Source organism: Frateuria sp. GZRe14 (genome assembly GCF_051900395.1).
In the GTDB taxonomy this organism is placed as follows: Bacteria; Pseudomonadota; Gammaproteobacteria; order Xanthomonadales; family Rhodanobacteraceae; genus Frateuria_A; species Frateuria_A edaphi.
In genome coordinates this window covers 1,518,341-1,628,044 of the sequence record NZ_JBHZGJ010000001.1, presented here as the reverse complement: position 1 = coordinate 1,628,044, position 109,704 = coordinate 1,518,341, and the positions used below count along the sequence as shown (strand labels likewise).

The 109,704-nt window shown below is 67.4% G+C and carries 109 protein-coding genes, 1 tRNA gene and 1 pseudogene (2 of these 111 only partly in view); 54 read left to right on the top strand and 57 right to left on the bottom strand.

Translation table 11 applies throughout. From position 1 onward, the window contains the following. The 3 genes from ACFWZ1_RS07465 to ACFWZ1_RS07455 form a co-directional block, all read left to right on the top strand. Positions 1-723 carry the 3' portion of a phospholipase D-like domain-containing protein gene (locus ACFWZ1_RS07465; RefSeq protein ID WP_439665954.1) on the top strand. 699 nt of this gene lie to the left of the window's left edge, so 723 of the gene's 1,422 nt are visible here — the last part of the coding sequence; its start codon lies off the left edge, out of view; its stop codon occupies positions 721-723. A gap of 107 nt (positions 724-830) precedes the next feature. After that, complete coding sequence (gene xseA, locus ACFWZ1_RS07460) at positions 831-2,198, top strand: exodeoxyribonuclease VII large subunit (RefSeq protein ID WP_439665953.1); 1,368 nt, start codon at positions 831-833, stop codon at positions 2,196-2,198. Between the two features lie 70 nt (positions 2,199-2,268). After that, positions 2,269-3,702: an aldehyde dehydrogenase family protein gene (locus ACFWZ1_RS07455; protein WP_439665952.1), complete on the top strand. Its 1,434-nt coding sequence runs from the start codon at positions 2,269-2,271 to the stop codon at positions 3,700-3,702. Between the two features lies 1 nt (position 3,703). On the opposite strand, the gene ACFWZ1_RS07450 is transcribed toward ACFWZ1_RS07455, so the two are convergent. Further along, positions 3,704-4,471 (bottom strand): YdcF family protein, encoded by a 768-nt coding sequence (locus tag ACFWZ1_RS07450; protein ID WP_231325087.1) that lies wholly within the window; start codon positions 4,469-4,471, stop codon positions 3,704-3,706. Positions 4,472-4,641: 170 nt separating this feature from the next. Here ACFWZ1_RS07450 and ACFWZ1_RS07445 point away from each other — a divergent pair, with 170 nt between their 5' ends. The 6 genes from ACFWZ1_RS07445 (at position 4,642) to ACFWZ1_RS07420 (ending at position 13,552) form a co-directional block, all read left to right on the top strand. Beyond that, positions 4,642-6,087 (top strand): phospholipase, encoded by a 1,446-nt coding sequence (locus ACFWZ1_RS07445; protein ID WP_231325085.1) that lies wholly within the window; start codon positions 4,642-4,644, stop codon positions 6,085-6,087. A 58-nt stretch (positions 6,088-6,145) separates the two neighbouring features. Then, entirely contained in the window at positions 6,146-6,748 is a 603-nt protein-coding gene (locus ACFWZ1_RS07440; protein WP_439665951.1) for an IMPACT family protein, read from the top strand. A 213-nt stretch (positions 6,749-6,961) separates the two neighbouring features. Beyond that, positions 6,962-8,971, top strand: a complete 2,010-nt coding sequence (locus ACFWZ1_RS07435; RefSeq protein ID WP_439665950.1) for an OPT family oligopeptide transporter — start codon at positions 6,962-6,964, stop codon at positions 8,969-8,971. Between the two features lie 106 nt (positions 8,972-9,077). Then, positions 9,078-10,847 carry an ABC transporter transmembrane domain-containing protein gene (locus tag ACFWZ1_RS07430; RefSeq protein ID WP_231325080.1) on the top strand — a complete coding sequence of 590 codons (1,770 nt, stop codon included), beginning with the start codon at positions 9,078-9,080 and terminating at the stop codon, positions 10,845-10,847. Positions 10,848-10,969: 122 nt separating this feature from the next. Then, a complete protein-coding gene (locus ACFWZ1_RS07425) occupies positions 10,970-11,956 on the top strand; it encodes a ligase-associated DNA damage response exonuclease (protein WP_231325078.1) in 987 nt (328 codons plus the stop codon). Positions 11,957-11,959: 3 nt separating this feature from the next. Next, positions 11,960-13,552, top strand: a complete 1,593-nt coding sequence (locus tag ACFWZ1_RS07420) for an ATP-dependent DNA ligase (protein ID WP_439665949.1) — start codon at positions 11,960-11,962, stop codon at positions 13,550-13,552. 36 nt (positions 13,553-13,588) lie between these two features. Here the strand turns inward: ACFWZ1_RS07420 and ACFWZ1_RS07415 are convergent, their stop codons facing one another. Next, the gene (locus ACFWZ1_RS07415) at positions 13,589-14,356 is read right to left on the bottom strand and encodes an FHA domain-containing protein (RefSeq protein ID WP_231325075.1); all 768 of its coding nucleotides are present in this window, start codon (positions 14,354-14,356) and stop codon (positions 13,589-13,591) included. 98 nt (positions 14,357-14,454) lie between these two features. Between ACFWZ1_RS07415 and ACFWZ1_RS07410 the strand changes: the two genes are divergently transcribed. Together ACFWZ1_RS07410 and infA are read left to right on the top strand one after the other, a co-directional pair. Then, entirely contained in the window at positions 14,455-14,739 is a 285-nt protein-coding gene (locus ACFWZ1_RS07410) for a polyhydroxyalkanoic acid system family protein (RefSeq protein ID WP_439665948.1), read from the top strand. Positions 14,740-14,823: 84 nt separating this feature from the next. Beyond that, positions 14,824-15,042, top strand: a complete 219-nt coding sequence (gene infA, locus ACFWZ1_RS07405) for a translation initiation factor IF-1 (RefSeq protein WP_019466733.1) — start codon at positions 14,824-14,826, stop codon at positions 15,040-15,042. A gap of 155 nt (positions 15,043-15,197) precedes the next feature. Here infA and clpA read toward each other — a convergent pair whose 3' ends face one another. Both clpA and clpS read right to left on the bottom strand, forming a co-directional pair. Further along, a complete protein-coding gene (gene clpA, locus ACFWZ1_RS07400; protein WP_231325072.1) occupies positions 15,198-17,468 on the bottom strand; it encodes an ATP-dependent Clp protease ATP-binding subunit ClpA in 2,271 nt (756 codons plus the stop codon). 65 nt (positions 17,469-17,533) lie between these two features. After that, positions 17,534-17,860 carry an ATP-dependent Clp protease adapter ClpS gene (clpS, locus tag ACFWZ1_RS07395; RefSeq protein ID WP_091332759.1) on the bottom strand — a complete coding sequence of 109 codons (327 nt, stop codon included), beginning with the start codon at positions 17,858-17,860 and terminating at the stop codon, positions 17,534-17,536. 129 nt (positions 17,861-17,989) lie between these two features. On the opposite strand from clpS, the gene ACFWZ1_RS07390 reads away from it, so the two are divergent. From ACFWZ1_RS07390 to hflD, 3 genes are read left to right on the top strand one after another with little or no spacing between them, the layout of a single operon-like run. Further along, complete coding sequence (locus tag ACFWZ1_RS07390; protein ID WP_439665947.1) at positions 17,990-18,478, top strand: NUDIX hydrolase; 489 nt, start codon at positions 17,990-17,992, stop codon at positions 18,476-18,478. Then, positions 18,475-19,587 (top strand): tRNA 2-thiouridine(34) synthase MnmA, encoded by a 1,113-nt coding sequence (gene mnmA, locus ACFWZ1_RS07385; protein ID WP_439665946.1) that lies wholly within the window; start codon positions 18,475-18,477, stop codon positions 19,585-19,587. Before ACFWZ1_RS07390 ends, mnmA begins: the two co-directional genes overlap by 4 nt. 19 nt (positions 19,588-19,606) lie before the next feature. After that, complete coding sequence (hflD, locus tag ACFWZ1_RS07380) at positions 19,607-20,230, top strand: high frequency lysogenization protein HflD (protein ID WP_231325942.1); 624 nt, start codon at positions 19,607-19,609, stop codon at positions 20,228-20,230. A 17-nt stretch (positions 20,231-20,247) separates the two neighbouring features. On the opposite strand, the gene ACFWZ1_RS07375 is transcribed toward hflD, so the two are convergent. Beyond that, positions 20,248-21,180: a LysR family transcriptional regulator gene (locus ACFWZ1_RS07375; protein ID WP_231325067.1), complete on the bottom strand. Its 933-nt coding sequence runs from the start codon at positions 21,178-21,180 to the stop codon at positions 20,248-20,250. A gap of 261 nt (positions 21,181-21,441) precedes the next feature. Here ACFWZ1_RS07375 and acnA point away from each other — a divergent pair, with 261 nt between their 5' ends. Then, positions 21,442-24,120 carry an aconitate hydratase AcnA gene (gene acnA, locus ACFWZ1_RS07370; RefSeq protein ID WP_439665945.1) on the top strand — a complete coding sequence of 893 codons (2,679 nt, stop codon included), beginning with the start codon at positions 21,442-21,444 and terminating at the stop codon, positions 24,118-24,120. Positions 24,121-24,229: 109 nt separating this feature from the next. Here the strand turns inward: acnA and ACFWZ1_RS07365 are convergent, their stop codons facing one another. Beyond that, complete coding sequence (locus tag ACFWZ1_RS07365) at positions 24,230-24,670, bottom strand: hypothetical protein (protein ID WP_439665944.1); 441 nt, start codon at positions 24,668-24,670, stop codon at positions 24,230-24,232. 98 nt (positions 24,671-24,768) lie between these two features. On the opposite strand from ACFWZ1_RS07365, the gene ACFWZ1_RS07360 reads away from it, so the two are divergent. Beyond that, positions 24,769-26,454: an AMP-binding protein gene (locus ACFWZ1_RS07360; RefSeq protein ID WP_439665943.1), complete on the top strand. Its 1,686-nt coding sequence runs from the start codon at positions 24,769-24,771 to the stop codon at positions 26,452-26,454. Positions 26,455-26,513: 59 nt separating this feature from the next. Here ACFWZ1_RS07360 and ACFWZ1_RS07355 read toward each other — a convergent pair whose 3' ends face one another. After that, positions 26,514-26,882 carry a PilZ domain-containing protein gene (locus ACFWZ1_RS07355; protein WP_439665942.1) on the bottom strand — a complete coding sequence of 123 codons (369 nt, stop codon included), beginning with the start codon at positions 26,880-26,882 and terminating at the stop codon, positions 26,514-26,516. A gap of 692 nt (positions 26,883-27,574) precedes the next feature. Between ACFWZ1_RS07355 and ACFWZ1_RS07350 the strand changes: the two genes are divergently transcribed. The 4 genes from ACFWZ1_RS07350 to arsC are packed head-to-tail and all read left to right on the top strand — an operon-like array spanning position 27,575 to position 31,170. Next, a complete protein-coding gene (locus ACFWZ1_RS07350) occupies positions 27,575-28,477 on the top strand; it encodes a segregation and condensation protein A (protein WP_231325057.1) in 903 nt (300 codons plus the stop codon). 36 nt (positions 28,478-28,513) lie between these two features. Further along, positions 28,514-29,377, top strand: coding sequence for an SMC-Scp complex subunit ScpB (gene scpB / locus ACFWZ1_RS07345; protein WP_231325055.1), 864 nt, complete (start codon positions 28,514-28,516; stop codon positions 29,375-29,377). Beyond that, positions 29,374-30,807 carry a pseudouridine synthase gene (locus ACFWZ1_RS07340; protein WP_439665941.1) on the top strand — a complete coding sequence of 478 codons (1,434 nt, stop codon included), beginning with the start codon at positions 29,374-29,376 and terminating at the stop codon, positions 30,805-30,807. The genes scpB and ACFWZ1_RS07340 overlap by 4 nt, the downstream gene beginning before the upstream one ends. A gap of 12 nt (positions 30,808-30,819) precedes the next feature. Continuing rightward, complete coding sequence (gene arsC, locus ACFWZ1_RS07335; RefSeq protein ID WP_439665940.1) at positions 30,820-31,170, top strand: arsenate reductase (glutaredoxin); 351 nt, start codon at positions 30,820-30,822, stop codon at positions 31,168-31,170. Positions 31,171-31,333: 163 nt separating this feature from the next. On the opposite strand, the gene ACFWZ1_RS07330 is transcribed toward arsC, so the two are convergent. The 3 genes from ACFWZ1_RS07330 to ACFWZ1_RS07320 are packed head-to-tail and all read right to left on the bottom strand — an operon-like array spanning position 31,334 to position 34,303. Beyond that, positions 31,334-32,149, bottom strand: coding sequence for an amidohydrolase (locus ACFWZ1_RS07330; RefSeq protein ID WP_439665939.1), 816 nt, complete (start codon positions 32,147-32,149; stop codon positions 31,334-31,336). Continuing rightward, on the bottom strand, positions 32,137-33,282 hold the full coding sequence (locus ACFWZ1_RS07325) for a pyridoxal phosphate-dependent aminotransferase (RefSeq protein ID WP_439665938.1): 1,146 nt from the start codon (positions 33,280-33,282) through the stop codon (positions 32,137-32,139). Before ACFWZ1_RS07325 ends, ACFWZ1_RS07330 begins: the two co-directional genes overlap by 13 nt. 43 nt (positions 33,283-33,325) lie before the next feature. After that, positions 33,326-34,303: a LysR substrate-binding domain-containing protein gene (locus tag ACFWZ1_RS07320; RefSeq protein WP_231325047.1), complete on the bottom strand. Its 978-nt coding sequence runs from the start codon at positions 34,301-34,303 to the stop codon at positions 33,326-33,328. A gap of 117 nt (positions 34,304-34,420) precedes the next feature. On the opposite strand from ACFWZ1_RS07320, the gene ACFWZ1_RS07315 reads away from it, so the two are divergent. From ACFWZ1_RS07315 to ACFWZ1_RS07255, 13 genes are all read left to right on the top strand, one after another. Further along, positions 34,421-35,005, top strand: coding sequence for an FMN-dependent NADH-azoreductase (locus tag ACFWZ1_RS07315; protein ID WP_231325045.1), 585 nt, complete (start codon positions 34,421-34,423; stop codon positions 35,003-35,005). Between the two features lie 200 nt (positions 35,006-35,205). Further along, positions 35,206-36,873: an amidohydrolase gene (locus ACFWZ1_RS07310; protein ID WP_439665937.1), complete on the top strand. Its 1,668-nt coding sequence runs from the start codon at positions 35,206-35,208 to the stop codon at positions 36,871-36,873. A 217-nt stretch (positions 36,874-37,090) separates the two neighbouring features. Beyond that, positions 37,091-37,414, top strand: a complete 324-nt coding sequence (locus ACFWZ1_RS07305; protein WP_231325042.1) for a hypothetical protein — start codon at positions 37,091-37,093, stop codon at positions 37,412-37,414. 3 nt (positions 37,415-37,417) lie between these two features. Continuing rightward, positions 37,418-37,792 (top strand): GntR family transcriptional regulator, encoded by a 375-nt coding sequence (locus ACFWZ1_RS07300; protein ID WP_231325040.1) that lies wholly within the window; start codon positions 37,418-37,420, stop codon positions 37,790-37,792. Beyond that, positions 37,789-38,646 (top strand): ABC transporter ATP-binding protein, encoded by an 858-nt coding sequence (locus ACFWZ1_RS07295; RefSeq protein WP_439665936.1) that lies wholly within the window; start codon positions 37,789-37,791, stop codon positions 38,644-38,646. The genes ACFWZ1_RS07300 and ACFWZ1_RS07295 overlap by 4 nt, the downstream gene beginning before the upstream one ends. Then, positions 38,643-39,638: an ABC-2 transporter permease gene (locus ACFWZ1_RS07290; RefSeq protein ID WP_231325037.1), complete on the top strand. Its 996-nt coding sequence runs from the start codon at positions 38,643-38,645 to the stop codon at positions 39,636-39,638. Before ACFWZ1_RS07295 ends, ACFWZ1_RS07290 begins: the two co-directional genes overlap by 4 nt. Positions 39,639-39,702: 64 nt before the next feature. Then, positions 39,703-40,347 carry a hypothetical protein gene (locus ACFWZ1_RS07285; protein ID WP_439665935.1) on the top strand — a complete coding sequence of 215 codons (645 nt, stop codon included), beginning with the start codon at positions 39,703-39,705 and terminating at the stop codon, positions 40,345-40,347. A 23-nt stretch (positions 40,348-40,370) separates the two neighbouring features. After that, positions 40,371-40,907 (top strand): DUF2884 family protein, encoded by a 537-nt coding sequence (locus ACFWZ1_RS07280; RefSeq protein WP_439665934.1) that lies wholly within the window; start codon positions 40,371-40,373, stop codon positions 40,905-40,907. 43 nt (positions 40,908-40,950) lie between these two features. Next, positions 40,951-41,652 (top strand): DUF4386 domain-containing protein, encoded by a 702-nt coding sequence (locus ACFWZ1_RS07275; RefSeq protein ID WP_439665933.1) that lies wholly within the window; start codon positions 40,951-40,953, stop codon positions 41,650-41,652. Positions 41,653-41,703: 51 nt separating this feature from the next. Then, complete coding sequence (locus ACFWZ1_RS07270; RefSeq protein WP_439665932.1) at positions 41,704-42,117, top strand: DUF6326 family protein; 414 nt, start codon at positions 41,704-41,706, stop codon at positions 42,115-42,117. Between the two features lie 308 nt (positions 42,118-42,425). Then, the gene (locus ACFWZ1_RS07265; protein WP_439665931.1) at positions 42,426-43,265 is read left to right on the top strand and encodes a class I SAM-dependent methyltransferase; all 840 of its coding nucleotides are present in this window, start codon (positions 42,426-42,428) and stop codon (positions 43,263-43,265) included. 71 nt (positions 43,266-43,336) lie between these two features. Beyond that, complete coding sequence (locus tag ACFWZ1_RS07260; RefSeq protein WP_439665930.1) at positions 43,337-44,830, top strand: AlkA N-terminal domain-containing protein; 1,494 nt, start codon at positions 43,337-43,339, stop codon at positions 44,828-44,830. Positions 44,831-44,975: 145 nt separating this feature from the next. Then, positions 44,976-45,485: a methylated-DNA--[protein]-cysteine S-methyltransferase gene (locus tag ACFWZ1_RS07255; RefSeq protein WP_231325025.1), complete on the top strand. Its 510-nt coding sequence runs from the start codon at positions 44,976-44,978 to the stop codon at positions 45,483-45,485. Between the two features lie 60 nt (positions 45,486-45,545). Here the strand turns inward: ACFWZ1_RS07255 and ACFWZ1_RS07250 are convergent, their stop codons facing one another. After that, positions 45,546-45,851 carry a hypothetical protein gene (locus tag ACFWZ1_RS07250; RefSeq protein ID WP_231325024.1) on the bottom strand — a complete coding sequence of 102 codons (306 nt, stop codon included), beginning with the start codon at positions 45,849-45,851 and terminating at the stop codon, positions 45,546-45,548. 155 nt (positions 45,852-46,006) lie between these two features. On the opposite strand from ACFWZ1_RS07250, the gene ACFWZ1_RS07245 reads away from it, so the two are divergent. After that, on the top strand, positions 46,007-47,251 hold the full coding sequence (locus tag ACFWZ1_RS07245; RefSeq protein ID WP_439665929.1) for an ectonucleotide pyrophosphatase/phosphodiesterase: 1,245 nt from the start codon (positions 46,007-46,009) through the stop codon (positions 47,249-47,251). A gap of 124 nt (positions 47,252-47,375) precedes the next feature. Here the strand turns inward: ACFWZ1_RS07245 and ACFWZ1_RS07240 are convergent, their stop codons facing one another. The 3 genes from ACFWZ1_RS07240 to ACFWZ1_RS07230 form a co-directional block, all read right to left on the bottom strand. Continuing rightward, entirely contained in the window at positions 47,376-48,638 is a 1,263-nt protein-coding gene (locus ACFWZ1_RS07240; protein ID WP_439665928.1) for an MFS transporter, read from the bottom strand. 104 nt (positions 48,639-48,742) lie between these two features. Continuing rightward, entirely contained in the window at positions 48,743-48,901 is a 159-nt protein-coding gene (locus ACFWZ1_RS07235) for a hypothetical protein (protein WP_231325018.1), read from the bottom strand. Between the two features lie 88 nt (positions 48,902-48,989). Beyond that, positions 48,990-50,369 carry a formimidoylglutamate deiminase gene (locus tag ACFWZ1_RS07230; RefSeq protein WP_439665927.1) on the bottom strand — a complete coding sequence of 460 codons (1,380 nt, stop codon included), beginning with the start codon at positions 50,367-50,369 and terminating at the stop codon, positions 48,990-48,992. A 92-nt stretch (positions 50,370-50,461) separates the two neighbouring features. On the opposite strand from ACFWZ1_RS07230, the gene ACFWZ1_RS07225 reads away from it, so the two are divergent. The 3 genes from ACFWZ1_RS07225 to hutI all read left to right on the top strand — a co-directional run bounded on the left by ACFWZ1_RS07225 (position 50,462) and on the right by hutI (position 54,746). Next, a complete protein-coding gene (locus tag ACFWZ1_RS07225; protein WP_439665926.1) occupies positions 50,462-52,027 on the top strand; it encodes a GNAT family N-acetyltransferase in 1,566 nt (521 codons plus the stop codon). A 71-nt stretch (positions 52,028-52,098) separates the two neighbouring features. After that, a complete protein-coding gene (locus tag ACFWZ1_RS07220; RefSeq protein ID WP_231325012.1) occupies positions 52,099-53,520 on the top strand; it encodes a chloride channel protein in 1,422 nt (473 codons plus the stop codon). After that, a complete protein-coding gene (hutI, locus tag ACFWZ1_RS07215) occupies positions 53,517-54,746 on the top strand; it encodes an imidazolonepropionase (RefSeq protein WP_439665925.1) in 1,230 nt (409 codons plus the stop codon). The genes ACFWZ1_RS07220 and hutI overlap by 4 nt, the downstream gene beginning before the upstream one ends. A 51-nt stretch (positions 54,747-54,797) precedes the next feature. Here hutI and ACFWZ1_RS07210 read toward each other — a convergent pair whose 3' ends face one another. From ACFWZ1_RS07210 to trpB, 13 genes are all read right to left on the bottom strand, one after another. Further along, positions 54,798-55,598, bottom strand: a complete 801-nt coding sequence (locus ACFWZ1_RS07210) for a cysteine hydrolase family protein (protein ID WP_439665924.1) — start codon at positions 55,596-55,598, stop codon at positions 54,798-54,800. A gap of 13 nt (positions 55,599-55,611) precedes the next feature. After that, complete coding sequence (locus tag ACFWZ1_RS07205; protein WP_439665923.1) at positions 55,612-56,079, bottom strand: hemerythrin domain-containing protein; 468 nt, start codon at positions 56,077-56,079, stop codon at positions 55,612-55,614. Between the two features lie 138 nt (positions 56,080-56,217). Further along, positions 56,218-56,379, bottom strand: a complete 162-nt coding sequence (locus tag ACFWZ1_RS07200) for a 30S ribosomal protein THX (RefSeq protein WP_439665922.1) — start codon at positions 56,377-56,379, stop codon at positions 56,218-56,220. A 102-nt stretch (positions 56,380-56,481) separates the two neighbouring features. Beyond that, positions 56,482-57,426, bottom strand: coding sequence for a cation diffusion facilitator family transporter (locus ACFWZ1_RS07195; RefSeq protein WP_439665921.1), 945 nt, complete (start codon positions 57,424-57,426; stop codon positions 56,482-56,484). A gap of 46 nt (positions 57,427-57,472) precedes the next feature. After that, a complete protein-coding gene (locus ACFWZ1_RS07190) occupies positions 57,473-57,895 on the bottom strand; it encodes a MerC domain-containing protein (RefSeq protein ID WP_231325003.1) in 423 nt (140 codons plus the stop codon). A gap of 340 nt (positions 57,896-58,235) precedes the next feature. Further along, positions 58,236-58,703 (bottom strand): transcriptional repressor, encoded by a 468-nt coding sequence (locus tag ACFWZ1_RS07185; protein WP_439665920.1) that lies wholly within the window; start codon positions 58,701-58,703, stop codon positions 58,236-58,238. A 191-nt stretch (positions 58,704-58,894) separates the two neighbouring features. Next, positions 58,895-59,164: a hypothetical protein gene (locus tag ACFWZ1_RS07180; RefSeq protein ID WP_439665919.1), complete on the bottom strand. Its 270-nt coding sequence runs from the start codon at positions 59,162-59,164 to the stop codon at positions 58,895-58,897. 17 nt (positions 59,165-59,181) lie between these two features. Beyond that, positions 59,182-60,582: a glutamate--tRNA ligase gene (gltX, locus tag ACFWZ1_RS07175; protein WP_439665918.1), complete on the bottom strand. Its 1,401-nt coding sequence runs from the start codon at positions 60,580-60,582 to the stop codon at positions 59,182-59,184. Between the two features lie 82 nt (positions 60,583-60,664). Continuing rightward, entirely contained in the window at positions 60,665-60,991 is a 327-nt protein-coding gene (locus ACFWZ1_RS07170) for a hypothetical protein (RefSeq protein ID WP_231324997.1), read from the bottom strand. A gap of 21 nt (positions 60,992-61,012) precedes the next feature. Next, positions 61,013-61,444: a DUF4399 domain-containing protein gene (locus ACFWZ1_RS07165; protein WP_439665917.1), complete on the bottom strand. Its 432-nt coding sequence runs from the start codon at positions 61,442-61,444 to the stop codon at positions 61,013-61,015. 381 nt (positions 61,445-61,825) lie between these two features. Continuing rightward, positions 61,826-62,695 (bottom strand): acetyl-CoA carboxylase, carboxyltransferase subunit beta, encoded by an 870-nt coding sequence (gene accD / locus ACFWZ1_RS07160; RefSeq protein ID WP_231324995.1) that lies wholly within the window; start codon positions 62,693-62,695, stop codon positions 61,826-61,828. A gap of 80 nt (positions 62,696-62,775) precedes the next feature. Further along, the gene (gene trpA / locus ACFWZ1_RS07155; RefSeq protein ID WP_439665916.1) at positions 62,776-63,576 is read right to left on the bottom strand and encodes a tryptophan synthase subunit alpha; all 801 of its coding nucleotides are present in this window, start codon (positions 63,574-63,576) and stop codon (positions 62,776-62,778) included. Further along, complete coding sequence (gene trpB / locus ACFWZ1_RS07150) at positions 63,573-64,784, bottom strand: tryptophan synthase subunit beta (RefSeq protein WP_439665915.1); 1,212 nt, start codon at positions 64,782-64,784, stop codon at positions 63,573-63,575. Before trpB ends, trpA begins: the two co-directional genes overlap by 4 nt. Before the next feature lie 112 nt (positions 64,785-64,896). On the opposite strand from trpB, the gene ACFWZ1_RS07145 reads away from it, so the two are divergent. Beyond that, complete coding sequence (locus ACFWZ1_RS07145; protein ID WP_231324988.1) at positions 64,897-65,784, top strand: LysR family transcriptional regulator; 888 nt, start codon at positions 64,897-64,899, stop codon at positions 65,782-65,784. A 65-nt stretch (positions 65,785-65,849) separates the two neighbouring features. Here ACFWZ1_RS07145 and ACFWZ1_RS07140 read toward each other — a convergent pair whose 3' ends face one another. From ACFWZ1_RS07140 to prmB, 10 genes are all read right to left on the bottom strand, one after another. Further along, complete coding sequence (locus tag ACFWZ1_RS07140) at positions 65,850-66,857, bottom strand: cupin-like domain-containing protein (protein WP_439665914.1); 1,008 nt, start codon at positions 66,855-66,857, stop codon at positions 65,850-65,852. Between the two features lie 2 nt (positions 66,858-66,859). Next, the gene (locus ACFWZ1_RS07135) at positions 66,860-67,489 is read right to left on the bottom strand and encodes a phosphoribosylanthranilate isomerase (RefSeq protein ID WP_439665913.1); all 630 of its coding nucleotides are present in this window, start codon (positions 67,487-67,489) and stop codon (positions 66,860-66,862) included. Continuing rightward, positions 67,486-68,253 (bottom strand): tRNA pseudouridine(38-40) synthase TruA, encoded by a 768-nt coding sequence (gene truA, locus ACFWZ1_RS07130; protein ID WP_439665912.1) that lies wholly within the window; start codon positions 68,251-68,253, stop codon positions 67,486-67,488. The genes ACFWZ1_RS07135 and truA overlap by 4 nt, the downstream gene beginning before the upstream one ends. 158 nt (positions 68,254-68,411) lie before the next feature. Further along, positions 68,412-70,703 (bottom strand): FimV/HubP family polar landmark protein, encoded by a 2,292-nt coding sequence (locus ACFWZ1_RS07125; RefSeq protein ID WP_439665911.1) that lies wholly within the window; start codon positions 70,701-70,703, stop codon positions 68,412-68,414. A gap of 161 nt (positions 70,704-70,864) precedes the next feature. Further along, positions 70,865-71,167 carry a hypothetical protein gene (locus tag ACFWZ1_RS07120; RefSeq protein WP_231324978.1) on the bottom strand — a complete coding sequence of 101 codons (303 nt, stop codon included), beginning with the start codon at positions 71,165-71,167 and terminating at the stop codon, positions 70,865-70,867. Beyond that, positions 71,167-72,198 (bottom strand): aspartate-semialdehyde dehydrogenase, encoded by a 1,032-nt coding sequence (locus ACFWZ1_RS07115; RefSeq protein ID WP_439665910.1) that lies wholly within the window; start codon positions 72,196-72,198, stop codon positions 71,167-71,169. The genes ACFWZ1_RS07120 and ACFWZ1_RS07115 overlap by 1 nt, the downstream gene beginning before the upstream one ends. 31 nt (positions 72,199-72,229) lie before the next feature. Further along, entirely contained in the window at positions 72,230-73,237 is a 1,008-nt protein-coding gene (locus ACFWZ1_RS07110) for a 2-hydroxyacid dehydrogenase (RefSeq protein WP_439665909.1), read from the bottom strand. Between the two features lie 20 nt (positions 73,238-73,257). Then, positions 73,258-74,346 (bottom strand): chorismate synthase, encoded by a 1,089-nt coding sequence (gene aroC / locus ACFWZ1_RS07105; RefSeq protein ID WP_439665908.1) that lies wholly within the window; start codon positions 74,344-74,346, stop codon positions 73,258-73,260. A gap of 143 nt (positions 74,347-74,489) precedes the next feature. Beyond that, positions 74,490-75,020, bottom strand: coding sequence for a GNAT family N-acetyltransferase (locus ACFWZ1_RS07100; protein ID WP_231324970.1), 531 nt, complete (start codon positions 75,018-75,020; stop codon positions 74,490-74,492). A 19-nt stretch (positions 75,021-75,039) separates the two neighbouring features. Further along, positions 75,040-75,960 carry a 50S ribosomal protein L3 N(5)-glutamine methyltransferase gene (gene prmB / locus ACFWZ1_RS07095; protein WP_439665907.1) on the bottom strand — a complete coding sequence of 307 codons (921 nt, stop codon included), beginning with the start codon at positions 75,958-75,960 and terminating at the stop codon, positions 75,040-75,042. A gap of 91 nt (positions 75,961-76,051) precedes the next feature. On the opposite strand from prmB, the gene asd reads away from it, so the two are divergent. Continuing rightward, on the top strand, positions 76,052-76,903 hold the full coding sequence (gene asd, locus ACFWZ1_RS07090) for an archaetidylserine decarboxylase (RefSeq protein WP_439665906.1): 852 nt from the start codon (positions 76,052-76,054) through the stop codon (positions 76,901-76,903). 89 nt (positions 76,904-76,992) lie between these two features. Continuing rightward, positions 76,993-77,445, top strand: coding sequence for a hypothetical protein (locus ACFWZ1_RS07085; protein WP_231324964.1), 453 nt, complete (start codon positions 76,993-76,995; stop codon positions 77,443-77,445). Between the two features lie 72 nt (positions 77,446-77,517). Here ACFWZ1_RS07085 and ACFWZ1_RS07080 read toward each other — a convergent pair whose 3' ends face one another. After that, the gene (locus ACFWZ1_RS07080; RefSeq protein ID WP_439665905.1) at positions 77,518-79,008 is read right to left on the bottom strand and encodes a transglycosylase SLT domain-containing protein; all 1,491 of its coding nucleotides are present in this window, start codon (positions 79,006-79,008) and stop codon (positions 77,518-77,520) included. Between the two features lie 140 nt (positions 79,009-79,148). Here ACFWZ1_RS07080 and ACFWZ1_RS07075 point away from each other — a divergent pair, with 140 nt between their 5' ends. Further along, complete coding sequence (locus tag ACFWZ1_RS07075; protein WP_439665904.1) at positions 79,149-80,645, top strand: helicase HerA-like domain-containing protein; 1,497 nt, start codon at positions 79,149-79,151, stop codon at positions 80,643-80,645. Next, complete coding sequence (greB, locus tag ACFWZ1_RS07070) at positions 80,642-81,148, top strand: transcription elongation factor GreB (protein WP_231324957.1); 507 nt, start codon at positions 80,642-80,644, stop codon at positions 81,146-81,148. Before ACFWZ1_RS07075 ends, greB begins: the two co-directional genes overlap by 4 nt. Here greB and ACFWZ1_RS07065 read toward each other — a convergent pair. The 3 genes from ACFWZ1_RS07065 to rimO form a co-directional block, all read right to left on the bottom strand. Next, the gene (locus tag ACFWZ1_RS07065) at positions 81,133-81,537 is read right to left on the bottom strand and encodes a YidH family protein (protein WP_231324955.1); all 405 of its coding nucleotides are present in this window, start codon (positions 81,535-81,537) and stop codon (positions 81,133-81,135) included. The two genes, greB and ACFWZ1_RS07065, sit on opposite strands and share 16 nt — an antisense overlap. 79 nt (positions 81,538-81,616) lie before the next feature. Then, the gene (locus ACFWZ1_RS07060) at positions 81,617-82,411 is read right to left on the bottom strand and encodes a DUF3025 domain-containing protein (RefSeq protein WP_439665903.1); all 795 of its coding nucleotides are present in this window, start codon (positions 82,409-82,411) and stop codon (positions 81,617-81,619) included. Between the two features lie 6 nt (positions 82,412-82,417). Further along, positions 82,418-83,755 carry a 30S ribosomal protein S12 methylthiotransferase RimO gene (rimO, locus tag ACFWZ1_RS07055; RefSeq protein ID WP_439665902.1) on the bottom strand — a complete coding sequence of 446 codons (1,338 nt, stop codon included), beginning with the start codon at positions 83,753-83,755 and terminating at the stop codon, positions 82,418-82,420. A 107-nt stretch (positions 83,756-83,862) separates the two neighbouring features. Here rimO and ACFWZ1_RS07050 point away from each other — a divergent pair, with 107 nt between their 5' ends. Together ACFWZ1_RS07050 and ACFWZ1_RS07045 are read left to right on the top strand one after the other, a co-directional pair. Next, positions 83,863-84,531: a dienelactone hydrolase family protein gene (locus tag ACFWZ1_RS07050; RefSeq protein WP_231324949.1), complete on the top strand. Its 669-nt coding sequence runs from the start codon at positions 83,863-83,865 to the stop codon at positions 84,529-84,531. Continuing rightward, a complete protein-coding gene (locus ACFWZ1_RS07045; RefSeq protein WP_439665901.1) occupies positions 84,528-84,944 on the top strand; it encodes an HIT domain-containing protein in 417 nt (138 codons plus the stop codon). Before ACFWZ1_RS07050 ends, ACFWZ1_RS07045 begins: the two co-directional genes overlap by 4 nt. A 72-nt stretch (positions 84,945-85,016) precedes the next feature. Here the strand turns inward: ACFWZ1_RS07045 and ACFWZ1_RS07040 are convergent, their stop codons facing one another. The 4 genes from ACFWZ1_RS07040 to apbC all read right to left on the bottom strand — a co-directional run bounded on the left by ACFWZ1_RS07040 (position 85,017) and on the right by apbC (position 87,959). Further along, a complete protein-coding gene (locus ACFWZ1_RS07040) occupies positions 85,017-85,499 on the bottom strand; it encodes a hypothetical protein (RefSeq protein ID WP_231324945.1) in 483 nt (160 codons plus the stop codon). A 94-nt stretch (positions 85,500-85,593) separates the two neighbouring features. Beyond that, the gene (dcd, locus tag ACFWZ1_RS07035) at positions 85,594-86,160 is read right to left on the bottom strand and encodes a dCTP deaminase (RefSeq protein WP_231324943.1); all 567 of its coding nucleotides are present in this window, start codon (positions 86,158-86,160) and stop codon (positions 85,594-85,596) included. A gap of 153 nt (positions 86,161-86,313) precedes the next feature. After that, the gene (locus ACFWZ1_RS07030; protein WP_439665900.1) at positions 86,314-86,868 is read right to left on the bottom strand and encodes an NADPH-dependent FMN reductase; all 555 of its coding nucleotides are present in this window, start codon (positions 86,866-86,868) and stop codon (positions 86,314-86,316) included. After that, positions 86,865-87,959, bottom strand: coding sequence for an iron-sulfur cluster carrier protein ApbC (apbC, locus tag ACFWZ1_RS07025; protein WP_231324939.1), 1,095 nt, complete (start codon positions 87,957-87,959; stop codon positions 86,865-86,867). The genes ACFWZ1_RS07030 and apbC overlap by 4 nt, the downstream gene beginning before the upstream one ends. Before the next feature lie 157 nt (positions 87,960-88,116). On the opposite strand from apbC, the gene ACFWZ1_RS07020 reads away from it, so the two are divergent. Further along, entirely contained in the window at positions 88,117-88,563 is a 447-nt protein-coding gene (locus ACFWZ1_RS07020; RefSeq protein ID WP_231324937.1) for a DUF2147 domain-containing protein, read from the top strand. 70 nt (positions 88,564-88,633) lie between these two features. On the opposite strand, the gene panC is transcribed toward ACFWZ1_RS07020, so the two are convergent. From panC to pcnB, 4 genes are all read right to left on the bottom strand, one after another. Then, complete coding sequence (panC, locus tag ACFWZ1_RS07015) at positions 88,634-89,479, bottom strand: pantoate--beta-alanine ligase (protein ID WP_439665899.1); 846 nt, start codon at positions 89,477-89,479, stop codon at positions 88,634-88,636. A gap of 20 nt (positions 89,480-89,499) precedes the next feature. Continuing rightward, a complete protein-coding gene (gene panB / locus ACFWZ1_RS07010; RefSeq protein ID WP_439665898.1) occupies positions 89,500-90,330 on the bottom strand; it encodes a 3-methyl-2-oxobutanoate hydroxymethyltransferase in 831 nt (276 codons plus the stop codon). Positions 90,331-90,484: 154 nt separating this feature from the next. Beyond that, entirely contained in the window at positions 90,485-90,970 is a 486-nt protein-coding gene (gene folK, locus ACFWZ1_RS07005) for a 2-amino-4-hydroxy-6-hydroxymethyldihydropteridine diphosphokinase (protein ID WP_439665897.1), read from the bottom strand. Positions 90,971-90,980: 10 nt separating this feature from the next. Next, entirely contained in the window at positions 90,981-92,324 is a 1,344-nt protein-coding gene (pcnB, locus tag ACFWZ1_RS07000) for a polynucleotide adenylyltransferase PcnB (protein WP_439665896.1), read from the bottom strand. Positions 92,325-92,503: 179 nt separating this feature from the next. Here pcnB and ACFWZ1_RS06995 point away from each other — a divergent pair. Continuing rightward, positions 92,504-92,579 (top strand) — tRNA-Glu (locus ACFWZ1_RS06995). Between the two features lie 185 nt (positions 92,580-92,764). Further along, positions 92,765-93,088 carry a ferredoxin FdxA gene (gene fdxA, locus ACFWZ1_RS06990; protein ID WP_439665895.1) on the top strand — a complete coding sequence of 108 codons (324 nt, stop codon included), beginning with the start codon at positions 92,765-92,767 and terminating at the stop codon, positions 93,086-93,088. Between the two features lie 234 nt (positions 93,089-93,322). Here the strand turns inward: fdxA and ACFWZ1_RS06985 are convergent, their stop codons facing one another. Together ACFWZ1_RS06985 and dapA are read right to left on the bottom strand one after the other, a co-directional pair. After that, complete coding sequence (locus ACFWZ1_RS06985; RefSeq protein ID WP_439665894.1) at positions 93,323-93,901, bottom strand: hypothetical protein; 579 nt, start codon at positions 93,899-93,901, stop codon at positions 93,323-93,325. A 42-nt stretch (positions 93,902-93,943) separates the two neighbouring features. Next, positions 93,944-94,888: a 4-hydroxy-tetrahydrodipicolinate synthase gene (gene dapA, locus ACFWZ1_RS06980; RefSeq protein WP_439665893.1), complete on the bottom strand. Its 945-nt coding sequence runs from the start codon at positions 94,886-94,888 to the stop codon at positions 93,944-93,946. 175 nt (positions 94,889-95,063) lie between these two features. On the opposite strand from dapA, the gene ACFWZ1_RS06975 reads away from it, so the two are divergent. The 6 genes from ACFWZ1_RS06975 to ACFWZ1_RS06950 all read left to right on the top strand — a co-directional run bounded on the left by ACFWZ1_RS06975 (position 95,064) and on the right by ACFWZ1_RS06950 (position 104,670). Next, the gene (locus ACFWZ1_RS06975; protein WP_231324921.1) at positions 95,064-95,621 is read left to right on the top strand and encodes a glycine cleavage system protein R; all 558 of its coding nucleotides are present in this window, start codon (positions 95,064-95,066) and stop codon (positions 95,619-95,621) included. 263 nt (positions 95,622-95,884) lie between these two features. After that, complete coding sequence (locus ACFWZ1_RS06970; protein WP_231324919.1) at positions 95,885-96,346, top strand: peroxiredoxin; 462 nt, start codon at positions 95,885-95,887, stop codon at positions 96,344-96,346. Positions 96,347-96,467: 121 nt separating this feature from the next. After that, complete coding sequence (locus ACFWZ1_RS06965) at positions 96,468-97,847, top strand: PhoH family protein (RefSeq protein WP_231324917.1); 1,380 nt, start codon at positions 96,468-96,470, stop codon at positions 97,845-97,847. Positions 97,848-98,098: 251 nt separating this feature from the next. Beyond that, entirely contained in the window at positions 98,099-98,701 is a 603-nt protein-coding gene (locus ACFWZ1_RS06960; protein WP_439666883.1) for a GNAT family N-acetyltransferase, read from the top strand. Positions 98,702-98,878: 177 nt separating this feature from the next. Then, complete coding sequence (gene mfd, locus ACFWZ1_RS06955; protein ID WP_439665892.1) at positions 98,879-102,334, top strand: transcription-repair coupling factor; 3,456 nt, start codon at positions 98,879-98,881, stop codon at positions 102,332-102,334. A 554-nt stretch (positions 102,335-102,888) separates the two neighbouring features. Continuing rightward, positions 102,889-104,670, top strand: coding sequence for an SIR2 family protein (locus ACFWZ1_RS06950; protein ID WP_439665891.1), 1,782 nt, complete (start codon positions 102,889-102,891; stop codon positions 104,668-104,670). 46 nt (positions 104,671-104,716) lie between these two features. Here the strand turns inward: ACFWZ1_RS06950 and ACFWZ1_RS06945 are convergent. The 4 genes and pseudogenes from ACFWZ1_RS06945 to ACFWZ1_RS06930 form a co-directional block, all read right to left on the bottom strand. Then, a pseudogene (locus ACFWZ1_RS06945) lies at positions 104,717-104,949 on the bottom strand (DUF736 domain-containing protein). Between the two features lie 134 nt (positions 104,950-105,083). After that, the gene (locus tag ACFWZ1_RS06940) at positions 105,084-105,362 is read right to left on the bottom strand and encodes a BPSL0761 family protein (protein WP_439666882.1); all 279 of its coding nucleotides are present in this window, start codon (positions 105,360-105,362) and stop codon (positions 105,084-105,086) included. 64 nt (positions 105,363-105,426) lie between these two features. Continuing rightward, positions 105,427-106,170 carry an enhanced serine sensitivity protein SseB C-terminal domain-containing protein gene (locus tag ACFWZ1_RS06935; protein ID WP_439665890.1) on the bottom strand — a complete coding sequence of 248 codons (744 nt, stop codon included), beginning with the start codon at positions 106,168-106,170 and terminating at the stop codon, positions 105,427-105,429. 169 nt (positions 106,171-106,339) lie between these two features. Continuing rightward, positions 106,340-106,657, bottom strand: coding sequence for a helix-turn-helix domain-containing protein (locus ACFWZ1_RS06930; protein ID WP_439665889.1), 318 nt, complete (start codon positions 106,655-106,657; stop codon positions 106,340-106,342). Between the two features lie 117 nt (positions 106,658-106,774). On the opposite strand from ACFWZ1_RS06930, the gene ACFWZ1_RS06925 reads away from it, so the two are divergent. Next, entirely contained in the window at positions 106,775-107,125 is a 351-nt protein-coding gene (locus tag ACFWZ1_RS06925) for a hypothetical protein (protein WP_439665888.1), read from the top strand. Positions 107,126-107,245: 120 nt separating this feature from the next. Here the strand turns inward: ACFWZ1_RS06925 and ACFWZ1_RS06920 are convergent, their stop codons facing one another. Further along, entirely contained in the window at positions 107,246-108,424 is a 1,179-nt protein-coding gene (locus ACFWZ1_RS06920; RefSeq protein WP_439665887.1) for a restriction endonuclease, read from the bottom strand. Between the two features lie 86 nt (positions 108,425-108,510). Then, positions 108,511-109,704 carry the 3' portion of an AIPR family protein gene (locus ACFWZ1_RS06915; protein ID WP_439665886.1) on the bottom strand. 915 nt of this gene lie beyond the right edge of the window, so 1,194 of the gene's 2,109 nt are visible here — the last part of the coding sequence; its start codon lies off the right edge, out of view; the stop codon is at positions 108,511-108,513.

Genomic DNA, 109,704 nt, shown 5'->3' with positions numbered 1-109,704 from the left:
GCGATGGCGCGGCGCACGCTGTGGATCACCGACGCCTACTTCGTCGGCATGGCGCCTTATGTGCAGGCGCTCGCCTCGGCTGCGCGCGACGGCGTGGACGTGCGGCTGCTGGTGCCGGGCACCAGCGACATCCCGCTGGTCGCCGGCATGTCCCGGTCTGGCTACCGGCCCTTGCTCAAGGCCGGCATCCGCGTGTTCGAGTGGAACGGCTCGATGCTGCACGCCAAGACCGCGGTGGCCGACGACCAGTGGGCGCGCGTGGGTTCGTCCAACCTCAACATCGCCAGCTGGCTGGGCAACCGCGAGATCGATGTGGCGGTGGAGGACACCGGCTTCGCCCGACAACTGGCCGAGCAGTACGAGCGGGACCTGACCAACGCCACCGAGATCGTGCTGGCGCCGCGCCGGCGCCGTCCGCACATCGCAAGGGTGGAGAGCACCACCCAGCGCCCGCCGCGCCCCAAGCGTCCGGGCGGCAGCACCAGCCGCGCCGCGGCCGGCGCGCTGCGTATCGCCAATACCGTCGGCGCGGTGCTGACCGACCGCCGGGTGCTCGGCGATACCGAGCGCGGCCCGCTGCTGGTCGGCATCATCGTGCTGACCGTGCTGGCGGTGGTGGCCATCGCCTGGCCCAAGGCGCTGAGCTGGCCGATCGCCACCTTTTCCGTCTGGTTCGCGTTCAACCTGGCGATCCGCCTGTGGCGGCTGCGCCGCCGGAAGTAGCCCCGCTTCTCCTGCGCCTGGGAACCGCGCAGGAACCTGATAGAACGCCTTCAAACCATCGCCCAAGCGCATGTTCGGCAAGCGCTTCGTGCTAGGCTCGACGGTCCATGCGCACTCCCGACCACGCCGCGGCTCCGCCACGCAACATCCTCACCCCGAGCACGCTCAACCGGCTCGTGCGCGGGCTGCTGGAGGACGCGCTGCCGCTGGTGTGGATCGAGGGCGAGCTGTGCAACGTGTCGCGTCCGGCCTCGGGGCACCTGTACTTCACCCTGAAGGACGCCGGCGCCCAGGTACGCGCGGCGATGTTCAAGCCCAAGAGCAGCTGGCTGCGCTTCAAGCCGGCCGACGGCATGCACGTGCTGGTGCGGGCGCGGGTCGGCCTGTACGAACCGCGCGGCGAGTTCCAGCTGGTGGCCGAACACATGGAGCTGGCCGGCGAAGGCGCGCTCCGGCGCGAGTTCGATCTGCTCAAGGCGCGGCTCGATGCCGAAGGGCTGTTCGAGCCGTCCCGCAAGCGTCCCCTACCCCGGTTCGCCCGGCGCATCGGCGTGATCACCTCGGCCACCGGTGCGGCGATCCGCGACGTGCTGAGCGTGCTGCGCCGGCGCTGGCCGCTGGTCGAGGTCGAGGTGTTGCCGGTGCCGGTGCAGGGCCGCGAAGCGCCACCGACGATCGTGGCGATGCTGCGCAAGGCCTCGGCTTCCGGTCGCCACGACGTGCTGCTGCTGACCCGCGGCGGCGGTTCGCTGGAAGACCTGATGGCCTTCAGCGACGAGGCGGTCGCCCGCGCCGTGCATGCCAGCGCAGTCCCGGTGGTGAGCGCGGTCGGACACGAGATCGACTTTTCCATCGCCGACTTCGTCGCGGACCTTCGCGCGGCCACGCCCTCGGCGGCCGCCGAACTGCTGGTGCCCGACGCGCTGGCCTTGCGCCGGCATCTGGGCCAGCTCGGCCAGCGCCTCCGGTTGCTGCAGAACCGCCGTCTGCAGGCGCAGACCCAGCGCCTCGACCACTTGTATGCCCGCCTTCAGGCCCAACGTCCGCAGGCGCGATTGGCGCGCGACCGCGAGCGGCTCGTGCAATTGCACCGTCGACTGAACGCGGCGCTGCGCGAGCAGGTTCGCACCCGTGGCATGCGGCTCGAGCGCCTGCACGCGCGGCTGCTGGCGCAGCATCCGCGCCAGCGGCTGCAGTTGCTGCAGCGACGCCTGGCCGAGCGCGAGCGCTCGTTGCAGCAATGCATGGGCCATCGCCTGGAGCGCGCCCGCCTGACCCTGCGCCAGTCCGCGCGCGCACTGCAGGCGGTCAGTCCGCTGGCGACGCTCGAACGTGGCTACGCCATCGTGTTCGACGCCGAAGGCCACGTGTTGCGGGCGGCAAAGGATGCGCCGGCGGGTACGGTCGTTCGTGCGCGGCTCGCCGAGGGTGAACTGACGGCCCGCGTCCTGGCCCCGGATACACCCAAACTCTAGGTGCGATGCCGGCTCACGCATCGGCAACGCCTGCGGCGGCAACCTGTTCTTCTCCATCCGGGAGACGTCCATGCTCGAGAAGACCTACCCCTACTACCTCGCGAACCGCCCGCAACACCCCAACGCCGACCTCGAGGTGCGCGACAAGTACAGCGGCAAGGTCGCCACGCGCGTGGCCGTGCCCGACGCCCGTGCGATCGAAAAAGCCATCGCCGCGGCGGCGAAGGCGACGGCGCCCATGCGCGCTTTCAAGCCCTGGGCGCGTCAGGCCGTGCTCGAACATTGCGTCGCACGCTTCGAGCAGCGCCGCGACGAACTGGCGCTGGCGCTGTGCGTGGAGGCGGGCAAGCCGATCAAGGACGCCGCCGGAGAAGTCACTCGTCTGATCGAGACCTTCCGCATCGCCGCCGCCGAAGCCGTACGCCTCGACGGACAGACGCTCAACCTGGAACTCGCGCCGCGGCTGGACGGCTATCACGGGTACACGAAACGCGTCCCGATCGGTCCGGTGTCTTTCATCACGCCGTTCAACTTTCCGCTCAACCTGGTCGCGCACAAGGTCGCGCCGGCGATCGCCACCGGCTGCCCGTTCGTGCTGAAGCCGTCCGAAAAGACACCGATCGGCGCGCTGATCATCGGCCAGGTGCTGGCCGAGACCGACCTGCCCAAGGGCGCCTTCTCGATCCTGCCCATCGGCGGCCATGAGGCCTCGCCGCTGGTCGAGGACGAGCGCTTCAAGCTGCTTTCCTTCACCGGCGGGCAGATCGGCTGGGACTTGAAAGCCCGTGCCGGGCGCAAGAAGGTGGTGCTGGAACTGGGCGGCAATGCCGCCTGCATCGTCGACGCCGACCAGGGCGACAAGCTCGACGCCATCGTGCAGCGGCTCGTGTTCGGCGCGTTCTACCAGTCCGGCCAGAGCTGCATCGGCGTGCAGCGGATCTACGCGCACGCTTCGCTCTACGACGCGCTGAAAAGGAAACTCGTCGCCGCTACGAAGAAGCTCAAGGCGGGCGATCCGAAGAAGAAGGACGTCTTCATCGGTCCGATGATCGACGAGGCCGCCGCCGAACGCCTGCACGACTGGATCGAGGAGGCCCGCCGCGCCGGCGCGAAGCTCCTCTGCGGTGGGAAGCGCCAGGGCAACATGCTCGAGGCGACCCTGATGGAAGGCGTGCCGCGCGACGCCAGGGCCAATCGGCAGGAAGCCTTCGGGCCGTTCGCCCTGCTCGCCCCGTTCGACACGCTGGACGAGGCCATCGGGCTGGTCAACGACTCGGACTACGGCCTGCAGGCGGGCATCTTCACCGATCGGCTGGAACACGCGCTGCGGGCGTGGGACGAGCTGGAACAGGGCGGCGTGATCGTCAACGACATCCCGAGCTTCCGCGTGGACAACATGCCTTACGGCGGCATCAAGCTCTCGGGCTTCGGCCGCGAGGGCGTGCGCTATGCCATCGAGGACATGAGCGAAGTGCGGTTGCTGGTGATGCGTCGACCAGCGTAGGTCAGTCCTCCGCCGGCCCCTCGTTTTCCGGCGGCACGTCGGTCCGCCCGCGCCACGCGTACCAGTGATAGACCGCCATGCCCACGTACTCGTGCAGGGCCGCGTTGGTGACGTAAAGGTTGTACGCGCTGGGCATCAGCGACCACACCCCACGCAGGTAGTCCGCCCGCACCGGCGTCACCTTGATGCCGAAGTGCTCGAACGCGAACACCGCCCGCCGCAGGTGATGCGCCGAGGTCACCAACCAGACCCGGTCGGCGCCGATCTGCCGCAGCATGCCCCGGGCGTACAACGCGTTGCCCCAAGTGGTGAGGCTGCGTTTTTCCAGCACCATGTCCTCGCGCGGCACGCCCAGTTGCATCAGCGTTCTCTTGTAGGTGCGCGCAAGCGGCTCGCCGGTGTTCTCCGCGTCGCCGCCGCTGACCAGCAGGGTGCAGCGCGCGCCGGACGCGCGGCAATCGCGATAGAGCACGACTGCCTCCGCGATGCGCGAATAGGCGGTGTGCCCCGGCTCCAGCGGGCCGCCCGGCGGGTAGGTCGCCCCGGCGGTGAGCAGCACGATCGCATTGGATGGCGCCCAGTCCAGCGCCGGCCGCTGCGCGTACGGCGATTGCCATACCCGCAGCAGCACCTTGGGCAGCGCGCCGCAGCCGGCCGCGACCAGGAAGGCCAGCGCCAATACGATGCCGGTGAGCCGCAGCCGCCGCCAACCCCGCCGGCCGGCCAGCCAGGCGAAGGCGAACAAAGCGATCAGCAGGTGCACGGTCATCGGCGGCCTCTCCACGGTCGAGTCCGGCATTATGCGGACGCAAAGATGAGCGGGAGGTGGTGCAGGTGCGCACCCCGTGCGCGACCTCGCGGGCTGTCGCGCACAATGCCGTGCTGCAGGGACGGCGACCTCGCCCTGCTACGCTCCCGCTACCCACGAAGGACCATCGCATGACGACGCTCGTCTTCGTCCATGGCTGGAGCGTGACCAGCACCGCCATCTACGGCGCGATGCCCCGGCGCGTGCAGGACGCCGCCCGCGCCGCCGGACTGGCGCTGACGATCCACGACATCCGGCTGTCCGAATACGTGAGCTTCGACGACGCGGTGACCATGGGCGACCTGGTCCGTGCGTTCGACCACGCGCTGCGCGACCTGCACCTGTCGACCGGAAGCTTTGCCTGCATCACCCATTCCACCGGCGGCCCGGTGGTGCGCGAGTGGTTGCGTGCGCAGCGCGACAGGCCGGGAAGCTACAGCACCATCCGGCTCAGCCATCTGGTGATGCTCGCGCCGGCCAACTTCGGCTCGGCACTGGCCAGGCTCGGCAAAAGCACCCTGGGCCGGCTCAAGGCCTGGTTCAATGGCGTGGAACCGGGCCAACGGATCCTCGATTGGCTGGAGCTGGGCAGTGCCGCCTCGCTGGCGCTCAACCTGGACCATATCCATGGCGCCGATCCTTCCGCGAAGGGCCAGTTCCTGTTCGTGCTGACCGGCGACCGCCCCGACCGCTCGCTGTACGACCACTTGAACAGCTACACCGGCGAGAACGGGTCCGACGGCGTAGTACGCATCGCCTCGGCCAATCTCAATGCCCGCCACGCGGTGCTTGCGGTAGCCGACGGACGGCGCGGCGCGGCGGCCGACGCGCTCTCGCTCAGCCTGCTGCGCGGCCCGCGCTGCGCGTTCAAGCTGGTCGCCGGCGCCGCGCACTCGGGCGACGAACAGGGCATCCTCACCGCCGGGGCGCCGACGACGGTCGAGGCCATCGTGCGCTGCCTGGCGGTCAACGACGCGAGGGCCTACGCCGACCTGTGCGACGCCTTCGACGCCGAGAACGCCGCCCGCGACGCGAACAAGGTGGAGCTGGAGCCCGCCGGCCCGTTCGCGCCGCGCGTGCACATCCACGACCCGCGCAGCATGCTGATCCTGCGCCTGGCCGACGACACCGGCGAGCCGCTGACCGGCGCCGGGTTCCTGCTCACCGCGGGCCCCGAGGCGAGTCTGGACCAGCTGCCAGTCGGATTCCTGAGCGACCGCCAGGCCAACTCGGCCGATCCGTGCACCGTCACGCTGTTCCTCAACCACGCGCTGCTCGCCGGCGACGCGCGCGTGCCCGACCCGCGCCAGCCCCGCCGCACGCTGCGACCGGCCGTGGCTAGCCACCGTCCGTATGGCGCGCGCGTCCAGCCCCTGGATCTGGCGGGGCTGGTGCACCACGCCCTGGCCGCCAGCGCGCCGGGCGAGGATCTGTTCGCCATGCTGGGGCCGCACCAGAGCACCGTGCTGGACGTGGTGCTGCCGCGGCGCATCCACGAAGGCGTGTTCCGGCTGACGCGGGATCTGTCGCCACACGACTTCCACCATCCCGATCCGGGCCCGGCGATCGGCGACTGAAGCGGGTGCCCGGACAGGGCGTGCTACCGTGCCGGCGTTTCGTTATCCCCCGCCCCGCATGTCCGAGACCCTGCACGTCCTCGTCGCGCCCTGCCGGCATGTGCAGGACATCCGCAAGAGCCGCTTCCTCGCACAGGCCGCGCCGGTGCCGTCGGTCGAGCAGGCGATGGCGTTCCTGCATGAGGTCGCCGACCCTGCCGCCACGCACAACTGCTGGGCCTACCGCATCGGCCAGGACTACCGCTTCAACGACGACGGCGAACCCGGCGGCACCGCCGGCCGGCCGATCCTGCAGGCGATCGAAGGCGCCGGCGTGGACCGCGTGATGGTGGTGGTCACCCGCTGGTACGGCGGCATCAAGCTCGGCGCCGGCGGCCTGGTGCGTGCGTACGGCGGCACCGCCGCCGAATGCCTGCGTCTGGCCGAACGCATGCCGCTGGTGGCGATGGCGCGGCTGGCCGTGCACTGTCCGTTCGCCGAGCTGGCGCTGCTCAAGGCGCGCTGTCCCGGTTGGCAGGCGCGGATCGAACACGAGAGCTTCGACGCCGAAGGCGCCACGCTGGAACTGGCGTTGCCGGCGGACTGCCTCGACGAGGCATCCGCGCGCATCATCGACCTCACCCGCGGCCAGGCCCGCGTACGGCCGGTGCCGCCGTCGTAGGAGCCCGGGCTTGGACCGGTGCGCCCACTCAACCCATGCCAGCTCCCCGCAGGAGCGCATCCACCCGGATGCGCTGCGGCAGACATGCGGAGGGGCCGGAACGGGCTGGATCGCGTCCATCCACGCTATGCTCCCCGCAGCGACTGCCGGGGAGCGGTCGCTAGGGGCGCGCCGCCGGCGCGCAGGGGAACCAAACCAGAACGGAACCGCCACGTGACTGCCCAAGCCCAAGGCGCCAAGCGCACCGAATTCACCCTACGCGGCCTGATCATCGGCATCGTGATCACCGTGGTGTTCACCGCGGCCAACGTGTTCTTCGGCCTGAAGGCCGGCCTCACCTTCGCCACCTCGATCCCCGCGGCGGTGATCTCGATGGCGATCCTGAGGGCGATGAAGAACTCCACGATGCAGGAGAACAACATCGTGCAGACGGTGGCCTCGGCCGCCGGCACGCTCTCCTCGATCATCTTCGTGCTGCCGGGCCTGATCATCATCGGCTGGTGGAATGGTTTCCCGTTCTGGATGTCCTTCGGCATCTGCGCCACCGGCGGCATCCTGGGCGTGATGTACACGATCCCGCTACGCCGCGCGCTGGTCACCGATTCGGACCTGCCCTACCCCGAGGGCGTCGCCTGCGCCGAGGTGCTCAAGGTCGGCTCGAGCAATTCGCAGGAGGCGGCCGAGTCGGTCGAATCCGGTGGCGCCGGCCTCAAGGCGGTGATCGTCGGTTCCATCGTCTCGGCGGTGTTCTACGTGATCGTGCAGACGAAGGTGTTCGCCGCCGCCGTCTCCGACTACTTCCGCGTCGGCGACCGCGGCGCGGCCACCGGTTTCGACTTCAGCCTGTCGTTCGCGCTGTTCGCCGTCGGCCACCTGGTCGGGCTCTGGGTCGGACTCGCGATGCTGGTCGGCGCGCTGATCGGCTGGGGCTGGGCGGTACCGCACTTCCTGTTGATCCATCCGGAAACCGGTTCGGTCGCGGATGCCGCGCAGGCGACCTGGAGCCACTACGTGCGCTTCGTCGGCGCCGGCACCATCGGCGTGGCGGCGATCTGGACGCTGGCCAAGCTGGTCAAGCCGGTGATCAGCGGCCTGGCCGGCGCCATGGCGGCCTCGCGCGTGCGCAAGGCGGGCAACCTGGCCACCCTGCCGCGCACCGAGCACGACATCCCGATCGGCGTGGTGGGCCTGGTCACGCTGGTCTGCATGGTGCCGGTGGCCTGGCTGCTGGGGCATTTCGCGAACGTCAGCGGCCTGGGCTCGCACACGGCATTGCTGGTGATCGGCGGCGTGCTGTTCGTGCTGATCCTGAGCTTCCTGGTCTCGGCCGTATGCGGCTATATGGCCGGCCTGATCGGTTCGTCCAACAGCCCGCTGTCGGGCATCGGCATCCTGGTGGTGATCATCGCCGCGCTGCTGCTGGTGCTGGGCGTCAAGGCAATGATGCCGGCCGAGGCCGGCAAGGCGCTGGTCGCCTTCGCGCTGTTCATCACCGCGATCGTGTTCGCGGTGGCCTCGATCGCCAACAACAACCTGCAGGACCTGAAGACCGGCCAGCTGGTCGATGCCACGCCGTCGCTGCAGCAGTGGGCGCTGGTCATCGGCGTGATCGCCGGCGCGGTAGTGATTCCGCCGGTGCTGGACCTGCTCAACCAGGCGTACGGTTTCCTCGGCGCGCCGGGCGTCGATCCGGCGCGCGCGCTGCCGGCGCCGCAGGCCGGTTTGATTTCGGCGCTCGCCCAGGGCGTGATCACCGGCAACATCGACTGGAGCCTGATCATTATCGGCGCGATGATCGGCGTCGCGCTCATCGTCGTCGACGAGGTGCTGGTGCGCACCACGAAGTCCGCGCGCCTGCCGCCCCTGGCCGTGGGCCTGGGCATCTACCTGCCGACCTCGACCACGTTGATGGTCGTGGTCGGCTCGCTCGTCGGCGCCTGGTTCGACAAGCGCGCGGATCGGGGTCCCAACGCGGACGCGACCAAGCAGCTCGGCGTGCTGCTGGCGTCAGGGCTGATCGTCGGCGAAAGCCTGCTCGGTGTGATCGTGGCCGCGCTCGTGGCGTTCTCCGACGAGCTTGGCTTCGCCAACCACGACGCGCCGCTGGCGCTGGTCGGCGACGGCTTCGCGACTCCGGCGATCTGGATCGGCGGCATTGCGTTCGTGGCCTGCGTCGTGGTCCTGTACCGCTGGATCGCACGCATGGGCCGCAATGCCGCGTGACCGCTGACCCTCCCCGGCAACGCCGGGGAGGGTCCATCCGCCGGCAGGCTTGGGGTAGGTCCCACCCGCCCCCACCTCACCAGGCTCCACTCCTGCAGGCGCCTCGATGAGCGACACCACGCCCCCCGGCAAGCCCACCGCCCGCGTCGGCGCCCTGCGCCAGCTGTGGCCGTTCCTCAAGCCGCACAAGGCGCTGGCGATCGGCTGGCTGGTGTTCCTGGGGCTGTCTTCCGGCTCCACGCTGGTGTTGCCGATGGCGGTGCGGCACATGATCGACGCCGGTTTCGGCCATGCCAGCAGCGACACGATCAATCGCACCTTCCTCGGCCTGTTCGGCGTGGCGCTGGTGCTCGCGTTCGCCACCGCCGCGCGCTATTTCTGCATCACGCTGCTTGGCGAGCGCTCGCTGGCCGCGCTGCGGGCCAAGCTGTACGCGCATGTGATCCGGCTGGACGTCGGCTTCTTCGAGCGCTCGCGCGTGGGCGAGCTGATCTCGCGGCTGGGTACCGACACAGAGGTGGTGCAGGCGTTGATCGGCTCGGGCATCTCCGTGGCGCTTCGCAGCGCGGTGATGCTGCTGGGCGCCAGCGCCATGATGGTCTGGACCAGTCCGCGACTGGCCGGCCTCACCGCGCTGGTGATCCCGGCGGTGATGTTGCCGATCCTGATCTTCGGCCGCCGCGTGCAGAAACTTTCGCGCGCCAGCCAGGACCGCCTGGCGGACGCCGCGGCGATCGCCAACGAAACACTCAACGCCGCACCGGCGGTCAAGGCCTACGCCCGCGAGGGGATCGAGAGCCGCCGCTACGGCGACGCCATCGACCGCGCACTGGAAAGTGCGCGCCGGCGCATCGGCATGCGCGCGCTGCTCACCGCCGCGGTGATCGTGCTGTTCTTCGGCGCGATCACGCTGGTGCTCTGGGTCGGCGCGCGCGACGTGCTGGGCGGCAGGCTCAATGCCGGCATCCTCGGCCAGTTCGTGCTGTACGCGGTGTTCGCCGCCGGCTCGGTGGCCGGGCTGTCCGAGGTATGGGGCGACGTGCTGCGTGCCGCCGGCGCGATGGAGCGCATCGGCGAACTGTTCGGCGAACAGGCGCACATCGCCGACCCGCCGCAGCCGCTCGCGCTGCCCCGCCCGGTCAGCGGCGCGCTGCGCTTCGAGCACGTCGGATTCCACTATCCCACGCGACCGGATGCGCCGGCGCTGCATGACTTCACCCTGGACATCCGCCCCGGCGAGACCGTGGCACTGGTCGGCCCCTCCGGCGCCGGCAAGAGCACCGTGTTCGCCCTGCTGCTGCGCTTCTACGACCCGCAGACCGGCGCGATCCGGCTGGATGGCATGGACCTGCGCGCGGTCGCGCTGTCCGAACTGCGCGGCACCATCGCGCTGGTGCCGCAGGAAACGGTGATCTTCGCCGGCAGCGCCGCCGACAACATCCGTTTCGGCCGTCAGGCGGCGAGCGACGACGAGGTACGGGAGGCGGCCCACGCCGCCGAGGCCCACGAATTCGTCAGCGCACTCGGCGAGGGTTACGACGCCGAACTGGGGGAACGCGGCGTGCGCCTGTCCGGTGGCCAACGCCAGCGCATCGCCATCGCCCGCGCCATCCTGCGCGACGCCCCGCTGCTGCTTCTCGACGAGGCCACTTCGGCGCTAGACGCGCAATCGGAAGCCGCCATCCAGCAGGCCCTCGAACGCCTGGAAAAAGGCCGCACCACGCTGGTCATCGCCCACCGCCTGGCGACCGTGCAGCGCGCCGACCGCATCGTGGTGATGGACGGCGGACGCATCGTCGCCCAGGGCACGCACGAAAGCCTGCTGGCCGAAGGTGGGCTCTACGCCGAGCTGGCAAGGCTGCAGTTCGTCGCCTGATCCGCGGAATTGCGCCTCTCCCGCGACGAGGGCTGGCTGAAAACCGGGGACGCGTCATGGCGTCCCATTGGTGCGACGAGCTGTTGCCGCCAACTTGACGCCCCGGCCACGAGCATCGCCACATGCCCGATCCGTTGCTCCAGCCCCGTCCCGAAGGCCTCTACTGCCCCGCCGGCGGTTTCCATATCGACCCGGCCGAACCGGTCGCGCAGGCCGTGGTGACGCACGCGCATGGCGACCATGCGCGCCAGGGCAACGCGCGCTACCACGTCGCGCGCGCCGGCCTCGGGCTGATGCGCGAGCGGCTGGGCGAGCCGGCGGTGATCGACGCCTACGATTACGGCGAGCCGTTCACGCTCGGCGAGGTGAAGGTGTCGTTGCATCCCTCTGGCCACATGCTGGGCGCGGCGCAGGTGCGGATGGAGCATGCCGGCCGCGTCGTGGTGGTCTCGGGCGACTACAAGCGCGAGCCTGACCCCACCTGTGCACCGTTCGAGCCCGTTCCCTGCGACACCTTCGTCACCGAATCGACCTTCGCCCTGCCCGTCTACCGTTGGCCGCCGATGGCACAGGTAATCGACGAACTGCTCGCGTGGTGGGACGACTGTGCCCGCCGCAAGGTGTCGGCCGTGCTGTTCTGCTATGCGCTGGGCAAGGCGCAACGGCTGCTGGCCGAACTCGCGCCGCGGGTCGATCGCGTGATCCACCTGCATGGCGCCCTGTTGCGGCTGACGCAGCTCTATCGCGAGGCGGGCGTGGCGATGCCGCCCACGCAGCCGCTGGAGGAGAACGCACGTGGCGCGGCGCTGGCGGGGGAGCTGATCCTGGCGCCTCCGTCGGCCGCCGGTTCGCCGTGGATGCGGCGCTTCCCCAACGCCTCGACCGCCTTCGCCTCCGGCTGGATGCAGGTGCGCGGCAACCGGCGCCGGCGCGGCTACGAGCGCGGCTTCGTGGTCTCCGATCACGCCGACTGGAACGGCCTGGTGCGCAGCGTGCGTGACAGTGGCGCCGCGCGCATCTATGTGACCCATGGCGATGGCGATGCGCTGGTGCGTTACCTGCGCGAGCAGGGCCACGATGCGCTCCCGCTGGCGGCGCTGGGAGCCTGAGCGATGCGCCGCTTCGTCCAGCTCTATGCCGCGCTCGACCGCACCGGCTCGACCACCGCCAAGCGCGACGCCATCGCTGACTACCTGCACGACGCGCCCCCCGCCGACGCGGCTTGGGCGGTGTACGTGCTCGGCGGCGGCAAGCTGCGCCGGCTGGCCAGCGTCACCGAATTGCGCCTGGCTACCGGCGAGGCCACGGGCTACCCCGACTGGCTCATCGACGAGAGTTACGCGCACGTGGGCGACCTGGCCGAAGCCATCGCCCTGCTGCTGCCGTCCGGCCGGCCATCCGACGATGCCCGGCTGCACACGTGGATGGAGCAGCGCCTGCCGGCCTTGAGCCGGCTCGATCCGCCCGGTCGCGTGGCGCAACTGCAGGCGTGGTGGAAAACCCTGCCGCCGGACGAAGTCTTCCTGCTCAACAAGCTGATCACCGGCGCGCTGCGGGTGGGCGTGTCGCAGCGCCTGGTGGTGCAGGCGCTGGCGTTGTGGTCGCAACTTCCCACCGACCTGATCGCCCATCGCCTGAGCGGCGACTGGAGGCCGAGCACCAGCTCGCTGGCGGCCCTGGCGCAACCCGCGGAGGACGACGCCCATCGCGAGCATCGACCTTATCCCTTCTTCCTCGCCTCGCCGCTGGAATCGCCGGCGGAGAGCCTGGGCGAACGCGGCGACTGGCTGGCCGAATGGAAATGGGACGGCATCCGCGCCCAGCTCATGCGCCGCGCCGACGAGGCGAGGCTGTGGTCGCGCGGCGAGGAGCGGCTGGACGGACGCTTCCCTGAAATCGAACAGGCCGCCTGCGCCCTGCCCTCCGGCTGCGTGCTCGACGGGGAGATCCTCGCCTGGGATGGCGAGGCGGCGGCGCCGCGACCGTTCACCGCCCTGCAGAAGCGCATCGGCAAGCTCAAGCCCGGCGCGAAGCTGCTGGCCGAGACGCCGGTGCGCTTCATGGCCTACGACCTGCTGGAACTGGATGGCGCCGACCTGCGCGAGACGCCGCTGCACCTGCGGCGCGAGCGTCTCGCCGCGCTGCTGGACGGCATGCCGCCGACGCTGCTGCTCTCGCCCGCCGCCCACACCGACGACTGGGCCACCTTGGCTCAACTGCGCGAGCAATCGCGCGAGCGGCGCACAGAGGGCTTGATGCTCAAACGCCTGGACTCGCCCTATCGCGTCGGCCGCAAGCGGGGCGACTGGTGGAAGTGGAAGGTCGATCCCTACACGCTGGACGCGGTGCTGATCTACGCCCAATCCGGCCACGGGCGACGGGCGGGCCTGTTCACCGACTACACCTTCGGCGTGTGGGACCGGGGCCATCTGGTGCCGGTGGCCAAGGCCTACTCCGGGCTGGACGATGCCGAAATCGCACGGCTGGATGCGTGGATCCGGGCGCATACCCTCGAACGCTTCGGTCCGGTGCGTTCGGTCGAACCGGAGCATGTGTTCGAACTGGCGTACGAGGCGATCCAGCGGTCCACGCGGCACAAGTCAGGCGTGGCGGTGCGCTTCCCGCGGATCCTGCGCTGGCGGACGGACCTTTCGGTGCGCGACGCCGATCGGCTGGAAGAACTGAAGCGGATGGCCGAAGGCTGAGTCCAGGCGCAAGGCTTCCTGTAGGAGATTTCGCCGCTAGAACCGCACCAGCAGGATCAGCGCGATCAGGAGCGCCAGCACCGCGGCCGTGGCGATCAGCCACCACACCTCGCCCCGCGGGCCGGCCTGGTCCTCGGGGAGGTGCGCGGCCGGCGGCTCCGGCGGCGTCCCCACCGGCGATGGCAGCAACCCGGGCGCGTCCACCAGGAAGCGGTGCATGGCGATGCCCAACTGGTCGCCCGGATGCAGCGCGGCCTGTTCCACCGCGGCCCCGTTGAGCCGCAGCGGATAGCGTGACGGCGTCGCGCTGGCGGCCACGCGCAGTTCGCCCTCTTTCCAGAACAGCGCGAGCGTCGCGGTGGTCGCCTGCGGCAGCTCCAGCGGCTGGTCGCCCTGGGGCCCGAGTTCCAGCCGCTCGTGCAGCGGGAACACGCGCCCGGACAACGGCCCGGCCACCGCACGCAGCGCCGCGGTACAACGGCCCTGCTCGGAAAGCGCCACCGGCGCGCGCCTGGCGGGTGTCTCGTCGGCGCACAGCAACATGCGGCAGTCGCCCAGGCTCAGGATGTCGCCTGCGCGCAACAGCGCGCGCTCGCGCACGGGGCGCGCGTTGACGTAGACCCGGCCGGCGCCCGACAGGACTTCGAGCACCCAGCCGCGGCGATCCTGCAGGATACGCAGGTGGTGCGCCGCGCCTTGCTGCGCGGAGACCACCAGGTCGTTGTCCGGCGCGCTGCCGATGCGCAAAGCGACCTGCGCCCAGCGGAACTCCTCGCGAGCCGAATTGGGGAACTCGATGCGCATCTGAAGACCGATCCGGAGATGCCCGGGACTCTAGCAGATGCATGGCATGTGCTTCGCGTTCGCCGCGTAAGATGGACGCTTCAACACGGAGCCCAGCCATGCCCAAGATCGACATCCGCCGTCCGCACAACCTGCCCCTGGACCAGGCCCGCGCCGTGGTCGAAAAGGTCGCCACGCGGATGCGCGAAAAGTTCGACATGCAGAGCCAGTGGGAAGGCGACACGCTGAGGTTTTCCCGTTCGGGCGTGAGCGGCGCGATCGCGGTGGCGCCGCAGGCGGTCCACGTCACCGCCGAGCTCGGCCTGATGCTGTCGCCACTCAAGGGCATGGTGGAGCAGGAGATCCGGCGCAAGCTGGACGAGTACTTCGGGGATGCCGCCTGACTGCAACTTTGATCGGGCGGCCCGGAGGTGGCATACTTGCCCGCTTACGCGGCCGCCACGGCCGGGCCCCATACACCGGAACGCATGGCCAAAGACGACGTCATCGAAATGGAAGGCACGGTCCAGGAGACCCTGCCCAACACCATGTTCCGTGTGCAGCTGGAGAACGGGCACGTGATTACCGCCCACATTTCCGGCCGCATGCGCAAGCACTACATCCGCATCCTCACGGGCGACAAGGTCAAGGTCGAGATGACTCCCTATGACCTGACCAAGGGGCGGATCACTTACCGCATGAAATAAGCTTCCACGGACAAACGAAAAGGCCGCGCAATGCGCGGCCTTTTTTCGTGCCCGTAATTCCGAAGGAGGCCGCCTTCAGAGGTGCATCCGTGCGCGACCGCGATATACATGCGGTCGCGCACGAGAGCGCTCCTGCAAGGCCATTTGGCGCCCTGCTACTCCACCACCACCGGCATCTTCTCGGCCGCTTCGGTCTCCACGTGCAGCTCGCCCTCGCGCACGCTCAGCAGGACCTTGCCGCCATCGGACAGCTTGCCGAACAGCAGTTCGTCCGCCAGCGCCCGCTTGACCTTCTCCTGGATGACGCGGGCCATCGGACGCGCGCCCATCTGCGGGTCGAAGCCGTGCTCGGCCAGCCAGCGGCGTGCATCGGCGTCGACGTCCAGGACGACGTGCTTGTCCGCAAGCTGCGCTTCGAGCTCGATCAGGAACTTGTCGACCACGCGCAGGATGTGCTCGAAGTCCAGTGCATGGAACTGGATGACCGCATCCAGGCGATTGCGGAACTCCGGCGTGAACATCTTGCGGATCGTCTCCAGCGAGTCGGTCGCGTGGTCCTGCTTGACGAAGCCGATGCTCCGTCGCGATGCCTGCTGCGCGCCGGCATTCGTGGTCATCACGAGGATCACGTTCTTGAAGTTCGCCTCGCGCCCGTTGGTATCGGTCAGCACGCCGCGGTCCATCACCTGCAGCAGGATGTTGAACACGTCCGGGTGCGCCTTCTCGATCTCGTCGAGCAACAGCACGGCGTGCGGATGCTTGGTCACCGCCTCGGTAAGCAGGCCGCCCTGGTCGAAGCCGACATAGCCCGGAGGCGCGCCGACCAGGCGCGAGACCGAATGCGCCTCCATGTACTCGGACATGTCGAAACGGATCATCTCGATGCCCAGCTGCAGCGCCAGCTGCTTGGTCACCTCGGTCTTGCCGACACCGGTCGGACCGGCGAGCAGGAAGCTGCCGATCGGCTTGGTCGGATCGGCCAGGCCCGAGCGGGCCATCTTGATCGACGCGGCCAGCGCCTCGATCGCCTGGTCCTGCCCGAACACCACCATCTTGAGGTTGCGCTCGAGGTTCCGGAGCACGTCCCGGTCCGACGCCGAAACCTGCTTGGCCGGAATGCGCGCCATCTTGGCGACGATGTATTCCACCTCAGGCACGTCGATGGTGCCGGTGCGCTGGTCCTCGGGCAGCAGGCGCTGGCGTGCGCCGGCCTCGTCGATGACGTCGATGGCCTTGTCCGGCAGCAGCCGGTCGGGGATGTGCTTGACCGACAGATCCACCGCGGCTTTCAGCGCCTCATTGGTATAGGCGACGTTGTGATGTTCCTCGAAGCGGCTCTTCAGCCCCTTGAGGATCTCGATGCTGTCGGCCACGGTGGGTTCGACCACGTCGATCTTCTGGAAGCGACGGGCCAAAGCGCGGTCCTTCTCGAAGATCCCGCGGAATTCCTGAAACGTGGTCGAACCGATGCAGCGCAGCTCGCCCGAAGCCAGCATCGGCTTGATCAGGTTGGACGCATCCATGGTGCCGCCCGACGCCGAGCCGGCCCCGATGATGGTGTGGATCTCATCGATGAACAGGATCGCGCCGGGCTGCTTCTTGAGCTGGCCGATCACCGCCTTTAGGCGCTTCTCGAAGTCGCCGCGATACTTGGTGCCGGCGACCAGCGCACCGAGGTCCAACGACCAGATCACAGCGCTTTCCAGCACCTCGGGCACCTCGCCCTCGACGATGCGCTTGGCCAGGCCCTCGGCCAGCGCGGTCTTGCCCACGCCGGCCTCGCCAACGTAGAGCGGGTTGTTCTTGCGACGGCGGCAGAGCACCTGGATGGTGCGCTCGATCTCGTCCTGGCGGCCGATCAGCGGGTCGATCTTGCCTTCCATCGCCAGGTCGTTGAGGTTGGTCGCGTACTCGCTGAGCGGGTTGCCCTTGCTGTCCGCACCTTCCTCGCCCTCGCGCTCGCTACCGGGCATGCCGGTGCTCGGCTCGTCGCCGATCTTGGCGATGCCGTGCGAGATGTAGTTGACGACGTCCAGCCGCGTGATCTCCTGCTGGTGCAGGAAGTAGACGGCGTGGGAATCCTTTTCGCCGAAGATCGCCACCAGCACATTGGCGCCGGTGACCTCTTTGCGGCCGGAGGACTGCACGTGGTAGACCGCGCGTTGCAGTACGCGCTGGAAGCCGAGCGTCGGCTGGGTGTCGCGCTCGTCCCCGTGCGGCAGCACCGGCACGGTCTCGGCGATGATCCGCTCCAGTTCGGCCGACAGCCGCGGCAGGTCCACGCCGCAGGCACGCAAGGCCCCCAGCGCGGACTGGTTTTCAGTGAGGGCGAGCAACAGGTGCTCCACGGTCATGAACTCGTGGCGCTGCTCGCGGGCCTGCTTGTAGCAGTGGCCGATGGTGACTTCGAGATCCTTGCTGAACATCCGGACCTTCTCCGCTTGGGATTGGCTTGGGCGGCTATGCCGCGATGGCTACAAGATGGGGCTGCTCATAGCTTTTCCATAGTGCACAACAAGGGATGCTGATGAGTCCGTGAGTACTCGTTCACTTGTGTCACTTTCGTCTCCGCCACCTCGCGGGTAAAGACCCCGCACACACCCTTGCCACGGGTATGCACGTGCAGCATCACCTGCACCGCGCGTTCCTGGTCCATGGCAAAGAAGCCACGCAGCACTTCGACCACGAAGTCCATGGGAGTGAAATCGTCATTCAGCAGCACAACTTGAAAAAGTGGCGGCCGTGCCAGTTCCGGGCGGCTGGTCTCGACGGCCAGGCCGTGTCCGCTGCCGGGGTCGTGTTCGGGTTCGTGGGCCATTGCTCGTGGGGACTTTGTTGCTGGTACGGAGTATACGCCGCGACGGATGCAGCCCCGTCGCGCCGCCGTGCAGGACGCGCCTCGTTTAGGTGATGGCACAATGGCGCATTTCCACCCCTCCCGTCCCCGATGTCCGTCACTTCCACCGATCCTTCCGTCTGGCGCCCCCGCGTCACCGTCGCCTGCGTGGTCGCGCGTGGCGAGCGTTACCTGATGGTCGAGGAGGAGGTCGACGGCCGCCTCGTCTACAACCAGCCGGCTGGCCACCTGGACGACCGGGAAAGCCTCCTGCAGGCTGCGGTGCGCGAAACGCTGGAGGAAACCGGCTGGACGATCGAGGTCGAGCATTTCCTGGGCGTGCACCAGTGGCGCAGTACCGAGCATGGCGAGGGCGTGGTCCGCTTCAGCTTCGCGGCGCGCGCGCTGGCGCACGACCCGCATCGCGCACTCGACGAGGGTATCCGCCGCGCAGTGTGGCTGACCCGCGCCGAGATCGCCGCGCTGGGCGGGCGCCTGCGCAGTCCCATGGTGCTGCTCAGCATCGATGCCTGGCTGGCGGGCCGGCGCCTGCCGCTGGACGTACTGTCCAGTCTGCTTGCGGAGCCTGCCCTGCCATGAAGGTGATGCTGGGCGTGTCCGGCGGGGTCGACTCGTCGGTCGCCGCGCTGCTGCTCAAGCAGGCCGGCCACGAGGTCGAAGGCCTGTTCATGCAGAACTGGGAAGAGGACGACCGCGACGGCCCCTGCACCGCCGACGCCGACCGCAAGGACGCCCTGGCGGTATGCGGGCGCCTGGGAATCCCCTTCCACGCGCGCAACTTCGCGGCCGAATACTGGGACGGCGTCTTCGCCCACTTCCTCACCGAGTACCGCGCCGGGCGCACGCCCAACCCGGACGTGCTGTGCAACCGCGAGATCAAGTTCAAGACCTTCCTGGACGAGGCGCGGGCGCTGGGCGCTGAAAGGATCGCCACCGGCCATTACGCGCGCGTCGACGAGCGCGACGGACGCTACCGCCTGCTGCGTGCGGTGGACGCGGGCAAGGACCAGACCTACTTCCTGCACGCGCTGGGCCAGCGGCAGTTGTCCGCCACGCTGTTCCCGGTCGGCGAGATCGAGAAATCGCTGGTGCGCGAACTGGCCCGAGCCGCCGCCCTGCCGACGCATGCCAAGAAGGATTCGACCGGCATCTGCTTCATCGGCGAGCGCGACTTCCGCGGTTTCCTGGCGCAGTACATCCCGGCGCGGCCCGGCGAAATGCGCACCCCGGAAGGGGCCTTGGTCGGCGAGCACCAGGGCACCATGTATTACACGCTGGGCCAGCGCAACGGGCTGGGCATCGGCGGGCGCCAGGGCATGGGTGGCGAGCCGTGGTACGTGGTCGGCAAGGACGTGGGAGCGAACGTGCTCTACGTGGCGCAGGGCGGCGAAAACCACTGGCTGCAGTCGAAGCGCCTGCTTGCCGAAGCGCCGACCTGGGTAGCCGGCGCGGCTCCGGCAACCGCCTTCCGCTGCACCGCCAAGACCCGTTACCGGCAAGCGGACCAGGCATGCGAGGTCCAATGGTTGCCCGACGGGCTGGAGGTGCGCTTCGACGAACCCCAGCGGGCGGTCACCCCGGGCCAGTCGGTGGCGTTCTACGACGGCGAAGCCTGCCTGGGCGGCGCCGTGATCGCGGCCACCGATGCGCCGTTTGGCGGCCTTTCCCTTCTTCCCGCAGGACCCTGACGTGCTCGATATCCTCGCCATGAACGAACCGCGCGTGCTCGCGCTGGCCGGCCTGTTCCAGGCGGCGGGCCTGGCGCAGCAACTGGCCAACCAGGGGCGCTGCGACGAAGGGGCGATGGAGTCGAGCGTGGCCAGCGTGTTCCGCATCGACGCGCCGTCGGTGGCGGCCGTCTACGGTGGCGTGGGAGGCGTGCGGCTGGGCCTGCGCAACCTGATCGGCCAGCTCGACGACAGCAGCCGCGACATGGGACTGACCCGGATGGCGGTGACCGTCATGCGGCTGGAACGCAGCCTGGCCCGCCGGCCCGAGCTGACCGCGAAACTGCAGGAAGGCGTGGTCGCCGCCCAGCGCCAGGTGGCGCATTTCGGCCAGGACTCCCCGCAGGTCGTCCGGCGCCTGGCCGACCTCTACGCATCGACCCTGTCCACGCTGAGCCCGCGCGTGATGGTCAGCGGGAACCCGCAGTTCCTGCAGCAGCCGGCGGTCGTGGAAAAGGTGCGCGCCAACCTGCTGGCCGCCGTGCGTTCGGCCGTGCTGTGGCGCCAGGTCGGCGGGCGGCAGTGGCAGATCGTCCTCAACCGCCGCCAGTGCAGCATGCTGGCGCGCGGGTTGCTGACGGGCGTGACGCTGGACAACGGCTGAGCGCGGTGCGGTGGGCTTCAGCCCACCGGCCCCACCACCAATCCTGGCCGCCTGCTCGCCACCTCCTGCAGCAACTCGGCGAACGCCTGGATGTCCGCGTGCCAGGGCGACGCCTCCCGCCAGTACAACGCGATCTGTCGGCCCGGCACGGCGCCTTCCAATGGCACCACGGTCAGCTCGGGCTTCGAGGCCAGCCGCTCGCGCGCCAACGCCGGCACGAGCGCGTAGCCGCCACGCAGCCCGACCAGCGCCGCCAGGCTTTCCAGGCTGACGTCCTGCACGTGACCGCCATGGCCGCCCTGGCCGTCGATGCCGTCCGGATGGCTCTCGGCCATCAGCGTGGCCTCGGCCTCATCCAGCTCGTCCAGCGTCACGTTGGCGCGGCCGGCCAGCGGATGGTCCGCCCGGAACAGCACCTGCCACGGCTCGGCGAATAACGGCCGCGTGGCGATGCCACTCGCGGCGGTAGCCGGCGGTGCCAGCACCGCATCGAGTTCCCCCTCGTGCAGGCGCCGCAGCAGGCCACGCGGTTTGCCCTCGGACAAGCTCAACCTGGCGGCCGGAAAGTGCAACGGAAACGGCTCGACCAGGTGCGGCAGCAGATAGGGACCGAGCGAGGCCGGCACGCCCAGGCGCAGCTCGCCGCCGAAGGCAACCGTGCCGGCGCGGGCGGCCTGCTGCAGGAGCTCGGCCGCATCCAGCACCGCGCTGATCCGCTCCAGCAGCCGCTGCCCGCCGGCGGTCGGCACGATGCGCCGGCCGCCGCGCTCGAACAGCGGCGCACCCAGCGCCTGCTCGACCTTCTGCACCTGGTGCGAAAGCCCCGACGGGCTGATGTGCATTGCCCGCGCCGCGCTGTTGAAGCTGCCATGCCGATGCACCGCCTGCACCAGCGCCAGGTCGCGCAGCGATACCGCCGAGAGCGCCGTCGAAATCATCGAATGCTGCATGTCACCAAAAGCGTTTGTGCGGAGGGGCGGGCCGTCGCATGCTTGGCGGCCAACGGCGGGATGGTCGGCGTATCCGGGCCATTCTAGCCGCCCCGCTCGCCCGCGCCGCGAGCATGCCTGCCCGCCAAGCCCGCCCGACCCCAGGCGCCGCGAGGACGCGTGGACGCGGTATTTGCGATAATCACGGGCCTTTGCGCGCGCTTGGCCGCCGCAATGCCAGCTCTCCCCAGCCGCTTCAAAGCTCAAGCCAGGAGTTTCGTCATGAAAGACTCGTTTTCCATCCGCGACACCCTCGAGGTCAACGGCAAGCGCTATGCGTACGCCAACCTCGCCAAGTTCGGCGAGCGCTTCGACCTCAAGCGGCTGCCGTACTCGCTGAAGATCCTGCTTGAGAACCTGCTGCGGCACGAAGACGGCATCAACGTCACCACGAAGGAAATCGAGGCGGTCGCCAACTGGCAGGCCAAGGCCGAGCCCGATACCGAAATCTCCTTCATGCCCGCGCGCGTGGTGCTGCAGGACTTCACCGGCGTGCCCTGCGTGGTCGACCTGGCGGCGATGCGCGATGCGGTGGTCAAGCTCGGCGGCGATGCCACCCAGATCAACCCGCTGGCGCCCGCCGAACTGGTGATCGACCATTCGGTGCAGGTCGACGTGTACGGTTCGGAATCGGCGCTGGAGAAGAACGTAGAAATCGAGTTCGAGCGCAACCAGGAGCGCTACGCGTTCCTGCGCTGGGGCCAGAAGGCATTCAACAACTTCAAGGTCGTGCCGCCGCGCACCGGCATCGTCCACCAGGTCAACCTGGAGCACCTGGCCCGCGTGGTGTTCACCGCCGAGAAGGATGGGCAGCCGTGGGCCTATCCGGACACCGTGTTCGGCACCGACTCGCACACCACCATGATCAACGGCGTGGGCGTGCTGGGTTGGGGCGTGGGTGGCATCGAGGCCGAGGCGGCCATGCTGGGCCAGCCCTCCTCGATGCTGATCCCGCAGGTTGTCGGCTTCAAGCTGACCGGCAAGCTGCCCGAAGGCGTGACCGCCACCGACCTGGTGCTGACCGTCACCCAGATGCTGCGCAAGCTCGGCGTGGTGGGCAAGTTCGTCGAGTTCTTCGGCGATGGCCTCAAGCACCTGCCGCTGGCCGACCGCGCCACGATCGGCAACATGGCCCCGGAATACGGCGCGACCTGCGGCATCTTCCCGGTCGACCAGGAAGCGATCAACTACCTGCGCCTTTCCGGCCGCAGCGAAGAGCAGATCAAGCTGGTCGAGGCCTATGCCCGCGCGCAGGGCATGTGGCACGACGAGAACAGCGTCACGCCCGAGTTCACTACGACGCTCGAACTCAACCTCGCCGACGTGCGCCCGTCCATGGCCGGCCCCAAGCGCCCGCAGGATCGCGTGCTGCTCGAAGGCGTGAAGCAGAGCTTCCACGACGTGGTTGGCCCGCTCACCGCCAGCCGCAAGTCCGGTAGTGGCAGCGTCGGCGTGACCAAGGACGGCGAGAATTTCACGCTCAAGGACGGCTCTGTGGTGATCGCCGCGATCACCTCCTGCACCAACACCTCCAACCCGGCGGTGATGCTCGGCGCCGGCCTGGTCGCCAAGAAGGCGGCCGCCAAGGGCCTGAAGGCCAAGCCGTGGGTGAAGACCTCGATCGGCCCGGGTTCGCTGGTGGTCAGCGACTACCTCGAAAAGACCGGCCTGCTGAAGGAGCTCGAGAAGGTCGGCTTCTACATCGTCGGCTACGGCTGCACCACCTGCATCGGCAACTCCGGCCCGCTTCCGGCCGAAATCAGCCAGGGCATCGGCGCGGGTGACCTGGCCGTCGCCTCGGTGCTCTCGGGCAACCGCAACTTCGAAGGCCGCGTCCACGCCGAAGTGAAGATGAACTATCTGGCCTCGCCGCCGCTGGTGGTCGCCTACGCGCTGGCCGGCACGCTGGACATCGACCTGACCAAGGATGCCATCGGCCTGGGCGACGACGGCCAGCCGGTCTACCTGAAGGACATCTGGCCGACCAACCAGGAAATCTCCGACGCCATCGCCGGCGCGATCAACCCGCAGATGTTCGAGAAGAACTACGCCGACGTGTTCAAGGGCGACAGCCGCTGGAACCGGATTCCGTCGGCCGAGGGCGCGCTGTACGGCTGGGAGGATTCGACCTACATCAAGAACCCGCCCTACTTCGACGGCATGACGATGGAGCTGTCCAAGGTCGACGACCTGCATGGCGCGCGCGTGCTGGGCCTGTTCGGCGACTCGATCACCACCGACCACATCTCGCCGGCCGGCTCGATCAAGAAGGACAGCCCGGCTGGTCGTTATCTGATCTCCAAGGGCGTGGAGCCCAAGGACTTCAACTCGTACGGTTCGCGCCGCGGCAACGACGACGTGATGGTGCGCGGCACCTTCGCCAACATCCGGATCAAGAACCTGATGCTGGACGGCGTCGAGGGCGGCTATACCGTGCACGTCCCCTCGGGCGAGGAGATGTCCATCTACGACGCGTCCATGAAGTACAAGGCCGAAGGCACGCCGCTGGTGGTCATCGCCGGCAAGGAATACGGCACCGGCTCCTCGCGCGACTGGGCGGCCAAGGGCACGCTGCTGCTGGGCATCAAGGCGGTGATCGCCGAGAGCTTCGAGCGTATCCACCGCTCGAACCTGGTCGGCATGGGCGTGTTGCCGCTGCAGTTCAAGCACGGCGAGAACGCGCAGTCGCTGGGACTGACCGGCAAGGAGTCGATCGAAATCCTGGGCCTGGAAGGCGGCGAGTCGAAGGAGGCGAAGGTGATCGCAACGGCGGCCGACGGCACGAAAAAGGAGTTCGCCGTGCACGTCATGCTGCTCACGCCGAAGGAGCGCGACTTCTTCCGTCACGGCGGCATCCTGCAGTACGTGCTGCGTCAGCTCGCCGGCCGCAAGGCCGCCTGAGCCCCGCCGCAGTTGCAGAGAAAAGGCCGCCTCCGGGCGGCCTTTTTTTCGTGCTTCATCCCACCGCCCTGCGGGGGAAAGGTGGGCTGAAACCCACCCGACGAGCGCACTAAAGCTGCCGCTCCCACGTCGCGCTGTAGCAGCGCCACTCGCCACCTTCCCTGCGCCACGCCGTTCCCACGTGGTACACCCCGGCCGCGTCCGGCAGCAGACGACTGCCCTGGGTGAGGGTGACAGTGAAATCCGCCATCAGCCGCTCGCCGCGCTGCTCCACCGAGATCGGTCCAAGCGTCGCCCCGATGCGCTCGCCACGCAGGTACGCCAGGCGGACCAGGTTCGCGATGTCCTTGCGCTCAAGCCGGCCGCCGTTACCGTCGAAGTCCTCGCTGAGCGGCTCGACAACGCCACCGGCATCGGCCTGTTCGGCCGCCTGCTCGACGGATGCGATGGCCTCGCGCACGCGCGTTTCGTCCGGCGTATGCCGACAGCCGGCCAAGGCCACGAACACCAGCGCGAGCCCAAGGGAAGGCAGTATTTTTCGTACTCGCATGAACCCTCCGATCCTCGCCGCGGCGCGGCTTGCCGCCGTGCGCGGGCGTATGCTCCAATGCCTTGGCCGCGAGGCCGAACGGGGAACAGGAACAGTACATGAGCAACGAGCGTCCGTGGCTTGCCCACTATCCGCATGACGTGCCCGCCGAGATCGACGTCAACGCCTATGCATCGGTGGCGGAGGTGGTGGAAGAAGCCTTCGGCAAGTTCCGCGACAAGCCGGCCTTCTCCAGTTTCGGCAAGCGGCTGAGCTACGGCGAGATCGAGACCTTGAGCCGCCAGTTCGCCGGTTACCTCACCGGCGTGCTGGGCCTTGAGAAGGGCGATCGACTCGCCATCATGCTGCCCAACGTGCTGCAGTACCCGATCGCGCTGTTCGGCGCGCTGCGCGCGGGCCTGGTGGTGGTCAACACCAACCCGCTCTACACCGCGCGCGAACTCAGGCACCAATTGGAAGATTCCGGCGCCAAGGCGATCTTGGTGCTGGACAACTTCGCCTCCACGTTGCAGGAGGTCATCGACGAAACCCACGTCGAACACGTGATCACCACCGGCATCGGCGACCTGCTGGGTTTCCCCAAGGGGGCGCTGGTCAACTTCGTGCTCAAGCACGTGAAGAAGATGGTGCCCGCCTACTCGTTGCCGAAGGCGGTGCGCTTCCGCGACGCACTGGCGCAGGGCGCCTCGCATCCCATGCCCAAGGTCGAGCTGGGCCACGACGACCTCGCTTTCCTGCAGTACACCGGCGGCACTACGGGCGTGGCCAAGGGCGCGATGCTCAGCCACGGCAACATGGTCGCCAACATGCTGCAGGCCAGCGCCTGGATCGGCGACCTGGCCAAGCCCGGCGAGGAGGTGATCATCACCGCCCTGCCGCTGTACCACATCTTCTCGCTGACGGCGAACGGCCTGGTTTTCATGCGCCTGGGCGGCCTGAACTGGCTGATCACCAACCCGCGCGACATGCCCGGCTTCGTCAAGGAACTGAAGAAGTCCGGCTTCACCGCGCTGACCGGCGTCAACACGCTGTTCAACGGCCTGCTCAACACGCCCGGTTTCGCCGATCTGGACTTCTCGCGCCTGCACCTGACCCTGGGCGGCGGCATGGCCGTGCAACGCGCGGTGGCCGAGCGATGGAAGAAAACCACCGGTTGCACCCTGGCCGAGGCCTATGGCCTGACCGAAACCTCGCCGGCGGTGTGCATCAACCCGCTGGACCTTCGGGACTACAACGGATCGATCGGCCTGCCCGTGCCGTCCACCGACGTGGCGATCTGGTCGGAGGAAAACCAGCCCTTGTCGATCGGCGAAGTGGGCGAGCTCATGGTGCGTGGCCCGCAGGTAATGCAGGGCTATTGGCAGCGTCCGGACGAGACCGCGAAGGTGCTGGGCGCCGATGGCTGGCTGCACACCGGCGACATCGCCCGGATGGACGAGAACGGCTACGTCTACATCGTCGACCGCAAGAAGGACATGATCCTGGTGTCCGGCTTCAACGTGTATCCGAACGAGGTCGAGGACGTGGTGATGCAACACCCCGGCGTGGCCGAGGTAGCCGCCGTGGGCGTGCCGGACGAGCACTCGGGCGAGGTGGTGAAACTTTTCGTGGTGCGCAAGGACCCTGCGCTGACGGCCGACGTCCTCAAGCAGTTCTGCCACGACAACCTGACCGGCTACAAGCGCCCGCGCCAGATCGAATTCCGCGATGCGCTGCCGAAGTCGAACGTGGGCAAGATCCTTCGCCGCGAGCTGCGCAACGAGCCAAAGAAAGCTCCGGCCTGAGCGTCCGGGTCTTCGTGGGAGCCCGCTTGCGGGTTCCTACGGAAAAGCGCGCGGCCGGATCACTCCTCCCGCCAATGCTCCAGGATGTCCGCGTAACCACCCAGCAGGTTCCACAACGGCACCTGCTTGTCTTCCGGGATGCGCGAGTAGGCAAAGCCGATGTGGCGGTCGGAGATGCGCGCGACCACTGCCTCCAGGTGGATGTGCAGGTCGCGGCCGAAGATCATGTCCAGCACCCAGTTCTGCCCCAGCTCGCCCTGCCAGCCCAGCGGTCGGCGCAGCAGCGCGCCCGTGGCGGAGATGTCGACCAGTTCGGTCGGATGCGACTGCACCCCGTGGCTCATGAGCACGGTGGTTTCGATGCGCATGCGCGCGGGCCGCAGGAACTTGGGGCCCGATTCATCCGCCACGTTGTCTTCGATCGTCATCTAACTCCCCAAGCGAAACGCACCCGCGCTCCTGTGACGTCCCTGCGATCCTACGACGCATCCTGCGTCCCATCGACACCTGGTTGCTGCCTGTGAGCCGCCAGTGTTCAGCGGACCGTTCGCGCAGCGGGAAAACGGCATCTCATGGGCACGATAAAGCAAACGCCATGCCATCCATGGATCGGTGCGACGTCATCCCCTGCCCGCCCGGCACCGCACTGGAACTGCCGCGCCCGGCTTCTGCACGACGCACCGTGTCACATGCTGCCCCATGAGCGAGCACTTGCGCACTGGACTTGCCGCAACGCTACCGCTAACCTGTCCCCATGCCCGGTTCCAGCGTGCGCCGTGCCGGTCGATACCGGCCATCGCGGCACGCATCCGAGTCCCGGCAGACCGATTGATACCGTCCGTGGCGCCGTGTCGCCATCCTGTCTTGCGTTCGTTCCAGGGCCCGATGCCCGGCGTGGACGCCTTGGTGGTCGCCCGAGCCCGCCTGACCGAACCGCCGTGGTGCGGCTTCGTCAAGCGACACGCGGCGACGGCTGCGCCGGAACCGGCGAGCCAGCTTGACCGATCGCCGGCCCGAAGCCGCGGTCACGAGGGGATACCCGTCCACAGGGCACCGCCCGCCAGGACGACAGGTTTTGAACGCATTGCCGGCCGCGTGAGCGGCCTCACGACATGCATTGATGAGCACAGAACCGCAGCAGCCGGCCGCACCGTCGCAGGACGCCTTCGCGTCGATCCCCCAGCAGCAGGAAATGCCGCTGGCGGTCGTGCGTGGCGAACCCATGCTGCAGATGCCGCAGGACCTGTACATCCCGCCGGACGCCTTGGAAGTTTTTCTCGAAGCGTTCGAGGGCCCGCTGGACCTGCTGCTGTACCTGATCCGCCGGCAGAACCTGGACATCCTGGACATTCCGATTGCCGAAATTACGCGGCAATACATGGAATACATCGACATGATGCGGGACTCGATGCGGCTGGAGCTGGCCGCCGAGTACCTGCTGATGGCCGCGATCCTGGGCGAGATCAAGTCGCGCCTGCTGCTGCCCCGGCCGCCCGCCGAGGAGGGCATCGAGGACGACCCTCGCGCCGAACTGGTGCGCCGCCTGCAGGAATACGAGCGCTTCAAGAAGGCCGCCGAGGACATCGACACCCTGCCCCGGCTGGAACGCGACACGGTAGTGGTGCAGGCCGACGTGGGCGAGCGCAACGTGGTGAAGCTGCCGCCGCCGCTGGACCTGAAGGAAATGCTGCTGGCGCTCAAGGACGTGATGCACCGCGCCGAGCTGTTCGGCCATCACGCGATCAAGCGCGAGGCGTTGAGCGTGCGCCAGCGGATGGGCGAACTGCTGAGCCGGCTGGAAGACAGCACCTTCCACCGCTTCGAAAGCCTGTTCGACATCAACGAAGGCCGCCTGGGCGTAGTGGTGACTTTCCTGGCCATGCTTGAACTGGCCAAGGAAATGCTCGTCGAGATCGTGCAGGAAGAGCCGCTGGCGCCGATCTACGTCAAGGCAAAGACCGCGCTGGCCGAAGAAAACGACGAACTACCGGACGACATGCCGGTTTCCGCCGCCGCCGACTGACGGCGCGGCCCCCTTCGCATCTCTGACCTGAAGGCCATGCAGATCGAGCAACTCAAACCGATTATCGAAGCGGCCCTGCTCGCCGCCAGCCAGCCGCTCACCGTGGCGCAGCTGGGCGAGCTGTTCGTCGACGAGGACCAGGTCGACCGCGAGGCGATCGCGCGGGCGCTCGAATCGCTGGGCGAGGACTGCGCCGGGCGCGGCGTGGAACTGAGGGAGGTCGCCTCCGGCTTCCGCTACCAGGTTCGCCAGGACGTGCACCCCTGGGTGTCGCGCATGTGGACCGAGAAACCCAGCCGCTATTCGCGCGCCCTGCTCGAAACGCTGGCGCTGATCGCCTACCGCCAGCCGATCACCCGTCCGGAGATCGAACAGATCCGTGGCGTGGTGGTCTCTTCCAACATCGTCAAGACGCTGGAAGAGCGCGAGTGGATCCGCGTGGTCGGCCACCGCGACGTGCCCGGCAAGCCGGCGCTGTTCGGCACCACCCGCGCCTTCCTGGATTACTTCAGCCTCAAGTCGCTGGACGAGCTGCCGCCGCTGTCCGAAATCCGCGACATGGAAGACCCGCAGCTTCGCCTCGACCAGGAACCGCTGCCGCCGCGGGTGATCAAGGACCTGCCGATCGACCCGGACGAGGAAGATGCCGCGGCCGTGCAGGACGAGGCACCCGGGGACATTGACGACACCACTGCTGGGTCCGGCCAGGACGAAGTGCCAGCCGGCGAAACACCCGCGCTCGCAGAGGCCGAGACCGAACCGGCCGACGCCACCGAAACCACCGCCGCCGCGTCCGATGACGAGGCGCCCACCCCATCCGCCACTGCCGACGAGGCAGCAGCCCCTGCGGACGTCGACGAAGACGCCGCCGAGCAGGACACCGAGGAGTACCGCGCATGACTGCGCCGCAGAAATCCGTTTTGACCCTCAAGCGCGAACCCCGCGAAGAGGCCGACACCCCCGCCCTGGAAGAACGCCTGCACAAGGTGCTGGCCAACGCGGGCCTGGGCTCGCGCCGCATGCTGGAACAGCGCATCCAGGCCGGCGAGGTGGAACTCAACGGCACGCCCGCCGGCATCGGCGCCAGCGTGCACGCCGGCGACCGCGTCGTGCTCGACGGCAAGCAGTTCGTCGTCGCCACCGACAACCGCGACGAGACCGAGGTGCTGCTCTACCACAAGCCTGAGGGCGTGGTGACCACCCGCGAGGATCCCGAAGGCCGTCCCACCGTGTTCGAACAGCTGCCGCGCCTGAAGGGCGCGCGCTGGGTGGCCGTGGGCCGCCTGGACATCAACACCACCGGCCTGCTGCTGCTCACCACCGACGGCGAGCTGGCCAACGCGCTGATGCATCCCAGGAGCGGGCTTGGCCGCGAGTACCTCTGCCGCGTGCACGGCGAGGTGCCCGACGAGGTGATCGAGAAGCTCAAGTCCGGCGTGGAGTTGGAGGACGGTCCCGCCCGCTTCGACGAGATCGCCATCATCAGCCGCGGCGGCAGCCACAGCTGGTTCCGCGTGGTCATCCGCGAAGGCCGCAACCGCGAGGTGCGCCGCCTGTGGGATTCACAGGGCTTCCTCGTCAGCCGCCTCAAGCGCATCCGCTACGGCGCCGTGGAGCTGCCTCGCACGCTGCGGCGCGGCGAGAGCGAATCGCTTTCCGAAGACGCCATCAAGGACCTGCGCAAGTCCGTCGGCCTGGGCCCTGCTCAGCCCGCACTGACGCTGAGCCCGGTCCTGCACCAGCGCCGCGCCAGCCGCAGCGTCACCGAATACCGCCCCGAGCGCGGCGCACCGACGGGCTGGAGCGGCGCCTACCACGACGAGGCCCGCGAGCTGCGCGCGTTCGACCGCATCCGCGAGGAACCGGCACGGGGCAAGCAGCAGCGCCGCCGACCGGGCAAGGAAGTCAACGGCAACGTGGCCAGGCCCGAGCGCCCGGCGGCCCCTGGCCGTCGCAAGAGCAAGCGCGGTGTCGCGCCTGGCCAGGAACTACCGTCGGTGCGCACCTGGTTCGCGGGCGAAAGCCGCGAAGGCGGCGGCCGTGGGCAGGCGCCGAGCGGCCATCGGGCTGCCGGCAACGCGGCAGGCGGCAATGCGGCAGGCGGCAATCGACGCGGCGGCAAGCCGGCGGGTGGCCGCGGTGGTGAAGCACGCAGCGCTGGCCCCTACTCCGGCTTCGGCGGTGGCGGTGGCGGCAATCGCGGTCCCCGCCCGGCTGGAAGCCCCGGCCAGGGCGGCAGGCCGCAAAACCGCGGCAACCGCCCGCAAGGCGGCGGCGGTGGTGGGCGACCCCAGGGCGGCCGCGGCGGCAACCGCCACGGAAACCGCTGAGGTCTCGCCGCGATGGCCGTGCGCATTTACCACAACAGCCGCTGTTCCAAGTCGCGCGGAACGCTCGAGCTGCTGCAAGCGCGCGGCATCGAGCCGGAAGTGGTCAACTACCTCGACACCCCGCCCAGCGTGGATGAGCTCAGGAACCTGCTGCACCTGCTGGAGATGACGCCGCGCCAGCTGCTTCGCACCGGCGAGGCGGAGTACAGGGAGCTGGGTCTGGACGACCCTGCGACGGGCGACCAAGCTCTCCTGCAGGCAATGGCCGCGCACCCGAAACTCATCGAGCGCCCGATCGTCGTGGCCGGTGGCAAGGCCGTCATCGGCCGCCCGCCGGAGGCGGTCCTCGCCATTCTGTCTTAGGCCGTCGCGTGGGCTTCAACCCACCCGACGGGCCGATGCCGATCGCCGCAGCAGCAGAAGCCGCCCCAGGGGCGGCTTCGTCGTGACGGAGCCTGTGGCACGTGCGATCACGCGTTGCGTAGGTACGCCCTCATGCTACGGCCCCGCGCACCGAGGGATGGGATCACATCGGCCCCAACGTGAACTCGTCGGCGTCCATCCATGCGGGAAAGCGTTCGCGATGTGCCAGCAAAGGGGCCGGATCCAGGCGCACCGTGGCGACCTGTTCCTGCGTGCCCAGTTCGATCAGCGCCTCCCCGACCGGGTCGATCACCGCGCTATCGCCGGCGTACGGCAAATCGTTGCCGTCCACACCGACGCGGTTGACGCCCACCACGCACGCCAGGTTTTCGATCGCACGCGCGCGCAGCAGCGTGCGCCAGGGCTGCCGGCGCGGCGCCGGCCAGTTGGCGACGAACAATGCCAGGTCGTAGTCCATGCCGCCGGCCGCGCTCTCCAGGCGGCGGTTGCGCAGCCACACGGGGAAGCGCAGGTCGTAGCAGACCTGCGGCAGGATGCGCCAACCGTTCAACTCGACCACCAGCCGCTCGCGACCACCGCCGAAGCGGGTGTGCTCGCCGGCCATGCGGAACAGGTGGCGCTTGTCGTACTGCGCGTGGCTGCCGTCCGGGCGCATCCAGAACAGGCGGTTGTAGACCGTGCCGTCCTCGATGATGGCCAGGCTGCCGCAGATCACCGCGCCCACCTCGCACGCCAGATCGCGCAGCCAGGCCACACCCTCCCCGTCCATGGTGCCGGCGCTGACCCGGGTGTCGTTGCTGAACCCGGACAGGAACGTCTCCGGCAACACGACCAGGTCGCTGCCCCGGGCCTGGCGCACCAGCGCGCCGTAGTACTCGCGATTGGCCGGCGCGTCGTGCCAGCGCGTGGCGCCCTGGACCAGGCTGACCGTCAGCGTCTGCATGCTCACAGGCGACATAGACGCTCCGCGGCGGCGGTCATGGTGGCATCGCTCTTGGCGAAGCACAGGCGCAGCAGGCGCGTGCCGGGCGGTTTCTCGTAGAACGGCGTCAGCGGGATGCCCGCCACGCCGCCCTGCTCCACCAGCCAGCGCGCGAATGCGAGGTCGTCCTCGTCGCGGATGGCCGAGTAGTCGACCAGCTGGAAATAACCGCCCGGCACGTCGAGGAGCTTCAGGCGCGAGGGCGCCAGCAGCGCGCGGAAGCGATCACGCTTGGCCTGGTAGAAATCCGGCAGTTCGAGATAGTGCGCCGGATCATTCGCCATGATTTGGGCAAAGGCCGCCTGCGCCGGGTGGAAGGTGCAGAAGGTCAGGTACTGGTGCACCTTTCGGAACTCGGCCGAGAGCGCGGCCGGTGCGATCGCGTAGCCAACCTTCCAGCCGGTGCAGTGGTAGGTCTTGCCGAAGCTGGACACCACGATGCTGCGCTCGGCCAGCTCCGGATGCCGCAACACGCTTTCGTGCCGACAGCCGTCATACACGATGTGCTCGTAGACCTCGTCGGACAGCACGACGATGTCGGTGTCGCGGGTGAGCCCGGCCAGGATCTCCAGGTCGTCCGCCGAAAGCACCGCGCCCGAGGGGTTGTGCGGGCTGTTGATCAGGATCATCCGTGTCTTCGGGGTGATCGCATCGCGCACGCGCTGCCAGTCGATCGCGAAGCTCGGCACGGTCAGCGGGATGTGCACCGCGCGTGCGCCCTGCAGTTCGATCGCCGGCTCGTAGGAGTCGTAGGCTGGATCGAACACGATCACCTCCTCGCCCGAACGCACGGTCGCTGCGATCGCGCAAAACAGTGCCTCGGTTGCGCCGGACGTCACCGTGATCTCGGTGGCCGAGTCCACGCGCCGCCCATACAACCGCTGCGTCTTGATCGCGATCTGTTCGCGCAGCGCGGCAGTGCCGATCCCGGGGGCGTACTGGTTCTTGCCCTCGGCCATCGCACGGGCGAGAGCTTCACGCAGCGACTGCGGCGGCTCGAAATCGGGAAAGCCCTGGCCCAGGTTCACCGCCCGGTGATCGAGCGCAAGCTGGCTCATCACGCTGAAGATGGTGGTGCCGACCTTGGGGAGCTTGGTGTCGATGTTCATGCGCGCGGATGTCTGGAAGGCCAAACGGCAAGCCTAGCACGGCTCATGTGCGCGGCCGGTCGAGCGGATCGAGCGGGCGTTGTCGGCATTGCTCGTGCTTGAGGCGGGTCGCCTCGGGCAGGCGCTCGGCAAGGAAATCCACCAGCGCACGCACGCCGGGCAGCATGCCGCGGCGGCTGGGATAGACGAAGTGCATGGTGCCTTCGGGCGCGCTCCAGTCAGGCAGCACCACTTCGAGCTCGCCGCGGGTCACCGCCGGCGCGCAAACGAACTCCGGCAGCAGCGCCACGCCCAGCCCACGGCGCGCGGCTTCCAGCAACAGCGCGAACTCGCCGGTGACCAGGCGGGCATTCATCTCCACCGAGACGCGCTCGCCCTGCGCGTCGATCAATTCCCACACCTGGGCGCCCTCGTGCTCGAGCATGGTCAATGCCGGCAACGTGGACAGTTCTGCCGGCGCCCTGGGCCGCCCCAGGCGGTCGAGCATCTCCGGGCTGGCCACTGCCAGCACGCGGGACAGGCCGAAGGTGCGCATCACCATGTTGGCGTCGGCATCGAGCTTGCTGCGCACGCGGATGGCGATGTCGTAACCCTCGCCCACCACGTCCACGCGACGGTTGCTGGAAAGCACGCGCACCTGCACCTTGGGGTACTGCGCCAGGAAGTCCGGCAGCACGTGCGCCACCACCGTCTGCGCCAGCGAGACCGGGCAACTTAGCCGCACGACGCCGCGTGGCTCGGCGCGCAATTCGTCGACCGCTTCCTGCGCCGCGCGGGCTTCTTCCAGCACCGCGCGGCAATGGGCATAGAAGCGCTCGCCTACCTCGGTAACCACGAAGCGACGAGTGGTCCGCTGCAGAAGTCGCACCCCCAGGCGCTCCTCCAACTGCGACACCCGCTTGCTCAAGCGCGATTTGGGAATGCCCAACGCACGGCCCGCGGCCGAGAAGCCGTTGTGCTCGACCACCATGGCGAAGAAATAGAGGTCGTTGAGGTCCTGCAGCGTGCCGTCGAGGGTCATGCCAGCTGTTTCCTTATAGAAACGATAAGTTCGATATTAGCCGACTTATCAGACGATTGTCGCGAAAGTATCGTGTATTCCGTCGCCGGCTCGCCGGCCTTCGACTGGAGTCACGTCATGAAATTGCTGCACATCGATTCGAGCGCCCTGGGCCAGCATTCGGTCTCGCGCGAGCTCACCGCGGACATCGTGGCCGAGGTCAAGCGCACGCGTCCGGATGCCTCCGTGCGCTACCGCGACCTCGCCGCGCAGCCATTGCCGCACTGGGCGCCGGTGGCTGACGCCAGCGATCCGGGCGCGCTGCTGGGCAACGAGGTGATGGACGAGTTCCTTGCCGCCGATGTCATCGTGCTCGGCGCCCCGATGTACAACTTCGGCATTCCCAGCCAACTGAAGGCTTGGATCGACCGCATCGCGGTAGCCGGCAAGACCTTCCGCTACACCGCCAACGGTCCGGAGGGCCTGGCCGGCGGCAAGCGGGTGATCGTGGCGTCCAGCCGCGGCGGCTTCTACGGCGAAGGTACGGTTGCCGCAGCGATGGACTTCCAGGAGAAGTACCTGCGCGCGGTGCTCGGGTTCCTGGGCATCACGGACGTCGAGTTCGTGCGCGCCGAAGGCGTGGCGGTCAGTGCCGAGCACAAGAGCCAGGCACTGGCTGCGGCGAAGGAAGCCATCGGGACGCTGCTGCCCAAAGCGGCGTGACCTCACGCGGGGCCACCAGCCGTTCGTGCCGGGCGTAGGTCGCAGGCCGAAGCCGAAGCAGCTCGCATGAGCCCTTCGACTTCGGCGCTTCGCGCCTGCGCTCTGGGCGACGGCTTGCTTTTGCCGTTGCGCATCCCTGTGGTGGAAAAACCGGGCGCGGCCCGACACACTGCGGCTTTCCCGCACAGGAATCCGCGCGCATGAACCGCACTCTGCGTCTCTCCCTGCTCGCCTTGCTGGCCACCGCGCCGGCGCTGCAGGCCGCCGATCTGTACGTGCACAACGTCAAGGGCTACACCTTGGACAGCCACGGCAAGCTGCAGCGATTCGACGCGCTGCTGGTGGACGACGGGAAGGTCGTGGCCACCGGCACCGATGCGGCGCTGGCCAAGCGCGCCGACGATGCAACGGTGATCGACGGCCACGGCAAGACGCTGCTGCCGGGCCTGATCGATGCGCACGGACACGTGCTCGAACTGGGTTATGCGCTCACCCAGGCCGACCTGACCGGCACGCAGTCGATCGACGAGGCACTCGCGCGCATCAAGGATTACGCCAAGGCCCATCCGGATGCTCGCTGGATCATCGGCGGCGGCTGGAACCAGGTGATCTGGAAGCTCGGCCGATTCCCCACTGCCAGGGAACTGGACGCGGTGGTTTCGGACCGCCCGGTATGGCTCAGCCGTGTGGATGGCCACGCCGCCTGGGCCAACACCGCCGCCATGAAGCTGGCCGGCATTACCCGCGACACCAAGGATCCGCCGGGCGGCCGCATCGAACGCGATGCACAGGGCAACCCCACCGGAGTGTTCGTCGACGGCGCCACCGCACTGGTCGGTGCGGTCGTGCCCGAGCCCACCGACAGGGAGCGCGCCGTCGCACTGGACACCGCGCTGGCGGAGATGGCGCGCGTAGGCCTGACCGGGGTGGACGACGCCGGCATCGACCTGCCCAACTACCGTCTCTACAAGCGCTACGCCGACGAGCACAAGCTGACCGCGCGCATCTACGCGATGATCCGCGACACCGGCGACGCCTTCGACACGATCACCGCAGGCGCTCCGCTGGACGGCTACGGCGATGGCTACCTCACCGTGCATTCGGTCAAGCTGTTTGCCGACGGTGCATTGGGCAGCCGTGGCGCGGCGATGCTCAAGCCCTACTCCGATGATCCGCACAACCACGGGTTGCTCTTCATGAGTCCGGGCACGATGGCGTCGAAGATCGAGAAGGCCTTCGCGAAGGGCTACCAGGTCAACATCCACGCGATCGGCGATGCAGCCAACCGCGAAGTGCTGGACAGCTTCGCCACCGCCTACAAGGTCCACCCCGATGCCAGGGCCTTCCGCAACCGCGTCGAGCACGCGCAGATCGTCTCGCTCAAGGACATCCCGCGCTTCGTGCCGTTGAAACTCATCGCTTCGATGCAGCCCACGCACGCCACATCCGACATGAACATGGCCGAGGACCGCGTGGGCCACGAGCGCATCGAGGGCGCCTACGCCTGGCGGCGTTTCCTCAAGCAGGGCACGGTGGTCGCCTTCGGCTCCGACTTCCCGGTCGAATCGCCCAACCCGTTCTTCGGCCTGCATGCGGCGGTGACCCGGCAGGACCACCAGAACCAGCCGCCCGGCGGCTGGTACCCCGATCAGAAACTGAGCCTGGTCGAAGCGCTGCGCGCCTTCACCCTCAGCGCGGCCTATGCCGGCCGTGCGGAGAAGACCCAGGGTTCGCTGGAACCGGGCAAGTATGCGGACTTCATCCTGGTGGATCGGGATGTCTTTTCGATCAACCCGCAGGACATCTGGAAAACCCGGGTATTGGGGACCTGGGTTGGCGGCAAACAGGTGTATTCGGCCGCGAAGTGACCGTAGGGCGGGCTTCAGCCCGCCCTCGCCCCCCTGCGAGGCGATGGAGCAACGCGACGCGCGGCCGCGCCGCTGCTCCAGAGCTACCTAACAGGCTGAAAAGAAGGGAATTCCAGGCATAGGCCATCAGTCATGGCCGATTGCCTGTTGACGCTTTCGAGGATGGTGTTATAGTTCACTACAACACCGGTCCACGAGGTCACTAAGGAGACCCGCCATGAAAGCGCAGAACCTGATCGCCCTGGCCGCCGCCACGCTGATTACCGCGACGAGCCTGGCCACTTTGAACAACCCCGTGCGCACCGCGCCGGTTTCCGAAATCAACGGTATCCGCGTGGTCAATCTCGCCCCGGTCGAAGTCAGTCCGAGCGCGAGCGACCTGCGTGCGGCCGCCTTGATGGAAGGCTCCGACATCACCAGCGCCACGCTGGCGCCGGTCCTGGACACGCACGCCGAAGCGGGTGCCACCCTGCTCGGGGCGCAGTTGGCCATGCCCTACTATTCGTTTGGCACCCAGCTTGCCCGTGCCAGCAAGGAATAACGTATGACCATCACCTGGAACGACAGCGTCCCGATCTACCGCCAGCTCCGCGAACGCGTGGTGGCGATGATCCTGGATGGCGCCTTGAACGAAGGCGATCCGCTGCCGTCGGTGCGCCAGGTGGCGGCGGATTTCCAGATCAATCCGCTGACCGTATCCAAGGCGTACCAGGAGCTGGTCGACGATCAACTGGTCGAAAAAAGGAGAGGGCTGGGCATGTTCGTCATCGAAGGGGCCCGCGAGGCCTTGTTGAAATCCGAGCGCGAGCGCTTTCTGCGCGAGGAATGGCCGACCCTGTTTGCGCGCCTTCAGCGCCTGGGGCTCGATCTCAAAACGCTGATGCGCGATGCGCCGGCCACCACGGAACTCAAGCCATGAGCGCCATCGTCACCGCGCGAAACCTGAGCAAGCGCTACAAGAACACGACCGCGCTGGACAGCGTGAATTTCGAGATCCAGTCCGGCCGCATCGTCGGACTGATCGGCCCCAACGGCGCCGGCAAGACCACCGCGCTCAAGGCGATCCTGGGCCTGACCTCCTTCGACGGCGAGCTCAACGTGCTGGGCTACGATCCACGCACCCAGCGCGACAAGCTGATGGAACAGGTCTGCTTCATCGCCGACGTGGCGGTGCTGCCGCGCTGGATCCGCGTGCGCGAGGCGATCGACTTCGTCGCCCACGTCCACCCGCGCTTCGACCGCGCCAAGTGCGAGGGCTTCCTGAAGCGCACCAAGCTCACGCCCGACCAGCGCGTGCGGCAGATGTCCAAGGGCATGATAGTGCAGCTGCACCTCGCCCTGGTGATGGCCATCGACGCGCGCCTGCTGGTGCTGGACGAACCCACGCTCGGCCTGGACATCCTCTACCGCAAGCAGTTCTACCAGAGCCTGCTGGAGGATTACTTCGACGAGAACAAGACGATCATCGTCACCACCCACCAGGTGGAGGAGATCGAACACATCCTCACCGACCTGATGTTCATCCGCGACGGCAAGATCGTGCTGGATACCGACATGGAGGCCGTGAGCGACCGCTTCGCCGAAGTGATGGTCAACGCCGACCAGGCCGCCGCCGCACGCGCACTGCAGCCGATCGACGAACGCCAGGTCTTCGGCAAGAGCATCTTCCTGTTCGACGGCGCCGACCGCACGACGCTGGAGGGGCTGGGCGAAATCCGCCGGCCTTCCGTCAGCGACCTCTTCGTCGCCACCATGAAAGGGACCTACGCATGAAAACCCTTGTCGGCAACAACATGTACTGGCTCGTCAAGCGCGAGTTCTGGGAACACCGCGGCGGCTTCTTCTGGGCGCCGCTGGTCACCGGCGGCATCTTCCTGCTGCTCAACATCATGGGCATCATCACCGCCGAAGTGATCGGCGCCCGCCACGGCATCCACATCGGCGAGCTTGGGGCAGCGAGGCAACATTTCGCTGGGGGCAACCTGCAGAGCGTCATCTCGCAGATGGACGCGGGCGACATGAGCCAGGTCGGCATGGCGCTGGACATGGCCATGTACTCCTCCATGGCGCTCATCCTCGTGGTGCTGGGTTTCGTGGTGTTCTTCTACTGCCTGGGCGCCATCTACGACGAACGGCGCGATCGCAGCATCCTGTTCTGGAAGTCGCTGCCGCTATCGGATACCGAGACGGTGTTGTCCAAGGTCGTCAGCGCCACGCTCGTGGCCCCGGTGATCGCTACGCTGGCGGGCATTGCCGCAGGCATTCTGCAGCTGTTGATCGTGGCAACGACGTTGTCCTTCCACGGCATCAACGTGTGGCAGCTGCTGATGCTCGCCCATCCCGTGCGCGTCACGCTCAACATGATCGGCCAGATCCCGCTGTACCTGCTGTGGGCCCTGCCCTCGGTCGGCTGGCTGATGGCGTGCTCGGCCTGGGCCCGTACCAAGCCGTTCCTGTGGGCCATCGCCCTGCCGGTCGCCACCGGCCTGCTGGTCACCTGGTTCGGCATCATGGGCCTGTTCAATCTGTCGGCCGGCTGGTTCTGGCAGAACATCGTGGCCCGCGCCCTGTTCAGCGCCTTCCCCGGTGCCAGCCTGATCGCCAGCGACGGCGTGATCCATACCGGCAACAACAACCTGGATTTCATGAACCTCGGCAACACCTACCAGCTGCTTGGCTCGGTCAACCTGTGGATCGGTGTGGCGGCGGGTGCTGCGCTCATCGCGGCAGCCATCTGGTTCCGCCGCCAGCGCGACGAAGGTTGATCTCAAACGCAACGCTTCCATCGCCCCGCATTCCAGGCCGCTCCATTTCAACGGAAGAACTCCCATGAAGACCCACGCGATCGCCGGTACCCTTGCATTGGTCCTGTTGTTACCCATCGCCGGCTGCAACCATTCCGGACAGTCCGATGCCCAGCAAGCGATCACGGAAGTCGACAAGCAGACCTCGCCGGCGATGATCTCCTCGGAAATCCACAAGGCCATGGAACAAGCCAAGCGGGAGCTGGCCACCAAGGACATCGACATCGACCACATCCATGTCGGCCATGGCGAGCATCGTGACAGCGGCTCGCTCCCCAAGGCCGCGATCACGCCCCAGGGCGACCTGCTGATCGACGGCAAGACGGTGAAGGCCACGCCCGAGCAACACACCCTGCTGCTGGACTACCGCCAGCAAGTCGTCGGGATCGCCGAGGCCGGCATGGATATCGGCGAACAAGGGGCCGATCTCGGCACCCATGCTGCCAAGGAAGCGATCTGGGGTGCGCTCACCGGAAAGAGCGACAAGGAGATCGAGGCCGGCATCAAGCCGCAGGCCGAGCAGATCAAGATCGCCGCCATGAAGCTGTGCCAGCGACTGCCGGGACTGCTCGGCTCGCAACAGAAGCTGGCCGCCGTCATGCCGGAGTTCCGCCCCTACGCGACCATGACGCAGAAGGACGTCGACGACTGCGGTCGCGACGAAAACTGATCCAGTGCTTCGGAGGTCAAGGAATGTTCTCTAGAAAGTCCAGCTTCGTTCTCGCCCTCGCGGCCGGCCTCCTGCTGGCCGGCTGCAGCAACGGACCCGACACGACCACGATCGCCAACGGCGGCATCGTGGTGAATGGCGACAATGTCGCGCTTCACGGTACCGGTGGCACCGAGGCCTTCCTCGACGCCACCGGCCGGCTGGTGATCGACGGCCACGACGTGGCGGTGGATGCCAAGCAGCAGGAACTGCTCAAGCAGTACTACCGGAGCGCCCGCGCCGTGCGCGAGCACGGCGTGGCCACCGGCAAGGCGGGCGCGGCGGTCGCGGTCCAGTCGCTGAAGAATGCCGCGACGCACGTGACAGGCGGCGACAGCGAACAGGCCGACGCCAGGCTCGACGCTGCCACCCAGCGAATCGACCAGGAAACATCGAAGATCTGCATGGACATCCAGCAGATCCGCGTTGCCCAGAAGGGCCTGGCCAGCTCGCTTGCCGCGTTCCAGCCGTTCGCCACGATCATCGACGGCGACGACGACGACTGCTCGAAGGGCTCCTGACCTGCCCCGCCCGCGGGCCATGCATGGGAACACGGAGGTTCGGATGAAAAAGGACGCGAGGGTTGCCGGCCTGCTCTACCTGGTCACGGTAGTCACCGGCATCTTCTACCTGGGCTACGTGCCTTCGCAGCTTGCAGCACACGGCGATGCGACCGCGACCGTGGCGCGGCTCGTTCAATCGGAGACGCTGTTCCGGCTCGGCATCCTGGCCGAGCTGGCCTGCACCGTCGCCTTCCTGCTGCTGCCGCTGGCGCTGTACCGGCTGCTCGGTGCCGCCGGGAGGACCGCCGCCGTTTTGATGGTCGCGTTTGCCGTCCCCAGCGTACCGATCGCGTTTGCCAACGCGTCGCATCACCTGTCGGTGCTGTCGCTGCTCGACCCCGCCGTCTCCCTGCAGTCGCTCGGCAGCGGACAACTGCAGGCCCAGGTCATGCTCCAGCTCGACGCATACCGGCAGGGCCTGCTGGTGCTGGAGATCTTCTGGGGCCTGTGGTTGCTGCCCCTCGGTTACCTGGTGTGCAAATGCGGTTTCCTGCCCCGGCTGCTCGGTGTGCTGCTGATGCTGGGCGGCCTGGGCTACCTCGCCGATTTCCTCGCCACGCTGATGTTGCCCGGCTATCCGGCTTCGGCAGTGGCGGACTACATCATGCTGCCGGCATCCCTGGGCGAGATCGGCATCTGCCTGTGGTTGCTGGTTGTTGGCGTACGCCTTCCCGCGAAGCTGGCGACCGCCCCGCCAACCTGACCATGATCCCGGACGGGCCAGCCGATCCGGTCGCCGATACGGAGATAAGCGATGGCCTCGACGCCGCTGCATGACCTGAAGATCCACGTGCGTTTCAAGCTGTCCGCGCTGTGGACGGCGATCATGTTCTGTTATGTCTACGGGGACTTCTGGGGCCTGTATCGCCCGGGCAACCTCAGGGACATCCTCGAGGGCATGGGCCCGCTGGGGCCCACGAGCCAGGGTTCGTTGCTGGCCGTCTCCGTCCTCCTGGCCGTCCCGGCGGTGATGATCTTCCTGTCGCTGGTACTGCCGCCGCAGGCGGCGCGCTGGCTCAACCTGCTTGTCGGCGTTGCGCTCACCGCGATCGTGGTTGTGACGCTGCCGGGTGCGTGGACCTTCTACGTATTCATGAGCCTGGTGGAGATCGCCATGCAGCTCGCGGTGATCGGGTACGCCTGGCGGTGGCCACGCCTGGCGCCTTGATCGCATGCCGCGCGTTTATCGGACGATGACGCGCGAGGGCGCATGTTCTTCCGAGGGGCAGATGGTCTTTCGCCCGTCAGCGGAGAATTCATGCGCACGGCAATCCTCGTCAGGCCGCTTGCCACGATAGATCACCGCGTGCGCCGTTCGCGCGCGCCCGCGGCCGTTCCGGGTGCGACCGGCTCGACAGGCAGCACAAGCCTGGCACGCCAGCGCCCTTCCATACCCGGGAGCGCGTTCCGATGACCGGCATCGGCGGTGCCACGGGCGGCAATCCAGCGGCGGGAATTGGCGCCCCGTCGGCGCACATGGCTGGGCCCGCGTTTCCGGATGGCCACTTTTATTCCCCGGTCGTGGACGTGCGGCAGACGCTCGCGGACGAGGACAGGCTCTGGGGCGAAGTGGCGCAACCGGCGGGACTGGACCTCGATCCGGCCGGCCATCGGCGCCTCCTGACGGAAGTTTTTCCCGCGTTGATGGAAGGCTACGACTACGCCAACGAGGGACCGCCTGACGATCAGCTCGATCGCTTCTACGACTTCAACGGCCAGTTCGAGCGGCAGGATCCCCGCGTGCTGTTCTGCATGCTCAAGATGGTACGGCCCAAGCGCATCGTCGAGATCGGCTCGGGGTATTCGACGCTGCTGATGATGGACGTCAACAAGCGCTTCCTGGGCGGGAACGCCGCGATCACCTGCGTGGAACCCTACCCGCGGCCGTTCCTGCGCCAGGCGCACTACGCAGGCGAGATCACCCTGCTTGATCGGCGCGCCCAGGATCTGCCGATCGCCATGCTCACCTCGCTCGATGCCGGCGACATCCTGTTCGTCGACTCCTCGCACGTGTCCAAGACCGGCAGCGACGTCAACCGCATCATCCTGCAGGTGCTGCCCAGGCTGAAGCCCGGGGTATACGTCCATTTCCACGACATCTTCATTCCCGCCGACTATCCGAAGGAATGGATCGAGATGGGCTTCTCGTGGAACGAGCAATATCTGCTTCAGGCCTTCCTCGATTTCAACCGTTGCTTCCGCGTGGTCTATGGCTGCGCGATCGCGCGCGAGATCCACCCGCGCGAGCTGCATCGCTTCCTTGGCGACAACCCGCCCAACGGCGGAAGTTTCTGGCTGCAACGCTGCGATCCCTAGCAAGGCAACAGGACACATCGATGTCCGAAAACGGCGAGTTCCGCGCAAGGCGCAGTGCTAGCCTGCGCTGCATGTCCACGCCACGAGATGCCCTTCCCGATCACGTCTGCGAGCAGGCGCGCCTGAGCCGCGATGCCCGCTTCGACGGATTGTTCTTCACCGCCGTCACCAGCACGCGCATCTACTGCCGGCCGGTCTGCCCGGCCCCCTCGCCCAAACGATCGAACGTGCGCTACTACGCCAATGCCGCCGCGGCCGAGGCCGATGGCTTTCGTCCGTGCCTGCGCTGCCGGCCGGAACTTGCCCCTGGCAATCCGGCATGGCATCGCGGCGAGGACGTGGTCGCGCGCGCATTGAAGATGATCGACGCGGGCGCGCTGGCCGAGGCCTCACTGGAGAACCTGGCGGCGCGCGTGGGCGTGGGCGGGCGGCAGCTGCGCCGGTTGTTCGTCGAACACCTGGGCGCACCGCCGCTCAACGTGCACACCACGCGCCGGCTGCTGTTCGCCAAGCAGTTGCTGACCGAAACCGCGTTGCCGGTGACCGAGGTAGCGCTGGCGTCGGGGTTCGGCAGCCTGCGCCGTTTCAACGCGGCATTTGCCCAGGCCAACCGCATCGCGCCGCGCGAGCTCCGCCGCCAGCCACGGGCGCCTGGAAATGGTGGTGCGCTGGTGCTGCGGTTGGGCTACCGGCCTCCATACGAGTTCGACGGCGTGCTGGACTTCCTGCGTACACGCGCCCTGCCCGGGATCGAGCAGGTGGATGCGCATGCCTACGCGCGCGTGTTCGGTCCCGCCGAAGCACCGGGCTGGTTGCGCCTGTCGGCCTGGCCGGATGGCGAGCATGCGCTCAAGCTGGAACTGCACTGTCCGCAGCCGGAGCGGATGCTGGGACTGGTGACACGGCTGCGACGCATGTTCGACCTCGATGCGGAGCCCGGCGCGATTGCCGCCACGCTCGGTGCCGGCGGCGTGCTCGCGCCGCTGCTCCGCCGGCGCCCGGGACTGCGCCTGCCCGGCGGGTGGGATGGTTTCGAGATCGCCGTGCGCGCGGTGCTCGGCCAGCAGGTCAGCGTCGCAGCGGCGCGCACGCTTGCCGCGCGCATCGTCGATCGGTGGGGCGATCCGCTGCCCACGCCCGTACTGCCCGGCCTGGCGCGGTTGTTTCCCGCGCCGGAACGGCTGGTCGATGCCGACTTGCGCGAGGTGGGCGTGATCAACGCACGCGCCGAAACCATCCGCGGCATCGCCCGCGCGCTGCTGGACGGCCGCGCGGACTTCCGCGCGGAGCAGCCGCTGGAGGAGTTCGTGGCGTGCTGGACCGCGCTACCGGGCATCGGCGAGTGGACGGCGCATTACATGGCGATGCGCGCGCTGAGCCATCCGGACGCCTTTCCGGCGGCCGACCTGATCCTGCGCCGCGCCGCTGCCGGTGATGGCGGCGAACTGAGCACACGCGCGCTCTCGGCCATGGCGGAGGCGTGGCGGCCCTGGCGCGCCTACGCGGTGATGCACTTGTGGCGCGGCGTGGCGGATCAGGCGCAACCGTCCAGGAGGCGCGCATGAGTCCGCATCACGACCTTCGACTTCGCCACGCTCAGCGCAAACGACAACTGCTCGCACCGAGAACGGATTCACCCGCCTCCGTTCGCCCTGAGCACAAGCCCGCGGGGCTGGAGTCGAAGGGCCCACAACGTAACGAACAGCATCCATGAGCCCGGTCTGGTACGACAACCTTTCCACCCCGATCGGCCGCCTGCGCATGGTCGCCGACGAGCAGGGCCTGCGCGAGGTCTGGTTCGAAACCGGCCGTCACCAGCGCGAGCCGGCGCCCTCGTGGACGCACTCGCCGCCGGCGCTGGCCTTCGCGCGCGTGCAGCTGGAGGAGTACTTCGCTGGCGCGCGACAGGTGTTCGAGTTGCCGTTGCACCCGCTCGGCACGCCATTCCAGCTGACGGTGTGGCAGGAACTGGCGCGCATCCCCTACGGCGCGACCATCAGCTACGGCGAACTGGCGCGCCGCATCGGCCAGCCGCAAGCGATGCGCGCGGTCGGTGCCGCCAACGGCCGTAATCCCCTGCCGATCGTGCTGCCCTGCCACCGCGTCATCGGCGCCAACGGCAGCCTCACCGGCTTCGGCGGCGGCCTGCCGACGAAGCGTTTCCTGCTGGCGATGGAAGAAGGCGTCGCGCGCGGCGACCTGTTCGGGCTGGTGACCTGATCGCTGCAGGACGCGCGCGTCCGCGAAGATCCAACCGATTACCGGCGGCGCGACGTACCGTCAGTCGCCGCTGCGCGATGACGCCGGCGCCTTGCCCGAATGCACCACCGGCGGCGCGACCGCACTCTGGTAGCGATCCAGCAGGTCCTGCTGGCGTGCGCGGTAAAGTTCTCGCTGTCCCTGGTCGGCCTGGTCAAGGCGTGCGGCGTGGAGTGTGTTGGCGGCCTGGGGCCGACGCAGGGTATCCACGCGGTTCTGCCGCAGCTGTTCTTCGACCTGGTTCTTCTGCAACTGGTCGCGCACCTGGTTTTCCCGCACGGTTTGCTGGAAGCGCGTGTTGACGGGCGACTGGACGACGACGATCACCGGGCGCTGCGGCGCCGGTTGCGATTGCCAGGCACACGCCGCTGCAGGCGCCGCCAAAGCGAAGGCGGCTGGCCACAAGCGTAAGAACGCACGGGTTTTGAGCGACATGGGGGCGATGCGATGATGGGGAGTTGTTTCATCGTACGAGCCCACCTATGAAAAACCTGTTTCGCCTGTCGTGCTGGCTGGTGCTGGTGTTCAGCGCTGGTTGCGCCACTACGCCGCCCGCCGGCGCCGCCAAGCCGACGCCCCTGCTGCTGGTCTCGATCGACGGCTATCGCGCCGACTATCTCGACCGGGGCCTGAGCCCCACCGTGGCGATGCTCGCGCGCGATGGCGTGCGCACGGCGATGCAGCCGTCCTTCCCGTCGCTGACCTTCCCGAACCACTACACGATCGTGACCGGACTGCGCCCGGACCACCACGGTATCGTCAACAACACGATGTACGACGCGCAGCTGGGCAAGTTCTCGCTGCACAACCGCAAGGCGGTGAGCGATGGACGCTGGTGGGCCGAAGGCACGCCGCTCTGGGAGACCGCCGACCGCCACGGCCTGCTCACCGCGACGATGTTCTGGCCGGGAACGGAAGCGGACATCCACGGCCGTCACCCCGACCACTGGAAGCCCTACGACGGCTCGGTGACGCCGAACCAGCGCGTCGACCAGGTATTGGCCTGGCTGGATCTTCCAGCCGCCCGGCGGCCGAGTTTCCTCACCCTTTATTTCGATGACGTCGACCACGCCGGCCACTACCACGGCCCAGACTCGCCGCAGGTGGACCAGGCCTTGCGCGAAACCGATCAGGCGCTGGCGCGACTGGTGCAGGGCCTCAAGCAGCGCGGGCTGTTCGACCGCATCAACCTGATCGTGCTGGCCGACCACGGCATGGCGTCGGTGCCGCTGGACCACAGCGTGCTGATCGAGCGCGAACTGGATCTCGATGACGTGCAGGTGGTGAGCCTGGGCGTGCTGGCCGGCTTCAATCCCAAACCCGGGCACGACTTCGCCGCGATCGAAGCACGCATGCAACGCCCTCACCCGCACATGCAGTGCTGGGACAAGACACGCGTGCCGGCGCGCCTGGCCTATGGCCACAACCCGCGGGTGCCGCAGTTGCTGTGCCTGGCCAATGTCGGCTGGCGCATCACCACGGCCGACTGGCTGGCTTCGCACAAGGGCCACATCAGCGTGGGCGAACACGGTTACGACAACGCGGCGCCGCAGATGCGGGCGCTGTTCGTGGCGCACGGACCGGCCTTCCGCGACGGCGCCACGGTTCCAGCCTTTCCCAACGTGGACGTCTATCCGCTGATGGTGCACCTGCTCGGCCTGCCGCCGCAGCCGAGCGACGGGGACTACGGCGCGGTCAAGGCCATGCTCGAACCCGCCGCGCGCTGACAAGAACGCGAAGTCCTTGGTAGCAGCGCCCTATGCGCGACCGTCAAGGGCGAGCTCCCCGCAATCGCGCACAAGGCGCTCCTGCAAAGGATCGAACCGGCTCGTCTGGACGACCATCGCCGGCTCAGGGCAACGGCGGCTCCGTCCCGGGCGACGGCGGCCCCGGCAACGGCCGCAGGAAGTACAACCGCCATGCGATCAGCAGCCCGGCGAGCACCATCGCGCCGATGAAGGCGGCAACGCCATTCCATCCCCGCGCCGCATAGAACAGACCCCCGCCCGCGCCGGCCAGGCTGGAGCCCATGTAGTACGCGAACAGGTACAGCGAGGAGGCCTGTGCCTTGGCGTTGCCTGCGCGACGGCCGACCCAGCTACTGACGATGGAGTGCCCGCCGAAGAAGCCGAAGGTCACCGCCACGACGCCGGCGATCACCAGGATGAGTGGCCGGAACGTGGTCAGCCCGACACCCGCCAGCATCAGTGCGAAGGTCGTCCACAGCACGCGCCGGCGGCCAAGCCTGCCGGCCAGATGACCCATCCAGGCCGAGCTGAACGTGCCGATGAGGTACACGCTGAAGATCAACCCGACCACCGCCTGGCTCAGGTTGTACGGCGGCGAGAGCAACCGGTAACCGATGTAGTTGTAGACGGTGACGAAGGCACCCAGCAGCAGGAAGCCCTCGACGAACATCCACGGCAGGCCGGCATCGCGGAACACGCCGGCGAAGCGCGCCAGCAATGTGCGCGGGCGCAGCGGCTGGCGCTCGAAATGATGCGAGGGTGGCAGCAGCCGCCAGAACATCAGGCCGGACGCCAGGCCGATGCCGGCCACCACCATCACGCCCACGCGCCAGTCGAAGAAATCCGCCAGCACGCCGGTGACCAGCCGTCCGCCCATGCCGCCGATCGCGTTGCCGCTGATGTACAGGCCCATCCCCAGCCCGATGGAATCGGGATGCATCTCCTCGCTGAGCCAGGTCATCGCCACGGCGGGCAGCCCGCTCAGGGAGATACCCAGCAGCGTGCGCAGGACCAGCAGGCTGGTCCAGCCGGGCACGATCGCGCTAAGCAGCACCAGCAGCGCCGAGGCGATCAGCGACACGGTCATCACCGACTTGCGCCCATGGGCATCGGACACCGCACCGGCGAACAGCATTGCGAAGGCCAGCACGCCCGTGGTCAGCGACAGCGACAGTGCGCTCGTGGCCGCGCTCACACCGTAGTCCTTGCTGAACTCGGGCATCAGCGGCTGGACGCAGTACAGCAATCCGAAGGTGGCGATGCCGGCGGCGAACAACGCCAGGTTGGCCTGGCGGAACAGCGGGGTGCCATGGCGGATCAGCGATCCGTCGTGGGTGCCGGTGGCCGGCACGGGGTGGTCATTCATCGGCTGCCTTTGGCGGGCCGTGGGCGGGCGGGGGCCGCCATTGTCCTCCGCGCGAGCCGTTCGAGTCACCTTGGCAGGCGGGCCGTCCACCCGGCCGCGCGCGATCAGCGATGGCGCCAGTGGCCTTCGACCCAGACATGGTGCGAGGCCCAGTGGCCCGGCACCCACACGCCGGCACGGTGGGCCGGCACGACTACGCAGCCTGCCAGGGACAGGCTGCCCACCAGAAGCAAGGTGAAAGCGAACATCGACGTACGGCGCATGGGACATTCCCCAGCCAGGAAGGTGATCCCCGAAACGCCCTGCCCGATGCCGCGATGACACGCCGCCGGCGTACTCCGTGGCGTCCGTTCAGCCTGGGGGCTGCTGCCTGAGCCGCTGGACGGTGTCTCGGTAGCGCTGCGCGATGCGCGTCTCGTCGTGGTGACGGAAGTCCCGCACCACCCAGCGCCCGCCGCTCATCACGTCGCGGACCAGCGGCGTATTGCCGGCGAAGATGAAGCTGTCGAGCAGTGCTCGCTCGTCGCGCGCGGCGAGCAGCGGCGAGCCGTCGTCGAGCACCAGCAGGTCGGCGCGATGGTCCGGCAACAACGCGCCGACCGGCAGCCCCGAGGCCTGCGCGCCGCCCGTCAGTGCCGCACGCCACAGCGCCTGGCCGACGCTGGCGCCTTCACGGCGCGCGGCGATGTTGCGGTGGCGCGTGGCCAGGCGCTGGCCGTATTCGAGCCAGCGAAGTTCCTCCACCGGCGACACCGAAATGTGCGAATCCGAGCCGATGCCCAACGTGCCGCCCGCGTCCATGTAGTCGGCCAGCGGAAACAGGCCGTCGCCCAGGTTGGCCTCGGTGGTCGGGCATAGCCCGGCGACCGCACCGCTGCGCGCCAGGCGGTCGGTTTCCTTTTCGCTCAGGTGCGTGGCGTGCACCAGGCACCAGCGCGCGTCGACCTGCGCATGGTCGAGCAGCCATTCGACCGGGCGCGCGCCACGGATCGACAGGCAATCCTGCACTTCGCCGAGCTGCTCGGCGATGTGGATGTGGATCGGTGTGTCCTGCGCCAGGCCGCTGTCGAACACGGCCTGCAACGCCTCTTCCGGTACCGCGCGCAGCGAGTGCAACGCGATCCCCACCCGAAGGTCCGGGGCCTGCTGCGCGCGCAGCGCCTCGAGCAGGCGCAGATAGGCATCGACCTCATGGCCGAAACGGCGCTGCCGCGCGCCCAGCGGCCGGCCATCGAAACCGCCGCGCATGTACAGCACGGGCAGCAGGGTCAGCCCGATGCCGGCCTCGCGCGCCGCCTCGACGAGCGCCAGCGACATGGCCTCGGCCGGCGCGTAGGACGTGCCATCGGGCCGGTGATGCAGGTAGTGGAACTCGCAGACCTGGGTATAGCCGGCCTTGAGCATTTCCACGTAGAGCTGCGCGGCGATCGCCTTCAATTCGTCCGGGCCGACGGCGGCGGCGAACGCGTACATGGTCTCGCGCCAGCTCCAGAAGCTGTCGTCCGCTTTCCCTCGCCGCTCGGCCAGCCCGGCCATGGCGCGCTGGAACGCGTGCGAATGCAGGTTGGGCATGCCAGGGAGCACCCAGCTTCCCAGCGTCTCGGCGGGGCCATCCTCCACCGCCTGCAGCACGCCATCGGCGTCGATGCCGAAGATGCCGTCGCGGGTCCAGCCATCGCCCTGCCACAGGTAGCCGGCATGGCAACGGCGGATGCGGTTGGATGGGGTCATGGACGTCTCCCTGGTAGACGTCCAAGTGTAGCGCCCGTGAGCCTGCCGCCCCGGCAACGGTTCCACGACACACCGTTTCGCATACTGGCGCCATGCCCAAGAAGACGCCCGAGCAAACCGCCAAGCTGCTGCTGCGCCAGGCGCGCCCCGACGACGTGCCGGCGCTGGTTGCCCTCACCGGCCGGGTCTACTCGCCCGAATGGGGCCATTCGGCCGAGATGCTGCGCTCCCAGCAGACGCACTTTCCCGAGGGCCAGTTCGTCGTCGAATACGCCGGCCAAGTGGTCGGCTACTGCGCCACCTTCCGCATCGACGAAGCCACCGCGCTCAAGCCGCACACGTGGGCACAGATCACCGGCGGCGGCATGGGTTCGCGGCACAAGGCCGACGGCGACTGGCTGTACGGCATGGAAGTGGTGGTGCATCCCGACTACCGCGGCATGCGCATCGGCCAGCGGCTCTATCACGCCCGCAAGCGGCTGTGCACGGACCTGAAGCTGCGCGGCATCGTGTTCGGCGGACGCATACCCGGGCTGGCCAAGAACATTGGCCGCTACGGCAGCGCCGAAGCCTACGTGCAGGCGGTGGTCTCCGGCGAACGGCGGGACGCCACGCTGAGCTTCCAGCTCGCCAACGGCTTCGAGGTGATTGGACTGCTGCGCGGCTACGTGCCGTCGGACCACGAATCACTGGGCTGGGCGGCGCATCTGGCATGGCGCAACCCGAGCCTGCTCGATCATCCCGACATCCCCTCCATCCCCTCGCCCAAACACCTGCCCGACCTGGTGCGCGTGGCATCGGTGCAGTACTCCCAGCGGCGCATCCGCTCGTTCGAGGAATTCGCCACGCAGGTGGAGTACTTCACCGACATCGCGGCCGACTACAACGCCGATTTCGTGACGTTCCCCGAGCTGATCACGCTGCAGTTGCTGTCGATCGAGAACGAGGAGCTCTCGCCGGTCGACACGATCCGCAAGCTCAGCCAGTACACGCCGCAGGTGAAGGAACTCTTCGGGCGCCTGGCGGTGCGCTACAACATCAACATCATCGCCGGCTCGCACCCCACCGAACAGCCCAACGGCGACATCCACAACGTCTGCTACGTGTGCCTGCGCGACGGCTCGCTGCACGAGCGCGAGAAGCTCCATCCCACTCCCAGCGAGCGCAACGTCTGGAACATCACCGGCGGCGAGAGCGCGGCGACCATCCAGACCGACTGCGGACCGATCGGCGTGATGATCTGCTACGACTCGGAGTTCCCCGAGGTCGCGCGTCACCTGGTCGACCAGGGCGCGCTGATCCTGTTCGTGCCCTTCTGCACCGACGTGCGCGAGGGCTACCTGCGCGTGCGCTACTGCTCACAGGCCCGTGCGATCGAAAACCAGTGCTACGTCGTGCTCTCGGGCAACGTGGGCAACCTGCCGGGCGTCAACAACTTCGACATCCAGTACGGCCAGAGCTGCATCCTCACGCCCAGCGACTTCCCGTTCGCGCGCGACGGCGTGGCCGCCGACTCCACGCCGAACATCGAAACGGTGCTGTTCGCCGACCTGCGACTGGAAAGCCTCGCCCGCGCCCGCAACGCCGGTGCAGTGACCAATCTCAAGGACCGGCGTTTCGACCTGTACGAGATGCGCTGGCGCCCCAATCCCTTGTAGGAGCGCCCTTGGGCGCGACCGCGAGGGTGCAGATCGGCGGACCGTCATCCGCAGTCTGCGATAATGGCCCGATGCCACCTTCCAACCCCCGCCTGCAGGCCCTGCTCGGCCACGAGTTCTTCGCCCCGCACCAATGGAAGCGGCGCATCGCCCTGTGGAGCGGCGCGGTGCTGGTGGCACTGGCCGCCATCCTGTTCGCCAAGGCCAGCACGTGGGCCTACCAGTTGTTCCTGCGCATCCTGGACCACGGCGTGTGGATCCCGCTGATCCTGACGCCGGTAGTCTTCGGGCTGTTGTCGTGGGTCACCTCGGGACGTTTCCGGGCCACCCGCGGCAGCGGCATCCCGCAGGCGATCGCAACGCTGCACGTGGAAGACGAATCGTTCCGCAGGAACATGCTTTCGTTGCCGATCGCGGCAGGCAAGATGTTGCTTACGCTGATCGCGCTGGCCGTCGGTGCCTCGATCGGACGCGAGGGGCCGACCGTGCACGTGGGCGCCGGCCTGTTCTACACGTTCGCGCGCCGCTTCGGTTTCAGCGACCCGAAGGCCGCCTCGCGCTTCATCCTTGCCGGCGGCGCCGCCGGCATCGCGGCGGCGTTCAATACACCGCTCGCAGGCGTGGTGTTCGCGATCGAAGAGCTTGCCGGCACCTTCGAGCACCGCTTCAGCGGATTGCTGCTTACCGCGGTAATCGTCGGCGGCGTGGTGTCGCTGGGAATCATGGGCAACTACGCGTACTTCGGCGAGGTCGAGGTCAACCTGCCGCTGGGCCACGCATGGCTGGCGGTGCTGTTGTGCGGAGTCGTCTGCGGGTTGCTCGGCGGCCTGTTCGCGCGGCTGATCCTGCTCAGCAAGCGCGGCCCGCTGGCGCGCGTCGGCGCGCTGCGCGCCCGCTGGCCTGTCGCCTTCGCCACCGGCTGCGGACTCGTGCTGGCGATTCTGGGCGTGCTGTTCCACGGCTCGGTGTACGGCACCGGCTACGACCAGGCGCGCGCGATCGTGCAGCAAGCGACGGTGACGCCGGGTGCGAGCTTCGGTTTGGCCAAGCTCGGGGCCAACGTGGTGTCGTACTGGGCAGGGATTCCGGGTGGCATCTTCTCGCCTGCGCTGGCGGTGGGCGCCGGGCTCGGCCAGAACATCGCCCACTTCCTGCCAGGGGTGCCGGCCGCCGCGGTGGTATTGCTGGGCATGAGCGCGTACCTCTCGGGCGTGACCGGCGCGCCGCTCACCTCGGCGGTCATCGCAATGGAGCTGACCGACAATCAGTCGATGGTGATTCCGGTGATGGCCGCCTGCCTGCTGGCCCGCGCCGTTTCGTCGCTGCTCAGCCCCACGCCGGTCTACAAGGATTTCGCCGAGCGCCTGGTGCAGGAGTTCGAGCGGCAGCAAGCCGCCCGTCACATTCCGCCCGAGCCCGTCGAACACGTCGGGCGCAGCAGCGCCTTTGATGAACCGGCGGCTCCCGCCGACGCACCGCAGGAGAAGCCATGACCACGCCGCGCTGGGATCACCTGCTGATCGACGCCACGCTGGCCACCTTCGTGGGCGAACGTGCGTTCGGCCTGGTCGAACGCGGCGCGCTGGCAATCAAGGACGGCCGCATCGCGTGGTCCGGTCCCGCCGCGGAACTTCCCGGTGCCGCGGATGCATTGGCCGCCTCGGTCGAAACGCTGGACGGCGCGCTGGTCACGCCCGGCCTGATCGACTGCCACACGCACCTGGTGTTCGGCGGCGACCGCGCGCACGAATTCGATCTGCGCCTGAATGGCGCGAGTTACGAGGAGATCGCCCGCGCCGGCGGCGGCATCGCCTCGACCGTGGGCGCCACCCGCGCGGCGGACGAGGACGAACTGCTGCGCCAGAGCATGCCACGCGCACGCGCGCTGCTGCGCGACGGCGTGACCACGCTGGAGATCAAGTCCGGTTATGGGCTCGACCTCGACACCGAGCGCCGCATGCTGCGGGTGGCGCGGCGCATCGGCGAAACGTTGGGCATCGGCGTGCGCAGCACCTTCCTCGGCCTGCACGCGCTGCCATCGGAGTACCGCGAGCGCCGCGAGGATTACGTGGCACTGGTGTACGACATGATGTTGCCGGCGCTGGCCGCCGAAGACCTGGTCGACGCGGTCGACGCCTTCTGCGAGGGCATCGGCTTCACTCGCGTGGAAACCGAGCGCGTCTTCGAGCGCGCCAGGGCGCTCGGCCTGCCGGTGAAGCTTCATGCCGAACAGCTCTCCGACCAGGACGGCGCGGCATTGGTCGCGGAGTACCGTGGCCTGTCCGCCGACCATCTGGAGCACCTTAGCGAGTCGGGTGTCCGCGCAATGGCCGCCGCTGGCACCGTGGCCGTGCTGCTGCCGGGCGCCTTTTATGCCTTACGCGAAACGCATCTGCCGCCGATCGACCTGCTGCGTGCGCACGGCGTGCCGATGGCGATCGCCACCGACTGCAACCCGGGCACCTCACCGCTGCTCTCGTTGCGGTTGGCTGCGAACATGGCCTGCACGCTGTTCCGGATGACGCCCGAAGAAGCCTTGCGCGGAGTCACGGTCAACGCGGCGCGCGCGCTTGGCTTGGCCGACCGGGGATCGCTGGCGGCGGGGCAGCGGGCGGACCTCGCCGTCTGGAAAGCCCGCATGCCCGCGGAGCTGTGCTACTGGATCGGCGGCGATCTGCTGCAGTCGCTTTGGAGCGCAGGCGCTCCCGTCAGGCTGTAGCGCTCGCCTATCCTTTCCGCTTGGCGGAAAGGATCCGGCCGGGTCGCCGGATCAGTCCTCCGGCGTCTTGGCCGGAATGAACGGCGATACCGGATCGCTGGCCGGGAAGGTTTCCTCCACCGCTTCGTCGGTGAGATCGCTCTCGTGCGCCTTCCGACCCTGGCGCTCGTTCTCGGTTTCCGGGCGCTGGGGCTTGGTGCAATCGGGGTGCTGCACGTCTTTGCGGTCGTGGCTGCTCATCTTCTGGCTCCGCTGAGTGTTGTCCCATTCCGACAGGCGCGCGTCGATGCGGGTGATGTCGGCCTTGGCCACCTCCTGCATGCACGCCAGCGCACGCTGGTTGCGCAGGGTGGTCTGCGAGGCGATGCCGTCTGCCGGCACCCACAACGGGAACTGGCGCATCTGCGCATCCAACGCGGTGCGCAGCACGCAGTCGTCCCCGGCGATGCCGACCAGGGCGAGCGCCTTGATATCGAGTTTTTCCAGCAGCGTGCACAGCGGCGTTTCGTAGAACGCCGAATGCCGCGGCTTGAGAACGAAATAGTCTTCGACGCCCGGCAGCAGCCCGTCGCTGAGCTCGGCGCCACGGGACCCGACCCGCCGGCAGTGCTCGATGACCTTGGCCAGATCGGCATGCCAGCGCCCGAAGTTGTCGTTGGCGTAGATCACCGGCAGGTCGTGTGCGCGGTACCAGTCGCGCACGTGTCCGATCGCCGTGGCCACCGGCATGGCCTGCTCCAGCAGCTCCTCGCCACCCTCGAATTCGAGGTCGTTGAGCATGTCGATGATGAGCAGGGCGCTGTGCCTCGGATCGAAGGCAGTCTCGTGTTCGCGCTGGACGATGTTTGCCATGTTGGCCGCCGCCTCAGGCCGCTTCCAGCCGCTTCTTCAATTCCATCTTTCGCTGCGCCATCTGTTCGCCCAGTTCGTCCAGCGCTTTCTTGCCCAGCAGCGCCTTGGCGCGCTTGAACATCTCCTTTTCTTCCTCGTCGGCGTGATGCTCGAACAGTTCCTTGAGCACCTTGGCGCGACCGGAGAATTTCTCGCTGTCGACCTCGGTCTTGAGCAGGTCCGGCAACACCAGGTCGCCGGCGGCGCGATGTTCCTCCAGCGCCTCGAAGTACATCTTCGCGTCATCCTTGCCGTCGCCTGCCTTCTTGAACGCCGGGTAGAAGATCTCCTCTTCGATGGCGTTGTGCACACGCAGGTTGGTTTCGATCTTTTGCACCAGTTCCTTGCGCTTCTTCACGCCGCGCGTGGTGGTGCCGGCCAGTTCATCCAGCAGCGCCCTCATGTTCTCGTGGTCCTGCTTCAAAAGCTCGATTGCGTTCATGCCTGCTCCGGTCCCGCCCCTGCCAGCCGCACGTTTCCATGCGCGCGGTGAAGCGCGTGTCTTCCCCGGTTAATCGCCGCGGAACGACAAAAAAAAGCCCCGCTCATGGCGGGGCTCTTCGATCCGCGAGCGGAAAGCTCAGGCGGACTTTTTCTTCGGCGCTGCCTTCTTGGCGGCGGCCGGCTTGGTCACGGTGGCCTTGGTGCCAACCACGGCCGGCTGCGCATCGTGCGCACGGGTGTTGCCGTAGCTGCCGCGGTAGGTCTTGCCGCGACGGGTCTTGCGATCGCCCTTACCCATGGGAACTCCTTGATTCGTAATGCGTGAACGGCCAGCCATCGTAGCAGCGAAGAGGTAAAGCGCAAGAGCGCCCGAAGGGCCTCGCCGCCCGCCCGACTGCGCTCAGTGGTGCCCGTGCCCAAGGCAATCGCGCGCGTGGTCGGTGCACGGGCCCGCGTCCACCTGGACCGTCACATGCAGGATCCCGAATTGCTTGCGCAACAGCCGATGGATTGCCGCCACCGCCCCGGCCCCTTCGCCGTCCTGCACCTGCGCATGCAGCGTGGCCATGCGCGAGCCGGAGGCCAGCTGCCACACGTGCAGGTGGTGGATGTCGCGGATCGAGGCGTCGGCCTGGCGCAGGGCCTGCTCGACCTCGCCCACGTCCAGGTCTTCGGGCACGCCCTCGAGCAGGATGTGCGCCGACTTGCGGAGCAACCGCCAGGCGCCGCCAAGGATCAGCAGGGAGACCAGAAGCGAGAGTACCGGGTCGGCCCAGTTCCAGCCCATGAAACGCACCGCCAACGCGGCCAGCACGGCACCGAACGAGCCGAGCAGGTCGCCCATCACGTGCAGGCTGGCCCCGGCCATGTTGACGTCGTCGTGGGCGTGGCCGTGCAGTACGCGCAACACCAGCAGGTTCACCAGCAGGCCCACCACCGCCACTACCAGCATCACCCCGGAAAGGATCGCTCCGGGATGCAGCAGGCGCGTGACCGCCTCATAGGCGATGAACCCCACGAGCACGAACTGCGTCAACGCGTTGACGAAACCGGCCAATACCTCCAGCCGCCCGTAACCGTAGCTGCGGCGCGCATCGGCCGGACGCAGCGCGAGCCGCGCGCCGATGAATGCCAGTGCGAGCGCCAGCGCGTCGACCATCATGTGCCCGGCGTCGGCGAGCAACGCGAGCGAACCCGACCACAGACCGCCAACGGCCTCGGCCACGAGCATCAGCAGGGTCAGCAGGAAAGCCGCCAGAAGCTTGCGCCCGCGAGCGCTCGAATGGTCGTGCTCGTGATGCTCGTGCGAATGGTCGTGCGGGCCGTGTTCGTGCGATCTGCTCATCGCGGCATCGTAGGAACGCCCCCGCGCGTTACACAATCACCGGCGCTCAATGCGCGCAACCGGCGTCGTGCACGTGGGGCGGCCGGCGATCGAGCCGCAGGTTGACGAAGTGCGCGCTCGCGAGAAGCACGCCGCCGCAGGTGACCAGCACGCTGTGCAGCGCGACCGGATACCGCTCGGCCACGGTGACGCCCAGCAGCAGCAACGACAGGCCGGGAAATGCCAGCATCAGCGACCCGGGCCGGCGGTGCCGGCGGTAGCCGTTGACCAGGGTCAGCAGCGCCAGCGCGCAGGCAAACATGACGAAAGCCCGCTCGAACCGATGATCGGCCAGGAACTCGAGCCCGACCAGCGGCAACACCGCGAGCACGAACGGCAAGGCTGCGCAATGGATCGCGCACAGGAACGACGCGACCGCGCCGAACCGGTCGGCGGTCTGCCATGCGCGTGATGTCGGCGGTCGGGCCATCGTCGGCTTCGGTAGGAGCTGGCTACAATGTTACTTTATAACGCGAGCCACCGCCACGACGCTGTAACGAATCGTCAACCAAGCTGTCGCCGCCGCGTTCTAGAATGGCTGAATGCAAGCCATACGGGATCGGAAGCCCGCGTATGCGGGCTTGCAATCGAGTTAGCGGTTTTCCGGTGCGGCATTGTTCCCTCCCCGCCAACACCGGGAAAAGCGGGGCGCGATACAGGATGTATCGCGCCCCGCACTTTTGCTTGCGTCCCCGAATCGGTCTTGGCACTCCCGCCCGCGATGGCGGGGTTCGATCGATTGCGCAATCGCGGGTCCGGGCCTTTCCTGGTCAGCCCTTGCGGCACTGCTTGCAGAGGCCGTGGACTTCCAGCGTCTGGGCCTGCGGCCGGAAGCCGAAAGCCCGCGCCTGCGCCTCGATCAACTCGGCCACCCGAGCATCGCAGACCTCCTGCGCACTCGCGCAGCTGTCGCAGATCAGGAACGGCACCTGATGCGCCTCGGCAGGATGGTGGCAGGAAACGTAGGCGTTGATCGACTCGAGCTTGTGGATGAAACCCTGCTCGAGAAGGAAATCGAGCGCGCGATAGACCGTGGGTGGCGCGGCGTTCCCGTGGCGTTCGCGCAACTGATCGAGCAGGTCGTAGGCCTTGACCGGTTTGCCCGCCGCGGCGACAAGCGCCAACACTTCCCTGCGCAAGGGAGTGAGCCGCAATCCGCGCTCCTCGCTGGCCTGTTCGACCGCCGCGACGAAACTCTCGGCGTCTTCGACGTGGTGTGAGTGGAGCTTGGCTGACACGATCGGCCCATCCGGTTGATGCCGCGATGATACCGCGTGCCCGACAGCCACGTTTTGCGGCAGGTGGTTCCGGGTACGCAACGCCAAGACTCCAGCGGTCCGGCCGGTCGTGGACCCCAGGCTTACCTGTGCGGGTTCCCATCAGGAACCCGGCCATCGGCGCTTCCGGCAGGAACGCCTGAAAGCGATCATCACTTCGGCAGCGGCGGCGGCACCTGGCGCCGCGGCCGGCGCAGGACGACCAGCCAGCCGATCGGGCCCAGCACGAACGCCCAGGCGATACCCTCGGCGGTGCGGCCGCGCCACCAGCCCAGCAGCGCACCGACGGCGAGAAACAAGAGGTTCCACCAGATCAGCGCGCTCCAAGGGACCAGCGCCATCAGGTTGAGGAAGATGCGCAGGAACGCATCGGGGGTGTCGGGGTCGACGCCCTGCGTGGCGCGGGCAAGGAGTTCGTCCATGCCGCGGGGTCCTGGGCTCAGCCCTGCGCGCGGGCGACCGCGTCGTCGATGCGCTTGAGCGCTTCGGCGCGGCCGGCCAGGTAGATCGTGTGGTCGATCGAAGGCGAGACCTGGGTGCCGGTCATGGCCACGCGCAGCGGTTGGGCAATCTTGCCCATGCCCAGTTCGAGGCTGGCTGCAATCCGCTCGATGGCCTGGTGGATCGGCTCGGGTTTCCATTCGATGTCGGCGAGCAGCGTCCTGGCCTGCTCGAGGACGGCCACGGCGCTGTCGTTCTTCAGGTGCTTGGCGACGGCCTTGTCGTCCCATTCGGCAATCGGCGCGTACCAGATCTTCGCGCGCTCGGCCATTTCCTTGAGCGTGTGCACGCGGTCGCGCAGCGCCACGACCACGTCGGCGGGCGCGGGGCCGCGGGAGATGTCCACGCCGGCGCGCGCCAGGTGCCACTCGAACTCGGGCGCCAGCTCCCGGGGATCGTCCGACTTCAGGTAGTGCTGGTTGAGCCAGGCGAGCTTCTCGGTATCGAAGCGCGAGGCGGCCTTGTTGACGTCGGAGATGTCGAACAGGCGGATCATTTCCTCGCGCGAGAAGATTTCCTGGTCGCCGTGCGACCAGCCCAGCCGCACCAGGTAGTTGAGGATCGCGTGCGGCAGGTAACCCGCGTCGCGGTACTCCATCACGCTGACCGAATTGGTGCGCTTGGAGAGCTTCTTGCCCTCCTTGTCCAGAATCATCGGCAGGTGCGCGAATTCCGGCACCGGTGCGCCGAGCGCGTGGTAGATGTTGATCTGGCGCGGCGTGTTGTTGACGTGGTCGTCGCCGCGGATCACCTCGGTGATGCCCATGTCGATGTCGTCGACCACCACCGCGAAGTTGTAGGTCGGCCAGCCGTCGGAGCGGAAGATCACCAGGTCGTCCAGCTCGGCGTTGGCCCACTCGACGCGGCCCTTGACCTTGTCCTCGAACACGACCGAACCCTCGGTCGGGTTCCGGAAGCGGATGACGCGGTCGGGGTCATCGCGCAGCGGCTCGTTGCGATCGCGGTAGTAGCCGTTGTAGCGAGGCTTCTCGCCCTTGGCCATGGCCGCCTCGCGCATCGCCTCGATCTCTTCCTTGCTCTCGTAGGCGTAGTACGCCTTGCCTTCGGCGAGCAGGCGGTCGGCCACTTCCTTGTAGCGCGCGAGGCGATGGGTCTGGTAGATCGGTGCCTGGTCGGCGGACAGGTCGAGCCACTGCATGGCATCCAGGATCGCCTGCACGGCTTCATCGGTGGAGCGCTCGCGATCAGTGTCCTCGATGCGCAGCAGGAACTCGCCGCCGCGACGACGCGACTCGAGCCAGCAATAAAGCGCGGTGCGGGCGCCGCCGATGTGCAGGAAGCCGGTGGGGCTGGGGGCGAAGCGGGTGCGGACGGTCATGGGCATTCTGCGGCTGCGAAGGGCAAACACGGGATTTTAGCCGATCGCAGCGCCGCGGCCGCGGCGATCACGGGCAACACGATCAGGGTTTGCGCTCGCAGGACCAGCCATAGCAGATCACCACGTTGGGGTCGCGCTCTGCCCGGCCCAGCGGTGCGGCGGGAAAGCTGCTTCCAGGCGGCACGAGCTGGGCGCCCCGATCGTCCATGACGATCTGTGGCGCCTCCTTTGGAGCAGGCAGCAGCACGTACCTAACGATGAACAGCGGGCGGTGCGCGCTGGCACCGGCCGTCGTCGACTGGATGGCCTTTTCGGACCCGGTGGCCTGCTGCGCTTCCATGGCAACGCTCGCCCATGCGGAGATCGGCAAGGCCAGAACCAGGGCGGCCATGAACGGCAGCGGCTTCATCCGGCACCTCCGGCGGTGCGCTCACTTCACGTGGATGGTAATCCTTTTGGACACCACGGGCGGGGCGAACGGCACATGGTTCGCGTCGCCCAGTTCCAGCTGCAGCGTGTGCGTGCCAGGGGAAAGCTTGAGCGTAGTCTGCGTCTGGCCACCGCCAAAGTGCATGTGGTGTTCGTCGTTGGGAATCGGCTGGCCCGCGAGCGGCAGGTCGGTCACATCGATCAGCAGGTGGTGGTGCCCCGTGTGCTCCTTGCCCACGCCGGCCGGTGCCACGCCCATGCCCTTCAGGCCGAAGCGCACCGTGACCTCGCGACCGACGGTGGCACCGTCCGTGGGCGAGATGATGTAGGCCTCGGCGCCGGCCGGTGCCTTGGTGGCCGGGAGCGCAGGCGTCTGCGCGAAGGAAGCGGCGCCAACGATGGCGAACGCGGCGGCGAACATCATCCGTTTCATGCGTGGGATCTCCTCGGGCGTGGCAGGCCAGTATGCCGGCAGCATCCGACCGCGTCATGCCGCCTGCCCCGCAGCGCGCGCGGAGGCGCTGGTCACTTCCTGCGCATCGTGTCGCCCTGCGCTTGTCGATCAAGCAGATAGGCCACCTATCCACAGGCTTACCCCAGCTGGCTCCACAAGCGCTGTGGACAACCCGCGAAGACGACGTTGCCGCTGCGTAAAAACTGATCAGCGCGTGCCAAGTGACTGACGGCAAAGCCGCCTCTGCGGTTTGTCCACAGGGTTTACCGGAGGGCATCCACATCGGCTGTGGAAAACATGACCTGCACAAACGACGATGCCGCCTTTCGGCGGCATCGATCGGTGTTCCCCAGCGTTCGATCAGGCCGCGCGCGGCGCCTTCATCAACAGGCCGAAAAGCTCGGCCAGTTTGTCGCGCATCTCGCGCCGGTCGACGATGAGGTCGATCGCGCCGTGTTCGAGCAGGAACTCCGAACGCTGGAAGCCTTCAGGCAGCGTCTCGCGTACGGTCTGCTCGATCACACGCGGACCCGCGAAGCCGATCAGTGCCTTCGGCTCGCCGATGTTGATGTCACCGAGCATCGCCAGGCTGGCCGAAACGCCGCCGGTGGTCGGATTGGTCATCACGCTGATGTAGGGCACGCCGGCGTCGCGCATGCGCGCCAGCGCAGCGGAAGTCTTGGCCATCTGCATCAGCGAGAACAACGCTTCCTGCATGCGCGCGCCGCCGGTGGCGGAGAAGCACACCAGTGCGCTCTTCTCGGCCAGTGCGCGCTCGGCCGCGCGAGTGAATTTCTCACCCACCACCGAGCCCATCGAACCGCCCATGTAGGAAAACTCGAACGCAGTGGCGACCAGCGGGCGGCCCTTCAGGCGGCCGCTCATGGTGATCATCGCGTCCTTCTCGCCGGTGGATTTCTGCGAGGCCACGATACGGTCGCGGTACTTCTTCGAATCGCGGAATTTCAGCGGATCGGTCGGTTCCAGGTTCGCCCACAGCTCCTGCGTCGAACCCTCGTCGAGCAGGGCGAGCAGGCGCTCGCGCGCGCCGATCGGATGATGGTGGCCACACTTGGGACACACCATCAGGTTGCGCTCCAGCTCTGGCCGGTACAGCACCGTGCCGCAACCGCCGCACTTGTCCCACACGCCCTCGGGCACTTTGCCCTTGTTGGCGGGAGTGCTGTGCGTGCGTGCACGCGGGGTCATGATTTTCTGGAGCCAGTTCATGGGGACCTCGTCAACAATGCTGTGCCACACCGCGAGCCCCGGTCCTCACCCGTCCCTCGTCGAAAGGGAACGTGCGCGGGTCAAGGCGCGTCCAGTGCTGCGCGGATCGGCGCGAGAAACTCGCGCGCCCGCGTGGCGATTTCATCCGCTTCCGTGGCGCCGGCGAGGCGCTCGACCAGCGCACTGCCGATGACCACGGCGTCGGCGAACCCGGCGATCGCTTTCGCAGTCGCCGAATCGCGGACGCCGAAGCCGACCGCCACCGGCGCCTTCGCCCCGGTGCGCACTTCGGCTACGCGCGCGGCGATGTCCGCCGTGCTCAGCCGTGCCGCGCCAGTGATGCCGGCGAACGACACATAGTACAGGAAGCCCCGGGCCGCCTCGCACAACTTCGCCATACGCGCGGGTGCGGTAGTGGGCGCGGCCAGCAGGATCTGCTGCAGGCCTGCGATGCGCAGCGGCTCCAGCACGGCCGACTCCTCCAGCGGGCAATCGACGACCAGCACGCCGTCGACGCCCGCCTGCACGGCATCCTGCGCAAAGCGCGCGTAGCCGTGCATTTCGATCGGGTTGAGATAGCCCATCAGCACGACCGGCGTGTCCGCGTCGCGCTGGCGGAAGTCGGCGACCCAGCGCAACACGTCGCCCAGCCCGACGCCGCTGGCGATGGCGCGCTCGCTGGCGTGCTGGATGACCGGACCATCCGCCATGGGATCGGAAAATGGAACGCCCAGCTCGATCAGGTCCGCGCCCGCCACAACCAGCGCGTGCATCAGGGCGACGGCATGTTCGGGCGACGGATCTCCCGCGGTAACGAAGGGAATCAGTCCGGTGCGGCTTTCAGCTTTAAGCGCGGCGAAGCGACGGTCGATGCGACTCATACCTGCACTCCCTCGCGCGCGGCAATGGTGTGCACGTCCTTGTCGCCACGGCCGGAGAGGTTGCACAGCACCAGCGCGTCCTTCGGGTATTCGCGCGCGAGCTTCATCGCCTGCGCCACGGCGTGGCTGGATTCGAGCGCGGCGAGGATGCCTTCGGTACGGGCGAGCAGGTGGAACGCCTCCAGCGCTTCGTCGTCGGTGACGCCGACGTAGTCGGCGCGACCGGCATCCTTGAGGAAAGCGTGTTCCGGGCCGACGCCGGGGTAGTCCAGACCGGCGGAGACCGAGTGCGTCTCGGTGATCTGGCCGTTGTCGTCGCACAGCACATAAGTGCGGTTGCCGTGCAGCACGCCCGGCCGGCCGGCCGCCAGGGACGCCGCGTGATGTCCCGTGTCCATGCCCTCGCCCGCCGCCTCGGCGCCGACGATGCGCACGTCCGCGTCGTTGAGGAAGGCGTGGAACAGGCCGATTGCGTTCGAGCCGCCGCCCACGCAGGCCGTGATCGCATCGGGCAGACGGCCGTAGCCCTCCAGCATCTGCTCGCGCGCCTCGCGCCCGACGATGGCGTTGAAGTCGCGCACCATCTGCGGATACGGATGCGGTCCGGCCACGGTACCGATGATGTAGAAGGTGTCGGCCACGTTGGTGACCCAATCGCGCATGGCTTCGTTGAGCGCGTCCTTGAGCGTTTTCGAGCCCGAGGTCACGGGCACCACTTCGGCGCCCAGCAGCTTCATGCGGTAGACGTTGATTTTCTGCCGCTCGATGTCCACCGCGCCCATGTAGACCACGCACTTCATGCCGAATCGGGCGGCCACGGTGGCACTGGCGACGCCATGCTGGCCCGCGCCGGTCTCGGCGATCACGCGTTGCTTGCCCATGCGCCGGGCGACCAGGGCCTGGCCGATGGTGTTGTTGATCTTGTGCGCGCCGGTGTGGTTGAGATCCTCGCGCTTCAGCAGGATCCGCGCGCCGCCGACATGCTTCGATAGCCGCTCGGCGTGGTAGATCGGGCTCGGACGGCCGACGTAGTACTTGAGGTCGCGGTCCAGCTCGGCCAGGAAATCGGGATCGCGGCGCAGCCGCTGGTAGGCCTCGGTCAGTTCGGCCAGCGGCGCCATCAGCGTCTCGGCGACATAGCTGCCGCCATAGGCGCCAAAGCGGCCGTGCTCGTCCGGCCAGCGGTGGAAATCCTGGGTAGCGGGCATGGGTGGCTCCATCGGCAGCGGCGGGTCGCCGCAGGAAGCCTCACACCTTAGTGCCGGCCGGCCTTGTGAAAAAGCGAAAAATCCGTGGCCAGGTGTGAGCTAGACTCACAGCATGTCCGACCGCGACCTGCCCTCGCTGCATGCCCTGCGCGCCTTCGAGGCCGCCGCCCGCCTGGGCAGCATGAGCCTGGCGGCGCGAGAGCTGCATGTCACCCACGGTGCCGTGAGCCGGCAGGTGCGTTCGCTGGAAGAGGCGCTGGGCCAGCCCCTGTTCCTGCGCCAGGGCCGCGGCATCCAGGCCACCGCCGCAGGGCGGCGCCTGCAGGAAAGCTGCCAGGCCGCGTTCGGCCAGTTGCGCGAAAGCTGGGCCCGGTTGCGGCGTGAGCAAGCGGACGCGGCCCTGGTACTGGGTTGCTCGGGCAGCGTGCTGGCGCGCTGGGTGATCCCTCGGCTGGAACGCCTGCGGCACGACCTGCCCGCACTGACCTTGCACCTGGCCGCGCAGGAGGAACCGACGTCCCTGGCTGGCGTGGACGTCGCGCTGTTGCTGGAAGCGCCACCCTGGCCGGACTCGTGGCAGGTGTACGACCTGGCACCCGAACGCATCGGCCCCGTGCTCAGTCCCCGCCATCCCGAACTCGAGCGCCTGCGCGCCCTACCCCCCGCCGCGCTGTGCGACGAGCCGCTGCTATACACCGCCTCGCGCCCACAGGCCTGGCCGGACTGGGCGCGAGCGATGGGACTGGCGCCGGAATCCATGCAGCAGACGCAGGCCCTGCCGCATCTGTATTTCCTGCTGGAGGCCGCCGCCGCTGGGCTGGGCGTGGCCATCGCCCCGCAACCGCTGGTCGCCGACGACCTGGCCAGTGGCCGATTGCTGGCGCCCTGGGGGTTTCGCGAAACCGGCGGTCGCTGGATCCTCGCCACCACGCGCGCGGGCGACGCACGCCTGGAGGCATTGGCCGCCTGGGCACGTGACGAACTGACCGAACGCGCTTGAGGCCTCTTCGCTGTGTGCGAGCGGCGCGGTCCCTCCCAGGGTGGGAGGGCAGAGGCGCTCCGCCTTCAGAGATACCGCTTTGCCAGTTCCCTTAGTCGCTCGAGCACCTTCGGCGTGCGCGCGCCCAATACGCCACGCCGCTCCTCCGGCAGGTGCTCCAGCGGATCGCCCTCGTCGAACGCGTAATGCTCCAGTAGTTTCTTCCACCCAGCCCTCTCGGTGGGTGGCAAGGCACGAAAGGCCAGGATGGCGTGGTACAGCGCCGACAGCGCATGGCCGGTGGTGTAGCCCGCCTCGTCCACGGAAAGCCACCAGTAATTCACCAGCGCGTTGAGCCGCTCCAGCGACTCGACGTGATGCCACCACAGCGGCGGCATGTAGATGGCATCGCCGGGGTGCAGCTCGGCCACCTGGGCGGCGGCGAGCGCCAGCTTCAAACGCGGGAAACGCGGATCGTCCGGTCGGTCCAGGCGCGCCATCCCGATCATCGTGCTGGTGGGTGCGAAGTCGAGCGGGCCGATGTACAGGTTGGGCAACTGCTCGGGCGGAAACAGCGTAAAGCGCCGCCGGCCGCACGCCACGCAGGCGATGTTGTGTTGCGAGTCGAAATGCGTGGGCGTGGTGACACGGTTGCCGATCCACAATCGGGGTTCGACATCTGCGCCGACCAGCGGCAGTGCGTGGTGTTCCAGGAACCCAGGCAGGCAGGCGGCGATCGATGCGCTCTGGATCGCCAGGCCCGGCGGATGATCGACCCGGCTGTAGCTGGCAAGCCGCTGCAAGCCGAGCGTCAGCGGTATGCGGTAATGCTCGTAGTTGAAGCCATCCAGCGCCGCGTTGTAGCCGATCACGCCTTCGGCCTCGGGCGGCATCAGCAAGGTGTCCACCGGCGCGCCGTTGTCCAGCGCGGCCAGCCCCTCGGCAAAGGCGGTGTCCGATCCCTGCGCCAGCCTGACCAGCGGCCAGTCGCGGGCCAGGCCGCGTATCACCAGCGGGCGATCGAGGGCCATCAGGACCGCCCGGTCCGGCACGGCGCCGGCGTCGGTTTCCTCGATGGCCTGAGTCGGCGCCATGCTCAGGCGCGAGCCGCATCCGCGGCGCGCGCCGCCGCGATGAAGGCCGCCAATCGCGCCGGATCCTTGGTGCCCGGCGCCGATTCGATGCCACTGGATACGTCCACGCCCCACGGCCGCGCGATGCGGATGGCTTCGGCCACGTTGCCGGGGTGCAATCCGCCGGCGAGGATCAGCGGTTGCGCCAGGCCTCGCGGCATCAGCGACCAGTCGAACGCCTTGCCGCTGCCGCCCGCCTCGCCCAGGCCGTGCCCGTCGAGCACCAGCCCCGCCGCGCCCGGGTACGCACGCAGCCGCGGCATCGCATCGCGTCCGTCGCCCATCGCGATCGCCTTGAGGTAGGGCCGTCCGAACTGCGCGCACCAGTCGTCGCGCTCGGCGCCATGGAATTGCAGTAGCGCCGGCTGCACCGCGGCGATCACCTCGTCGACGAAAACGGCATCCTCGTCCATGAACAGCGCGACGGTCGTGACCATGGGCGGCAGCGCGCGGGCGATCGTGCGGGCCTGGCCGATAGCCACCTGCCTGCGGCTGCGTTGGGTGAAGATCAGCCCGATCGCGTCGGCGCCCAGTTCGGCGGCCAGCACGGCATCCTCGACGCGGGTCATGCCGCAGCACTTGATGCGGATCATGCGCTTACCTCCGCCGGCAGCCCCCAGTGCGTTTCGTAACGCGGGCCGAGGAAAGTCAGCCCGGAGGACGGCGCGGTCGGCCCTGCCACTTCGCGATCGCGCCCGGCGAGCAGCTCCGCCAGCCATGCAACCGGTTGTTGCCCGCGCCCTACCGGCAGCAGGGAACCGACGATGTTGCGCACCATGTGATGCAGGAAGGCGTTGGCCTCGATCTGCACGATCACCTGCTCGCCCTCGCGCCGCACTTCCAGGCCCAGCACGCAACGTCGCGCGTGCGCGGCCTGGCAGGACACCGCGCGGAAAGCCGAAAAATCGTGCTCGCCCAGCAACGCCTGTCCGGCCTGATGCATGGCCGATGCATCCAGCGGTGTTCGTTCCCACGTGACGTAGCGGGCATCCAGTGCAGCGCGCACCGGGCGGTTGAGGATGGTGTAGCGATAGCGCCGGCTGCGTGCGGAAAAGCGCGCGTGGAAGGCCTCGGGTACCGGCTGCGCCCACAACACCGCTACAGCGGTGGGCAAATTGGAACATGCACCCAGCACCCAGCCGCGCATGTCGCGCTCGACCTCGGTATCGAAATGCACCACCTGGCAACGCCCGTGCACACCGGCGTCGGTGCGCCCGGCGCAGGTCACCGTGACCGGCTGCGCGGCCACGCGCGAGAGCGCCTGCTCCAGCGCGCCCTGCACGGTCGAACCGTGGGACAGGCGCTGCCAGCCGAGGAAATCGGTGCCGTCGTACTCGACGCCCAGGGCGATGCGCATGCGGTGGTTCCTGCGAAACAGCCTGGAAGCGTAGGGTGGGCTTCAGCCCACCGCAACCTGACCGGATGCGGAGGACGAAAACGGGGAGCCAGTTTACGCAGCCCGGACGCAAGAAGGGCCGGCATGGCCGGCCCTTCCTGCGAGCGATGGAGACGGCTTCAGGAAAGCGAGTCGATCAGGCGCTGCGCCGCATCCCTCTGCATCTGGGTGCCCTCGTTCATCACTTCCTCGAGCATGGCGCGGGCGCCGTCGGCGTCGCCCATGTCCATATAGGCACGCGCCAGGTCCAGCTTGGTGTCGATCGGGTCGTCGCTGAACTGGCCCATTTCCTGAGGCTCGGCGGCGGTCGCGCTGCCGGTGGTGTCGTTCACCGGCTCTTCGAAGTTCCAGGTCGAGGGCGTCGCGTCTTCCGCCGGGGCCGGCTCGACGTTCCGCATGACCGTAAGGTCCTCGTCCTCGTCGGCGACATTCAGCGCGGGAGTCTCGGCCGGGGCCGGGCGCGGCGGGGTGAGGTCGAAATCGAAGTGGTACTCGCTGACCTTGGGCCGCTCGTCGCTGGCCGGCTCGTCGTGGATCGCGGTTTCTTCGGCGTGGCTGGCGTAGTTGTCCAGGTCGAACGGCTCCATGTCCTCACCGATGACCTGGTGGCGCTCATCCTCGCGCGAATCGAACGCGTCCTGCGCGCCCTGCCCGGCAAACAGCGGATGACCCGGCACCAGATCCTCGCCCATGGCGACCACGTCCTGCCACTCGTCCTGCTCGGGGTCGACGATATGGGCGTGCATCGCTTCGGCCGCGGCTTCGAAATGGTCGACGTCCCGGCGGGAGTAGTACAGGCTCACCAGTTCCAGGTGCAGGCCGATGTCGTCCGGGTGTTCTGCCAGCTGGTCGAGCAACTCGTCCTGGTCCGGATCCGCGCTGACGGGCGCGGACGTATCCGGCACCGCGCCGAAGCGATCGGCCAGCGAGGGGGCCGTGGACACGGCGCGCGGACCTGCCGGCTTGCGGCGACGACCCAGCAGCGCAAGCAGGATCAGCAACAGGACGGCGCCACCGGCAGCAGCCCACACCCACGGCTGCATGAACCAGGGCTGCTCCGCCGACGCGGGGGTGACCGGCTTGCGGGTCACCGGCTTGACCGGCTTGCTGGCCGGCTTGGCGACCGGGGCGACGGCCGGAGCCGCCGCCGCGCTTTGCGCGGACGGCACGGAGGTTGTCGTGGCGACGGAACCGGTGCTACCGGGCTTGGCCGGCGTGGCGATCGCCGTACCCGCGGCGGCCGGCTTGGTGGTGGTTTCGGCGAGCGCCGCGGCCGGAGCCGTGCCGGCAGTCGAAGCCGCGGCCGGCAGGCCGGCCTTCTTGCGGGCATCGGCGAGCTTGTGCTGCAGCTCGGCGATCTCGTTGTCCTTGAGCGCGAGCAGGCGGGTGTTCTTGTCGTTGATGTCCTGCAGGTCCTTCAGGCGCGACTTCAGGTCCGCACTCTGCTGCTGCAGGGTGGTCAGCGTTTCCTGGGTACGCATCAGGTCCTGGCGCAGGGCCGCATCACCGTTGCCGCCCTGGGCGCCAGCGCCCTTGCCGCCCTGCTTTGCCGGCACCAGCGCCAACCGGTCCGCCGACGTGCTGGCCGGTGTATTGGAGGCTTCCGTACGTGTAGCCGCATCGGCCACGGTGGTGGTCGAGCCGGTCGACTGGGCGCGCCAGTCGCCGTTCTGCTGGCGGATCTCCGCCATCGCGGCGGCCACGTTCATGGCCTGCGCTTCCTGGCTGGTCGGCACGCGCAGCACCGCACCACTCTTCAGCGCATTGATGTTGTCCTGGTAGAACGCGTCCGGATTGGCCTGCTTGAGAGCCAGAATCATCTGGCTCGCATCCACGCCGGCAGGGGTGACCTGGCGGGCGATGCCCGACAGCGTCTGGCCACGTTCGACCTGGTATTGGCCGCCCGCGGCGACGCGACCGGCGCCCGGCTGGGCGGCGGTGGAACCGGCGGTGGCCGGACGCGCGGTGGCGCGGGACGCGTTGCCGCGCGGAGCACGAACGCTGGGCGCCGTTGGCGTGGTGCCCGGCGGATCGAGCAGGACCGGGAACTCGCGCAGGCTGCGGCCCGACTCGTTGTCCACTTCCACCAGCAGGTCGAGGTAGGGATCGTTGACCGCCACCGCGCTGGTGATGCGGATCACCTTGCGTCCGCCCACGTCGACGATGCTGAACTGCAGCGGCAGGTCGGGCCGGACACCGGCCAGGCCGGCGCGGGCGAAGTCTTCCGGCGAGGCCAGGCGCGCAGTGAGGTTGCGCAGCTCGGCGGGGCTGTCCGGCGTAAGCGGAATCTCCGCGAGCAGCGGCTGGCCGAGGGCGGACTTGACCTGGATCTGGCCCAGTTCGAGCGCCGCCGCCTGGCTGCTGCCCAGCGCCAACGCCAGCAGCATCGACAGTTTCAACGAACGATTCATCGCTTCGATTCCCCCAAAAGCCCGAGACGCTTCATGCCATCGCCGCGGGCTGCGGCGATACCGGATCGCGCGTCACTTTAGTTATATGTAGGCCAATCAACAATAGCTGCGGCGACCGCTTAGCGCATATTGCTGCGGTCTGTTCTCGCTCCAGCGGGGGGTCATCGGCCCGTATTACCCTTCTGCCGTTGGCCGGCAAGGGCCTCCAGCTGGCGTTGCAGCCGGGCGATTTCCCGGTCCTGCTCATCCAGGCGGTCGCTGGCCTGGCGGCTATGCGACTCCTGCTCGGTAAGCTGGCGCTGCAGCTGCACGATCTCCGCCCCCCGGGCGCGCAGCTGCCGTTTGAGGTGCACCTGCGCGGGCGCCGCCTGCCCCGCCACCGCGGCCTGTTCCGGACCGCCGTCGGCGAAGGCCGGCAGCGTGACGAGGGTCAGCAGCGGCAGCAGGAGCCAGGGTTTTCGCATCAGAGATAGTCCTCGATCAGCCGCTCGGCGATCTGTACCGCATTGAGCGCGGCGCCCTTGCGGATGTTGTCCGCCACGATCCACATATCCAGGCCGCGTTCGTGCGAGATGTCCTCGCGGATGCGGCCCACGAACACCGGATCCTTGCCGGCGGCATCGCCCACCGGGGTCGGATAACCGCCCGGCTTGCGCTCGTCCATGACCACCACACCCTCGGCCTGCTCCAGCAGCGCGCGGGCCTCATCGGCGCCGATCTTGTCGCGGGTTTCCACGTGCACCGCCTCGGCGTGGCCGTAGAACACCGGCACCCGTACGGCCGTGGGGTTCACCGCGATGGAGTCGTCCTCCAGGATCTTGCGCGTCTCCCATACCATCTTCATTTCTTCTTTGGTGTAGCCGTTGGACTGGAACTCGTCGATGTGCGGGATCACATTGAAAGCGATCTGCTTGGGGAATTTCTTGCCCGGTTCCACATCCTGGAAGTTCAGCAGGGCCGCGGTCTGACGGCCGAGCTCCTCCATGCCGCTGCGGCCGGCGCCCGAAACGGACTGGTAGGTGGCCACGTTGATGCGTTCGATGCCCACGGCGCGGTGGATCGGCGCCAGCGCCACCAGCATCTGCATGGTCGAGCAGTTGGGATTGGCGATGATGCCGCGGGTGGTGTAGTCGGCAATGGCGTGCGGGTTGACCTCGGCGACCACCAGCGGGACGTCGTCCTGGTAGCGGAACTCGGAAGTGTTATCGATCACCACGGCGCCCGCCGCGGCGGCGCGCGGCGCATGCTCGCGGCTGACCGAGCCGCCGGCGGAGAAAAAGGCGATGTCCACGCCGTCGAAGTCGTAATCGGCCAGGTTCCTGACCGTGACCTGCTTGCCGCCGAAGGAAACCTTATCGCCGGCCGAGCGCTCGCTGGCCAATGGCACCAGTTCGCCAACGGGAAAATCGCGCTCGGCCAGGATGCCCAGCAGGGTTTCGCCGACCGCGCCGGTGGCGCCGACCATGGCGACCTTGTAGCTGCTCTTCTTGCTCATGGGATGTCTTGCTGCCTGTGTGAGGATGTGATCAGGGCGCCGGCCGCGCGGCCAGCACCCCGGGGTTGAGGAGGGAGGGCGGATGCCCCGCGTCAGGGCCATGGCCGAACAACGCCAGTACGTTGTCCACCGCCAGCGCGGTCATCGCGCGGCGAGTGTCCCAGGTGGCGCTGGCAATGTGCGGACTGAGGATGACGTTGTCGAGCGCGAGCAGGGCCGGGTGGACGGCAGGCTCCCCTTCGAACACGTCCAGCGCGGCGGCGGCCAGGCGCCGCCCGGCCAGGGCGGCGGCCAGCGCCGCATCATCGACGACTCCGCCGCGGGCGATATTGACCAGTACGGCGGTGGGTTTCATCGCTGCCAGCTCGGCCGCGCCAATGGCGTGGTGGCTCTCGGCGGTCAGGGGCACTGCCAGCACCAGGAAGTCCGACTCGGCCAGCAGCGTGGATTTGTCCACGTAGCGCGCCGCGCATCCGGCCTCGACATCGGCCGGCAGTCGCGAACGGTTGTGGTAGGCCACCTGCATGCCGAAACCCGCGGCGCGGCGCGCGATCGCCTGTCCGATGCGTCCCATGCCCAGAATGCCCAGCGTGCGACCCCGCGTGTCGAGCCCCAACCAATCCTTGAACCCGTTGGCGCGCCAGCGCCCCTCCCTCAGCCAGCGCTCGGCCGCGCCGATGTGGCGCGCCGAACCCAGCAGCAGCGCCCAGGTGAAGTCGGCCACGCTTTCGCTGAGCACGTCCGGGGTATTGGACGCGGCGATGCCCGCCGCGGTCAGTGCAGGGACGTCCAGGTTGTCGTAACCGACCGCGAGGTTGGCGACGATGCGCAGGCGCGGGGCGTTCGCCACTTCCGTGGCACCGATACGCTGGTTCAGTCCCACGATCGCGGCATCGCAGGACGCAAGCTTGCCGGTCAGTACGGCCGGCGGAAACACGGTTTCCTCTGCCTCGGCCGCCACTTCGAAGTGCGGTTCCAGCCGAGCGACGATGTCGGAAAAGGTGGGACGCGAGATCCACACCCGCGGCTTGCCGATCATGGGGATTCCGTAGTGAAAGCTCAGGCGATCCGCGGGGCGACCGGCCCCACGTCGCCGCATTGCGCGCGATGCCGCAGCGCGTGGTCCATCAGCACCAGCGCCAGCATGGCCTCGACGATGGGCGTGGCGCGGATCCCCACGCAGGGATCGTGCCGCCCTTTGGTGACCACCTGCACCGGTTCGCCGGCCAGGTTCACGCTTTGCCCCGGCACCAGGATGCTGGAGGTCGGCTTGAACGCCACCGACACCGTCACCGGCTGGCCGGTACTTATCCCGCCAAGGATGCCACCGGCATGGTTGGACGTAAAGCCGTCCAAATGCATTTCATCCCGATGTTGCGTTCCGCGCTGTGCAACCGCCGCGAAGCCAGCGCCGATCTCCACGCCCTTGACCGCATTGATCGACATCATCGCTGCCGCCAGGTCGCCACCGAGCTTGCCGTAGACCGGCTCGCCCCAACCCGGCGGCACGCCCTCGGCCACCGCGCTGACGCGTGCCCCGACCGAATCGCCGGACTTGCGCAACGCGTCCATGGTCTTTTCCAGTTCCGGCACCTGCCCCGCGTCCGGCCAGAAGAACGCATTGGCTTCCACTGCATCCCAGTCGAAACCGCGCGGCACGACATCGCCTAACTGGGCCAGGTAGCCGCGCACCCGCACGCCGTGGCGCTCGACCAGCCATTTCTTGGCGACCACCGCGGCGGCCACGCGCATGGTGGTCTCGCGCGCCGAGGCGCGGCCGCCACCGCGCGGGTCGCGGATGCCGTATTTCTGCCAGTAGGTGTAGTCGGCGTGGCCGGGACGGAAGGTCTGCGCGATGTCGCCGTAATCCTTGCTGCGCTGGTCGGTGTTGCGGATCAGCAACGCAATCGGCGTGCCCGTGGTGCGCCCCTCGTAGACGCCCGAGAGGATTTCCACTTCGTCCGCCTCGTGGCGCTGCGAGGTGTGCCGGCTGCGGCCGGTCGCGCGGCGATCGAGGTCGTGACGGAAGTCCTCGGGCGCGATCGCCAACCCGGGCGGGCAACCGTCGATGACGCAGCCGATCGCCGGCCCATGGCTTTCGCCAAAGGTGGTGACGGTGAAGAGCTTGCCAAAGGAATTGCTGGACATGCCGCGCGCCCGCTACGAGGAAGCCGAAGCATAACGGCTCGCCGACAAGCTCTGTAGGAGCGCCCTTGGGCGCGACCGCGAACCCCACTGCCGCGCGACCATCGGGACGGCGGTCGCGCCCAAAGGTGCCCCCGCAACGACGCTCAGGCCGCCTGCCACTCGCGCGAGAGGATGGCGAACACGACGTCGTCCACCCACTCGCCGTGCAGCCACAGGCTCTCGCGGAAATGCGCCTCCTGGCGCATGCCCAGCGTCTGCAGCAGGCTCATGCACGCGGTGTTGCGCGGATCGACCGAAGCGTGGATGCGGCGCCAACCGAGTACGTCGAAACCCTGGTGGAACAGACCTTGCAGCGCCTCGCGCGCATAGCCCCTGCCCTGGTGCGCGGGCGCCAGACTGATGCCGAACTCCACCGAATCGCCTGGCGTGGCCGGCAGGCACACGCCAAGGTCGCCGATCAGCGCTCCGCTCTCCCGCAAGCGGATCGCACGCTGGAACCAGAGGCCAGGCGCCGGCTCTGCCTGCGTGTCGATGAACGCGCACGCCTCCGCGACACTCGCCGGACGCCACCCCTGGAAGCGCGCCACCACGGGATCGGCCCGGCAGGCGAAAAGGGCTTCGGCATCGCCCGGGTGCAGGCGATCGAGCAGCAGGCGGTCGGTGGTCAGTTCCATGCGGCCGCTTCTTCGGTGCTCAGCGGCGCGCGTCGGCTGCGGCGCGGATCGCGGCGGCGTGCTCGACCAGATCGCGGCGCTCGAGCGCGAACACGCCCATCGGCCCGACCTTGAACTCGATCCACACGAATGGCACCTCGGGCAACAGTGCGGCCAGCGCGTGCTCGCTCTCGCCCACCTCCACGATCAGCAGGCCGTCGTCGCTCAGGTAGTCGGCCGCCTGATCGAGCATCCGCAGGCAGATGTCCAGGCCATCCTCGCCCGAGGTCAAGCCGAGTTTGGGTTCATGGCTGTATTCGCCAGGTAGCGCCGCGTACTCGTCCTCGGTCACGTAGGGCGGGTTGGACACGATCAGGTCGTAGCGGCGGCCTTTCACGCCATCGAACAGGTCCGACTTGATCGCTTCCACGCGCCCTTCGACGTGCTGGAAGACGATGTTCTCGCGCGCCAGAGACAGCGCCTCGTCGCTGAGGTCGACGATGTCGACCTGCCACTCGGGGTTGTACTCGGCCATGGCGATGCCGATGCAGCCCGACCCCGTGCACAGGTCCAGCGCCCGCTCGACGTGGCGGCCGTCCAGCCACGGCGCGAAGCCCGACTCGATCAGCTCGGCGATGGGCGAGCGCGGCACCAGCGCGCGGCGGTCGCTCTTGAACTTGAGCCCGGCGAACCAGGTCTCGCCGACCAGGTAGGCCACCGGCAGCCGCTCGTTGACGCGCCGCTCTATCAACTCCAGCACGCGCTGGCGCTCCGCGGCCGTGAGCTTGCCCGCGCCGTAGGCTGGCGGGATGTCCGGCGGCAGGTGCAGGCTGGCCAGCACCAGGTGGGTCGCCTCGTCGATCGGATTGTCGTGGCTGTGACCGAAGGTCAGCCCGGCGGCGGAGAAGCGGCTGGCGCCGTAGCGGATGAAGTCGATGATGCTGGCAAGTTCGGCTGTCACGGGCCTTTCCTGGCGGGCGCGGCATGGAGGATCGGCGATTATCCCTCACCGCCGCGCTCAGGGCGAACGCGTTGCCCCTTATACTGGCTGGATGACTTTCGCCGTCCTCGTGCAATACCTCCTTCCCCACCGCGCCCTGTCGCGGGTGGTCTACTGGGCCACGCGCTGGACCTGGCGGCCATGGAAGAACTTCCTGATCGGCCAGATCGTGGACCGCTACAAGGTGGACATGGCCGAGGCCGCACAGCCGGACCCGTTCGCCTACCAGCACTTCAATGCCTTCTTCACCCGCAAGCTGAAGCCCAACGCGCGGCACGAGGACGGCGATCCGACCGCGCTGATCTCGCCGGCGGACGGACGCATCAGCCAGGCCGGGCGCATCGTGGACGGGCGCATCTTCCAGGCCAAGGGGCAGGACTACACCGCCGCCGAGCTGCTCGGCGACGAGGAAGCGGCAGCGCCCTACCGTGACGGCGATTTCGTCACCATCTACCTGTCCCCGCGCGACTACCACCGCGTGCACATGCCGCTCGGCGGCACGTTGCGCGAGACCGTGCACATTCCCGGTCGCATCTTCAGCGTGGCGCCGTTCGCGGTGGAGGCGATCCCGCGACTGTTCGCCCGCAACGAGCGCCTGGTATGCCATTTCGACAGCCCGAACGGCCCGTTCGTGGCGGTGATGGTCGGTGCCGTGCTGGTGTCCTCCGTGGCCACCGTGTGGGACGGACTGGTGATCCCGCCGTACGCTTCGGACATCCGCCGCAAGTCATTCGCCGGCCAGGGCATCACGCTGGCGCGCTTCGCCGAGATGGCACGCTTCAACATGGGCTCGACGGTGATCCTGCTGTTGCCGCCCGGGATGATCGAACTGGACGCGCTCCAATCCCAGCAGACGGTCAAGCTGGGCCAGCACCTGGGCCGACGGCCGCTGCCGAATGACTGACGCAAAGCGTCATTCTGTGACGTTCTAGGCGCACCCGTGCACAACGCTTGGCTATGCTCCGGCCGTCAAACGGCTCCGGGGGAGAACCCATGCGATCGATCGTCCCGCTCATCGCCTTCGTGCGCGGCCAGCAGCTGGAACGTCAGTTCCGCCGCATCAGCAAGGGCCTGGAAACACTGCCCGCCGCCGCTCGCGCGAGGCTGAGCCTGCTCACGCTGCGCGAAATCGGCCAGGCCGCGCGCAGCGAGTTCCCCCATCTCTACGGCACCCCGCCGCAGGACCGCTATCTGCCCTGGGGACGCGGCACCGCCACCGGCTTCGCCCGCGCCTGCTCGGACAACCCTGAAGTCGCCCTGCGCGGCATGGCGTTGTGGCTGGCGGTGGCCTATCACGAGACCAAGGATTCGCCCCATGCGTTCGTGCGCTCGCGCCACCGGCAATTGCTGCGCGTGGTGCGCGAGCTGAAGGAACTGCACGGTAGCGGCGCCCGCGAACGCGAGGACGTGGTGGAGAGCTGGATGCAGTCCAGCGCCGCGGCCTGAGTCGGTGATAGGGGGGCTAGAAGCTCGCCCTACTCATGCTCCTTGGGGCGTAGCCCACCGCCCCCAAACACCTCAGCGCCGGCAGGATGGCAATCGCAGCACCTGCCCCGCGCGGATGCTGTGGTGCTTGAGGTCGTTGATGTCCGACAGCTCGCGCACGTCCGAACATCCCAGCTTGTGCACGATGCCCAGCAGCGTGTCGCCGCGGCGCACGACGTAGCGCGAATGCGGATGCACGGTACGTTTCGGCTCCGGCTTGACCACCTCCGGCACCACCGGCACCACCGCCGAATGCAGGTCGCCCGCCAGGATCGGCCACGGCCCATCGACGCAGCGCGATGCGTAGACCGACTCCAGTTGCTTCGGTACCTGCAGCTGGCTGCCGGCCGGCTGCTCATCCTGCGGATTGAGTCGCGGGTTCAAGTTGCGCAGCGTGCGGAACCAGCCATCGTCCATGCCCTGCGCCGAGCCCATGCAGATGGTCAGCTCGGACAGCGAGGCGGGGCGCTTGAGCGTGATGCGGCCCGGCGCACCGTCGATCTTCGGGAAGTTCAGGTTGTAGCTGTCCGGATGCAGGAACAACCACGCCGCGGCCAGCACCGCCGGCACGTACTCGCGGGTTTCCTCCGACAGCTGGTTGTAGATCGTCGGGTCGTAGAAGCTCGCGCCAGTGTTGTCGCCGACCATTCGGCGCATGCGTCCCTCGCCTCCGTTGTAGGCGGCCAGCGAAAGCTCGAGATTGTCGTTGAACGCCTTCAGTTGCTCGTCCATGTATGCGGCGTTCGCGCGCGCTGCCTCGGACGGATCGAAACGCGTGTCGAAGCCGCTCTGATTGTTCAGGCCAAAGCGCAGGCCGGTGGCATACATGAACTGCAGCGGGCCGGCAGCGCCGGAGCGTGAGACGGCGTGCACCTTGCCGCCGGACTCCTTGGCCATGATGCCGAACAGCAGCGCCTCGGGCAGGTCGGCCTTGTCGTACTGCGGCCACATTTCGTAGCGCATGTACTGGTAGTTGATCCAGGTATCGACCAGGTTCGAGCGCCACTGGGTCAGCCACATTTCCAGCGCGGCCTTGACCGGGCCATTCATGGCGATCAGTTCGGAGAGCTTGTGCCCACGCAACAGGGTCACCGCGCGCTGGGCCTGCGGCAGCGCGGCGACGCCGCCGGGCTTGCCGGCCACGGCTTCCTCGGGAGCTTCCTCGCCGACGGTTTCCAAGTCGTCACCGGCGAAGAAGCTGCCGTCCTTCAGGCGCAGCAGACGGTCGAACACCGAGTAGAACCGCTGCGAGTCGCAACCGGGCGTGGCGCCACAGCGAGCGGCAGCCTGCTTGAGGCTGTCCAGCGAGTCCCTGAGGCTCTGCTCGGACGCCTGATCGTCGCCCTCGCGTGCCTGCTGCAGCGCGGTCTCGTAGCCCTTGCTGGCCTGATCGAGCTGCGTATACAGCGTGTTGACCTCGCCGGAGGCGCGACTGCCGCCTCCGCTGGCGCAGGCGGTAAGCAGGATGAGCCCGGCAGCCAGCGGCGCCAGGCGGAAACGATGGGCAAGAATAGACAGCGGCATGACGAAAGCTTGACGGCGGGGATACATTCACCTTAGCGCATGCAGACCTGATGCCAAAACCGCGGCGCCCGCCAGAACCCGCGAACTGCGACCTGCATCCGCTTGGCTACAATCGCGCATCCGACGCACGGAGCGCCTGCATGTCCGAGATCCTGATTGGTCGCAACGACACCGCCGAGGTCGCGCTCGAATCGCGCTACGGCAACCGCCACGGCATGGTCGCCGGCGCCACCGGCACCGGCAAATCCGTTTCGCTGATGGTGCTGGCCGAGGGATTCTCGCGGCTGGGCGTGCCCTGCGTGCTGGCTGACGTCAAGGGCGACCTGGCCGGCCTGGCGATCGCGGCGAGCGAGCCCAACGACAAGATCAAGGCGCGCCTGTCCAAACTTCGTCTCGCCGACTGGCAGCCGCAGGCCAATCCGGTGATCTTCTGGGATCTCTACGGCAAGCAGGGCCACCCGCTGCGCACCACGGCCAGCGACATGGGTCCCACCCTGCTCGGCCGCGTGCTCGAACTCAACGACACACAGCAGGGTGTGCTTGAAATCGTGTTCAAGCTGGCCGACGACCAGGGCTGGCTGCTGCTGGACCTGGCCGACTTGCGCGCCCTGCTCACCTTCGCCGCGGACAACGCCAAGGACATCTCCATCCAGTACGGACTGATCGGCAAAACCAGCATCGCCGCCATCCAGCGCGCGCTGCTGGCGCTGGAGCAGGCCGGCGGTGAGAATTTTTTCGGCGAGCCCGCGCTGGAACTGGCCGACCTGATGCGCCAGGACATGGGCGGCCACGGCGTGATCAATGTGCTCGCCGCCGACCAGCTGATCCTCAAACCCCGGCTTTACACCACCTTCCTGCTGTGGCTGCTGTCGGAGCTGTTCGAGCAATTGCCGGAAGTGGGCGACCTGGAGCAGCCCAGGCTGGTGTTCTTCTTCGACGAGGCGCACCTGTTGTTCGACGACTGCCCGCCGGCGCTGCGCCAGCGCGTGGAGCAAGTCGTGCGGCTGATCCGCTCCAAGGGCGTGGGCGTGTACTTCTGCTCGCAGAACCCGGACGACGTGCCGGACGAAATCCTCGGCCAGCTCGGCAACCGCATCCAGCACGCGCTGCGCGCCTTCACTCCTCGCGACCAGAAGGCCGTGCGCGCGGCCGCCGAAACCTTCGCACCCAACCCCGGGCTTGATGTGGCCGAGGCGATCGGCCAGCTCGGCGTGGGCGAGGCGCTCGCCTCGACCCTGCGCGAGGGCGGCGTGCCCAGCCCGGTCGAGCGGGTGATGGTGACCACGCCGCGTTGCCGCATCGGCGCGATCAGCGAGGCCGAACGTGCCGCGGTGCGCCAGCGCTCGCCGGTGGGCGGCAAGTACGACACCGCCGTCAATCGCGACTCCGCGGCGGAAATGCTCGCCCGACGCACCGCCACCCGGGCCGCCGACGCCACCACCGTCGCCAACCCCTCGCAAAAGCCGGAGGACAACGCCTGGAGCGGCGCGGTGCACGACGCGCTGCTTGGCACCAAGCGTCGCCAGGGCATGATCGAAACGATGGGCAAGCAGGTCGTGCGCACGATGGGCAGCCAGCTTGGCCGGCAGATCCTTCGCGGCGTGCTGGGCGGCATCTTCGGCGGGAGCCGCCGATGAGCCGCTGGCGCCCTCCTGCGCCATCCTCGACCGCGATCGTTACGCGGGAGGGCTTCGAGAAGCTCAAGGCCGAGCTCGATCATCTCTGGCTCACGCTGCGGCCCGAAGTGGTCAAGGCACTGGCCGCGGCTGCGGCCGAGGGCGACCGCTCGGAGAACGCCGAGTACACCTACCGCAAGAAGCAGCTGGGTGAGATCGACCGGCGCGTGCGCTACTTGAGCAAGCGCATCCCCTTGCTCAAGGTCGCCGAAGGCGCGCCGGGCGACCGCGAGACGGTGTTCTTCGGCGCCAGCGTGGCATTGGAAAACGTCGACAGCGGCGAGGCCGTGCGCTATCGCATCGTCGGCCCCGACGAGACCGACGCGAAGCGTGGCTGGATCAGCGTCGATTCCCCGCTGGCCCGCGCGCTGCTCAAGAAGAAACTCGACGACGAGTTCGAGGCCGAGCTGCCGGCTGGCCGCACGCGCTTCGCCGTCGTTGCCGTGGATTACACGTCCGGCTGAGAACCGAGCGCCGCCAGTTCCTGGCCCACGTAGACGACCAGGAACAGGCCCAGCAGCACCAGGATCGCGGCCAGCAGCTTCTCGCCCACCGGGCCGGCGTAATCCTCCATGCGCTCGTGGGCGATGTCGCGCCGGTTGCGCAGGAAGCGTGCCGAGGCGAGCAGGATAATCAGCGCGCCGAACACGATGAGCATGAGCCCTACCCATTCGGTAAGACGCAGGTGCAGGTGCAGCCTGTGCGCCGCGCGCGAGGCGTTCGACGAGGCGTAGGTGATGAACAGGTCGAAGCGCTCGACCAGGAAGCCGAACGCCATCACCGCGATCGCCGTGCGCACCCAGGCCAGGTAGGTGCGCTCGTTGGCAGCGTGGTCGTTGAAGCGTGGGATCACGCGGGCGCTCCACCGTGCGGGAGGGTCACTGTGCCCGGAGCGGCGTCAACGGGCCGTGGGGTGGAGGGGCCGCGCGTTCCTAAGCCCGCAGCGGCTCGGGATACACCCTTCCCACGCGCAACGGCTGGTAACAGGCCGCCTGCCGATGGAACGCCTCGCTCGCGCTGCCCGCGCACCATCCCGGAATCCCCGACAACGGCAGAGGCCGCAACTCCTGCGGATCGCGCAACAGGCGTCCTTGCGCAATCGCTTGAACCACCGTTTCGCGCACCGCCTCCTGCCCGATCACCGCGATCGCCTTGCCGACGAGCAAGCGATCCGGCGTCAGCGCGTGTTCGAGCAGGGCATGTCCGAACACCATCAGTTCCAGCGAACCGTCCAGCCACGCATCACGCCGCCGCCAGAACAGGCCATGCCAGTCGTGTGCGTCCCACAAGGCCAGCAGCGTGGGGTCGCGCAGCGCAAGGATCACGCCCCCTTCGTCGAAGTGCGTCAGCGCGCACTGCGGACGGCTGCGGCTCTTTGCGCCGGCCCGCGCGATTTCGGCCACCTGTTGGGCATTGAGCGCGCGCTTGAGCGGCGCGTGGCGCAGCCAGGCCAGTGCGTTGAACAGGTCGTGCCAGTTGCGCTCGCGGGTGGCAATGGCGCCGGTTTCGGCGATGCGTTGTTCATAATGGCGGCCGTCGGCGAGCAGTGCAGGCGTCTGCCCGACGAAGCGCTCACGCGAGCCGGCGGGCCAGTGCGCATTGAGCACGTCGAGCGAGGGCCAATCCGGCCCGCGCAACAGGTCTGCGTACTCGTCCCAGGCGGCCAGCGGCGGCCGTCCGAACACGGCCGGATCCACCGCATCGCGCGCCGGCGCGACGTAGCGCATGGACGGCTAGACGACCTTGAGCAGCGGTTGCGCCAGGCGCGCGTGCAGGTCGTGCTCGTCGGCGCCTTCGACCATTACCTGCACGAACTGGCCGGGCTTGAGGCCCTGGCCATCGGCGATGTGCACCAACCCGTCGATCTCCGGCGCATCGGCCGCCGAGCGCGCCACCGCGCCATCGGACCCCGCCTCGTCGACGAGCACGGTCAGCGTGCGCCCGAGCTTGCGCTGCAGCTTGGCCGCGGAGATCTCCGCCTGGACCGCCATGAAGCGCTCGAGCCGGTCTTCCTTCAGCTCTTCGGAAACGGGGTTTGGCAGATCGTTCGCCCGGGCGCCTTCGACCGGCGAATAGGCAAATGCGCCGACACGGTCGAGTTCCGCCTCGCGCAGGAAGTCGAGCAGTTCCTCGAACTCCGCATCGGTCTCACCGGGGAAACCGACGATGAAGGTGCTGCGCAGCGTGATGTCCGGCACCGCGGCGCGCCAGTTGCGGATGCGCTCGAGCGTCTTGTCGATGTTGCCGGGGCGCTTCATCAGCTTGAGGATGCGCGGGCTCGCATGCTGGAACGGGATATCGAGATAGGGAAGGATTTTTCCTTCGGCCATCAACGGCATCACCTCGTCCACGTGCGGGTACGGGTAGACGTAGTGCAGGCGAGTCCACACGCCGAGCTCGGACAGGCCCTGGCACAGCTCGGTCATGCGCGTGCGATACGCCTTGCCGCGCCACTCGCGCTCGGCGTACTTCAGGTCCACGCCGTAGGCGCTGGTGTCCTGCGAGATCACCAGCAGTTCCTTCACGCCGCCCTTGACCAGTTTCTCGGCTTCGAGCAGCACCTGGTCGACCGGCCGCGAGACCAGGTCGCCCCGCATCGAGGGGATGATGCAGAAGCTGCAACGGTGATTGCAGCCCTCGGAAATCTTCAGGTACGCGTAGTGCTTCGGCGTCAGCTTGACCCCGGTGTCGGGGATGATGTCCAGCAGCGGGTTGCGCTGCGGCGGCAGCGCCGTGTGCACCGCGCTCATCACGCTGGCGTAATCCTGCGGGCCGCTGATCGAGAGCACTTCCGGATAAGCCTCGCGGATCAGTTCAGATCGCTTGCCCAGGCAGCCGGTGACGATCACCTTGCCATTCTCGTGCAGCGCCTCGCCGATGGCGTCCAGCGACTCCTGCACCGCCGCGTCGATGAAGCCGCAGGTGTTGACCACCACCGCGTCGGCCGCCTGGTAGCTGGGCACGATCTCGTAGCCCTCCACCTTGAGCTGGGTAAGGATGCGCTCGGAGTCGACCAGCGCCTTGGGGCAGCCGAGGCTGACGAAACCGATCTTGGGGGAGGCCTGCGACATGGGAGCTACCGAAAGAAGTGCCGTAAAAACCGGCCATTATACGTGAGCGGGCCTCTCACCACCGGGCCGTTATGCTTGGCGCTTCAGCAGCGTGCAGGGAGCCGTCCATGGGGCAGTCGATCAACATTCCTACCAGCGGCACGCAGTGCATCGGCGGCTACCTGGCCAAGGCGCAGGGCAAGCCCAAGGGTGGCGTGGTGGTGGTCCAGGAGATCTTCGGCGTTACCGCGCATATCCGGGAGGTCGCGGATCGTTTCGCAGCCGCAGGTTATACGGCGATCGCGCCGGCGTTCTTCGACCACCTGGAAAGTGGCCTGGAGCTTCCCTACGACGAGGGCGGCATGCAACGTGGGAAGGCGCTGGTCGACGAATTGGGGCTCGAGCGTGCAGTGGAGGACGTCGCCAGCGCAGCCGAGGCGATCAAGTCGGCCGGCAGGATCGGTACGGTTGGCTACTGCTGGGGCGGCACCGTCGCGCTGCTGTCGGCGCTGCGGTTGGGCATGCCGTCTGTGAGTTATTACGGTGCGCGCAATCTGCCCTTCCTGGGGGAGACGCCGAAAGCGCCGGTGATGTTCCATTTCGGCGAGCGCGACAGGAGCATTCCGCCCGAAGCGGTAGCCAAACATCGCGAGCGGCTGCCGCAGATGGACGTCTTCACCTATCCGGCCGGGCACGCCTTCAATCGCGACCACGACCCGCACTACGACCAAGCCAGTGCCACCCTGGCCTGGCAGCGCACACTGGCCTTCTTCGACAAGCACTTGGCGAGCGCATGAGCCGCGTCGGATTCCAGCTCGATCCGCGCCTGGCAGCCGACACCCTTGCACTGGCCCGGCTGGACCTGTGCGACGTGCTGCTGATGAACGACTCGCGCTTCGCCTGGCTCGTGCTGGTGCCCCAGCGCGCGGGACTGGTGGAGATCGCCGATCTCACGCCTTCGGAGCGAACGCTGCTGTGGCACGAAGTCGACCGCGCCGGCGCCGCGTTGCGTGCGGTGGTGCCGTGCGACAAGCTCAACCTCGGCGCACTGGGCAATATCGTGCGGCAGCTGCATGTGCACGTGGTGGCGCGGCGCGAGGGGGATGCGGCGTGGCCGGGCCCGGTATGGGGCAGCGGCCCGGCGCAGCGTTATGGGGAGCACGCGCGGGAAGCCTTGCTCGACCGCCTGCGCGAAACCCTGTCGCGCTAGCCGCCATCGCGCTTGCAGGAGCTCACAAGTGGGCTCCTGCAAGGAACGCCCGGTCACGCCGGGATTCGCAGCTCAGTACTGATCGGTACGCCCGGCCGCGCTCTTGTCCTGCTGCTCGTCGTTCATCTTGACCGGGGCGTGGTAGTCCTCCAGCGCGCGCGCCTTGGTCTCGACCGGGTTGATCTTCTTGAGCGTGCCGTCGTCGTCGTAGTACGCGGCGAAACCGTAGTCGATCACCATGCGCGCCATGAACTGGAGGTGCGCCTTGCGGATCTTCGAATCGTCGCTGGGCACCAGCAGCACGGTCTTGGGCAACTTGCCGACATCCTTCAGGTAGGCGAAGTGGCTGCCGGTATCCAGCGCGGAAAGCACGGCGCCGTCGACCAGGAACTGGCCGCTCTTGTAGGCCTCCAGGGTGGTGTCGAACTCGGTCTGGGCCTTGGCGATGGCGGCCTCTTCCTTGACGCTGTTGCCGTGGCAGCCACCGAGCACCAGCAGGCTGCCCAACAGGAGCGCGGCGCCAGCGCGCTGGAACATCGTGGTGAAGCGGGTCATGGGGATCTCCTGGGTCGAACCTGGGAACAGGCGCAGTGTAGCGCCGGGCAACGCCGCGCCGACCGCTCCTGGCCGACGCGATTCAGGCGGCCGCTCAGGTACGCGGCAGGGTCACGCCCTGCTGGCCCTGGTACTTGCCGCCGCGGTCCTTGTAGCTGGTTTCGCACTCCTCGTCGGACTCGAGGAAGAGCATCTGCGCCACGCCCTCGTTGGCGTAGATCTTGGCCGGCAGCGGCGTGGTGTTGGAGAACTCCAGCGTCACGTGGCCCTCCCACTCCGGTTCCAGCGGGGTCACGTTGACGATGATGCCGCAGCGCGCGTAGGTGCTCTTGCCCAGGCAGATGGTGAGCACGTTGCGCGGGATGCGGAAGTACTCGACCGTGCGCGCGAGCGCGAAGGAATTCGGCGGAATGATGCACACGTCGGCCTGGACGTCGACGAAGCTTTCCGGGTCGAACGCCTTGGGATCGACGATGGTCGAATTGATGTTGGTGAAGATCTTGAACTCGCGTGCGCAGCGCACGTCGTAGCCGTAACTGGAGGTCCCGTAGGACACCAGCCTGTTGCCGTCGCGCAGCTTCACCTGGCCCGGCTCGAACGGCTCGATCATGCCGTGCTGCTCGGCCATGCGGCGGATCCACTTGTCGGACTTGATACTCACGCTCGCGCTCCATCGGTGGCCCGTTCGTCGGGCGCAAAACGGGGAAAATACATGGTCGGGCCGTGGAGGCGCCAGCCGTCTCTCTGGCGGCGCGCGTTCCTGGCGAGCGTGATCACGGCCTTATGGAGATCGCGGCCGCGTCCGAGGGCGCTCCTACCGCGGAGTCTTCGCGGCGAGCGCATGCTCGAGCGCGGTCAGCAACGAGCGCAGTTCGGAGCAGCGCTCGGGGCTGGCCAGCACTTCGTCGCGACCGCAACCGGCGCCGGGCAACGCCACAGTGGCGCACGCGCCGCCCAGCACGCGCGCCGACATCGTGCGCAGGATTTCCTCCAGCGACTCCTGCGCATGGTGCGAACCGCGCCCGGAAGCATTGAGTAGTGCCACCGGCTTGCCGGGGAACTCCAGGCTTCCGACCAGCCAGTCCAGCAGGTTCTTGAAAGCGCCGGGAACGCCGTGGGCGTATTCGGGGCAGGCGATCAGCAGCGCGTCGGCCCGGCCGACCGCCTCGCGCAACGCCAGCGCCTGCGGCGGCACGGCGAGCGTCTCGATGTCCGGGTTGAACAGCGGCAAATCGCCCAGGCCGTCGTACGTCACCAGCTCGAGGCCATCAGGCGCGAGCGCCTGCGCCGCCTGCAGCGCCGCGGTGTTGGACGAGCGTCGGCGCAGGCTGCCGGACAGACACAGGACCCGCTTGCGCCCTGCCCTCATGCCGAGGGCGCGTTCTGCACCACGATCTTGCCCAGCCCCAGCGACTTGTTGCGCGGTTGCCGGGAGAGCCGCCCCGCGGCGTTGCGCGCGATCTCGCGGTAGCGCGCTGCCAGGTCGGAGTCCGGCATCGCCGCAACGGTGGGCGTGCCACCGTCGGCCTGCTCGCGGATGCGGATGTCCAGCGGCAGCGAACCCAGGTACGGCACCGCGTACTTCTCGGCCATGCGCATGCCGCCACCGCTGCCGAAGACGTGCTCCTCGTGGCCGCAGTTCGAACACACGTGGGTGGCCATGTTCTCGACCAGCCCCAGCACCGGCACTTCGACCTTCTCGAACATCTTCAGCGCCTTGATGGCGTCAAGCAGCGCGATGTCCTGCGGCGTGGTGACGATCACGGCCCCGGCCACCGGCACTTTCTGCGAGAGCGTGAGCTGGATGTCGCCGGTGCCGGGCGGCAGGTCGATCACCAGGTAGTCGAGCATGTCCCAACGGGTGTCGTTGAGCAGTTGCATCATCGCCTGGGTGACCATCGGGCCGCGCCAGATCATCGGCGTTTCCGGGTCGACCAGGAAACCGATCGACATCGCCTGCAGCCCGTGCGCCTGCATCGGGATGATGCTCTTGCCATCCGGCGACTGCGGCTTGCCCTCGATGCCGAGCATGCGCGGCTGGCTGGGTCCGTAGATGTCCGCGTCGAGCACGCCGACGCGCGCGCCCTCCGCCTGGAGCGCCAGCGCCAGGTTGGCCGACACGGTCGACTTGCCCACGCCGCCCTTGCCGGAGGCGACCACGATGATGTTCTTGACGTTCGGCAGCGGCGCCAGCACGCCCTGCACCTTGTGCGGCTGGATGCGGCTGGCGACGGACACGCTCGCCGCATCGATCGCGGGGTCGGCCTCAAGCGCCTGGCGAACACGATCGGCGAGACCGTCGATCACCGAGCCGGCCGGGTAGCCCAGTTGGATATCCACCGACACCCGCGCGCCGTCGACGCCCACCGCCCTCACGCTGTCGGCAACGGACGCGCCGGTATGCGGGTCGGCCAGGCCGCCGAGCAATTGACGCACGCGCGCCTCGTTCACTTCGCTCATGGGGAAACTGCTTCGGTTCGTGGGCTGCCAATTATGCCAGTCGCGCCCCCTGCCCTGCCTGATACAGGTCAGTCGCGCACATTGCGCAACGCAGCTTGACGGCCTCGCGGCGGCTCGCCAGTCTGCTCACCGTACGCTTTCGTACGGGAGGACGACCATGAAGCCATTGTTCCGCCTTGCACTGTTCACGGGCCTGCTGCTCGGCAGCGCCGCCGTCTACGCCGCCACCGACACCCCGGTCGGCACCTGGAAGACCATCGACGATGCGACGGGCAAGCCCAAGTCGATCGTCGAGATCACCGAACAGAACGGCGAGCTGCAGGGCAAGGTGCTCAAGGTGCTGCAGTCGGACGAGGGCCCGAACCCGATCTGCCGCAAGTGCGACGGCGAGCGCAAGGATCAGCCGGTCGAGGGCATGGTGATCATGTGGGGCGTGAGCCGCGACGGCGACGAGTGGGACGGCGGCAAGATCCTCGATCCGCACAACGGCAAGACCTACAAGGTCAAGCTGAGCCTGCTCGAAGGCGGGCAGAAGCTCGACGTGCACGGCTATATCGGCTTCGCGCTGCTGGGCCGCAGCCAGGTGTGGGAGCGGCAACCGTAAAGCGGCGTGTCCCGCAGGTGGGCTTCAAACCACCGTGGCCGCAGGTGGGCCCAAGCCCCACCCTGCGGAATCAATCGAACGGCAGGTTGTCGATCAGCCGCGTGCTGCCCAGGCGCGCGGCGATCAGCGCTACCAGTCCCTGGCGTTCGTCGTCGGCCGGCTCGGCCAGGTCTTCGGCGCGGCGGATGACCGCGTAGTCCGGTTCGAAGCCCGCGCGCTCCAGCGTCGAAGCCGCGACCTGCTCGATCACCTTCCGGGCATGGCCCTTCTCCAAAAGCTCGCGCATCTTCAGCAGCGTCTGGTGAATCTGCGGCGCCAGCGCGCGCTCGGCCTCGGTCAGGTACTGGTTGCGCGAACTCAGCGCCAGGCCATCGGCCGCGCGCAGGGTCGGCGCTGCCAGCACCTTCAGCGGCAGCGCCAGATCGCGCACCATGCGTTCGATCACCTTCAGTTGCTGGCAATCCTTCTGGCCGAACACGGCCACGTCCGGTTGCACCAGATTGAACAGCTTGCATACCACCGTGGCCACGCCATCGAAATGGCCCGGGCGGTGCGCGCCTTCCAGCGTGTCGGTGATGCCTGGCACATGGATGCTCACGCTCTGGGCCGCACCGAACGGATAGATCGTGGCGACATCCGGCGCGAACAGCAGATCGCAATCCATTTCGGCGAGCCCGGCCTGGTCCTGCGCCAGGGTGCGCGGGTAGCGCTCGAAATCCTCGCCCGGCCCGAACTGGGTCGGGTTGACGAACACGCTCGCCACGACGCGATCGGCGCGCGCGCGCGCCAGCTTGATCAGCGAATGGTGGCCCTCGTGCAGGTTGCCCATGGTCGGCACGAAGCCCACCGTCTGGCCCTGGATCCGCCAGCCGCGGATGGCCGCGCGCAACCCGGCGGCGTCTTGCACTGTCTGCATGGCGTCGGTACTCGGAAGGATCAGTCGAAGCAGTGTTCGGGAGCCGGGAAAGCGCCGCTGCGCACATCCTCGGCGAAGGCGGCGATGGCCTCGCCCACAGCATTGCGACCGGCAAGGAAATCCTTGCTGAACTTGGGGCGCTTGCCCGGCGTGATGCCCAGCATGTCGTAGATCACGAGCACCTGGCCGTCGCAATGCGGGCCTGCGCCGATGCCGATCACCGGGATCTGCACGGCACGGGTGATCCGATCGCCCAGCGCACTGGGCACGCCCTCCAGCACCAGCAGGTCGGCGCCGGCGGACTGCACGGCCAGCGCTTCGGACAGCACGCGGTCGGCAGCTTCCTGCTCGCGCCCCTGGATGCGGAAGCCGCCGAACTTGTGCACCGATTGCGGGGTGAGGCCCAGGTGCGCGCACACCGGCACGGCGCGCGCGGTGAGCATGGCGATGGCGTCCAGGATGTGCGGCGCGGCGCCTTCGATCTTCACCGCCGCCGCGCCCGCCTCGCCGACCAGCCGCGCGGCCGCTTCCAGCGAATGCGCCACGTCACGGTCGGCCATGAACGGCAGGTCGGCGATCAGCAACGTGGAGGTCAATCCGCGCGCGACCGCGCGCGTGTGATAGGCCATGTCATCGAGCGTCACCGGCAGCGTGCTGCGATGGCCCTGTACCACCATGCCCAGCGAATCGCCGACCAGCGCTACATCGACGCCGGCCGCCTCGAGTTGCCAGGCGAAGCTCGCGTCGTAAGCCGTCAGCATGACGATCTTGCGCCCCTGTGCCTTCATCGCGCGCAGGCCCGGCACGGTCACCGGCTTGCGGGCGGGAACGCTGGCGTTGTCCACGTACACGGCAGTTCCTTGGGGATGGGCGAGCAGGCGATTATCCGGCCCGCAGGCGTCAAAGGCCAAGCCGTGGAGGGCTAACCCTTGCGGGAGGCCACCTGTGGGCGTTGCTTCCGCTCGGGGCGGCACCACAAACGGTGCATCGCCCACGAGTGGGCTCCTACTGGTGCAACGGTTCGCAGCCGGCGATGTCGGCTTTGGCGAGCAGGACGCTCACGGTGCCTTGCCCCGACAACTCCAGGTCCGGCGCAAGCTCGGCCAGGGGTAGCAGCACGAAGGCGCGCTCGGCGATACGCGGATGCGGAAGGGTGAGGCGTTCGTCGTGCAGCGCCAGGCCATCCATATGCAGCAGGTCCAGGTCCAGCGTTCGCGGTCCCCAACGCTCGCCATCGCGCACGCGACCCGCGTCGCGCTCGATCCGCAACAGCGCATCGAGCAGTTCGTGGGGCCCGAGGACGGTATCCAGTTCCGCAGCGGCATTGAGAAACGCCGGCTGCTCGCGCAGACCCCACGGCGGCGTGCGGTAGAAGCGCGACTGCGCCACCAGCCGCGTACCCGGCAACATGCCCAGCGCGTCGAGCGCCTGTTGCAGGATCGTGCGCGTGTCGCCCAGGTTGCCACCGAGCGCGACGAAAGCCCGAGTCATGCGCGTTGGATCAGGCCGAGCCGGACTTGCCAGACGGCTTGCGACGCCTGCGCTTGCGCGGCGCGGCGCCGGTCGAGCCGACGGCGGGCGAGCCTGCGCTGGCTGGCAAGGCCGCCGCCAGCACGTCCTGCGGCAACTGCTGCGCATGTGCCCACCACTGACCCAGTTCACGCAGTGCCGGCGATTCGGCCGCGCGCAACAGCAGGAAGTCGAACGCGGCGCGGAAGCGCGGATGCGCCATCAGCCGGAACACCCGCTTGCGCTGGATCTGTTCGAAGCGCGGCTGCAGCGACCAGATCTCTTCCATCGTAATGGTGAAGCGGCGCGGGATCGCCACGCGCTGGCACTGCTCGCCCACCACGTGCGCGGCGGCGCGCGCCCAGGCCTCGCCGTCATCCACGCCCTTGACGATCCAGGCATGCGCCAGGTCGCGCACCTCGCCCCACAGCAGCACGGCGAACAGGAACGCGGGCGTCACCGACTTGCCCTCGGCAATGCGCTGGTCGGTATTGGCCAGGCCCTGCTCGATCAGCGAGCGCAGCGCCTCGTCGCCCCGCTTGAGCGCGCGTGCGGTGGCCGGGAACAGGAACTTCAGCAGCCCGCACTGCTCGAGCATGCGGAAGCTCTTCAGGCCGTTTCCGGCCAGGAACATCTTGAGCGACTCGTCGAACAGCCGCGCCGGCGCCGCATCGCACAACAGCGGACCCAGCTCCTCGAACGGGGCGGATGCCTTCGGGTCGATGGTGAAGTCGAGCTTGGCCGCCAGCCGTGCCGCGCGCAGCATGCGTACCGGATCTTCGCGGTAGCGGGTGGCCGGATCGCCGATCAGGTGCAGCACGCGGTTCTGCAGGTCCTGCATGCCGCCGACGTAGTCGCGCACCGAGAAATCGCTGATGTCGTAGTACAGCGCGTTGAGGCGGAAGTCGCGGCGCACCGCGTCCTCCTCGATCGACCCCCACACGTTGTCGCGCACGATCAGGCCGTCGACGATGTGACGATCACCTTCGGCCGCATCGTCCGCGCCGGTGCCGCGAAAGGTCGCCACCTCGATGATCTCCGGACCGAAGACCACGTGCGCCAGGCGGAAACGGCGGCCGATCAGGCGGCAGTTGCGAAACAGCTTCTTGACCTCGTCCGGCGTGGCGCTGGTGGCGACGTCGAAATCCTTCGGGTGGCCGCCGAGCAGCAGGTCGCGCACGGCCCCGCCGACCAGGAAAGCGTCGTAGCCTGCGTCGTGGAGGCGGTAGAGCACGCGTAACGCGGCCTTGCTTATGTTCTTGCGGGAAATCACGTGCTGCTCGCGGGGAACGATCGCGGGCACGGGCGTGACGGAAGTCCTTGCTTCTGGGTTCAAGCGGTCTGGGTCCTTGGCGGCGCACGGCGCCGATGCAACAAATCGCCGCGCAACGCGCTGCGGTCCGTCCGCGCGGTTTGAAATGCCGGCGGCTGTTCCGGACGGCAGCGCGAAGAAGTCTTCACAGGGCATTGCCGGGCGAAACAATTTCGCTATACTAGCGCGCCTCGCAGCTCTGCGCTCCCTTCGTCTAGTGGCCTAGGACACCGCCCTCTCAAGGCGGGAACACGAGTTCGAACCTCGTAGGGAGCGCCACTGTTTTTGCAATCGTCCATGATTGCCGCTGTCTGGAAGGGCTTCGGCAAACCCTTAGCTCTTGGCCACCGGCTAGACTAGAAGCGGCCATCCATGGCCGCACTTTTCACAAGGAGCAGCGCTCCGGCCGGCATCCTTAAAGCAGAGCCGTCGGACACTTCTCTACAGCCGACTCGAAGCCGCCCATGACCTTTGTCGTCACCGACAACTGCATCAAGTGCAAGTACACCGATTGCGTCGAGGTCTGCCCGGTCGATGCCTTCCATGAAGGTCCGAACTTCCTGGTGATCAATCCGGACGAGTGCATCGACTGCACCTTGTGCGAGCCGGAGTGTCCGATCAACGCGATCTACCCGGAGGACGACGTGCCCGCCGGTCAGGAGCAGTTCGTGGCGATCAATGCCGAGCTGTCGCGGGACTGGCCGGTGATCACCGAGCGCAAGGATGGTCTCGCCGACGCCAAGGAGTGGGAAGGCAAGCCGGACAAGCTCAAGCTGCTGGAGCGCTGAGCCAACGCCAGTTCACGCAGACGCCGCCTTCGGGCGGCGTTTTTGTTTCCGGGAGGTGGTGGGCGTTTCGACCTCGCCCGCCGGACTAGACCGCCACGAACGGACTCCGCCCCGACCACCCCGATCCCGTTCGCCCGTGTAGGCGCTCCGTGCCGAAGTCGCAGGGCTTGCCGGAGCCCCAAAAGCGAACGCCGCCCGAAGGCGGCGTCCGACTTGGAACGGATGAACTGGCGATCAGCCGCCGAGCTTCGCCTTCAGCGTATCGACCACCCTGGCCACCGCAGCGGCCTGGCCCTGGGCACGCACTTCGCTGGCGGCATCGCCGCTCGCGGTAATGCTCACCTGCACCTGGCGGGCGGCCTTGCCGGCGGTGGCGGCGTCGCCCTTCCCGTCGCGATGGAACAGGCGGCTGAAGAAACCGCGCTTCGTGGCCGGCGCAGCGGTCACGTTGACGGTGTACGTGTGCGCGGCATCGTCCTTCGCGGTGACCTCGCCCACGTCGCCCAGCACCTCGCCGACCCGGCGGTAGGTGTTGTCCGCGCTGTCGGCCAGCACGAAGCCGTCGGCGATCGTGCCGCCTACGCCGCCCACGTCAGCCGTGACGCCCGCGGCGGTCGGATTGTTCGCACCCGGCGGCGGGATCACCAGCGCATCGCTCGCCGGCGGCGTGTCCAGGTCCGGCGGGATTTCCAGCGGGGCCTCCTGGCGCGCGGTTTCCCAGGCCTTGTGCGAGCGGAGCATGCCGCAACCGGAAAGCAGCAGGCCGCCCAGGACCAGGACCGGCAGGGTGACGACGAGCGAGGTTTTCTTCATGGAGAGTTTTCCGAAAAAAGGAATCGAGCGGCCGCCGGAAGATCAGGCGTCGGCCACCAAGGATGCCAGAGCAGCCAGTGCTTCGTGCAGGCGCTTGCGGTCCGGACCGTCGGCCAGTTCCACCAGCGGCAGCCGGGGCCGGGCCGAACCGAGCCCCAGCGCAGGCAGCATGGCCTTCACCGCGATCGGATTGGGCGCGCAGTTGAGCGCCTGCACCAGCGGATCGAGCCGGTCGTGCGCGCGTCCGGCCGCTTCGCGGTCGCCCGCCGTGGCCGCATCGCACAACGTGCGGAACGCCTGCGGCACCAGGTTGACTGCCACCGAAACGGTACCGGCCGCGCCAGCCAGCATGGCCTTGCCCGCCGTGCCGTCGTCGCCCGACAGGTAGACGAAATCCGCGCGCGCAAGTTCCGCAAGCGCGTGGATGCGTTCGTCGCTGGCGACCGCCTCCTTGATGCCGAGGATGGCCGGATGGTCGCGCAGCTGCGCGACGGTTTCCGGCAACAGGTCGCAGGCGGTGCGAGTGGGCACGTTGTAGAGCAGCACCGGCAGACCGCCCTGCTCGGCAACCTCCAGGAAGTGCCGGCGCAGACCTTCCTGGGTCGGGCGCACGTAGTAGGGCGCGACCACGAGCGCCGCGTCGGCGCCCAGCGAAGCGGCGCGGCGGGTCTGCGCCAGGGTGCGCGCGGTGCCTGCCTCGCCCGTGCCGGCAATCACCGGCACGCGGCCGGCAACGCGCTCGACCGCAAAGGCGAGCAGGCGGTCGAACTCGTCATGCTCGAGCATGTGCGCTTCGCCGGTGGACCCGGCGACCACCACCGCCTGCGTGCCTCCGGCGAGCTGGTAGTCGAGCAGCCGCCCGAAGGCCGCCAGGTCGAGCGAGCCATCGGCGCCAAACGGTGTCACCAGCGCGCAGATGCTTCCACGAATGTCCAAGACTCGTTCCCGGCCGAAAGGCAAGCGGAGGATGTTACTGGCGGCCTGCATCCAGTGGAAGGCCGCACGGGAGCCATCCCCACCCGGGTGCGTCGAAATCGAAGCATCGCCCGCGAAGGGTATCCCGCACCGGACCGAACAGGCTTCCGTGGACTTGTCCGGAGCATCGCGGGTAAGCTCATTGGAGCCCGCAGGCCGCCCTGCGGGATCCCATAGGTAGCCTTCCTTGAACCGTCCCTCTGCGCGCGCCGGCAACGACAACCAGCTGCTGATCCACGCGCTCACCCCGGCGTCGCGCACGCCCCTGCTTACGCTGACCAAGCGCATTGCCGACGCCGGCTGCAGCCTGGCTGACGCGCGCGTGTCGACCATCGGCAGCGACACCTCGCTGCTGATGCTTGCCGCCGGTGCGTGGGACGCCATCGCGAAACTGGAAACGGCGCTGGCCAAGCTCGGCCGCGACGAGGAGCTGCGGCTGTCGCATTACCGCACCAGCCCGCGCGAACAGAACGCATCGCTGCTGCCTTACCTGGTGGAAGTGGTGGCCGCCGACCGCCCCGGCATCCTGGTGAAGGTGGTGGAGTTCTTCAGTCGCCACGACATCCGCGTCGAGCAGCTGAGCTCGATGCGCTACCAGGCGATGCAGACCGGCGCCCAGATGTTCCAGGCGCAGATCACCATCGGCATTCCCTCGCAGATCCATCTCGCCACCTTGCGCGACGATTTCCTGGAACTGTGCGATGGACTCAACCTCGACGCGATCATGGATCCGGTCAAGTTCTAGCTGCGCCACCGAAGTGCGGGCGGGCGGTCCGGGGAACTCCCGCCGACGCGACCGCCGTGCACGCGACTGTCGAATCCTATGCCGTTACGCCAAGGGCGCCCACAGGGGCTCGCCATCGCGCGCAACCCTGTCGGCGCGGCAAGCCCCAAGCATCGCGCGAGTCGGCGCCGCCGGCAACCCTGTTGCATGCCACCGCGAGCGCGCTAGTCTTCGCTCGAAGGCGCACGGCGCGCCCGTACTTCGACCGACCTCGCGGAGACCCCATGCCCGAAATCGGCAAACCGATTCCCCCTCTGATCGGCACCACTGGCGACGACATCGAGTTGGAACTTTCCGAACTCAACGGCCGCTGGGTGGTGATCTACTTCTATCCCAAGGACTCCACCCCCGGCTGCACCACCGAGGCGCAGGATTTCCGGGACCTCTACGACGACTTCCGCAAGCGCAATGCCGAGATCGTCGGCGTCTCGCGTGACTCGGTCACCTCGCATGCGAACTTTGCCGACAAGCAGGCCCTGCCCTTTCCGCTGATCGCCGACACCGACGAAACCTGGTGCAAGGCCTTCGACGTGATCCACGAGAAGATGCTCTACGGCAAGACCCACCTGGGGATCGTGCGCAGCACGTTTCTGATCGACCCCAAGGGCCATCTCGCGCAGGAGTGGCGCGGCGTGAAAGTCCCGGGCCATGCCCAGGCCGTACTGGACGCCATCCCAACCAAGTGAAGCATCCCTTCGTTTCCCAGCACTCCCTTTGCGCGGCGGCGAGCCGTGCCATCCGGCGGCCTGCGACCCTTCGGTCCAGGCCGCTTTTCTTTGGTCCGACCAGAAGCGAGGCCTCTTCCGCATGACCGGAAGCAAGCGAATCTACGCACTCGACACCAATGTGCTGTTGCACGACCCCACCTCGCTGTTCCGCTTCGAGGAACACGACGTGTTCATTCCCATGACCGTGCTGGAGGAACTGGACGAAAAGAAGAAGGGTGCCTCGGAAGTCTCGCGCAACGGTCGTCAGGTAAGCCGCTTCCTCAACGAGCTCATCGTGCGCGGCAACGGGCACGGCATCAGCAACGGGCTGGAGCTGTCCAATCCCGAAGGCGTGAATCTCAAGCGCGGCGGCGCGGTAGGCAAGCTGTACTTCCAGCAGCGCGCGACCGCCGGGCACGGCAAGGCGGACAACCTGATCCTCTCGGCGGTGATCGAGCTGCGCGACCAGCATCCGGACCGCCAGGTGATCCTGGTCACCAAGGACATCAACCTGCGCATCAAGGCCAAGATCTACGGCATCGATGCAGAGGACTACGAGAACGACCGCGCGCTGGACGATTTCGCGCTGCTCTACACCGGTTCGACCGGACTCCCGGAGGATTTCTGGGATCGTCATCCGGAGGTGCAATCCTGGTCCGAGCGCGGCCGGACGTTCTACAAGGTCGACCGCCGCGAGGACGAGGACTGGCATCCCAACCAGTGCCTGTTCCTGCCCGGCGAAAACAGTGTCGAGCTGCGCGTGCTTCACGTGGACGAGCAGCAGGCCACGCTGGTGCTGCTGGACGACCACAGCCATCCCAGCCATAGCGTGTGGGGCATCGCCGCACGCAACCGCGAACAGAACTTCGCCCTCAATGTGCTGATGGACCCCGACGTCGACTTCGTCACCCTGCTCGGCACCGCCGGCACCGGCAAGACGCTGCTGGCGCTCGCCGCCGGACTTGCGCAAGTCATGGACCAGCAGCGCTACCGCGAGATCATCATGACCCGCGCCACCGTCTCGGTCGGCGAGGACATCGGCTTCCTGCCGGGCACCGAGGAAGAAAAGATGACGCCGTGGATGGGCGCGCTCACCGACAACCTCGAGGTGCTCGCCAATCCCGAGGAAGGTGGTTCGTGGGGACGCCAGGCCACCAACGACCTGCTCGCCTCGCGCATCAAGATCCGCTCGCTCAACTTCATGCGCGGGCGCACGTTCCTGTCGCGTTACCTGATCATCGACGAGGCACAGAACCTCACGCCCAAGCAGATGAAGACGCTGATCACCCGTGCCGGCCCCGGCACCAAGATTGTCTGCCTTGGCAACGTCGAGCAGATCGACACGCCCTACCTCACCGAGACCACCTCGGGCCTGACCTACGCGGTGGACCGCTTCAAGAACTGGGAGCACTCGGCGCACATCACGCTCAGGCGTGGCGAGCGCTCGCGGCTGGCCGACTTCGCCTCCGAAGCGCTTTGATCCAGGGCGGGCTCACCGGCCCGCCGCTCCACCTGCAGGAGCGCACCTGTGCGCGATCGCGGACCGCGCGCGTTCCGCACAGGTTGCGCTCCGCATCGCCGCTGCCTTCCCTGCCGCAACGCCGCAAGTCGCGCTCAGGCACCCGCCTGCCTGTTCACGCCAGCTGCGCATCGGGTCGCCGATAACAGCGTCCACTTGGCGCTGCGCAAGCATGCTGCGGCGCAAAAATACGCTACAGTATGGACATGACTATCCAGCCCGCCATCGACTTCTCCAGCCCCACCCGCAGCACGCCACTGCCTCCGCGCAGCAACCAGCGCTTCGCCCGCTCCGAGGCCCTGCCGAGCACCGGAGAACCTGTCGCCACACGCGACGGCCGTCTGTTGCAGGTGCGGCCGATCGAACCGGGCGACGTCGCGGCGCTGCGCCGATGCTTCACGCGTCTGCCAGCCGAGGACATCCGCCGGCGCTTCCTGCACAGCTTGACCGAGCTTCCCGAACCGATGGCGCAGCGGCTGTGTCACATCGATCCGGAAACCGAAGCGGCTTTCGTGCTGGTCGACGGCGGCGTGTCGCCAGCGGAGTTGCGTGGCGTGGGCCGCGTATTCATCGACGTGGCCGCCGACACTGCCGAATTCTCCGTGCTGGTCGAGCGCGAATGGACACGCCTGGGCCTGGGCGCCGAGCTGATGCGTCGCCTGGTCGCCACCTGCCGCGAGCGCGGACTGACCGAAATCTGGGGCTATGTCCTGGTGGAGAACCGCCCGATGCTGCGCCTGTGCAGCGAACTGGGTTTCACCTCGCGCATGGTGCCGGACGAGCCCGGCGTCGCGCAGATCACCTTGCGCCTCTGAACGACGCCGGCTGCAACGAGTCGTTCAACGGCCCTGCAGGAACCTACTTGTCTATCCGACGCAAAGAGCATCGTCCACAGGCGGGCTCCTGCGACGGCCGCGCGCCGCCTGCACGGCAGCCACGACCGTCGCGCTAAACTCCCCTGCTTTCCGCCGCGATTTCCCGGCGCGACAAGCATGCCCATGCCCCCGATTCCCCATCCGCCCCTGCCCACCACCCCCAAGCAGCGCCGCTTCTGGACTCCGCCCCACGGTTCCTCGCGCGCCCTGCTGATCGCCGAATCGGCGCGCGACCACGCCGGCCTGCTGGTGGCGGTGACGCGCGACACCCAGCGGGCCTCGGCGCTGGAAGACGAGCTGCGCCTGTTCGCCGGCGACCTGCCCGTGCTGCATTTCCCTGACTGGGAAACGCTGCCCTACGACGTCTTCAGCCCGCACCCGGAGATCGTCTCCCAGCGCATCGCCACGCTCTACCGCCTGCCGGCCGTCACCCGCGGCGTATTGGTGGTGCCAGTGGCCACGCTGATGCAGCGCATCGCACCGCGCTCGCACATCACCGGCGCGGGCCTGGTCGTCTCCAAGGGCCAGAAGCTCGACCTGGCGGCCGAACAGCGACGCCTGGAAGCCGCAGGCTACCGCTACGTGCCGCAGGTGGCCGAACCGGGCGATTACGCCGTGCGCGGCGCGTTGATCGATATCTTCCCGATGGGCACCGCCGAGCCCTACCGCATCGAGCTGTTCGACGACGAGGTCGACTCGATCCGCAGCTTCGATCCGGAAACCCAGCGCTCGCAGCAACCGGTCGACAGGGTCGAGTTGCTGCCCGCGCGCGAATTCCCGCTCACCGAGGATGCGGCCAAGGACTTCCGCGCCGCCCTGCGCGAGCGCTTCCCGATCGACATCCGCCGCTGCCCGCTCTACCAGGACATGAAGGAAGGCGTGACGCCCGGCGGCATCGAGTACTACCTGCCGCTCTTTTTCAAGCAGACCGCCACGTTGTTCGACTATCTCGGCGACGGCGCCCTTTTCGTGCTGGGCGAAGGCGCCACCGAGGCCTCCGACCAGTTCTGGACCAACACCGCCGAGCGGTACGACCAGCGTGCGCACGACATCGAGCGCCCGGTGCTGCCGCCGCCGGAGCTTTACCTCTCGCCCGAACAACTGCGCGAGCAGCTCAACCGGCGCCTGCGCGTGGAGGTAGTCCCCTCCGGCCACGAGCACGCCGTCGACTCGGGCACGCTGCCCGCACCCGAGGTGCCACTCAACCGCAAGGGCGAGGAGCCGGGCACCTCGCTGCGCCACTTCCTCGAAAGCTACTCCGGCCGCGTGCTGATCGCGGCGGACTCGGCCGGCAGGCGCGAGGCGCTCGCCGAAACACTGGCCGCCGCTGGCCTCAGGCCCGACGCGGTGGATGGCTGGAACGGTTTCCTCGCGACTACGGCCACGCGACTGGCGATCAGCGTCGCGCCGCTCGAACAGGGCTTCGCACTCAAGCAGCCGGCCATCGCCGTGCTCACCGAGCGCGAACTCTACGGCGAGCGCGTGCGCTCCGACCGCAAGCGCCGCCGCGGTGCCACGCGCGATCCGGACGCGATCATCCGCGACCTGACCGAGCTTTCCGTCGGCGCGCCGATCGTGCACGTCGACCATGGCGTGGGCCGCTACCAGGGCCTGGTGTCGATGGAGCTCGGGGGCATGGAAGGCGAGTTCCTGGTCATCGAGTACGCCAAGGGCGACAAGCTCTACGTACCGGTCGCGCAGTTGGGCCTGGTCAGCCGCTACTCCGGCACCGCGCCGGAACTGGCGCCGTTGCACTCGCTCGGCGGGGACGCGTGGGAACGCGCACGCAAGAAGGCAGCCGAAAAAGTCCGCGACGTCGCCGCGGAGCTTCTGGCCATCTATGCCCAGCGCGAAGCGCGTGGCGGCGAGTCGATCAACATCGACCGCGGCATGGTCGAGGAATTCGGCACGAGCTTCCCGTTCGAGGAAACGCCCGACCAGGAGCACGCCATCGATGCCGTGCTCGTGGATCTCGCCGCACCGCGCGCGATGGACCGCGTGATCTGCGGCGACGTCGGCTTCGGCAAGACCGAGGTCGCGTTGCGCGCCGCCTTCGCCGCTGCCACCGCCGGCAAGCAGGTGGCCGTGCTGGTGCCGACCACCTTGCTCGCCCAGCAGCATTACCGCAACTTCGCCGACCGCTTCGCCGACTGGCCGGTGAAGGTCGACGTACTCTCGCGCTTCAAGTCGACCAAGGAAGTGAACGACGCGCTCAAGCGCCTGGCCGACGGGCAAATCGACGTGATCGTCGGCACCCACAAACTGCTGCAGCCGGACATCAAGTTCAAGAACCTGGGCCTGGTGATCGTCGACGAGGAACAGCGCTTCGGCGTGCGCCAGAAGGAGCAGCTGAAAAAGCTGCGCGCCGAGGTCGACCTGCTCACCATGACCGCCACGCCGATCCCGCGCACGCTCAACATGGCGATGGCCGGCCTGCGCGATCTCTCGCTCATCACCACCCCGCCCGCGCACCGCATGGCCGTGCGCACCTTCATCAGCGTGTGGGACCCGGCCACCATCCGCGAAGCGTTCCAGCGCGAGCTCTCGCGTGGCGGCCAGGTGTACTTCCTGCACAACGAGGTCGAGTCGATCGAGCGCACCGCGCGCGAGCTTCAGGAACTCATCCCCGACGCGCGTATCGGCATCGCCCATGGCCAGATGCCCGAGCGCGAGCTCGAACGCGTCATGGCCGACTTCCACCGCCAGCGCTTCAACGTGCTGGTGTGCACCACCATCATTGAGACCGGCATCGACATCCCGACCGCCAACACCATCATCATCAACCGCGCCGACCGCTTCGGCCTGGCCCAGTTGCACCAGCTGCGTGGCCGCGTCGGCCGCTCGCACCACCGCGCCTACGCCTACCTGATCGTGCCCGACCGCAAGGCGATCACCGCCGACGCCGAGAAGCGCCTCGAAGCGCTCGCCTCGCTGGAGGAACTGGGCGCGGGCTTCACCCTGGCGACCCACGACCTGGAGATCCGCGGGGCCGGCGAACTGCTCGGCGAGGAGCAATCTGGCCAGATCCAGGAAATCGGCTTCGGTCTCTACACCGAACTGCTCGATCGTGCCGTGCGCGCGCTGAAGAGCGGCAAGGTACCCGACTTCGATCTCTCCTCCGAGCACGAAACGGAAGTCGAACTGCATCTGCCGGCGCTGATCCCGGACGACTACCTGCCCGACGTGCACACGCGCCTGACCCTCTACAAGCGCATCGCCAGCGCCAGGAACGAGGACGGCCTGCGCGACCTGCAGGTGGAAATGATCGACCGCTTCGGTCTGCTGCCCGAACCGACCAAGACCCTGTTCGCGCTGTCCAGCCTCAAGCTTATGGCCACCCCGCTGGGCATCCGCAAACTCGACCTGGGCGCCAACGGCGGCCGCATCACCTTCCGCGACAAACCCGACATCGAACCGATGGCCATCATCCGCCTGATCCAGAGCCAGCCGCGCGTCTACAAACTCGACGGCCAGGACAAGCTCAGGATCACGCTGGATCTTCCCGGCGCCACCGAACGCATCCGCGCTGCGCAGGAGGTCCTCGTCCAGCTCGGCGCCCGACGCCCCGCCTGAGCGAATGTCCAACGGCTCGATCCTCTCTCTCCCTTCGGGAAGAGGGCCGGGGTGAGGGCCGGGTTCGCGGGAAACTCGCGCTCATCCCCGGTCCAACGGGCTCACCACCCCACGCCCGCCACGATTGAGAACATGCGGGTAATACCGACCGGTGATGTGTCTATGGACCAACGCTGAAAGCCCTTTATGACGCGATCTCAGCCAAGACTGATGATGTCCATGGATAGACGGCTTTTGATGGCGCACAACATCCTTCCCCTGTCCATACCTTCAGGTCGCAGAGACGGCCAGACAAGCTGCCCATGGTGAAACCAAAGCGCGCCCGAAACCTTCAGCCATGATCAGGACGTAGGCATCTTGTTGATCGGCCACATGCTGGCCCATTCTCGCCGCCACACCGAAGGCCAGCTCAATTCACCTTTGATAGAACGTTCGGGAATACGACGCTCTGTGAGAACGCGCAAAGCATCACTCCTGAAACGATAGGTCCAAGTCGATTCTCGTGCCGCTTAGGCTCGTGGGAAACTAGGCCACCAAACCAAGACTTTCGATCAATGACACTGCTTCAAAACGATCCCATCACCCAACTCGCCTTCTCCGTTTACGAAAACAAAGGGGTCTTTGCTGTTCTCCTAGGATCGGGGCTGTCGCGTTCCGCGGAAATCCCGACCGGCTGGGAAATCACGCTGGATCTGGTACGGCGTGTCGCAATGGCCCAAGGAGCCGAAGAACAATCGGACTGGGCAAGATGGTATCGGGACAAGACCGGTCAGGAGCCCAACTACTCTGCACTGCTTGAGGGAGTCGCCAGCTCACCTGAAGAGCGCCGAGCCATCCTGCATCGCTATATTGAACCAAGCGTGGAGGATCGTGAGGAAGGTCGGAAGGTTCCAACTAAAGCTCACCATGCGATCGCGCAATTGGTCCACTCGGGCCACATCCGGGTCATCATTACGACCAACTTCGATCGGCTCATGGAGAACGCCCTGCGAGAGCAGGGTGTCGAGCCGACTGTTGTAGCTTCCGTGGATGCGCTTGCCGGTGCCGAGCCGCTGATGCACAGCCGATGCTACGTGCTCAAACTTCATGGCGATTACAAGGATGCACGCATCCTGAATACCGATCAGGAGCTGAGCGCCTATCCCGAAAGCTACGACAGGTTGCTGGATCGAATCCTTGACGAGCACGGACTGATCGTTTGTGGCTGGTCGGGCGAATGGGATCATGCGTTGCGCGCCGCGTTCCTCCGCGCACCGAATCGGCGTTACCCAGTCTACTGGTCCGCCCGCGGCTCCCTGGGAACCGGCGCTACCGACCTGGCGACTCATCGTGGCGCCAAAGTTGTCCCGATCTCGGGTGCGGACGAATTCTTCCAGACGCTGCAGCAGCGTGTGGAAACGCTTGAACAAAGCCAACGGCAGAATCCACTCAGCGTCGAATTGCTCGTCAACAGCACGAAGCGGTACCTCGCCAAGCCGGAATACCGCATCCAACTCGACGACCTGTTTTCGCAGGAAACCGAGCGACTGCTGGCGCAGCTCGATGATCCGTCGTTCGCACCCCACGGACAATGGAGCCAAGCGGAGTTTCGATCCCGGGTACCGCGATACGAAGCACTGGCGGAGCCTTTGGCACGCATGGCCGGCGCACTTGGTCGGTGGGGTGACGGCAATGAGCTGGCGTTGGTCCTCGACGTACTCAAAAGCATCTATCGTCAGGCAGAAAAAGTTGGAAACGGCCTCACGGTATGGCTCGGTTTGCGCTCTTATCCTGCAGTGATGATCTTCACTGCATACGGTGTTGGATTAACGCGCTCGCAACGCTGGCAAACGCTACACGAACTCCTCGTGACCTTATGGCCTCGGGAGTATCAAGAACCGCGCAGAGTGGTATCGACGCTATTTCTAGGGTCATGGAAAGGCGAGAAGAATGATGTCTGGCAACAACTGGAGGGCTTGGAACGCCGCAAGACAGCCCTCAGCGATCATCTGCTCGATGTCATGTCCTCGTGGCGTTCCAGCTTTGCCGACGTGTCATCGGAGTTCGAACTGGTATTCGAGCGCTTCGAAACGTTAGCCGCTCTGGCGTTCCTTGAGGAGAACGACGAGGCGAGCCTGGCGCATGCCGCGTCCAACACACCGCAAGGGTTGTTCGCCAGGATGCCTGTCGGACGTGCGGGATGGCATGAATCGTCAACCACGATACTCATTCAGGAGCTCCAGTCCGAGGCGACAATTACCGCCCTGCTCAATGCGGGATTCGCGAAGAGAAGCCGCCGCTTTCTGGAGCTCTTCGTAGAAAGCTTCAAACGCTACACAGCCAGGATGTCCTGGTAATGGGCGTATAGGCGCTCCACCGCGAGGGCGGAGCACTGGACGGCTGTCAGGCCGTCGAATCGCTGCGCGACCAGATCAGACTGTGCTTGCCGCCATCCTCGTCCTTGATCAGGCATGCGTAGCTCGTCGCCGGAAGCGAAGGATCATCGCGAGTCACCGACAAGTACGACGCTCGGCATGGCTGACTTTCTTCCACGCCCCGCCGGCGTCGTAGCCGCCGACGGTCTGGACGCGGTAGTCGGGGGCGTTCTCGCTGTCCTTGTCGGTGGGTATGGGCATGAGCTTGAACTTGACGTTGAGCGTCAGGGCGCGGACTGTGCTCGCGAAGCCGTAGTTCTGCGATGAGTGCTAACCGCTATCTGCTACGGGCGCACCCAAGGCCTCTGAATGCGCAAGCTCCATCGCCTTGCGGCTCAGACCTCTTCTGGCCATGCAAGTCGAGTGGCGTAACGAAGGGGGCCAAAGCAGCCTCCCTCGTTCCTTGAACTAACATCAGAGGGAGACGCAAGCCCAATGCCAAGTCCCGATGGGTGTCTGAATAGCGCCATGGCCGAAACATCCTCGATGGTCGGGAAGTGTCGCGCGATCACCACAGCGCGCCTTCTGACATCGAGCGGCAGACTGTCGTTTCGAGCAAGCTCTACCAGAAAGCCACCTGCCCACAGTAGCGCTCTTGTCCTTTCGTCCGGCATGGTCATGATCGACCCTCGTGGAAGCTTTGTCGACAGGCTTTCCTTGGCTCGTGCCCTATGGGCATCACCTCCCGAAGAATTGAATTCCCGCGTGGCAGACCTGCGGAAGCGGCGCGTCTGGTGCTACGAAGAGAATGTTTAGTGGAAGATCAAGATCGGTTGAATGAGTCTTCAGAGCCAGTGTTGCTAACTGAAGCAGCCGCTCGTGATGCGCGGGCGCAGCAACGACCGTAAGCAATAGGAATACTTCTGCGCAGTCGCCCTCACGGTGAACTTCGGCCAAGTACGCCGATCTGACTGTCTGCTCTTCTTCAAACAGTCCATGAAGCGCGGTGTTGAGATCATCTGTCGGAACCATGGGCGGGCACACGCCTACGGAAATCTCTTCATCCAGTGTCTGCTTCGCGAAGTAACCGAGCTCGCGACCCTCTAAGAGCGCGATGATTTCTGGCGGGTACAACGCCACTTGGTCCAGGTTCGGGTTGAGCATTAACGTCGCGCCGCGCGTTAGCTCGAACAGGCGACGGCCCGACATCGCGACTATCAACGCATCCGTTCTCTGTGGCTGCTCGGCTTGGGCTCGGTCGCTGAAGAATGGCAGGACAGTCTGTCCATTGTCTGGGCGCACGAACTGGATGAACCGCACACGCCCTGGCGGCGCTCCCTCGATCGGAACATGGGCATAGACGGTCGCGTCCAAGAGGGCCTTGAAGACCGCTTCCTGTATTCGTGCGGCCTCAGGTCCCTGAGGTGCCGAACGCGCTGCGACGAGCAACTTTTCAAGCGCTTGTGTCGTCACTTTCCCCATAAGATCGTCACCCCAAAGCCGCTTAGCCGGCGACGGCGCACCACCTCGGCGGTACCTCAGCGGCAGTACTTATGACCCGTGTGTTGCCGCTCCCGCTGACGGAGCGTGGCAATCAATGATGAATCGACTGGGGAACCCACGCGTAACCACCCACACCTCGGTGACGCAACTATCGTTCCCCCAACTCCTTCAACAGCTTGTCTTTTTCACCTGCTGTGAGGCGATCGAACGCGAGGATCATGTCCGCCAGACGCTGGTCCTCAGCAAAGAGGTAGGCAACCGGAACCTGCAGTGCTTCCGCCAGACTGGCCACCGTCGCCAAATCCGGTTCATGTATGCCTAGCTCATAGCGATTGACGCGCGTGCTGGCCACAAATGGATCCAAGCCTGCCTGCAATCCCAGTTGCTTCTGTGACAGCTGGCACCTCTCGCGGGCCTCTTTAAGGCGCCGGCAAAAAGCCAGCCGAATATCCGACCGTCTGGGCATGTCACGAGCCTGCGTAGGAGAGGCCTACGAGATTCGTAACTTTGCCTTGCCTTGGATACTACGTATTTCGTAGTATGCAGGCAAGACGTCCACGTCAAACAGGCTGGGACTCGCGACATGCCCCTCCAACTCGTAGTTGATGAAAGCGGCGGAATCTCGATCCCTGTCGATGACTGCGTCCGAGAGGCATGGATCGTCCAATACGAACGTGCCACTCACTCGGGATCGGTCAATGTCTTTCGAGAGCGGCTCGCGGAATGCTTCGCGGTCAGCCTCGCCGAGTGCCTTGACCCCGACCTGAAGCCCCCAACCGAACCGCAGGTCCGATATGCCATGGACATCGCGCGAGATCTCGGTGTGGCGCTTCCATCGGAAGCACTTCGATTCCGCGGTGCTATGGCCGAGTTCATTGAGCGCTTCGCAGACGCCTTCAAGCAGAAGCGCCGCGGCTACCTTCGCGCTGACTGACCACCAACGCAACGCGACGCAAGCATCCTTTGTCAGTGAAAAGGCTTGCAGTGTTTCGCCTAGGTGCAAAGCACCAGCGACGAGGTCGTCCAGGATCCCCGCTTGTGCTCTTTGGGTACATCACGCCTCGATCGGAAACTCTTCATTCAGCCAAGTCGACACCAGGGCAGCAGTACCCCGGCCGTTGGTGCGGAAGATGTCGACAATATCCACAGCAGAGATGACGACGATGGGGTGGCCGTCTTCCTTGATTTCCTTGTAGGCCTGCCGGTCCACGCAAGTCGTCGTGACGAGCACGCCGAACTGCCGGTGCCGTAGGCGGGAGATTAGACGCGACATGTCTCGGACACCGACCGCTCGGGTCGTGTAGCACTTCGCTTCAAGAGCGAAATCCACCAGGATGGCGCTCGCACCGCGACCGAGACGCATCTGACCGATCGCGTCGCGGCCACCGTCCCTTGATGGGCGAGTCACGTCCAACGTCGCAATATCGGGGATCATCAGTTTGGCGATGGCGACTGCACAGTGTTCGAAGGTGTGGGGCCGCCCTGCGAAGTGCGACTGCAGTGTCTGGATTATTGCCTTACCTTCGCGATCCTGGGGCAGTTGCTCACGGCTGTTGCGCCATTCGAGCGATCGGTTCGCGATAAGCGGCGTTCTGCGGCCGCTCCTGATCCACCGTCGCCAAGCCTCCGGGGCGAAGCGATCGTCACGTTGACCGCTGATGATGCTGTCGATCCATGTGCGGCATAGAACAGGTGCGTCGAGGACCGTAAACCGGGCTCGATAGTTCTGGAAGCGGTCGCCACCCGCTATCCGCCAGACTGCGACCAGCTCTTCAGACGCATCGAGGTCGGATGCGCCTGGGACGGCTAACCCAAGAAATTGGACGTCCCGCCAGACGCCCGTGGACGCGAAAAGGAAAATGGGCGGCGTCTCCGTCCGGCCAGCAGCACCAGCTCGCGCTGCGGCGAATATTCTGCGCAGGATAAAGTTGCCGTGACGGCCGGTCTCGTGAAGCTCGCGTCCCGGTTTCTTGTTGTCGCCATAGTACGTGAAGACGCCGCTCTCACGATCCAGAGCGTCGGGCCAGTCCGGATCGTCCATGCTCGATGTCAGGACAAGCATCGTCAGCTGACCTTGGACCTTGCCTCGCTTTCGGAACCCGCCCTGGCTGTCGACACTCAACAAAGCTGGCAGAGGGTCATCGCCCGCGTTGCCATTTCGTCCGCCGGTGTAGTGGGCATCCACATGCAGATCAGTGGTTCTGAGCTGATCGAATGGAACGGTCTTCAGCATGCTCTTGCGCTCGGAAGTAAGGCCTCAGGGAGAAACGATCTCTGTGACTTGTGGAGGAGGAGGCACAAATCGGAGCTGCTGGAGCATCAGGAGGACGGTTGCAGATCAGGTGTCTGGGGCAGCTCGAAACCGGCCTTGGCCATCTTCTCAATCATGTATTTCAGCGCGTTGCGCTCCGAGGCTGGAAGCCGGATGTCGCCGCGTGTCAGTCGCTTGATGGCAGCGTCCGACTTGGGGGTCAGCAGTCTGCGGCTGCGGGCGAAGCTAAGGTATGGTTGCGTGTCGGCCAGCATGGCGACCAGCACCTGGTCGAAATCAATACTCTGGTCGACCTTCCGTGCCGCGACTGCTGCCTTTCGCAGCTGCTCTGCCTCGTCGTGATCGACAAGCAAACCATCTAACTGAACGTCGAATACATAGTGCGAAGCAGCCACTGCCGCCCAGCAGGCCTGCTGCTTGCAGTACTCACCGACGTTCTTCATCGTGGGCGGTGCATCCTTGATGCTCACAGCAACTTGGGGCGCGATCTGCTCCATGGAGCTGGCGATCTCAGCGGGTAACTCTTGCCTACGCCATATCACGTCGAGGTCGATCTCCTGCCCTCGTTCCCGAAGGTGATGGACGAACCAGGCGATCGAGTAAGTGACAATCTGCGCCTTGTAGCCGCGATCTTGCTGGTACCAGTCAGATCGTCCGACCAGCCTGTCCACACCGCGAAATATGATGGCTTCGGCGACGATATTCCGGAACCAGTGCTTGTCGAACCGCGCCTCGGACACCTCCCATTCCTTGCCGATCTTTTCGGCGTAATCGAGGAAGCACTTCTGTGCGCCGCGGCTCACGACGTGTGGCCTGCATTCGAACGTCACCTCGAACTTGGCGAGGTCAGTCTTGTCGATGAACTGATCCCGCGGAAACTCCCGCTCGAACCGCTTGCGTTCGGCCTGGGTCCCGTACGCAAGCTGATCTCTATACTGCCCTCGCGCGCGTTCGTAGAACCATTTCGACCCCGACAGCGAACCCGCCTTCGGAGGCGCAGATTGATTGCGTGAGATGCGCTCAAGCACCAGATGGATTGGGTGACTGGAGAAAAAGTCGGCTTCGCTGATTTTGTTCTGCGTGTTGGCGAACCGCGAGATCAGCGGCACAACTTCCTCGAGGTGATCCGGATTCACCACCGACAGTTTCATCTGGACGAAGACACGGCTGAGGTCGGCGCGGCGATCCTTCCGCTGACTGTCGCTCGCGTAGAGAATCGAAGCGGTTGTCTGCCCGCCATT

What these genes read in the sequence shown, in the direction of transcription:
- xseA (WP_439665953.1), top strand. Translation starts at nt 831, where the DNA reads ATGCGCACTCCCGACCACGCCGCGGCTCCGCCACGCAACATCCTCACC.
- ACFWZ1_RS07455 (WP_439665952.1), top strand. Translation starts at nt 2,269, where the DNA reads ATGCTCGAGAAGACCTACCCCTACTACCTCGCGAACCGCCCGCAACAC.
- ACFWZ1_RS07450 (WP_231325087.1), bottom strand. Translation starts at nt 4,471, where the DNA reads ATGACCGTGCACCTGCTGATCGCTTTGTTCGCCTTCGCCTGGCTGGCC.
- ACFWZ1_RS07445 (WP_231325085.1), top strand. Translation starts at nt 4,642, where the DNA reads ATGACGACGCTCGTCTTCGTCCATGGCTGGAGCGTGACCAGCACCGCC.
- ACFWZ1_RS07440 (WP_439665951.1), top strand. Translation starts at nt 6,146, where the DNA reads ATGTCCGAGACCCTGCACGTCCTCGTCGCGCCCTGCCGGCATGTGCAG.
- ACFWZ1_RS07430 (WP_231325080.1), top strand. Translation starts at nt 9,078, where the DNA reads ATGAGCGACACCACGCCCCCCGGCAAGCCCACCGCCCGCGTCGGCGCC.
- ACFWZ1_RS07425 (WP_231325078.1), top strand. Translation starts at nt 10,970, where the DNA reads ATGCCCGATCCGTTGCTCCAGCCCCGTCCCGAAGGCCTCTACTGCCCC.
- ACFWZ1_RS07420 (WP_439665949.1), top strand. Translation starts at nt 11,960, where the DNA reads ATGCGCCGCTTCGTCCAGCTCTATGCCGCGCTCGACCGCACCGGCTCG.
- ACFWZ1_RS07415 (WP_231325075.1), bottom strand. Translation starts at nt 14,356, where the DNA reads ATGCGCATCGAGTTCCCCAATTCGGCTCGCGAGGAGTTCCGCTGGGCG.
- ACFWZ1_RS07410 (WP_439665948.1), top strand. Translation starts at nt 14,455, where the DNA reads ATGCCCAAGATCGACATCCGCCGTCCGCACAACCTGCCCCTGGACCAG.
- infA (WP_019466733.1), top strand. Translation starts at nt 14,824, where the DNA reads ATGGCCAAAGACGACGTCATCGAAATGGAAGGCACGGTCCAGGAGACC.
- clpA (WP_231325072.1), bottom strand. Translation starts at nt 17,468, where the DNA reads ATGTTCAGCAAGGATCTCGAAGTCACCATCGGCCACTGCTACAAGCAG.
- clpS (WP_091332759.1), bottom strand. Translation starts at nt 17,860, where the DNA reads ATGGCCCACGAACCCGAACACGACCCCGGCAGCGGACACGGCCTGGCC.
- ACFWZ1_RS07390 (WP_439665947.1), top strand. Translation starts at nt 17,990, where the DNA reads ATGTCCGTCACTTCCACCGATCCTTCCGTCTGGCGCCCCCGCGTCACC.
- mnmA (WP_439665946.1), top strand. Translation starts at nt 18,475, where the DNA reads ATGAAGGTGATGCTGGGCGTGTCCGGCGGGGTCGACTCGTCGGTCGCC.
- hflD (WP_231325942.1), top strand. Translation starts at nt 19,607, where the DNA reads ATGAACGAACCGCGCGTGCTCGCGCTGGCCGGCCTGTTCCAGGCGGCG.
- ACFWZ1_RS07375 (WP_231325067.1), bottom strand. Translation starts at nt 21,180, where the DNA reads ATGCAGCATTCGATGATTTCGACGGCGCTCTCGGCGGTATCGCTGCGC.
- acnA (WP_439665945.1), top strand. Translation starts at nt 21,442, where the DNA reads ATGAAAGACTCGTTTTCCATCCGCGACACCCTCGAGGTCAACGGCAAG.
- ACFWZ1_RS07365 (WP_439665944.1), bottom strand. Translation starts at nt 24,670, where the DNA reads ATGCGAGTACGAAAAATACTGCCTTCCCTTGGGCTCGCGCTGGTGTTC.
- ACFWZ1_RS07360 (WP_439665943.1), top strand. Translation starts at nt 24,769, where the DNA reads ATGAGCAACGAGCGTCCGTGGCTTGCCCACTATCCGCATGACGTGCCC.
- ACFWZ1_RS07355 (WP_439665942.1), bottom strand. Translation starts at nt 26,882, where the DNA reads ATGACGATCGAAGACAACGTGGCGGATGAATCGGGCCCCAAGTTCCTG.
- ACFWZ1_RS07350 (WP_231325057.1), top strand. Translation starts at nt 27,575, where the DNA reads ATGAGCACAGAACCGCAGCAGCCGGCCGCACCGTCGCAGGACGCCTTC.
- scpB (WP_231325055.1), top strand. Translation starts at nt 28,514, where the DNA reads ATGCAGATCGAGCAACTCAAACCGATTATCGAAGCGGCCCTGCTCGCC.
- ACFWZ1_RS07340 (WP_439665941.1), top strand. Translation starts at nt 29,374, where the DNA reads ATGACTGCGCCGCAGAAATCCGTTTTGACCCTCAAGCGCGAACCCCGC.
- arsC (WP_439665940.1), top strand. Translation starts at nt 30,820, where the DNA reads ATGGCCGTGCGCATTTACCACAACAGCCGCTGTTCCAAGTCGCGCGGA.
- ACFWZ1_RS07330 (WP_439665939.1), bottom strand. Translation starts at nt 32,149, where the DNA reads ATGTCGCCTGTGAGCATGCAGACGCTGACGGTCAGCCTGGTCCAGGGC.
- ACFWZ1_RS07325 (WP_439665938.1), bottom strand. Translation starts at nt 33,282, where the DNA reads ATGAACATCGACACCAAGCTCCCCAAGGTCGGCACCACCATCTTCAGC.
- ACFWZ1_RS07320 (WP_231325047.1), bottom strand. Translation starts at nt 34,303, where the DNA reads ATGACCCTCGACGGCACGCTGCAGGACCTCAACGACCTCTATTTCTTC.
- ACFWZ1_RS07315 (WP_231325045.1), top strand. Translation starts at nt 34,421, where the DNA reads ATGAAATTGCTGCACATCGATTCGAGCGCCCTGGGCCAGCATTCGGTC.
- ACFWZ1_RS07310 (WP_439665937.1), top strand. Translation starts at nt 35,206, where the DNA reads ATGAACCGCACTCTGCGTCTCTCCCTGCTCGCCTTGCTGGCCACCGCG.
- ACFWZ1_RS07305 (WP_231325042.1), top strand. Translation starts at nt 37,091, where the DNA reads ATGAAAGCGCAGAACCTGATCGCCCTGGCCGCCGCCACGCTGATTACC.
- ACFWZ1_RS07300 (WP_231325040.1), top strand. Translation starts at nt 37,418, where the DNA reads ATGACCATCACCTGGAACGACAGCGTCCCGATCTACCGCCAGCTCCGC.
- ACFWZ1_RS07295 (WP_439665936.1), top strand. Translation starts at nt 37,789, where the DNA reads ATGAGCGCCATCGTCACCGCGCGAAACCTGAGCAAGCGCTACAAGAAC.
- ACFWZ1_RS07290 (WP_231325037.1), top strand. Translation starts at nt 38,643, where the DNA reads ATGAAAACCCTTGTCGGCAACAACATGTACTGGCTCGTCAAGCGCGAG.
- ACFWZ1_RS07285 (WP_439665935.1), top strand. Translation starts at nt 39,703, where the DNA reads ATGAAGACCCACGCGATCGCCGGTACCCTTGCATTGGTCCTGTTGTTA.
- ACFWZ1_RS07280 (WP_439665934.1), top strand. Translation starts at nt 40,371, where the DNA reads ATGTTCTCTAGAAAGTCCAGCTTCGTTCTCGCCCTCGCGGCCGGCCTC.
- ACFWZ1_RS07275 (WP_439665933.1), top strand. Translation starts at nt 40,951, where the DNA reads ATGAAAAAGGACGCGAGGGTTGCCGGCCTGCTCTACCTGGTCACGGTA.
- ACFWZ1_RS07270 (WP_439665932.1), top strand. Translation starts at nt 41,704, where the DNA reads ATGGCCTCGACGCCGCTGCATGACCTGAAGATCCACGTGCGTTTCAAG.
- ACFWZ1_RS07265 (WP_439665931.1), top strand. Translation starts at nt 42,426, where the DNA reads ATGGCTGGGCCCGCGTTTCCGGATGGCCACTTTTATTCCCCGGTCGTG.
- ACFWZ1_RS07260 (WP_439665930.1), top strand. Translation starts at nt 43,337, where the DNA reads ATGTCCACGCCACGAGATGCCCTTCCCGATCACGTCTGCGAGCAGGCG.
- ACFWZ1_RS07255 (WP_231325025.1), top strand. Translation starts at nt 44,976, where the DNA reads ATGAGCCCGGTCTGGTACGACAACCTTTCCACCCCGATCGGCCGCCTG.
- ACFWZ1_RS07245 (WP_439665929.1), top strand. Translation starts at nt 46,007, where the DNA reads ATGAAAAACCTGTTTCGCCTGTCGTGCTGGCTGGTGCTGGTGTTCAGC.
- ACFWZ1_RS07240 (WP_439665928.1), bottom strand. Translation starts at nt 48,638, where the DNA reads ATGAATGACCACCCCGTGCCGGCCACCGGCACCCACGACGGATCGCTG.
- ACFWZ1_RS07235 (WP_231325018.1), bottom strand. Translation starts at nt 48,901, where the DNA reads ATGCGCCGTACGTCGATGTTCGCTTTCACCTTGCTTCTGGTGGGCAGC.
- ACFWZ1_RS07230 (WP_439665927.1), bottom strand. Translation starts at nt 50,369, where the DNA reads ATGACCCCATCCAACCGCATCCGCCGTTGCCATGCCGGCTACCTGTGG.
- ACFWZ1_RS07225 (WP_439665926.1), top strand. Translation starts at nt 50,462, where the DNA reads ATGCCCAAGAAGACGCCCGAGCAAACCGCCAAGCTGCTGCTGCGCCAG.
- ACFWZ1_RS07220 (WP_231325012.1), top strand. Translation starts at nt 52,099, where the DNA reads ATGCCACCTTCCAACCCCCGCCTGCAGGCCCTGCTCGGCCACGAGTTC.
- hutI (WP_439665925.1), top strand. Translation starts at nt 53,517, where the DNA reads ATGACCACGCCGCGCTGGGATCACCTGCTGATCGACGCCACGCTGGCC.
- ACFWZ1_RS07210 (WP_439665924.1), bottom strand. Translation starts at nt 55,598, where the DNA reads ATGGCAAACATCGTCCAGCGCGAACACGAGACTGCCTTCGATCCGAGG.
- ACFWZ1_RS07205 (WP_439665923.1), bottom strand. Translation starts at nt 56,079, where the DNA reads ATGAACGCAATCGAGCTTTTGAAGCAGGACCACGAGAACATGAGGGCG.
- ACFWZ1_RS07200 (WP_439665922.1), bottom strand. Translation starts at nt 56,379, where the DNA reads ATGGGTAAGGGCGATCGCAAGACCCGTCGCGGCAAGACCTACCGCGGC.
- ACFWZ1_RS07195 (WP_439665921.1), bottom strand. Translation starts at nt 57,426, where the DNA reads ATGAGCAGATCGCACGAACACGGCCCGCACGACCATTCGCACGAGCAT.
- ACFWZ1_RS07190 (WP_231325003.1), bottom strand. Translation starts at nt 57,895, where the DNA reads ATGGCCCGACCGCCGACATCACGCGCATGGCAGACCGCCGACCGGTTC.
- ACFWZ1_RS07180 (WP_439665919.1), bottom strand. Translation starts at nt 59,164, where the DNA reads ATGGACGAACTCCTTGCCCGCGCCACGCAGGGCGTCGACCCCGACACC.
- gltX (WP_439665918.1), bottom strand. Translation starts at nt 60,582, where the DNA reads ATGACCGTCCGCACCCGCTTCGCCCCCAGCCCCACCGGCTTCCTGCAC.
- ACFWZ1_RS07170 (WP_231324997.1), bottom strand. Translation starts at nt 60,991, where the DNA reads ATGAAGCCGCTGCCGTTCATGGCCGCCCTGGTTCTGGCCTTGCCGATC.
- ACFWZ1_RS07165 (WP_439665917.1), bottom strand. Translation starts at nt 61,444, where the DNA reads ATGAAACGGATGATGTTCGCCGCCGCGTTCGCCATCGTTGGCGCCGCT.
- accD (WP_231324995.1), bottom strand. Translation starts at nt 62,695, where the DNA reads ATGAACTGGCTCCAGAAAATCATGACCCCGCGTGCACGCACGCACAGC.
- trpA (WP_439665916.1), bottom strand. Translation starts at nt 63,576, where the DNA reads ATGAGTCGCATCGACCGTCGCTTCGCCGCGCTTAAAGCTGAAAGCCGC.
- trpB (WP_439665915.1), bottom strand. Translation starts at nt 64,784, where the DNA reads ATGCCCGCTACCCAGGATTTCCACCGCTGGCCGGACGAGCACGGCCGC.
- ACFWZ1_RS07145 (WP_231324988.1), top strand. Translation starts at nt 64,897, where the DNA reads ATGTCCGACCGCGACCTGCCCTCGCTGCATGCCCTGCGCGCCTTCGAG.
- ACFWZ1_RS07140 (WP_439665914.1), bottom strand. Translation starts at nt 66,857, where the DNA reads ATGGCGCCGACTCAGGCCATCGAGGAAACCGACGCCGGCGCCGTGCCG.
- ACFWZ1_RS07135 (WP_439665913.1), bottom strand. Translation starts at nt 67,489, where the DNA reads ATGATCCGCATCAAGTGCTGCGGCATGACCCGCGTCGAGGATGCCGTG.
- truA (WP_439665912.1), bottom strand. Translation starts at nt 68,253, where the DNA reads ATGCGCATCGCCCTGGGCGTCGAGTACGACGGCACCGATTTCCTCGGC.
- ACFWZ1_RS07125 (WP_439665911.1), bottom strand. Translation starts at nt 70,703, where the DNA reads ATGAATCGTTCGTTGAAACTGTCGATGCTGCTGGCGTTGGCGCTGGGC.
- ACFWZ1_RS07120 (WP_231324978.1), bottom strand. Translation starts at nt 71,167, where the DNA reads ATGCGAAAACCCTGGCTCCTGCTGCCGCTGCTGACCCTCGTCACGCTG.
- ACFWZ1_RS07115 (WP_439665910.1), bottom strand. Translation starts at nt 72,198, where the DNA reads ATGAGCAAGAAGAGCAGCTACAAGGTCGCCATGGTCGGCGCCACCGGC.
- ACFWZ1_RS07110 (WP_439665909.1), bottom strand. Translation starts at nt 73,237, where the DNA reads ATGATCGGCAAGCCGCGGGTGTGGATCTCGCGTCCCACCTTTTCCGAC.
- aroC (WP_439665908.1), bottom strand. Translation starts at nt 74,346, where the DNA reads ATGTCCAGCAATTCCTTTGGCAAGCTCTTCACCGTCACCACCTTTGGC.
- ACFWZ1_RS07100 (WP_231324970.1), bottom strand. Translation starts at nt 75,020, where the DNA reads ATGGAACTGACCACCGACCGCCTGCTGCTCGATCGCCTGCACCCGGGC.
- asd (WP_439665906.1), top strand. Translation starts at nt 76,052, where the DNA reads ATGACTTTCGCCGTCCTCGTGCAATACCTCCTTCCCCACCGCGCCCTG.
- ACFWZ1_RS07085 (WP_231324964.1), top strand. Translation starts at nt 76,993, where the DNA reads ATGCGATCGATCGTCCCGCTCATCGCCTTCGTGCGCGGCCAGCAGCTG.
- ACFWZ1_RS07080 (WP_439665905.1), bottom strand. Translation starts at nt 79,008, where the DNA reads ATGCCGCTGTCTATTCTTGCCCATCGTTTCCGCCTGGCGCCGCTGGCT.
- ACFWZ1_RS07075 (WP_439665904.1), top strand. Translation starts at nt 79,149, where the DNA reads ATGTCCGAGATCCTGATTGGTCGCAACGACACCGCCGAGGTCGCGCTC.
- greB (WP_231324957.1), top strand. Translation starts at nt 80,642, where the DNA reads ATGAGCCGCTGGCGCCCTCCTGCGCCATCCTCGACCGCGATCGTTACG.
- ACFWZ1_RS07060 (WP_439665903.1), bottom strand. Translation starts at nt 82,411, where the DNA reads ATGCGCTACGTCGCGCCGGCGCGCGATGCGGTGGATCCGGCCGTGTTC.
- rimO (WP_439665902.1), bottom strand. Translation starts at nt 83,755, where the DNA reads ATGTCGCAGGCCTCCCCCAAGATCGGTTTCGTCAGCCTCGGCTGCCCC.
- ACFWZ1_RS07050 (WP_231324949.1), top strand. Translation starts at nt 83,863, where the DNA reads ATGGGGCAGTCGATCAACATTCCTACCAGCGGCACGCAGTGCATCGGC.
- ACFWZ1_RS07045 (WP_439665901.1), top strand. Translation starts at nt 84,528, where the DNA reads ATGAGCCGCGTCGGATTCCAGCTCGATCCGCGCCTGGCAGCCGACACC.
- ACFWZ1_RS07040 (WP_231324945.1), bottom strand. Translation starts at nt 85,499, where the DNA reads ATGACCCGCTTCACCACGATGTTCCAGCGCGCTGGCGCCGCGCTCCTG.
- ACFWZ1_RS07030 (WP_439665900.1), bottom strand. Translation starts at nt 86,868, where the DNA reads ATGAGGGCAGGGCGCAAGCGGGTCCTGTGTCTGTCCGGCAGCCTGCGC.
- apbC (WP_231324939.1), bottom strand. Translation starts at nt 87,959, where the DNA reads ATGAGCGAAGTGAACGAGGCGCGCGTGCGTCAATTGCTCGGCGGCCTG.
- ACFWZ1_RS07020 (WP_231324937.1), top strand. Translation starts at nt 88,117, where the DNA reads ATGAAGCCATTGTTCCGCCTTGCACTGTTCACGGGCCTGCTGCTCGGC.
- panC (WP_439665899.1), bottom strand. Translation starts at nt 89,479, where the DNA reads ATGCAGACAGTGCAAGACGCCGCCGGGTTGCGCGCGGCCATCCGCGGC.
- folK (WP_439665897.1), bottom strand. Translation starts at nt 90,970, where the DNA reads ATGACTCGGGCTTTCGTCGCGCTCGGTGGCAACCTGGGCGACACGCGC.
- fdxA (WP_439665895.1), top strand. Translation starts at nt 92,765, where the DNA reads ATGACCTTTGTCGTCACCGACAACTGCATCAAGTGCAAGTACACCGAT.
- ACFWZ1_RS06985 (WP_439665894.1), bottom strand. Translation starts at nt 93,901, where the DNA reads ATGAAGAAAACCTCGCTCGTCGTCACCCTGCCGGTCCTGGTCCTGGGC.
- dapA (WP_439665893.1), bottom strand. Translation starts at nt 94,888, where the DNA reads ATGCAGGCCGCCAGTAACATCCTCCGCTTGCCTTTCGGCCGGGAACGA.
- ACFWZ1_RS06970 (WP_231324919.1), top strand. Translation starts at nt 95,885, where the DNA reads ATGCCCGAAATCGGCAAACCGATTCCCCCTCTGATCGGCACCACTGGC.
- ACFWZ1_RS06965 (WP_231324917.1), top strand. Translation starts at nt 96,468, where the DNA reads ATGACCGGAAGCAAGCGAATCTACGCACTCGACACCAATGTGCTGTTG.
- mfd (WP_439665892.1), top strand. Translation starts at nt 98,879, where the DNA reads ATGCCCATGCCCCCGATTCCCCATCCGCCCCTGCCCACCACCCCCAAG.
- ACFWZ1_RS06950 (WP_439665891.1), top strand. Translation starts at nt 102,889, where the DNA reads ATGACACTGCTTCAAAACGATCCCATCACCCAACTCGCCTTCTCCGTT.
- ACFWZ1_RS06940 (WP_439666882.1), bottom strand. Translation starts at nt 105,362, where the DNA reads ATGCCGGACGAAAGGACAAGAGCGCTACTGTGGGCAGGTGGCTTTCTG.
- ACFWZ1_RS06935 (WP_439665890.1), bottom strand. Translation starts at nt 106,170, where the DNA reads ATGGGGAAAGTGACGACACAAGCGCTTGAAAAGTTGCTCGTCGCAGCG.
- ACFWZ1_RS06930 (WP_439665889.1), bottom strand. Translation starts at nt 106,657, where the DNA reads ATGCCCAGACGGTCGGATATTCGGCTGGCTTTTTGCCGGCGCCTTAAA.
- ACFWZ1_RS06925 (WP_439665888.1), top strand. Translation starts at nt 106,775, where the DNA reads ATGCCCCTCCAACTCGTAGTTGATGAAAGCGGCGGAATCTCGATCCCT.
- ACFWZ1_RS06920 (WP_439665887.1), bottom strand. Translation starts at nt 108,424, where the DNA reads ATGCTGAAGACCGTTCCATTCGATCAGCTCAGAACCACTGATCTGCAT.